This is a genomic window from Edaphobacter sp. 4G125 (assembly GCF_014274685.1).
Classification (GTDB): Bacteria; Acidobacteriota; Terriglobia; order Terriglobales; family Acidobacteriaceae; genus Edaphobacter.
On record NZ_CP060393.1, the window covers coordinates 4,095,571 to 4,210,913 of the forward strand.

At 56.5% G+C, this 115,343-nt stretch carries 92 protein-coding genes (2 of these 92 only partly in view); 48 read left to right on the forward strand and 44 right to left on the reverse strand.

Translation table 11 applies throughout. The annotated features are described in order from the left end of the window. A protein-coding gene (locus H7846_RS17235) for an anti-sigma factor family protein (protein ID WP_186693956.1) crosses the window boundary here: on the reverse strand, window positions 1-269 show its start. 502 nt of this gene lie to the left of the window's left edge; only the first 269 of its 771 coding nucleotides appear in the window; its start codon is at window positions 267-269; the stop codon falls past the left edge of the window. Continuing rightward, window positions 266-829, reverse strand: coding sequence for an RNA polymerase sigma factor (locus H7846_RS17240; protein ID WP_186693958.1), 564 nt, complete (start codon window positions 827-829; stop codon window positions 266-268). The genes H7846_RS17235 and H7846_RS17240 overlap by 4 nt, the downstream gene beginning before the upstream one ends. A 160-nt stretch (window positions 830-989) precedes the next feature. Here H7846_RS17240 and H7846_RS17245 point away from each other — a divergent pair, with 160 nt between their 5' ends. The 5 genes from H7846_RS17245 to H7846_RS17265 all read left to right on the forward strand — a co-directional run bounded on the left by H7846_RS17245 (window position 990) and on the right by H7846_RS17265 (window position 12,936). After that, entirely contained in the window at window positions 990-3,740 is a 2,751-nt protein-coding gene (locus H7846_RS17245; protein WP_186693960.1) for a TonB-dependent receptor, read from the forward strand. A 454-nt stretch (window positions 3,741-4,194) separates the two neighbouring features. After that, entirely contained in the window at window positions 4,195-7,689 is a 3,495-nt protein-coding gene (locus H7846_RS17250) for a TonB-dependent receptor (RefSeq protein WP_186693962.1), read from the forward strand. Between the two features lie 172 nt (window positions 7,690-7,861). Next, window positions 7,862-9,382 carry a GH39 family glycosyl hydrolase gene (locus H7846_RS17255; protein WP_186693963.1) on the forward strand — a complete coding sequence of 507 codons (1,521 nt, stop codon included), beginning with the start codon at window positions 7,862-7,864 and terminating at the stop codon, window positions 9,380-9,382. 578 nt (window positions 9,383-9,960) lie between these two features. Then, window positions 9,961-11,586, forward strand: a complete 1,626-nt coding sequence (locus H7846_RS17260; protein WP_186693965.1) for a GH39 family glycosyl hydrolase — start codon at window positions 9,961-9,963, stop codon at window positions 11,584-11,586. 48 nt (window positions 11,587-11,634) lie between these two features. Beyond that, window positions 11,635-12,936 (forward strand): glucoamylase family protein, encoded by a 1,302-nt coding sequence (locus tag H7846_RS17265; protein WP_186693967.1) that lies wholly within the window; start codon window positions 11,635-11,637, stop codon window positions 12,934-12,936. 10 nt (window positions 12,937-12,946) lie between these two features. On the opposite strand, the gene H7846_RS17270 is transcribed toward H7846_RS17265, so the two are convergent. The 4 genes from H7846_RS17270 to H7846_RS17285 form a co-directional block, all read right to left on the reverse strand. After that, complete coding sequence (locus H7846_RS17270; RefSeq protein WP_186693969.1) at window positions 12,947-17,308, reverse strand: glucoamylase family protein; 4,362 nt, start codon at window positions 17,306-17,308, stop codon at window positions 12,947-12,949. 66 nt (window positions 17,309-17,374) lie between these two features. Beyond that, a complete protein-coding gene (locus H7846_RS17275; protein ID WP_186693971.1) occupies window positions 17,375-19,201 on the reverse strand; it encodes an ABC transporter ATP-binding protein in 1,827 nt (608 codons plus the stop codon). 152 nt (window positions 19,202-19,353) lie between these two features. Beyond that, window positions 19,354-20,529: an OmpA family protein gene (locus H7846_RS17280; RefSeq protein WP_186693973.1), complete on the reverse strand. Its 1,176-nt coding sequence runs from the start codon at window positions 20,527-20,529 to the stop codon at window positions 19,354-19,356. Between the two features lie 103 nt (window positions 20,530-20,632). Continuing rightward, window positions 20,633-22,792 (reverse strand): elongation factor G, encoded by a 2,160-nt coding sequence (locus H7846_RS17285; RefSeq protein ID WP_186693975.1) that lies wholly within the window; start codon window positions 22,790-22,792, stop codon window positions 20,633-20,635. Between the two features lie 386 nt (window positions 22,793-23,178). Between H7846_RS17285 and H7846_RS17290 the strand changes: the two genes are divergently transcribed. Further along, complete coding sequence (locus tag H7846_RS17290) at window positions 23,179-24,099, forward strand: LysR substrate-binding domain-containing protein (RefSeq protein WP_186693976.1); 921 nt, start codon at window positions 23,179-23,181, stop codon at window positions 24,097-24,099. A 3-nt stretch (window positions 24,100-24,102) separates the two neighbouring features. Here the strand turns inward: H7846_RS17290 and H7846_RS17295 are convergent, their stop codons facing one another. Next, complete coding sequence (locus H7846_RS17295) at window positions 24,103-24,594, reverse strand: MerR family transcriptional regulator (RefSeq protein ID WP_186693978.1); 492 nt, start codon at window positions 24,592-24,594, stop codon at window positions 24,103-24,105. A gap of 258 nt (window positions 24,595-24,852) precedes the next feature. Between H7846_RS17295 and H7846_RS17300 the strand changes: the two genes are divergently transcribed. The 5 genes from H7846_RS17300 to H7846_RS17320 are packed head-to-tail and all read left to right on the forward strand — an operon-like array spanning window position 24,853 to window position 29,114. Beyond that, window positions 24,853-25,461 carry a hypothetical protein gene (locus tag H7846_RS17300; protein WP_186693980.1) on the forward strand — a complete coding sequence of 203 codons (609 nt, stop codon included), beginning with the start codon at window positions 24,853-24,855 and terminating at the stop codon, window positions 25,459-25,461. A 44-nt stretch (window positions 25,462-25,505) separates the two neighbouring features. Continuing rightward, window positions 25,506-26,168 carry a zinc ribbon domain-containing protein gene (locus H7846_RS17305; protein WP_186693982.1) on the forward strand — a complete coding sequence of 221 codons (663 nt, stop codon included), beginning with the start codon at window positions 25,506-25,508 and terminating at the stop codon, window positions 26,166-26,168. A gap of 56 nt (window positions 26,169-26,224) precedes the next feature. After that, a complete protein-coding gene (gene pyrR / locus H7846_RS17310; RefSeq protein WP_186693984.1) occupies window positions 26,225-26,800 on the forward strand; it encodes a bifunctional pyr operon transcriptional regulator/uracil phosphoribosyltransferase PyrR in 576 nt (191 codons plus the stop codon). Between the two features lie 8 nt (window positions 26,801-26,808). Beyond that, window positions 26,809-27,813 carry an aspartate carbamoyltransferase catalytic subunit gene (locus tag H7846_RS17315; protein ID WP_186693986.1) on the forward strand — a complete coding sequence of 335 codons (1,005 nt, stop codon included), beginning with the start codon at window positions 26,809-26,811 and terminating at the stop codon, window positions 27,811-27,813. Then, window positions 27,810-29,114, forward strand: coding sequence for a dihydroorotase (locus H7846_RS17320; RefSeq protein ID WP_186693988.1), 1,305 nt, complete (start codon window positions 27,810-27,812; stop codon window positions 29,112-29,114). The genes H7846_RS17315 and H7846_RS17320 overlap by 4 nt, the downstream gene beginning before the upstream one ends. Before the next feature lie 13 nt (window positions 29,115-29,127). On the opposite strand, the gene H7846_RS17325 is transcribed toward H7846_RS17320, so the two are convergent. Continuing rightward, entirely contained in the window at window positions 29,128-29,514 is a 387-nt protein-coding gene (locus H7846_RS17325) for a TOBE domain-containing protein (RefSeq protein ID WP_255460717.1), read from the reverse strand. 185 nt (window positions 29,515-29,699) lie between these two features. Between H7846_RS17325 and H7846_RS17330 the strand changes: the two genes are divergently transcribed. Further along, window positions 29,700-33,074: a TonB-dependent receptor gene (locus tag H7846_RS17330; RefSeq protein WP_186693990.1), complete on the forward strand. Its 3,375-nt coding sequence runs from the start codon at window positions 29,700-29,702 to the stop codon at window positions 33,072-33,074. Window positions 33,075-33,080: 6 nt separating this feature from the next. Here the strand turns inward: H7846_RS17330 and H7846_RS17335 are convergent, their stop codons facing one another. Both H7846_RS17335 and H7846_RS17340 read right to left on the reverse strand, forming a co-directional pair. Further along, a complete protein-coding gene (locus H7846_RS17335; protein WP_186693992.1) occupies window positions 33,081-33,839 on the reverse strand; it encodes a hypothetical protein in 759 nt (252 codons plus the stop codon). A 116-nt stretch (window positions 33,840-33,955) separates the two neighbouring features. Next, complete coding sequence (locus tag H7846_RS17340) at window positions 33,956-35,179, reverse strand: glycine C-acetyltransferase (protein ID WP_186693994.1); 1,224 nt, start codon at window positions 35,177-35,179, stop codon at window positions 33,956-33,958. A gap of 156 nt (window positions 35,180-35,335) precedes the next feature. On the opposite strand from H7846_RS17340, the gene H7846_RS17345 reads away from it, so the two are divergent. Then, complete coding sequence (locus tag H7846_RS17345) at window positions 35,336-36,256, forward strand: hypothetical protein (RefSeq protein ID WP_186693996.1); 921 nt, start codon at window positions 35,336-35,338, stop codon at window positions 36,254-36,256. 67 nt (window positions 36,257-36,323) lie between these two features. Here H7846_RS17345 and iscX read toward each other — a convergent pair whose 3' ends face one another. From iscX to hscA, 3 genes are all read right to left on the reverse strand, one after another. After that, entirely contained in the window at window positions 36,324-36,539 is a 216-nt protein-coding gene (gene iscX, locus H7846_RS17350; RefSeq protein ID WP_186693998.1) for a Fe-S cluster assembly protein IscX, read from the reverse strand. A gap of 117 nt (window positions 36,540-36,656) precedes the next feature. Further along, window positions 36,657-37,091, reverse strand: coding sequence for a 2Fe-2S iron-sulfur cluster-binding protein (locus H7846_RS17355; protein ID WP_186694000.1), 435 nt, complete (start codon window positions 37,089-37,091; stop codon window positions 36,657-36,659). Between the two features lies 1 nt (window position 37,092). Further along, window positions 37,093-39,090: a Fe-S protein assembly chaperone HscA gene (gene hscA, locus H7846_RS17360; protein ID WP_186694002.1), complete on the reverse strand. Its 1,998-nt coding sequence runs from the start codon at window positions 39,088-39,090 to the stop codon at window positions 37,093-37,095. A gap of 233 nt (window positions 39,091-39,323) precedes the next feature. Here hscA and H7846_RS17365 point away from each other — a divergent pair, with 233 nt between their 5' ends. Continuing rightward, the gene (locus tag H7846_RS17365; RefSeq protein ID WP_186694003.1) at window positions 39,324-40,145 is read left to right on the forward strand and encodes an AraC family transcriptional regulator; all 822 of its coding nucleotides are present in this window, start codon (window positions 39,324-39,326) and stop codon (window positions 40,143-40,145) included. A gap of 10 nt (window positions 40,146-40,155) precedes the next feature. On the opposite strand, the gene H7846_RS17370 is transcribed toward H7846_RS17365, so the two are convergent. Further along, the gene (locus H7846_RS17370; RefSeq protein WP_186694005.1) at window positions 40,156-40,806 is read right to left on the reverse strand and encodes a TetR/AcrR family transcriptional regulator; all 651 of its coding nucleotides are present in this window, start codon (window positions 40,804-40,806) and stop codon (window positions 40,156-40,158) included. A gap of 83 nt (window positions 40,807-40,889) precedes the next feature. On the opposite strand from H7846_RS17370, the gene H7846_RS17375 reads away from it, so the two are divergent. Both H7846_RS17375 and H7846_RS17380 read left to right on the forward strand, forming a co-directional pair. Continuing rightward, window positions 40,890-41,423, forward strand: a complete 534-nt coding sequence (locus H7846_RS17375) for an ester cyclase (RefSeq protein WP_186694007.1) — start codon at window positions 40,890-40,892, stop codon at window positions 41,421-41,423. 37 nt (window positions 41,424-41,460) lie between these two features. Continuing rightward, a complete protein-coding gene (locus tag H7846_RS17380; protein ID WP_186694009.1) occupies window positions 41,461-42,075 on the forward strand; it encodes an NAD(P)-dependent oxidoreductase in 615 nt (204 codons plus the stop codon). Here H7846_RS17380 and nhaA read toward each other — a convergent pair. Then, the gene (nhaA, locus tag H7846_RS17385) at window positions 42,072-43,292 is read right to left on the reverse strand and encodes a Na+/H+ antiporter NhaA (protein ID WP_186694011.1); all 1,221 of its coding nucleotides are present in this window, start codon (window positions 43,290-43,292) and stop codon (window positions 42,072-42,074) included. The two genes, H7846_RS17380 and nhaA, sit on opposite strands and share 4 nt — an antisense overlap. A 237-nt stretch (window positions 43,293-43,529) precedes the next feature. On the opposite strand from nhaA, the gene H7846_RS17390 reads away from it, so the two are divergent. Then, window positions 43,530-43,961 carry a VOC family protein gene (locus H7846_RS17390; RefSeq protein ID WP_186694013.1) on the forward strand — a complete coding sequence of 144 codons (432 nt, stop codon included), beginning with the start codon at window positions 43,530-43,532 and terminating at the stop codon, window positions 43,959-43,961. A gap of 62 nt (window positions 43,962-44,023) precedes the next feature. Then, a complete protein-coding gene (locus H7846_RS17395) occupies window positions 44,024-44,506 on the forward strand; it encodes a DinB family protein (protein ID WP_186694015.1) in 483 nt (160 codons plus the stop codon). A gap of 389 nt (window positions 44,507-44,895) precedes the next feature. On the opposite strand, the gene H7846_RS17400 is transcribed toward H7846_RS17395, so the two are convergent. The 5 genes from H7846_RS17400 to H7846_RS17420 form a co-directional block, all read right to left on the reverse strand. Beyond that, window positions 44,896-45,195, reverse strand: coding sequence for a MoaD/ThiS family protein (locus H7846_RS17400; protein ID WP_186694016.1), 300 nt, complete (start codon window positions 45,193-45,195; stop codon window positions 44,896-44,898). Next, the gene (locus tag H7846_RS17405) at window positions 45,192-46,307 is read right to left on the reverse strand and encodes a WD40/YVTN/BNR-like repeat-containing protein (RefSeq protein WP_186694018.1); all 1,116 of its coding nucleotides are present in this window, start codon (window positions 46,305-46,307) and stop codon (window positions 45,192-45,194) included. The genes H7846_RS17400 and H7846_RS17405 overlap by 4 nt, the downstream gene beginning before the upstream one ends. A gap of 166 nt (window positions 46,308-46,473) precedes the next feature. Further along, window positions 46,474-47,487, reverse strand: coding sequence for a LacI family DNA-binding transcriptional regulator (locus H7846_RS17410; protein WP_186694019.1), 1,014 nt, complete (start codon window positions 47,485-47,487; stop codon window positions 46,474-46,476). Window positions 47,488-47,539: 52 nt separating this feature from the next. Further along, on the reverse strand, window positions 47,540-48,007 hold the full coding sequence (locus H7846_RS17415) for a hypothetical protein (protein WP_186694021.1): 468 nt from the start codon (window positions 48,005-48,007) through the stop codon (window positions 47,540-47,542). A gap of 22 nt (window positions 48,008-48,029) precedes the next feature. Beyond that, complete coding sequence (locus H7846_RS17420; RefSeq protein WP_255460719.1) at window positions 48,030-49,307, reverse strand: GRP family sugar transporter; 1,278 nt, start codon at window positions 49,305-49,307, stop codon at window positions 48,030-48,032. A gap of 424 nt (window positions 49,308-49,731) precedes the next feature. Here H7846_RS17420 and H7846_RS17425 point away from each other — a divergent pair, with 424 nt between their 5' ends. The 14 genes from H7846_RS17425 to H7846_RS17490 all read left to right on the forward strand — a co-directional run bounded on the left by H7846_RS17425 (window position 49,732) and on the right by H7846_RS17490 (window position 66,634). Then, window positions 49,732-50,283, forward strand: coding sequence for an RNA polymerase sigma factor (locus H7846_RS17425; RefSeq protein ID WP_255460720.1), 552 nt, complete (start codon window positions 49,732-49,734; stop codon window positions 50,281-50,283). Further along, entirely contained in the window at window positions 50,280-51,065 is a 786-nt protein-coding gene (locus H7846_RS17430) for a hypothetical protein (RefSeq protein WP_186694025.1), read from the forward strand. Before H7846_RS17425 ends, H7846_RS17430 begins: the two co-directional genes overlap by 4 nt. Further along, window positions 51,065-52,315 carry a HEAT repeat domain-containing protein gene (locus H7846_RS17435; RefSeq protein ID WP_186694027.1) on the forward strand — a complete coding sequence of 417 codons (1,251 nt, stop codon included), beginning with the start codon at window positions 51,065-51,067 and terminating at the stop codon, window positions 52,313-52,315. Before H7846_RS17430 ends, H7846_RS17435 begins: the two co-directional genes overlap by 1 nt. A gap of 29 nt (window positions 52,316-52,344) precedes the next feature. Beyond that, the gene (locus H7846_RS17440) at window positions 52,345-53,409 is read left to right on the forward strand and encodes a HEAT repeat domain-containing protein (protein WP_186694029.1); all 1,065 of its coding nucleotides are present in this window, start codon (window positions 52,345-52,347) and stop codon (window positions 53,407-53,409) included. A 217-nt stretch (window positions 53,410-53,626) separates the two neighbouring features. Continuing rightward, window positions 53,627-56,935, forward strand: a complete 3,309-nt coding sequence (locus H7846_RS17445) for an alpha-mannosidase (protein ID WP_186694031.1) — start codon at window positions 53,627-53,629, stop codon at window positions 56,933-56,935. Window positions 56,936-56,983: 48 nt separating this feature from the next. Beyond that, a complete protein-coding gene (locus H7846_RS17450; protein WP_255460722.1) occupies window positions 56,984-58,330 on the forward strand; it encodes a multicopper oxidase family protein in 1,347 nt (448 codons plus the stop codon). A 47-nt stretch (window positions 58,331-58,377) separates the two neighbouring features. Beyond that, the gene (locus H7846_RS17455) at window positions 58,378-59,169 is read left to right on the forward strand and encodes a hypothetical protein (RefSeq protein ID WP_186694033.1); all 792 of its coding nucleotides are present in this window, start codon (window positions 58,378-58,380) and stop codon (window positions 59,167-59,169) included. Between the two features lie 89 nt (window positions 59,170-59,258). Continuing rightward, window positions 59,259-60,746: a hypothetical protein gene (locus H7846_RS17460; RefSeq protein ID WP_186694035.1), complete on the forward strand. Its 1,488-nt coding sequence runs from the start codon at window positions 59,259-59,261 to the stop codon at window positions 60,744-60,746. A gap of 255 nt (window positions 60,747-61,001) precedes the next feature. After that, window positions 61,002-62,264, forward strand: coding sequence for a tryptophan synthase subunit beta (gene trpB, locus H7846_RS17465; protein ID WP_186694036.1), 1,263 nt, complete (start codon window positions 61,002-61,004; stop codon window positions 62,262-62,264). Window positions 62,265-62,266: 2 nt separating this feature from the next. After that, on the forward strand, window positions 62,267-63,028 hold the full coding sequence (gene trpA, locus H7846_RS17470; RefSeq protein ID WP_186694038.1) for a tryptophan synthase subunit alpha: 762 nt from the start codon (window positions 62,267-62,269) through the stop codon (window positions 63,026-63,028). A 118-nt stretch (window positions 63,029-63,146) separates the two neighbouring features. Continuing rightward, a complete protein-coding gene (gene pheA / locus H7846_RS17475; RefSeq protein ID WP_186694040.1) occupies window positions 63,147-63,404 on the forward strand; it encodes a chorismate mutase in 258 nt (85 codons plus the stop codon). Window positions 63,405-63,462: 58 nt separating this feature from the next. Continuing rightward, window positions 63,463-64,482, forward strand: a complete 1,020-nt coding sequence (gene aroF / locus H7846_RS17480; protein WP_186694042.1) for a 3-deoxy-7-phosphoheptulonate synthase — start codon at window positions 63,463-63,465, stop codon at window positions 64,480-64,482. Between the two features lie 15 nt (window positions 64,483-64,497). Then, window positions 64,498-65,355: a prephenate dehydrogenase gene (locus H7846_RS17485; RefSeq protein WP_186694044.1), complete on the forward strand. Its 858-nt coding sequence runs from the start codon at window positions 64,498-64,500 to the stop codon at window positions 65,353-65,355. Window positions 65,356-65,395: 40 nt separating this feature from the next. After that, window positions 65,396-66,634, forward strand: a complete 1,239-nt coding sequence (locus H7846_RS17490) for a threonine ammonia-lyase (RefSeq protein WP_255460728.1) — start codon at window positions 65,396-65,398, stop codon at window positions 66,632-66,634. A 3-nt stretch (window positions 66,635-66,637) separates the two neighbouring features. On the opposite strand, the gene H7846_RS17495 is transcribed toward H7846_RS17490, so the two are convergent. After that, window positions 66,638-67,273, reverse strand: a complete 636-nt coding sequence (locus tag H7846_RS17495; RefSeq protein ID WP_186694048.1) for an energy transducer TonB — start codon at window positions 67,271-67,273, stop codon at window positions 66,638-66,640. 43 nt (window positions 67,274-67,316) lie between these two features. Further along, entirely contained in the window at window positions 67,317-68,522 is a 1,206-nt protein-coding gene (locus H7846_RS17500; protein ID WP_186694050.1) for a D-alanine--D-alanine ligase family protein, read from the reverse strand. A gap of 383 nt (window positions 68,523-68,905) precedes the next feature. On the opposite strand from H7846_RS17500, the gene H7846_RS17505 reads away from it, so the two are divergent. Together H7846_RS17505 and H7846_RS17510 are read left to right on the forward strand one after the other, a co-directional pair. Continuing rightward, complete coding sequence (locus H7846_RS17505) at window positions 68,906-70,237, forward strand: glycosyltransferase (RefSeq protein WP_186694052.1); 1,332 nt, start codon at window positions 68,906-68,908, stop codon at window positions 70,235-70,237. A 225-nt stretch (window positions 70,238-70,462) separates the two neighbouring features. Next, a complete protein-coding gene (locus H7846_RS17510) occupies window positions 70,463-73,303 on the forward strand; it encodes a TonB-dependent receptor (RefSeq protein ID WP_186694054.1) in 2,841 nt (946 codons plus the stop codon). Between the two features lie 61 nt (window positions 73,304-73,364). Here H7846_RS17510 and H7846_RS17515 read toward each other — a convergent pair whose 3' ends face one another. Then, window positions 73,365-77,033: a carboxypeptidase regulatory-like domain-containing protein gene (locus H7846_RS17515; RefSeq protein ID WP_186694056.1), complete on the reverse strand. Its 3,669-nt coding sequence runs from the start codon at window positions 77,031-77,033 to the stop codon at window positions 73,365-73,367. A 756-nt stretch (window positions 77,034-77,789) separates the two neighbouring features. On the opposite strand from H7846_RS17515, the gene H7846_RS17520 reads away from it, so the two are divergent. Next, a complete protein-coding gene (locus tag H7846_RS17520) occupies window positions 77,790-78,062 on the forward strand; it encodes a metal/formaldehyde-sensitive transcriptional repressor (RefSeq protein WP_186694058.1) in 273 nt (90 codons plus the stop codon). Between the two features lie 25 nt (window positions 78,063-78,087). On the opposite strand, the gene H7846_RS17525 is transcribed toward H7846_RS17520, so the two are convergent. Further along, window positions 78,088-79,062 carry an AraC family transcriptional regulator gene (locus H7846_RS17525; protein WP_186694059.1) on the reverse strand — a complete coding sequence of 325 codons (975 nt, stop codon included), beginning with the start codon at window positions 79,060-79,062 and terminating at the stop codon, window positions 78,088-78,090. Window positions 79,063-79,216: 154 nt separating this feature from the next. Between H7846_RS17525 and H7846_RS17530 the strand changes: the two genes are divergently transcribed. Then, window positions 79,217-80,044, forward strand: a complete 828-nt coding sequence (locus tag H7846_RS17530; RefSeq protein ID WP_186694060.1) for an NAD(P)H-binding protein — start codon at window positions 79,217-79,219, stop codon at window positions 80,042-80,044. A gap of 71 nt (window positions 80,045-80,115) precedes the next feature. Next, window positions 80,116-80,952 (forward strand): 3-mercaptopyruvate sulfurtransferase, encoded by an 837-nt coding sequence (gene sseA, locus H7846_RS17535; protein WP_186694061.1) that lies wholly within the window; start codon window positions 80,116-80,118, stop codon window positions 80,950-80,952. A 25-nt stretch (window positions 80,953-80,977) separates the two neighbouring features. Here sseA and H7846_RS17540 read toward each other — a convergent pair whose 3' ends face one another. Further along, window positions 80,978-81,922 (reverse strand): diacylglycerol/lipid kinase family protein, encoded by a 945-nt coding sequence (locus H7846_RS17540; protein WP_186694062.1) that lies wholly within the window; start codon window positions 81,920-81,922, stop codon window positions 80,978-80,980. 85 nt (window positions 81,923-82,007) lie between these two features. Here H7846_RS17540 and H7846_RS17545 point away from each other — a divergent pair, with 85 nt between their 5' ends. Then, the gene (locus H7846_RS17545) at window positions 82,008-83,735 is read left to right on the forward strand and encodes a coagulation factor 5/8 type domain-containing protein (RefSeq protein ID WP_186694063.1); all 1,728 of its coding nucleotides are present in this window, start codon (window positions 82,008-82,010) and stop codon (window positions 83,733-83,735) included. A gap of 9 nt (window positions 83,736-83,744) precedes the next feature. Here H7846_RS17545 and H7846_RS17550 read toward each other — a convergent pair whose 3' ends face one another. The 3 genes from H7846_RS17550 to acnA form a co-directional block, all read right to left on the reverse strand. Further along, window positions 83,745-83,981, reverse strand: a complete 237-nt coding sequence (locus tag H7846_RS17550) for a hypothetical protein (protein WP_186694064.1) — start codon at window positions 83,979-83,981, stop codon at window positions 83,745-83,747. Window positions 83,982-84,196: 215 nt separating this feature from the next. Next, window positions 84,197-84,694 carry an AAA family ATPase gene (locus H7846_RS17555; protein WP_186694065.1) on the reverse strand — a complete coding sequence of 166 codons (498 nt, stop codon included), beginning with the start codon at window positions 84,692-84,694 and terminating at the stop codon, window positions 84,197-84,199. A gap of 149 nt (window positions 84,695-84,843) precedes the next feature. Further along, entirely contained in the window at window positions 84,844-87,678 is a 2,835-nt protein-coding gene (gene acnA, locus H7846_RS17560) for an aconitate hydratase AcnA (RefSeq protein WP_186694067.1), read from the reverse strand. A 345-nt stretch (window positions 87,679-88,023) separates the two neighbouring features. Here acnA and H7846_RS17565 point away from each other — a divergent pair, with 345 nt between their 5' ends. The 5 genes from H7846_RS17565 (at window position 88,024) to H7846_RS17585 (ending at window position 93,942) form a co-directional block, all read left to right on the forward strand. After that, window positions 88,024-89,682: a YXWGXW repeat-containing protein gene (locus H7846_RS17565; protein WP_255460729.1), complete on the forward strand. Its 1,659-nt coding sequence runs from the start codon at window positions 88,024-88,026 to the stop codon at window positions 89,680-89,682. A gap of 591 nt (window positions 89,683-90,273) precedes the next feature. Beyond that, entirely contained in the window at window positions 90,274-91,539 is a 1,266-nt protein-coding gene (gene purD / locus H7846_RS17570; protein ID WP_186694069.1) for a phosphoribosylamine--glycine ligase, read from the forward strand. 105 nt (window positions 91,540-91,644) lie between these two features. Further along, window positions 91,645-92,136, forward strand: a complete 492-nt coding sequence (locus tag H7846_RS17575) for a DinB family protein (RefSeq protein WP_186694071.1) — start codon at window positions 91,645-91,647, stop codon at window positions 92,134-92,136. Between the two features lie 34 nt (window positions 92,137-92,170). Beyond that, window positions 92,171-93,061, forward strand: a complete 891-nt coding sequence (locus H7846_RS17580; protein ID WP_186694073.1) for a VOC family protein — start codon at window positions 92,171-92,173, stop codon at window positions 93,059-93,061. Between the two features lie 11 nt (window positions 93,062-93,072). Further along, window positions 93,073-93,942, forward strand: a complete 870-nt coding sequence (locus H7846_RS17585) for a sugar phosphate isomerase/epimerase family protein (RefSeq protein WP_186694074.1) — start codon at window positions 93,073-93,075, stop codon at window positions 93,940-93,942. 61 nt (window positions 93,943-94,003) lie between these two features. Here H7846_RS17585 and H7846_RS17590 read toward each other — a convergent pair whose 3' ends face one another. The 4 genes from H7846_RS17590 to dut form a co-directional block, all read right to left on the reverse strand. Beyond that, window positions 94,004-95,239 carry a PQQ-dependent sugar dehydrogenase gene (locus H7846_RS17590; RefSeq protein ID WP_186694076.1) on the reverse strand — a complete coding sequence of 412 codons (1,236 nt, stop codon included), beginning with the start codon at window positions 95,237-95,239 and terminating at the stop codon, window positions 94,004-94,006. A 66-nt stretch (window positions 95,240-95,305) separates the two neighbouring features. Beyond that, window positions 95,306-96,775, reverse strand: a complete 1,470-nt coding sequence (gene purF, locus H7846_RS17595; protein WP_370561412.1) for an amidophosphoribosyltransferase — start codon at window positions 96,773-96,775, stop codon at window positions 95,306-95,308. Between the two features lie 32 nt (window positions 96,776-96,807). Beyond that, a complete protein-coding gene (gene purL, locus H7846_RS17600) occupies window positions 96,808-99,219 on the reverse strand; it encodes a phosphoribosylformylglycinamidine synthase subunit PurL (protein WP_186694080.1) in 2,412 nt (803 codons plus the stop codon). 72 nt (window positions 99,220-99,291) lie between these two features. After that, window positions 99,292-99,732 (reverse strand): dUTP diphosphatase, encoded by a 441-nt coding sequence (gene dut, locus H7846_RS17605; RefSeq protein ID WP_186694082.1) that lies wholly within the window; start codon window positions 99,730-99,732, stop codon window positions 99,292-99,294. A gap of 38 nt (window positions 99,733-99,770) precedes the next feature. On the opposite strand from dut, the gene H7846_RS17610 reads away from it, so the two are divergent. From H7846_RS17610 to H7846_RS17625, 4 genes are all read left to right on the forward strand, one after another. Continuing rightward, window positions 99,771-101,183: an ArnT family glycosyltransferase gene (locus H7846_RS17610; RefSeq protein WP_255460730.1), complete on the forward strand. Its 1,413-nt coding sequence runs from the start codon at window positions 99,771-99,773 to the stop codon at window positions 101,181-101,183. Beyond that, on the forward strand, window positions 101,180-102,226 hold the full coding sequence (locus H7846_RS17615) for an NAD-dependent epimerase/dehydratase family protein (RefSeq protein WP_186694084.1): 1,047 nt from the start codon (window positions 101,180-101,182) through the stop codon (window positions 102,224-102,226). The genes H7846_RS17610 and H7846_RS17615 overlap by 4 nt, the downstream gene beginning before the upstream one ends. Window positions 102,227-102,443: 217 nt before the next feature. Continuing rightward, window positions 102,444-102,644, forward strand: coding sequence for a cold-shock protein (locus tag H7846_RS17620; protein ID WP_186694086.1), 201 nt, complete (start codon window positions 102,444-102,446; stop codon window positions 102,642-102,644). Between the two features lie 104 nt (window positions 102,645-102,748). After that, window positions 102,749-103,162 carry a hypothetical protein gene (locus H7846_RS17625; RefSeq protein WP_186694088.1) on the forward strand — a complete coding sequence of 138 codons (414 nt, stop codon included), beginning with the start codon at window positions 102,749-102,751 and terminating at the stop codon, window positions 103,160-103,162. 93 nt (window positions 103,163-103,255) lie between these two features. Here H7846_RS17625 and H7846_RS17630 read toward each other — a convergent pair whose 3' ends face one another. Continuing rightward, window positions 103,256-104,413, reverse strand: a complete 1,158-nt coding sequence (locus H7846_RS17630; protein WP_186694090.1) for a PrnB family protein — start codon at window positions 104,411-104,413, stop codon at window positions 103,256-103,258. 159 nt (window positions 104,414-104,572) lie between these two features. On the opposite strand from H7846_RS17630, the gene H7846_RS17635 reads away from it, so the two are divergent. Further along, entirely contained in the window at window positions 104,573-105,058 is a 486-nt protein-coding gene (locus H7846_RS17635) for a DinB family protein (protein WP_186694092.1), read from the forward strand. 70 nt (window positions 105,059-105,128) lie between these two features. Here H7846_RS17635 and H7846_RS17640 read toward each other — a convergent pair whose 3' ends face one another. The 11 genes from H7846_RS17640 to H7846_RS17690 form a co-directional block, all read right to left on the reverse strand. Further along, a complete protein-coding gene (locus H7846_RS17640; protein WP_222597527.1) occupies window positions 105,129-106,793 on the reverse strand; it encodes an acido-empty-quinoprotein group A in 1,665 nt (554 codons plus the stop codon). Window positions 106,794-106,811: 18 nt separating this feature from the next. Continuing rightward, window positions 106,812-107,693 (reverse strand): c-type cytochrome, encoded by an 882-nt coding sequence (locus H7846_RS17645; protein WP_186694094.1) that lies wholly within the window; start codon window positions 107,691-107,693, stop codon window positions 106,812-106,814. After that, window positions 107,690-108,661 (reverse strand): lipoyl synthase, encoded by a 972-nt coding sequence (lipA, locus tag H7846_RS17650; protein ID WP_186694095.1) that lies wholly within the window; start codon window positions 108,659-108,661, stop codon window positions 107,690-107,692. Before lipA ends, H7846_RS17645 begins: the two co-directional genes overlap by 4 nt. Before the next feature lie 67 nt (window positions 108,662-108,728). Then, on the reverse strand, window positions 108,729-109,589 hold the full coding sequence (purU, locus tag H7846_RS17655) for a formyltetrahydrofolate deformylase (protein ID WP_186694097.1): 861 nt from the start codon (window positions 109,587-109,589) through the stop codon (window positions 108,729-108,731). Between the two features lie 22 nt (window positions 109,590-109,611). Further along, window positions 109,612-109,989: a hypothetical protein gene (locus tag H7846_RS17660; protein ID WP_186694099.1), complete on the reverse strand. Its 378-nt coding sequence runs from the start codon at window positions 109,987-109,989 to the stop codon at window positions 109,612-109,614. Then, window positions 109,986-110,330, reverse strand: a complete 345-nt coding sequence (locus H7846_RS17665; RefSeq protein WP_186694100.1) for a c-type cytochrome — start codon at window positions 110,328-110,330, stop codon at window positions 109,986-109,988. Before H7846_RS17665 ends, H7846_RS17660 begins: the two co-directional genes overlap by 4 nt. A gap of 18 nt (window positions 110,331-110,348) precedes the next feature. Continuing rightward, window positions 110,349-111,086, reverse strand: coding sequence for a sulfite exporter TauE/SafE family protein (locus H7846_RS17670; RefSeq protein WP_186694102.1), 738 nt, complete (start codon window positions 111,084-111,086; stop codon window positions 110,349-110,351). A 125-nt stretch (window positions 111,087-111,211) separates the two neighbouring features. Beyond that, on the reverse strand, window positions 111,212-112,891 hold the full coding sequence (gene dacB / locus H7846_RS17675) for a D-alanyl-D-alanine carboxypeptidase/D-alanyl-D-alanine endopeptidase (protein WP_186694104.1): 1,680 nt from the start codon (window positions 112,889-112,891) through the stop codon (window positions 111,212-111,214). Window positions 112,892-112,943: 52 nt separating this feature from the next. Next, complete coding sequence (locus H7846_RS17680) at window positions 112,944-113,867, reverse strand: hypothetical protein (RefSeq protein ID WP_186694106.1); 924 nt, start codon at window positions 113,865-113,867, stop codon at window positions 112,944-112,946. A gap of 36 nt (window positions 113,868-113,903) precedes the next feature. Continuing rightward, on the reverse strand, window positions 113,904-115,079 hold the full coding sequence (locus tag H7846_RS17685) for a glycoside hydrolase family 76 protein (RefSeq protein ID WP_255460732.1): 1,176 nt from the start codon (window positions 115,077-115,079) through the stop codon (window positions 113,904-113,906). Between the two features lie 108 nt (window positions 115,080-115,187). Continuing rightward, window positions 115,188-115,343: the 3' end of a DUF6496 domain-containing protein gene (locus tag H7846_RS17690; RefSeq protein WP_186694108.1), read on the reverse strand. The gene runs 189 nt beyond the window's last position; the window shows 156 of its 345 coding nt (coding positions 190-345); the start codon falls outside the window, past its right edge; it ends in the stop codon at window positions 115,188-115,190.

The following is a 115,343-nucleotide window of genomic DNA, read 5'->3' on the forward strand; positions in this document are numbered from 1 at the left end:
GAGATTCCCTTCATCCAACCACGAACGCCGGAACGCTTCACCGCCGCAAGCTCTGATCCCGGCTCACGATGCACATCCGATATCGTTCCACTCAAATCAGCATTCAAGGAACTGTTCAGCTCTTCTGCAATCCCTCGCGTCTCTGCCAACGCAGCGCGACACTCACAGCACTCTTTGAGATGCGTCTCCGCGCGCGATACCTCCTCCAGCGACATCTCTCCATCGACAAACTGAATCCGTTCTGTTTGAGATAAGTGGCCCAGTCTCACGAGTCACCTCCTTCGCTTCGCCGCAACCGCTCCAATGACCGGCCTAGCGAATTCGCTACTCCTCCGAGAGAGATTCCTAACACCTCCGCAATCTCCCGATACTTTAAACCTTCAGCCCGCAGTTGCAGGCACAAACGGTCTATCTCTGGCAGCGCATCAAAAACTCTTCGGAGCCGCATCTGTCTCTCCGTAAAGAGAAAGTCTTCCTCAGGACTTGGAACATCGCTTAAAACTCCGTCCCATCCTTCACTCTTTCCAAAATCTTCTCTGCGGTATCGGATTCTCCGTTTTAAGGCCATGTGATGGGTCACACGAAAGATCCATCCCGCCAGGTTGTCGCGTGGTTTTCCCAATTCAAGATGATGGAACAGCGCCAGGAATACTTCGTGGATTACATCCTCTGCATCCTGCATCTTCAATCCCAGGGAGATCGAATATCGAAGCAGGCGCAGGCGAAACTCACCGTAAAACTGAAGCAGTTCTTCTTCAAGCGCGAGGGTCTCCTCTCCAGAGGGAAGCCTCTCCAGCGTCGCCGATTTCAATTTAGAGATTTCAAGCATATTTGAGACGTCTCAAACCAAGCATTCGAACAATCCGCATGGACAGAAGTCAACCCGCTTATTTTCCGAAAAAATATCCTGAACAAAATCTCCCCTTCCGGAATATCTCATCGACACACTTCCTTCAGAATCCATCCGGCGACGTTCGCCTAAAGGTGACATGGCATCTCGTATCTCAGGCTCTCTGCTCTCTTGCTTTCTGCTCGCTTCCATCTTTACCCATGCTCAGAAGAATGAGCAACCCTCTTCAAATCGCAGCGAGATCAGCATCCACGTCACCGACCCCTCGGGAGCAGCTCTCCGAGCCCGCTGCGCAGTCGATGGGCTCTCCAATTCGGTCGCCATCTCCGTTCCAACGGATTCGCACGGGACCTGCACTGCACATGATCTCCCCTTCGGAGGGTATCGCATCGAGATCTCCCGCAACGGATTCGCCAGCCGCTCCCTCCAGCTCGACATCGATTCCACCGCACCGTTCCAACGAACAATCGCTCTGCAGGTTCAGGGAGTCGCTACGGCAATCACTGTTGTTTCCCCCACTCCTATCGGCAACGAGAGCCTTTCTATCGAACAAACCCCCGTTCCAGTCCAGAGCCTTACCGCGGACGACATCGGCCATACCAATGCCCTTGATCTCACCGATGTCCTGAATAAGCGCATCAACGGCATCTACATTAATGAGAACAACGGCAATCCCTTCCAGCCCGATGTTAACTATCGCGGCTACACCGCATCTCCTCTGCTTGGTACTCCTCAGGGACTCTCCGTCTACCTCGATGGCGTTCGTCAAAACCAGCCCTTCGGAGATGTTGTCTCCTGGGACCTCATCCCTAAAGTCGCCATCCAGGACACGGAATTGATCCCCGGTTCCAATCCGCTCTTCGGGCTCAACACCTTAGGCGGTGCCATCGCAGTCCGCACAAAAGACGGATCAAACAATCAGGGACTCACTGTACAGGCGATCGGCGGGACCTTCGGCCGCGCCTCCGTCGAGGGTGAGTACGGCGGATCAAACGGACGAGATCTCGACTGGTATCTCGCCGGCAACTACTTCCGCGAAGACGGCTGGCGCAAGTTTTCACCCTCGCAGATCAGGCAGTCCTTCGCCAAGCTGCGCTGGAACCGCGAACGCACCAGCATCGCGCTCTCCGGTGCCTATGCCATCAATAACCTCACCGGCAATGGGCTGCAGGACTTCCGCTTCCTCAACAAGGACTACAGCAGCGTCTACACCATCCCCGATACCCTCTGGGACCACTCGCCCTCACTCACTCTCAACGCCGCCCACCAGATCAGCGATCACTGGAGCCTCTCCGGTAATCTCTACTTCCGCCACGTTCGCACCGACACCACCAACGGCGATATCAACAACGATTCTTTTGACCAATCTCTCTACAACCTCAGCGCAAGCGATATCGCTGCACTCAAAGCTGCCGGATACAGCGGCTTTCCCACGACCGGAAACTCCACCACCGAACCCTTCCCCTACTGGAGATGTATCGCTCAGGCTCTGCAAGAAGACGAGCCTGCCGAAAAGTGCACCGGCTCCATTACCAACACTCGCACCCAACAGAACAACTATGGCTTCTCTGGACTCCTCTCTTGGCGCACCGCCCATAATCTCTTCTCCGCGGGGGCCGGCTGGGATCGTAGCTCAATGACTTATCAGCAGTTATCACAGTTCGGGTATCTCAATACCGATGGTGTCTCCATCACACCGGTCGACGCCTACGCCGATGGTTCCACGAACCAGGACGGCTCGCCCGTCGATACTCGAGTTCAGCTTCACGGTACGGTCCAGACCCCCAGCTTCTATCTCACCGATACCTTCACCATGAATCGTTGGTCCATCACAGCGTCCGGGCGATACAACCGCACCACTGTTGACAACATTGATCGACTTCCAGCGAATACTCCAGGACGTGGCTCTCTCACCGGAAACCATGTCTTTCAGCGATTCAATCCTGCGGTTGGTGCTACCTATCAAGCCTCCTCTCTTTTCCATCTCTATGCCAATTACAGTGAAGCCAGCCGCGCACCAACCGCAATTGAGCTGGGCTGTGCCGACCCAAACTTCCCCTGTAACCTTCCCAATGCTCTCGTCTCCGATCCGCCGCTCAACCAGGTGGTCAGCCGGACTGTAGAAGCGGGAGTTCGCAGTCGCCTACAGAACAATCTCCAATGGAGCGCAGGATATTTCTGGGGACAAAACTCTAACGACATCCTCTTCGTCGCTTCCCAACAAACGGGTTTTGGATACTTCCTCAACTTCGGCAAGACTCGCCGCCAAGGGGTCGAGCTCAACCTAAGCGGTCAGTTGTCGCACCTTGCTCTCGGCGGAGGTTATACGTTCCTCAACGCCACCTATCAGTCTTCCCAAACCGTCAATGGAGGAAGTAACAGCACCAACGATAACAGCCTCGCTGGCTTCCCTGGAATCGATGGCGATATCGAGATCACTCCCGGAGACCGTATTCCTCAGATCCCGCAGCACGTCCTCAAGGTCTTCGCAGACTATAAGCCCACACAAAAGTGGCTCATCGACTTCAACGTCATCGCGGCCTCCAGTACTTATGCACGCGGCAACGAGAACAACCAGCATCAACCCGATGGAACCTACTATCTTGGCTCAGGGAGTTCTCCTGCCTATGGCGTCGCAAACGTCGGAGCCCGCTATCTCTTCAGCTCTCGTCTCGAAGCATTCCTGCAACTCAATAACATCCTCGACACGCACTACTACACCGCCGCGCAGTTAGGAACCTCCCCTTACGACAACAACGGCAAATTCATTGCACGTCCATTTCCCTCCAACAGCAACGGAGATTATCCCGTCCGAAACACAACCTTCCTTGCCCCCGGAGCTCCCTTTACTCTCTTCGGAGGGATTCGCATCACGCTTTCGAAGAAGTAGCGCTCCCTCATTCTTCTCAGGTCCTTCACCTCGTGAAAGACCATGAGAAGAGTTCCAGCATTCCTTATCAAAGGTTTCACCCCGGGCGAAGTCGAGGGATCTTTGTATTCTGTATTTCGTATCCTCCTCATCTCTCTCTAGATACCCTCTCAAAATTTCTTTGCTCTTCCGAATGACCTTCTAGCCTTTTTTTGCATCTCTTGTTCATGAAGTTCTCATGCGTCGCGATTGCATAGCTTTGTCGTGCAATCGATGACTTGTGTACGCCGTTTTCGCCACAGGCACTCGTTCTGATGGTGCTCCCAGGGAAGTGAGAGGATATCCGGTCGCAGGTTGCGGCAGGTTGACCTACACAGGTATGCCAGCGAAGCGTTCCTACGCTCTCCGGCATAAACCGGAACTCATCTGGAGCTTTGGTCACGCACGTTGTGCCGCTCCCATTTCAGGAGCCGTGATGAAAACCCATTCTGTTACTCCCTTTTCGAACCGACCCTACGCCATTCTGTTAATTGCTCTGGTCGCGTTCGTGTTTTCTCCGAGAACATCTTTCGCCCAATATCGTGCAGGACTACAAGGCACGGTCAGCGACCCCACCGGAGCCGTCGTACCCGGTGCAACCATTACCATCGTCGACAAAGAAACCAACCAGACCCAGAAGGGCACCACCGACGGAGGCGGAACCTATACCTTCAACCGACTCGCCCCGGCTCCCTACACCGTCACCGTGGAAGCCAAAGGCTTTTCCACCAAGACCGTCGACAACGTCAATATCGCCGGTGAGACGATGCAGGCCCTTGACATCTCCCTCGATGCCGCTGGCGCGCAACAGTCGGTCACCGTCACCGATACCGCACCTGCCATCAACACCGCTACAGCAACCATCGCCGGCACCATCACTGCGCAGCAGCTCCAAACGCTGCCTTCTTCGAATCGCGATCCTTACCAATTGCTACGTCTCACGCCGGGCGCTCTCGGTGATGGCTCACAACAAGCAGGTGGCGGAAGCTATTCTCTTCCCGGCAATGGCGGTATCGGCGGAAGCGGAGCAAGTGGTGCCTCCGGCAGTATCTTCGCAGTAGAAAACCGTGCTCAGTCCCAGGCCAATGGTGTACGCGTCTCCGGCAACTCCTTCCAGATCGATGGCAGCCAGGTTAACTCTCTTGCATGGGGCGGAGGCGCTGTCATTACTCCCAATCAAGAGTCAGTAAAAGAGGTCCAGACCCAGACCAGTCCTTATGACGCGACCAATGGACGCAATAGCGGCGCACAGGTTTTGATCGTCTCTAAAAATGGCACGAACGACTTTCACGGAAGCACATTCTTCAAATTTCATCGTCCCGGTCTGAACGCCTACCAGAGGTGGAATGGTCCCGACTCTACTGCTCCAGGCGCCGACCACACTAAAACTCTTATTCGCGACAATAATCAGTTCAATCAATTAGGCGGCAGTGTCGGAGGACCGATCTGGAAGAACCACATCTTCTTCTTCTTTTCGTATGAAGAGCTTCGTAGCAGTGGAGCTTTGCAGCAACCGCCAAAGTGGTATGAGACTCCAGAGTTCGATCAATTAGTTGCCCAGCGAAAACAAGGCGGCGTCTCCGCTGCTATCGTTGGCTATCCCGGTGAAAGTGTTACCGGCGCCACCGTCAATCCAAATTCCACCTGCGCCTTCGTCAATCTACCTGCTGCATATTGCCGAACGGTTCCCTACAATGGCGGAACCGCACTCGACTTGGGCTCGCCGCTCGCGAGTCCGCTCGGCACCGCCGACCCCTCTTACGTCAGCAACAATGCTCCCGGCATCGGTGGCGGCTTCGATGGCGTCCCAGACGTTTTTCTTGCCAACACAGTCAACCCAACGACCAGCACCGCCCAACAATTCAACGGTCGCCTGGACTGGCAACTCAATCCTCGCGACCTGATCGCCTACACCGTCTATTGGGTTCCTACTTCAACCACCTCGTATAACGGCCCCAACAGAGCAGCGAATCTCTGGCATTCGGACCGCCTCGCCTACACGCACGCCGCACTCTGGAATCATATCTTCAATCCCACCCTGTTGAACGAATTCCGGCTCAACGGTGTGCGCTGGTACTTCAACGAAGTCACTTCCAATCCGCAAGAGCCCTTCGGGCTTCCCCGCGGCACTCTCGATACGATGGGAGGAATCAATACAGCCGATTTTCAAACCTTTGGTGCACCCGGCCCTGGCAACTTTGCCCAAACGACATACAACGTTCGCGATACCCTCACCAAGACCTGGGGCTCACATAACATCCGCATGGGCTTCGATGGTTATCGCGAGCTCGATAACGACACGCAGACCGGCGCCGCAATTCCCAACTACACCTTCCGTAACCTGTGGGAGTTCGCCAACGACCGTCCACGTCTGCTCAATGGAAACTTCGATCCCCGCACTGGCGCTCCCACCTCGGCCACCAAGCACATTCGTTCCTACATCTACGCCGGTTATGTTCAGGACGACTGGCGTGTCAGCCCAAACCTCACGCTTAATCTTGGCATGCGCTGGGAGTACTTCACACCCACCACCGAGAAGAACAACAACATCAGCAATCCTGTGCTCGGCACCGGAGCTCAAACTCTAACCGGCACCACCATGAAAGTCGGCGGCGATCTCTACAAGACCAGCCCCAACAACTGGGGACCGCAGTTCGGCTTTGCCTATTCCATCAATCCGTCTTCAAACCATCTAGCTGTCGTCCGTGGTGGATTCGGCATCGCCTACAACCGCATGCAACAAGCTGTTACTCTCAACGGCCGTTCCAATCCTCCACTGGTCACGCAGATCAATGCTGTCTGTACGAATACCACTCTCACCAACTGCCCGGGAGTCATCTACGCGGCATCTTCAAGCCCAACCAACATCAACGGGTATCCTTCGAATCCCACCGCGATTGCCACCTTCGGCCCCAATGGCCTGCCCGTCGGAGGAGCACCGTTGCAGATTCAAGCCATTCAACAAAATCTGCCTACTCCGCTGACTTACAAAACGTCCCTGGGCGTGGAATATGCTCTTGCCTCACGCTGGGTTCTCAGCCTCGGATATCAGGGCAGCATCTCGCGCCATTACACCCGCCAGACCAACCTCAACTGGATCTACTATCCCAACCTGAACCCATCCATCAGCTCGTTCAACTACTTCCTGAACGATGTGAGCGCCAGCTCCCACGCCTTCCTTGCGGAGGTTCGGCACGACTTCGGTCGCAACTTCAGCATGACTGGCCAATACCGCTGGGGCAAGATCATGGATACAGCATCGCAGGACTACTACATCGACTACTACCCCTATGACAATCGCTTCGCCTACGGCCGGGCCGACTACGATGTCACTCACAACGCGAAGCTCTTCGGAACCTATGCTCCGAAGTTCTTCCCCCACAATCGCCTGATGGAAGGCATCTTCGGCGGCATCCAACTCAGCGGCATCATCCAGTACCACACCGGCTTCCCTTGGACCCCCGTCTATACCAACACGGGCTGCAACGTCGTCTATGTCGGCAGCGGATATTGCACTCTTCGCCCCGGCGCTCAGATCGCACGTGGCACCGGCGATACCAGCAACGATACCTTCAAACGGACAGGCGGCCAGTTCCCCAACGGTGGCCTCGCTTATTTCACCGTACCCAGTTATCCCACAACAGGAGCTCCTCCACCTCCAGGTGTAGGACGCAACAGCCTCCACGGCCCAAACTACTTTGACACCGACATGGATGCGCAGAAGACCTTCGGGATTCCCAGCAACAGCATCCTTGGCGAAAACGCCGGACTCACCATCCGCGCCATGTTCTTCAACATCTTCAACCAGACCAACATCACGCCCTTCAATACAGGAGACGACAATACCATCATCACTAACCCAACCTTCGGCCAGGGCAAAACGGCTCTTGGCTCACGCACCATCGAGTTCCAGGCCCGCTTCAGCTTCTAAAGCGTGCCAACAATGGAAAGTTCATCTTGATGTGTCATCCTGAGCGAAGTTTGGCACACAAGGTGGCAAACGAAGTCGCAGGACCTGCGTTTGTCAGGTTCTCTACACTTCAATCAAGAAAGGAGCGCCTACGAGGCGCTCCTTTCTTCGTCCCTCCTCAGGAGCTTCCACAATGAACTGCCTTCGACTCTCTTCTCTGAAAGCTCTCCTGCTCCTTCCTCTACTTGGTACTCTTTCCCTTTCCGCGCAAACCATCACCATCGATGCCAACGCCCCCACTACTCCCTTCCCTCACTTCTGGGAGGAGATGTTTGGCTCCGGTCGCGCCGCGCTCGTCCTTCGTCAGAGCTACCTCAATGACCTCAAAGCCGTAAAGCAGGTCACCGACTTCCGTTACGTCCGCTTCCACGCCATCCTGCACGATGAGCTCGGCGTCTACAACGAGGACGAACATGGCAACCCCGTCTACAACTTCGCCTACGTCAACCAGGTCTACGACAATCTGCTTGCCAATGGTGTGCGGCCCGTCGTCGAGATCGGCTTCATGCCCAAAAAACTCGCCTTCAATCCCGATGCCCTGCATCCCTTCTGGTACAAGCAAAATGTCTCGCCGCCGAAGTCGATGGAAAAGTGGGATGGCCTCATCACCGCCTTCGCAAAAAATCTAGTGCAGCGATACGGTATCGATGAAGTCTCGCAGTGGTACTTCGAGGTCTGGAACGAACCCAACATCGACTTCTGGAACGGCATCCCTCGCCAGCGAAGCTACTTCGAGCTCTACGATCACACCGCGCGCGACCTCAAGGCTGTAAGCCCTCGTCTGCGTGTTGGAGGCCCTGCAACCGCAGCCGCACAGTGGGTCTCGGCTTTCCTCAAACACACCGCTGAAAACAACGTCCCCGTCGACTTCGTCTCCAGTCACGGTTATGCCGACGATACCGTCGAAAACATGTTCCCCGACGATCCCAGCGTCCCCAAAGATCTCCCCATGGATCAGCGCGTCTGCCGCGCCATCGGCATGGTGCGCAATCAGATGAAGGCCGCAGGTAAACCAAAGCTGCCACTCTTCTGGACAGAGTGGAATGTCCCCGGGCATAACCAGTCGCGCGATACCACCTACGTCGGCGCGGCTCTCGCCAACACTGTTCGTCAGTGCGACGGCCTCGTCGACATGATGTCCTTCTGGACCTTCTCCGACGTCTTTGAAGAAGGTGGCCCTGGCCCTCGTCCCTTCATCGGCCAATTCGGTCTTCGCGCTGAGTTCGGAATTAACAAACCGAGCTACTATGGATTCGCATTGCTGCATCAACTCGGTGATCGCCGCATCGCCAACAACTCACCTGACATCATCGTCACGAAGTTATCCGATGGCAGCTTGAAGATCGCCGCATGGAACCTCGTCGATCCCGACCCTGACTCACTCAGCAAGGCTAAGCCCCGTACTCTCACCCTGGTTCTTCGCGGAACCTCTGCCTCGGCTCGCGCCACCACCCAGCGCGTCGACAATGAACACGGAAATGTCCTTCCCGAATACGCAAAGATCGGCAAACCGGACTACCCCACACCCCAGCAAGTCGAACAGTTGAATCGAGCTACCGCTCTCCCCACCCCAGAAGAGACTCATCTACAGGACCATCAACTCACCGTGACGCTCGAACCCAACGCACTGCTCCTCATCACCGTGACTCCATGATCGGTGCATAATCTTGACTGTCATTCTGAGCGGAGCAACGCAGAAAAGAATCCCCGTATTTCATCTCACCAACAACTCACTAGGGTGTCATTCCGAACGAGCTCACCACCAATCTCCTGCTCAAGCGGGTGCTCCATTCATGGAGCAGAGCAACATGAATGGGAACATTCCAGCGAAGTCGAGGAACCTGCTTTCGACCGCGTCCCACCAGTTTCGCGCCCTCAAACTCTGTCAAGCCAAAAATCCATTCAAATCACACAAAACAAATGACATACGCATTGCGGATTACCCCTATTAGCTTTGTTAAACTAAAAATAGCGGCCAGAAAGGTCAGCTCTCTTTGGGGAAATAATTGCCTCAATAAATCATTTATTTTGAATACTTTGACACTTTACTTCCTTATTTTTCTATATTTCGCGCAATTAGTCCGAAGCTAAGCTCCATGTTTTGAATACTTTGCGCAAAAAATGATAGGGGGGAGGGATACACACGAACGACGCGCCGAGTCTGGCAGCATCCTTTATGCATCCTAGTCTCTGAGAATGCGCAAATCTGAAAAGCGGAGATCTCTTCTTCTCATGGTGCTTCATCGGCAGCGGCGAGGCAGCCGCTTGTTTTTCTGCATCATCACTTTAACTCTGGGGATGATGACGATCGTATCGGCAAAAGCGCAAACCGGCGAGATGCTTCGTATCGACGCGAAGGCCCAGACCACTCCCTTTCCTCATTTTTGGGAAAGAGACTTCGGCTCCGGCCGCGCCATCCTCTCCCTGCGTGAGAGTTATCGCAAAGACCTTCGCTCGGTTAAAGAGATCACCGACTTTCAGACCGTGCGTTTCCACGGCATCTTCATGGATGACGTCGGACTGTACGATCCGGATCGCAGGCCAGTTCAGTTCGCTCAGATGAAGAACACCACCGTCATCTCGCCGGAGATGATGGGCGACTACAACTTCTCTTACATCGACCAGATCTATGATGGCCTGCTCGAGCAAGGAGTCCGGCCTTTCGTCGAGCTGAGCTTCATGCCCAAGAAGCTCGCCTCCGATCCGGCTGCGCTCCACCCGTTCTGGTACAAGCAGAATGTCTCGCCCCCGAAGGACTACGCGCAATGGGACGCGATGATCACTGCCTTCGTACAACACTTAGTCAATCGGTACGGGCTGGATGAGGTATCGCACTGGAACTTCGAGGTCTGGAACGAACCTAACATCGACTTCTGGGCCGGAAAGCCAAAGCAGGAAACTTACTTTGAGCTGTACGCCCACACCGCGCTGGCAATCAAGAAAGTAAGCCCGCGTCTCCGTGTCGGTGGACCCGCGACAGCACAAGCTGCATGGGTTGGAGACTTCCTCCGACACTGCAAAGAGAAGAACATTCCAGTCGATTTCGCATCGAGCCACGTCTATGCCAACGACAGCGCGAAAGACGTCTTCCACACGGAAGAAAACATCCCGCGCGATCGCATGGTCTGCCGCTCCGTCCGCAAAGTGCATGATGAGATCACCACTTCACCGCTGCCCAAAACCCCGCTGATCTTCAGTGAGTACAACGCCAGTTACGCCAACGAACCCAACGTCACCGACACCATCTACATGGGGCCGTGGCTGGCGACCACAATCAGCCAGTGCGACGGACTCGTCGAGTCGCTGAGCTATTGGACTTTCTCCGATGTCTTTGAAGAACAGGGTGTTGTCCGGACTCCGTTCTATGGAGGCTTTGGCTTGATCGCTGAAGACCACATCCAGAAGCCGGCCTTCCATGCCTTTGCCATGCTGCACCAGCTCGGCGATCAACGTATTGCGCTGAACTCAGACTCTGCTCTTGCGACACGCCGCTCCGATGGCTCGCTCGCCATCGCGCTCTGGAACTACGCTCCACCGGACGGCACGGGAGCCGCTTATACGAAGCCTCCTGCCAGCCGCGGCCCAGAACGAACGTTCACCTTACAGCTGGCGGGAGTCGCATCCAACGCAGCAGCAACGATTCTGCGCGTCGACGAGACACATGGCAATGTAATCCCTGCCTATGACGCGATGGGCCGGCCGGCGTTTCCTTCACGGGAAGAGATCGTGAAGCTGCGCGATGCTGGAAAAGCAGCGCCTTCCGAACATGCCACCTTGAAAAACGGAACCCTGACGATTCAGGTTCCACCCCAGGGACTTGCTGTAGTCCTCATCAGCAACCGAAAGGCAACACGCTAAACTTCAAGGGTGCCGGCTACTCCGAATGTCGACCATGGCAGTTCCAGCATGAAGGTTACGCGGCGAAGCGCTACCCGGCTGATCGCGGGCTCACTTCTCTCCGGTCTTGCTCTCCCGCAGCTGTCGGAGCAGTTTGCCTTTGCAGCTCCGCGTCCGGGTGCGCTCGACCCCGCCTCAACAGCCTTTCTCGATGAGATGGAGCGCCAGGCCTGCCTCTACTTCTACGAACAGGCCGACCCCTCAACCGGCCAGGTGCTGGATCGAGCGAACAACCACACCACCACGGGTCAGATCGATCCGCGCTTCGCCTCAAGCATCGCAGCCACGGGATTTGGGCTAACGGCACTCTGTATCGCCGACAGCCGGAAGTATCTTCCGGCAAACAAGATTCGCCAGCGCATCCTCGCAACGCTTCAGTTCCACTTGAAGCCGATGCCGACCGAGCATGGCTTTTACTATCACTTCAACGATGTGAAGACCGGTCTGCCGCTGTTGAACATCGAAGTCTCACCCATCGATACAGCCATCCTGCTATGCGGAATTCTGACCTGCCGGGCCTACTTCAAAGACCCTAAGATCACCGATCTTGCAACCCAGATCTTCAACCGCGTCGACTGGCCCTGGATGCTGAACGAAGGCAAGACTTTCGCACTAGGCTGGCTGCCAGCAACGGGGTTTCTGACTCCGCGATGGGACCACTATGCCGAGATGATGATGATGTACCTCTTGGCCATCGGTTCGACAGCCCATCCGATCGATCCTTCGTATTGGAAGAACTTCTCTCGTCCACGCGTCCGGTTCGGAAACTTCAATTACATCAGCGGCCATGACCCGCTCTTTATTCATCTCTACTCTCATGCGTGGTTCGACTTCTACCGCAAGCGCGATACATATGCGGATTACTTTGCCAATTCCGTAACGGCGGTTCGCGCACACAAGGCGTTCTGCCTAAGCCTGAACCGCGGATATAACGATGACTACTGGGGAGTGACCGCATCGGACTGGATGCACGGTTACGCGGCCTGGGGAGGCCCCCCGCTGATCGGACCAGTCGACGGCACTGTTGTTCCATGCGCCACGGCAGGATCGATGCCATTCCTTCCGCACGATTGCCTACGCGTCCTTCGTTCGCTCAAAGATAAATACGGCCAGTATGCCTGGGGGCGGTACGGTCCTTGCGATGCGTTCCATCCTTCGCTTGCTTGGTTCGACGCCGACGTACTCGGCATCGATCTCGGCATCAGTCTCCTCATGATCGAAAACTTTCGCTCCGGCTTTGTATGGAAGACCTTCATGCAGAACATGGAAGCCCAAAACGCCATGAAACTGGTTGGGTTCCGCAGTTATTAGTTTCTGGCAGCTAGGCTACTTTTCGGGCCTCTTCATCTCCAGCAGGCTTCGAGGGAAGCGCCTCATCCAAGGCTTCTCGAGATTCCTTGCTGAGAGGCTTTTCGTGCAGCAGCAGTTCTGTAGCGCGGACAATCGGATTCGCATGGAACCACCGCTGGAACGCACCTTCACGAAGCAGATTAGTCACCGCAAGCAAACTCATCCCCTGATGGTGAGCCATCCATGATCGAACCATCCTGGGCTCATTACCTTCGGTGTAGTCCGCGGCCTCGTAGAAGCCATAATCACCCACCCATTGCGTCGCTTCCATTCGCCGAAGATTTTCAATGGCTTCATCGCGCAGAAGCGGCAAAGCAAGGAACGTCGAATAAGGCGAGATCACTGGGCCATCTTCCGCTCCATACTTCAGGGCAACTTGCGGAATACCCCAGGCCTGATATCCATATCGACCAGAATCATCGGTCTTCGCAAATCCGGATTCCGAAATGCCCCAGGGGATATTACGGACATGGTCGCGTTGAATCCTCACGGCAGACTCCAGCGATCGCGTGATCAGCGTGTTGGGATAGAGCCGCATCCACAATGCAGGCATCATGTACTCGAACATCGTGCCAGTCCACGACAACAGGCAGGCTCGCCCTTTGACGAGGACATGCGATCGATCGAGCCGGAACCACGATTCCTGCGCAATATCTCCCTTCGCGACAGCGAGAAAGAAAGCCATCCTCGCCTCAGAAGCCAGCAAATCGTAACAGGCACCGTACAATTCACCGGTTACACCGTCGTATCCAATGGAAAGAAGGTTCCGAGACTTCACGAGGAGGAAGCCATATTGCATTGCATCGGCATAACGATTCGACCGCTCCGTGATCTCCTGCAACTCGGAGCAGAGCTGTGATGCACGATTTTTTGCAGTGGAGAGCTTCTCGCATAACTCGAGGGTAAGCGGTTGCAACTGTGGCGATACAGGCATCGAAGCGAGTTTCGCTTCCAACTCCGTTGCATAAGCCGTAGTCTTCAGAAGACTGACAGGCTCCGGAGCAACAGACGCAAAAAGAGGATCAAAGCGTTGGGACAGCCAGGGTGCATAAAGCTCAACAAACTCCGCCCATTCACTTCGACACCGCTTCCGTTCTTCGGTCACCCAATTACTAACCTGTTTGCCTGCTTCTTCAGAGTTTGAGAGCCAGCCTTCGCGGGTAATCGGCTTTTTCAGAAGCTCAATCGCTCCTGTATGCAGTGAATAAAAGGACGCAGCCAGGTTGCCGCTATCGACCGCCGAAACGATGCGCGGCGAGATTGGCTGCAAAGTCTCAATGTCGTACCAGTTGTAAATGTGGCCGCGCTGCTTTTCCAACCCATCATAGGTGTTGAGCGTTCCGAGAGTCGCTTCGGCAAACTGTGCAGGCGTAATGAAACCGAACTCACATGCAGCCTGCCGAGCATTCAACAACATCCCTAAATTTGTGGGAGAGAGTTTCCGCACCTGATGCAGATTGTTCTCTTCCACGTTGTCAGGAATGAGCCAGTGATTTTCCGGACCGCCAAACTCCAGGAAGTACCGCCAGATCAGCAGGGCATGACGCTCAAGAAACTTATGTTCTGCAGCCTTGAGAGGTCCTTCGACTGCGCGCGGCGATGAGTTAACCCACGTTGCCACCGCCGGAGCGAGAGCCCATAGCACCAAGACAGGAAAGGCCGCAAATAACGATTGGGGATGCGCAAGTGCAAGTCCAATCGCAATTGTGAGCGCGATAACAGGCGAGAGCTTCAGGTAGGTATCGAGCTGACCTCGCCCAGTATTCGTTTCCGATTGTGCTGCCGTCTCCCAATCCAGCAGATTTTTCCCAGAAAGGAAGACACGAATCAGCGAACGAATAATCGCATCGAGCGACAGCAACATGTGATGCGGAAGGAAGATGAGATTCAGCAGAGTAATCGAAAGCGACGAGATAAAGGTTTTAAATCCATCGCGAACGGCTGCGAAGCTTCTACTGAATAACGCTCGACTCAGATTGAAGCCCAACTGCACCAACCCGGGAAGCAGGATCAGCAGTAAAACTGTAATGGTCCAGTAAAGCGCTCCTCCAGGCAGAAAGAACCAGCCGAAGACAAAGAGGAGAAATGCAACCGGCTCGATGAGACTGCGACGCAAATTGTCGATAATCTTCCACCGCGAGATGGTGCTGATCGGGTTCAGAACCAGACGTCCATATTCATCCGGCACGACATTGAACAACCAGCGAAGGATCTGCCAGTCTCCACGTACCCAGCGATGTTTCCGCTTCATGTGCGCAGAGTAGTGAGAGGGGTAGTCGTCGATGACCTCGATATCCGAAACCAATCCTGCACGTGCATATGCGCCTTCAATCAGGTCATGCGAAAGAAGAGCGTTCTTTGGAAAACGATGATTCAGGACCTCGTGGAAGGCGCTGACATCGTAGATCCCTTTCCCTGTGAAGATTCCTTCGCCGAAGAGGTCCTGGTAGGCATCGGATACTGCGCGGGCATAAACATCAAAACCGGTCTCTCCCGAGTACAGTTCGGCAAGCCGGGATCGTGAGGCAGACGAAACACTGACTCCTACGCGAGGCTGCAGAATTCCGTATCCCGCCGTAACGATGCGTAGCTTTGGATGGATGATGGCGCGATTGAGCGGATGCGCCATCGTACCCACCATGCGGGCTGCGGTACCGTGAGGAAGCTGCGTATCAGAGTCCAGCGTAATGACGTAACGGATGTGCTCCAACACGCCGAGCGGGCCAGCCTTGCGCGGGAAGCTGTCATGCTCTCCTTCGAGAAAGCGATTCAGATCCAGCAGCTTACCTCTTTTACGCTCCCAACCCATCCACACGCCCTGGCGAGCGTTGAAGGCGCGATGCCGATGCAGCAACAGGAACGATCCAGCCTGGCGACCCGCATATTTCCGATTCAACGCATCGATTGTACGAGCAGCAAGATCAACAAGAGGACCCTCATCGATCTGAGGAGGACGGGCTGCCGTATCCGGCAAATCGGTGAGAAGAGCAAAGTGCAGATTGGGATCCTGATTGGAAAGAAAACGTGCTTCCAGTTCCTCGAGCAGTTCTTCCACCTGCTTTTCGTTCATCAGGAGGGTCGGCACCACAACTAAAGTCGATACTTCCTGAGGGATGCCCTTGGAGAAGTCTAGCTTGGGCAGAGCTTCTGTCTTCATCAATACATTAACGATGCCGTTCACAAGATCGACCGCCCCTTGCGTTGCTGGAAGCAGAGCAAGAAGCAGTGCTGCCATCACTGGCCAGAACTCGTGATGCGGAATCAGCGGCAGGATCATGGCCGTAATGAGAAGTAACGCCAGGATGAAGGTGCCCAGAATATAAAACTCTTCGTTGTACGCGCGGATCAGCTCACGCAACCGCTCAAGTGGCGCAGGGCGAAATCCGATACGAAGCTTAAGTTCGCGCACACCATCCGCAAAGAGGTAGTAGCCGATGTGCGATTTTCTCTTCGACATCCGCGGATCGGAATAGTCCATGCGCTCTGCCGTCTGTGCTAGCTCCAAAGCAATCTGGGCGGTCTGGACTTCATTGGTATCTGCGTGTTGAGCGAATTCTGCGATCCGCAGCCGATACGCAGCGCGAGTCTCTTCCTCCATCCGGGCGAAAACACCTCCAGGATCGAGGCGAAGCACAGCGTCGAAGGCTACCAATGGCTCAAGGATATCTCGCCACTCGATCTGATTCATACGCCGCAGACTGTGAATCGGCGCGGAAAAAGGAGACTGCTCGATGGGAGGCAACTCTCCAGCGGCAAACGCGTTATCGGCACAATTGAGAATGAACTCAAGTTGCGAGAGCTTCAGGGCCTCTGGCAACAGTTCGATCTCCCGGAGACGGAGCGGATGATGACGCTGCATCTGCTCGATGTAAATCGAAAGCGAACCTGGAGACCAAATGCCATTGACCGCAGTCAGGTAGCTGCCCGCGATATGAATGATTTGGGGAAGAACGCCCGCAGGAGGCCGATCCGCAACGGGAACATTGTGATACAGGCTGGCTGCACTCTCTCCCCTCGGAATAATCGACTCAAACATCCTCGCACTCTCGACGAGTTCTAACCTGGGAGTCAGTTCCGTTGTTGAGGCTCCTTGTTTCCATACGGGTACGCGGGAGGCGAGCCAACGCCGAAGATGTTCAAGATGGCGCACGAGGTTTTCGTGATCTTTACCGGGAACCTGGGGACGAAGATGCTTTGCCAGCTCATCGGCGTGTCGACGCAACTCTGTCTCACTCACCGATGGTTCTTCCGGCAAGCCTGTCGACGCAGTCTCCTGAACAGGAGCGGTCAATGAAGTTGTGTGTGCCGGCGTGAGATCTTCAGAAAATGCCATCGACTCTAATTCACCTTCTTCCTCGTAGGTCTTACAAAACAATCTGCGCAAAACGACAACTAGAATTTACCGGTAACTTGCTGCCTGCATCTCGAACATTCCGGCGTAAACGCCGCCTGACGCCATCAATTGTTGATGATTTCCTTCTTCAATTAAGCGCCCACCCGAGAGGACCACGATCCGATCAGCCATTCGAACCGTGGAGAAACGGTGCGAGATCAGCAGAGCCATCTTACCTTCGGTCAACTCCGCAAATCGCTCGAAGACCTCAAGCTCACTTCGTGCATCCAGCGCCGCCGTCGGTTCATCGAGAATGAGCAGTTGAGCATCACGTAGATAGGCACGTGCCAGTGCGATCTTCTGCCACTCTCCTCCTGACAACTCTACACCGCCCTCAAATCTTCGGCCCAGCATCTGATCGTATCCGCCAGCCAGTTTGGTGATTACAGTATCCGCGAGGCTCTTATGCGCGGCAGATTCCAGATCGGCTTGATTGCTTGCGCGTTCGATGCGTCCGATCCCAATGTTCTCTCGCGCAGTCATCTCGAAGCGCACAAAGTCCTGGAAGATGACCCCAATATGACGATGCAGATCTTCCAATGAGTACTCACGAAGATCGACACCATCGAGAAGGATTTGCCCTTCGGTGGGGTCATACAAGCGAGTAATAAGTTTTACGATTGTCGTCTTGCCCTGTCCGTTTTCACCGATCAGCGCAATGCGCTCTCCGGGGCGAAGCTTCATATTGAAGTTTTTGAGTATTCTCCGCGAGGTACCCGGATAAGCAAAGGACACATCGCGGAACTCAAAACCCTGCTGGATGCGCTCCGGAATATGACGGCCATTCGGATTCGCATCGACAATCGGCTTCATCTCGAAGAACGCAAGCAGGTCGGTAAGGAAGAGCGCCTGGTCTGCGATTCCTGATGCAGTGGAAAATACCTGCTGCAGGTTAGAGCTCGCCTGCTGAATGGCCGTAGTGAGGAAGTAAAACTGTCCGATATCGTAGTGCCTTCCCAATGTTCGCCAGATCACGTAGACATAGGCGCCGTAGTATCCCAGAGTTCCAACGACCCCCAGCAGACCACCGATAAAGAGCTTCTTTCTAGCAAGAGCAACATCTTCGCGGTAAATCTGATTCGCAAGCGTCTTGAAGCGATCGGTAAAGAAGCGATGCAGGCCGAAGAGCTTGACCTCTTTGGCTCCTTCGCGGCTGCCTGCCACCTGACGCAAATATTCCATTTGTCGTTTTGCCGGAGTCTGGCGGAAGTTTTTCGCATATCCAAGAAAGGCGAAGTGCGTCTCTCCCAGGAAAGATGGAAGAACTCCGAGAGCAAGCAGCAGCACAAGCCAGGGAGAGGCCCATGCGAGCGCAGCGGAGAAGGCGATCGTCGTGATGACCTGCTGAACCAGACGACCCATCTGCTGGATGAGCACGAGACGGTCCGTCGCCTGTACTCGAGCGCGCTCCAATCGGTCGTAGAAGACAGGATTCTCATAGGTCGTCAGATCGAGGCGTGCAGCCTGATCCATGACGCGGACGCTCACGTGTTCGGTATAGCGATTCGCGAGCAGGGCGTCTGTGTAGTCAATGACCCGCATCAGCAACCCCAGGCCGACATTGAACCCCACCTCTGTCGCCACCAGAATCCAGAAATTTTCGGGGAGCCTTTGTCCGTTCAGAACATTGGCGATGCCATTAACGATGTACTGTGCGACCTTCGCAATCCCAAATGGCAGCACGGCCACAAAGACGCGCAGAATCAGTCCCCACGTCACTACCCAGGGGCCAGACTCCCACAAAATACGCAGTACAGGGGGAACGTTGCGAAGCGCCCGCAGACGCTCCAGCCATGGGCTCTGAGCTTTTGCAGGGCGTAGAGAATCGTTCATAAGCAGATTTTCGTCGCGATACTGTGTCTCCGCAACCTCACTTCAATGGATGCGCAAATCTTTCAGAACGTTGGATATAAGCTCGTTCACCCATCATGGAAAAGCGAGCGGCAAAATCTTCCGCTCGCTCAAAAAGAATTCCCAATAATATTTTACTTTTGCGTAACTCGCAAAGCGATCCTTCGGTTCTTTGCTCGCCCCTCTTCGGTCGAATTGTCACCGACAGGATATTGATCTCCATAACCTTCTGAAGTAAGGCGAGACGCATCAATCCCTTTACTGACAAAAGCATCCATCACGGTCTTCGCGCGCGCGTCGGAGAGAGCCTTGTTGGCAGCCGGGTCACCTGTGTTGTCGGTGTATCCTCCAATCTTCACCTGCACATTGGGATACGCCTTCAGAATCTCGGTGATGTTGTTCAGCTGTTCCTCGGATGAGGGCTGCAACGTCGCTTTACCTGTATCGAAGAGCAGACGATCGAAGTTAAACCAGGTGGTCGTATCCACCGGCTTCGACGAATCCTGAATAAATGAAAGCAGCTGATTCTCAATTCCGTACTGAGGGATGTTCAGCTCCACTCCGTTCGGCAGCTTGGTTTTGAAGAAGTCGCCAAGCGCGGACATTGCGGAGCTTCCCGCATTCGAGGCTGTCTGCATAGCTTCGTTAGCCGGAGGCCTTGAGCGATTGAAGAACCACAACGCAGCCAGCAGAATAGCCGCGAGAATCACTACCGGCCATAACCATCGGTTGGTGGTGGCCGCTGCACGGGTCGGGACTGCGGAAAGCGCCCCTGGAATCCCTGCAAATAATGTGGAAAGACCGGCAGGCATCAGTCCTTGCAGATTCGGTACCTCTGTCTTCAGGCTATTTGCTAATCCTGAAGCACTTACATTGTTGTCGCGAACAAAATGTCCCAGCCCCCCGAGAACAAGCGGGGCCGCCATGCTGAGGAGTGTGCCTGCCTTGTTTGCTCCAACTCCGGCAAATTGCCCGATCGCATCAGTCACGGCTCCTTGCCGCGAGCCAAAGATCATTGGGAGCAGACGCCCTGCCATATCGGAAAGGGGAGATGTCCCCGCAAGTGCTGCCGAGGGATTGGCGGCCAAGGCAGAGACTGCACTCGGCGTATTAGCAGGATTGGTGATGAGTCCAAAAATCTGCCCTAGAAAACCGGGCTCTTCTGCGCGCGCAGCTAGCCCTGTGAGCATCGCAGCAGCTCCGCCCTGAAGTCCTCGTTGCACGGTTTCAGTGGATTCGCCAAGCTGGCTGGCGAGAGGCCCGGTGATGGGACCAAGGAATCCCATGACGCTTTCAACGATTGAAGCCATATCTTCCTCCTCATGTTTTCGTTCGTTTGCGATGTTCCTGGGCCCGTACTTTTAATACCTCTGCGCTCAGATCCTCCTTACAGATAAAGAATTTATGAGCGCCTCACTCCTCCTCTTCTCCCATGGGTCGTTTCGCGGTGGAAAGAATCCGCTCCGACAGTTGCTGGGGAACAAGATCATAGTGATCCATATCCATGCGGAACGTACCTCGCCCTTGCGTAATGGCGGTCAGGGTTGCTCCATAGGTCAGCATCTCGGCCATCGGCACCTCGGCGCGAATAGCAGTTCCGGAACCGGAACTCTCCATACCTTGGACCCTTCCCCGTCTTCCATTCAGGTCGGCCATCAGGGCCCCGGCAAATTCGTCAGGCGCTTCGATCTCGACGCGCATCACCGGTTCCAGCAGGGCAGGTTTGGCCTGTTCCATGCACTTCCGAAAGGCGAGCCGGGCTGCCAGCTTGAAGGACATCTCGCTGGAATCGACGTCATGATAGCTACCGTCAAAGAGGGTCACCTTGAAATCGAGCACCGGATATCCCGCTAAGAAACCCCGTGCAGCCGACTCCTGAATACCTTTTTCTACTGCCGGGATAAACTGCCTGGGAATCGCTCCGCCAAAGATATCGTTCTCGAAGACGATGCCACTTCCACGAGGAAGCGGCTCCATCCGGATACGGCAGTCGCCAAACTGGCCGTGTCCTCCAGTCTGCTTCTTGTGCCGACCTTGTGCTTCGGCCCGGCCACGGATCGTCTCCCGATACGGTACCTTGGGAGCCTTCAAGGTCACCTCTGTGTGATAGCGCTTCTTCAGCTTTGAGACAATGGCCTCGATGTGAGTCTGTCCTGATCCAGCCACCAGAAACTCATTCGTATGCGGATCGCGGAAGAACCGCACCATCAGGTCTTCTTCCATCAGGCGATGCAATGCAGGAGCCAATTTATCTTCGTCCGCACGCGACTTCGGCTCGATCGCATAAGTCATGACGGGCTCGGGAATAGAAACCGGCTCAAGAAAAATTTCGTGTGCCTTGTCTCCCAAGGTGTCCCCACTCAAGGTGGCCCTCAGTTTGGGAACGGCCCCCAGGTCACCTGCATGAAGTTCCTGGATCTCCAACGCCTTTCGCCCCTGCATCACGGCTAGATGCGATAGACGTTCCTGCTCGTGTCGTGTGAAGTTCTGGATCGCCGTGTCATTTTTGGCAACCCCGCTGACCACTTTGAAGAAAGAGATTCTGCCGGCAAACGGATCGGACATCGTCTTATAGACGTAAAGAGCGAGAGGCTCCTTGTCATCGATGGGCCTCATCACCATCTCTTCGTGTACATATCCGTCGCCAGGCTTTGCTTCTCCATTTCCGTGACTTATCGGCATGGAACGAGCGGCGCGGGCTGCAATCGGCACACGCTCCACAGCCGCAGGAGCATAGAACTTCAGAAAATCAAGAAGATGATCCGTACCTACATTTCTTAATCCGCTGGTATAGAGCACCGGAAAGATTCGGTCTTCGCGTATAGCCTCGTGAAGTGCACCGACCAAATGCTCCTCCGGAATCGTTCCTTCCTGGAAGAACTCCTCCATCAACTCGTCCTTGCCTTCAGCGACCAGCTCGACCAAAGCCTCATGCGCCTGCTTCGCTTCAGCTTCCATGGATGAAGGGATCGCTCCCGCTTCCCCTCTCCCATTCCCCCCCGGCTCATAGAGATACGACTTCATCGTGACCAGATCAACAACTCCGTGAAATCCCTTCTCGTCGGTAATTGGCAACTCGACCGGAATCACCTGTCGGCCCCATTTCGACCGCATCACTTCAATCATCTGTTGCCGACCGGCGCGGCTATCCGCTTTCGGATGATCGACCTGATTGACTACAATCGCACGGGGAAGCGCAACTTCATTCGCGTATCGCCATACCCTGTCCGTCATCGTTTCAATACCCGAGCAGGCATTGACGACGATCAGCGCTGACTCTACCGGCATCATGGCCGCTCGCGCCTCGTGCACAAACATATGAAAACCCGGTGTATCGATCAGATTGACCTTGACGCCATTCCACTCAGCGAAGGCAACCGCATTCGCCATCGTGGTTTGCCGGATAACCTCTTCTTCGTCATAGGCCGTAACTGCAGAGCCGTCCTCAACTCTGCCTAGCTCCGGTGTCATCTTCGCGGCGTGCAACATGGCCGCGATCAACGACGTCTTGCCACTATGCGCGTGTCCCACCACGGCTACATTGCGAATCTCATTTCCGGCATAAACCCTCATAAAGGACTCCTCCATGCAAGTACATCGAGAATCCAACCAGGGAGAGCAGCAGCAACGACAATTCTTTGCCGTTACAGAACTGAGATCATCGGCCTGCCATCCGTCTCTGCCTGGGAGGCACCCCGTTTCCAGTTACAGACCAACAGATTCTCTGGCCTGCAACGCATTCGCAATCTCCGGGAAAGAGCGCTCTTCGCAACCCGCTTTTCATTGCGACGGTCACTGCCCCACCCGCGAGACACGGATGCTATCACACCCCTCAACCGTTCCGTCAACGGCTCTTTCGATACTTTTGAGGTCCTTTTAGCACTGGATGCCGCGTTCCACGACGTATCCTGAGAACCGGGCCAACCGCAGCTTCAGAACCTGTTAGAGAAGGGAAGTCGATGGAGAACTTTCGGCTAAAGGTATTTCGTGCCGTCGCAGAAGCCCTGAGTTTTCGCAAGGCCGCTGAAATGCTTCATTTAAGCCAGCCTGCCGTCAGCCAACAGATTCGCGCGCTTGAAGAAGAGGTTGGAACAAGGCTCTTTGATCGCGCAGGAGGCGATCGTCATAACAGCCAGATTGCGCTGACCGAGGCTGGTCGCGTGTTGCTGGATTACGCTCGACGTTCCGCCATAATGCTGCTTGAGGCCGAACGCGCTCTCGCGGCCCTGAACCATGAAGTGACCGGGGAGCTGAAGTTAGGAGCATCCACCACCGTCGCCCAATACTTCCTGCCCAGGATCCTGGGGGCTTTCCTGAAGCAATATCCACAGGTCCACATCTCGATGATCAGTGGGAATACCGAGCACATCGCCGAGGCAGTTGCCAATGAAAAGGTCGATCTGGGGATCATCGAGGGGCCCGCACTTCGGCGCGATCTCAAGACCGAGTCCATGACTCCAGATGAATTGGTACTCATCGTGAGCCCTTTGCATGAATGGGCGCAGCGCAAGACAGTGCTTGCAGCTCAGGATCTTACAACCTCTCCCCTGCTGATGCGGGAGCGCGGGTCGGGCTCTCGAACAGTGGTCGAGAGGGCCCTCCGACAGGCTGGGTTGCGTCAGCGCGAATTGAAGATTGTGATGGAACTGGATTCTACTGAAGCGATCATCTCTGGCGTAGAGGCTGGGCTGGGAGCTGGATTTGTCTCGCGGTGGGCCATCAGCAAGGTCCTACGACTGGGGGCCGTAAAGGTCATCAAGGTTGCCGGACTGCGGATCGCGCGAGAGTTCCGGTTTGTATGGCCAGCAGGAGCGGAGCTGAGCGGGGCCGCCGAGAGCTTTTATCGATTTGCCCAGGCGGCAACCAGGCACGAAGGATAGCCCTCAATCTCCTGGATCGAAAAGCTTCGAGTTCTCCGGACGCGTCGACCGGGTTGACCGAATGCTTTGTACCGAGGAACGAGCCGGGGGGCGAGAGAGGTGAGCCAGGAGGTCGCGCATCTCTTTCTGGAGTTTTCGTAATGATGGAGCCTTGGTCGAAGAAGAAGTCGCGACGTCGATCCCTAAAGAAAGCTGGGGTGCCTTCTGGCGCTGTTCCGTCTTGATAACCTGGCGCGCGCCCGAAATGGTATACCCCTCGTCATAAAGCAGGGATTTGATGTGTAGAACCGCTTCCACATCACGGCGACGATACAGCCTCTGCCCCGTGCCTCCCTTATGCGGTTTCAGTTGAGGAAACTCGCTCTCCCAGAAGCGGAGCACATACGCAGGAATGTCGCACAGTCGGGAGACCTCACCGATGCGGAAGTAAAGTTTGTCCGGAATCTCCACGCCGGCAGGCGGTGAATTTCTACGAATTGGCTGGTGCTGCGCCATACCATAGCTCCAGAGGGTGTTTATTCCCTAGACAAGTATAGGACAGCAAAACCCCGAAGATGGGTTTTCCTGCCAGCAACGCAAAGGAAAATCTCTCCATCCTGGCTTGCCGGTTCTCGCCCTGCACGGCATCATAGGAGTGATAAAAATTCCAATCGCAATTGAGATCGTTTCAGTCCGGGGAGATTTTCATTTCACTGCGGACAAGGAACTACACGAGAAAAGAAACGTATCCACTCTTACGAAAGGCGGAAGAGAATGAGCGTAAAGCGAGCGATTCTTGCATCGACATGCCTGATCTTTGGAATGACCTGTGGTTGCCGCGTCACCACAGACGATCACGGCGACAATAAGAACGTAAAGGTCGCGACTCCCTTTGGAGGAGTCCAGGTCAAGACCAACGATGAGGCTGCCGTCACCGGAATCGGGATTCCGGTCTATCCAGGTGCCGAGTTGGTCAAGAAAGATAAAAACAGCGGTTCCGCAGACGTGAACCTAAGTCTTGGGAAGTTTCAGCTCCGAGTAAAAGCTGCCAGCTACCGAACCCCGGATACTCCTGATAAGGTCACAGCGTTTTATCGCGACAGTTTGAAACGGTATGGAACCGTAATCCAGTGCAACCACGACCAGCCTGTCGGCTCTCCAACCCAGACTGAAGAAGGGTTAACCTGCTCCGACGGCGACCGCAAACACGTCGAAGCCTCTGCGGACACATCAGGAAAAGTGGAGCTGAAGACTGGCTCAAAGCAGCACCAGCATATTGTGGCGATCGATCCCGATGGATCCGGAACCAAATTCGGCCTTGTCATGCTGGATCTCCCCGGGGGCATCTCCATCGGGGACTCGACCCCGGATTCTCGGCAGTAAGCGGTTGGCTTGCTGCTCCGTCAGGGGTGGGATAGCTTTGATCTATGCACGAGTTCTGTCACCGATGCGGAGGTGAACTAGCTGTTGAGAGCGGATCATCCTTCTGCCCTCATTGCGGCGCCCCACAAATTTATCTGCCTGAAGCGATTGAAGCGGATAACTCCGACACCGAAAACTCGACAGGGGTTCTGCCCCCACCCTCTCCTCAACAGGTGGAGTGGAAGACCGCGATTCTCTGTGCTCTTCTCGTTGCATTTGTGGGCGCATTGTTCAGCGCCCTCTCCACGAAGGTCCCCGCCTTCTCGTTTGTGAACTGGCTATGGACGATCAGCGCTTCGGTCATCACGTTGGCGATCTATCAGTATCGAAAGCCACAGGCACGTATGGATGCCATCGTCGGGGCGAGGATCGGCATCGTCGTCGGGATAATCCTGATCACCACTATCGGAGTCACCATGGCAGGTGCAGGGCTTGTGGCCCGTTTCGGACTCCACGCCATGGGCTCCTTCGACTCCGAACTTCTGGCCCAGATCAACAAAGCTGCAACCGCCAACCCGCAACCACCGGAGATCAAGCAATATATCTACTCCCCCGAGTTCAAAGCAGGCATTATGCTGGCCGGCTTTGCAATGCTGGGCGGGCTGGTCCTCTTCCTGACGACAATCGGTGGTGCCATCAGTGGGCTTCTCCGGACCCGACGAAGCTGATCAGGCCGAAGATCGAACGCTCGTTCCACTGCTGATATCATCAGCAGCGGAAGCCTATGAGCGAAGAAACCAAAGTAGAACAACCTAAGATTCGTGAGAAAGGTCGACTCATGTCGGCCTCGGAGATCGAGCGGACGCTGGTCCGACTGGCACACGAGATCGTGGAGAAAAACAACGGCGGTGCCAACCTGGGCTTGGTCGGGATCAAGCGGCGCGGCGTTCCTCTCGCCCAAAGACTCGCTGCCATGATCGAAAAGATAGAAAAGCATCCCGTCGATACCGGTGTGCTTGATATCAGCTTCTACCGAGACGACTTATCGACCAGTGGGCCTCGCCCCACTGTTGTTCCGGGAACACTCGGCTTCGACGTCAATGGCCGAAATGTCATCCTCATCGACGATGTTCTTTATACGGGCCGTACGATCCGCGCCGCTCTCGATGCCCTTTTTGACCATGGTCGGCCCAAAAGTGTGCAGCTGTTGGCCCTGATCGACCGAGGTCACCGCGAGCTGCCGATCGAAGCCACCTTCACCGGACGCTCCATTCCGACCTCGAACCGAGAGATCATCGAAGTGAAGCTGAACGAGATCGACGGACAGGAACAGGTCCTGCTTGTAGAGCGGGTGGACTGATCGAAGCAATGCAGAGTGCAAGGAACGCTACGGTAAATCGGCCTGAATATGCTCAAGGTTCTCTGTTAAGTGTGACTCACCTTTCGCTGGGCGACATCTCTGGAATCCTCTCTGAAACAGCGGAGATCCAGGACCTTCCCTCCTCCCAGCGTGCTCAGATTCTCAGGGGGCGCACAATCGCCCTATTATTTTATGAATCGAGTACGCGCACCAGGACCAGCTTCGAGCTGGCGGCAAAGTCCTTGGGCGCCACCACGACCCTGGTCAGCGATAAGTCCTCCTCCATCGAAAAGGGAGAGTCCCTGAAGGACACCGGCCTTACGTTGCGGGCTTTAGGGGCTGAGTGCATCATCCTTCGCCACTCCGCCTCGGGAGCTCCGTTTGTGCTCGCCCGCGAGACTGGCTTGCCTGTACTCAATGCAGGCGATGGGATGCACGAGCATCCCTCGCAAGCGCTTCTTGACCTACGCACAATCCTGACTCTTCTGTATGGCCCGGACCAGGCACGTTCCGCTACAGAACGTTCCCTCGATGGAGTTACCGTCACCATTACAGGCGACATCCTGCACAGCCGTGTCGCTCGCTCTAATGCGATGTTGTTGCCTCGGCTTGGAGCTCGCGTTCTTCTTTGCGGCCCTCAAGAGCTCCTTCCCGAAAATGCCCTCGGGCTCGGTCCTGGCGTCGAGATCGAGCGAGACTTCGACCGCGCTCTCCAAAAATCACAGGTCGCTATGATGCTTCGCATCCAGAAGGAACGCCTCGCCGGACTCGAACTTGATCTGAACAACTACATCTCCCGCTATCAACTGAACGGAGAGCGCCTGGCCTCTCACGCGCCTAAAGCGCTCGTGATGCATCCCGGACCAATGATTCGCGGCCTCGAGATCACCGATGAAGTCGCCGACGGGCCACAGTCCACCATTGAACAGCAGGTCACCCACGGTCTGGCGATCCGATCGGCCCTGCTCGCCCGAGCTCTTTGCGCCGGTGGCTTCCAGGAAAAAACAGCATGAACGACATCCTGATCTTGAACGGCCATCTAGTCGATCCCGCCAACCATATCGATGCCCCACACGACCTTTTGCTGCGCGATGGCCGCATAGCCGCGATAGAAAATCCCGGTGCGTTCGCTGGCGTTCAAGCAGCACAGACCATCGATGCCACCGGCCTCGCTGTTGCTCCTGGATTCATTGATCTCCACGTACATCTGCGCGAACCCGGCCAGACCTACAAAGAGACGATCGCCACCGGAACCGCAGCAGCCGCAGCAGGCGGATTTACTACCGTCGTGGCCATGCCCAACACCGTTCCCGTCAACGACACCGTAGAAAAGCTCGCATGGATGCTCGACGATGCGCGCGAAGCGGCCGTTAAGCTCTTTGCGATGCCTGCAGCAACCCTTGGAAGCATGGGCGCAAAGCTAACAGACTTCGATGCCCTTCGCGCCGCAGGAGCCGTAGGATTTACCGACGACGGCAAGCCTGTGCTGGAGGACCACATCATGCGCGCAGCACTCGTCGCCGCCGCCCGCGCCGATGTCCCAATATCGCAACATGCCGAAGATACGCGTCTTACCGGTGGATGCAGCATGAACGCTGGACCCACAGCTTTCCGCCTTGGTCTTCGCGGCATGAGCGTCGAAGCTGAAGCCCGTATCGTGGAACGCGACATTCAGTTGTTACGCGAGATTGAGCGCGCCGAAGGCCTGCGACCACACCTGCACGTTCAACATGTCTCAACAACACGTGCCATCGAGGCCATCCGGCAGGCCAAACACGAAGGTCTGCATGTCACCTGCGAGATCGCTCCACACCACTTCGCTCTCACCGAAGAGGCCGTGGGCGACTATGACACACATGCCAAGATGAATCCGCCGCTACGCTCTGAATCTGATCGCCAGCAGATGATTGCGGCGCTCGTCGACGGAACTGCCGACTGCATCGCCACCGATCACGCTCCTCACGCAGCATTTGAAAAACGCCAGGAGTTTGAGCGCGCTCCCAATGGCATTACCGGGCTTGAAACGGCCCTGGGACTTGCTCTGCGCATCTTACATCGTGGTCATGGACTGCCACTGTCCCGCGTCGTTAATCTCATGAGTACTGCACCGGCCTCGATTGCTTCGCTTGCCGGACGCGGCGCTCTTGCTGCCGGCCATCTTGCCGATGTAGTGATCTTCGATCCCCGTTCCGAGTGGAACTTTGATGCAAATCGCTCACGCTCGAAGTCGCGCAATACGCCGTTCGATGGCGCTCCGATGCTTGGAAAAGTCCACTACACGATCTGCGAAGGCCGCGTCGCCTATAGCGTTTAGGTGCGCAGCCCCTTCAGACCCGCGTAATCATCACTTCGGTTGCCTTCATCAGGGCGGCAGCCGTCTGTCCTTTGCGCAACTGCATCTCGCGGACAGCATCGGCAGTGATAATCGACGTGATCCTTTGCTCTCCGATCGAAAGAACCACTTTCGCCAATAATCCCTCGATCTTCAGCTCCACTATTTTTCCCACCAGCTGATTGCGTCCACTCACCTTCTGGAACCGCTCGCGGCTCTCCTTCTTTTCCGGAACCGCCTTCAAAAGCGGTGTCAGGGAGCTGCGGGGAATCAGATGATGCCCTCCAGGCGTCTTCACCGTGGCCAGTTTGCCCGTAAGAATCCACTGCTTAATCGTGGGGTAGCTTAGGCCGAGCTCTGCGGCGGCTTCGCGGGGCTTCAAAAGTACGTCAGGGGATGAAATAGTGCACCTCAAATCCTTATCGCAATTAAGACCCCTCGTAGTGTATCTCCATTTTTCTCGGATCGCAGCGACGATCTGAAACAGCGCCACTGTCGGAATCGCGCCCTTCGGCCTCTTTTTATATCGGATATTTTCGATATAAAAATATCGTGTATTTTCGTTAAATGCCCCTTTCTCGCCTTTTTCTCCGTGCTGTCCTGTTCTCCTTCATCATGATCTCGAGCCTTCTGGCTCAGAGTGGCAGCGGGGATCTGGCTGGAACCATCACAGATCTCAACGGAGCGGTCATCAAACGGGCTAAGATCGTCGTCGCCTCAGAAGTGGCTATTGGCGTAAACCTCAATACTGAAACTACGGATTCTGGCGACTACGCCATCGTCTCTCTGCGACCCGGCATCTACACCGTTCGAGTCAGCGCGCCCGGTTTTACCACCGTGGAACACTCCGGAATCACCATCCGCACCGGCCAGCGCACTCGCGTGGACATTGCACTTCGTGCGGGTGGTTCGGATCAGGTCATAAACGTCTCGGCAGATGCTTCGCTGCTGACCACAGAATCCGGCGCGCTCACCACGGTGATCGGCCGTGAATCTATCGCCACGCTCCCCCTCAACGGGCGCAACATGATCTCCCTCACCACCCTTGCCCCCGGAGTTTCACTTCCACCTGGCACGCTGCTTCCCCGCATCAATGGAGGTCGCCCACGCACAAATGAGTATCTCTATGACGGCGTCTCGGCGTTGCAGCCCGAACCCGGCCAGGTCGTCTTCTTTCCCATCATCGACGACATCGACGAGTTCGCCATCATGTCCAACGGCGTCTCGGCAGAGTTTGGCCGCTTTAACGGTGGGATCATCAACGTGACCACCAAAGCGGGTACCAGCGCATTCCATGGCGAGCTCTACGAGTTTCTACGTAATGAAGCTCTGAATGCACGCAACTACTTCACTCCGACGAGTTCCGCCAAGCCGCTCTTCCGCCGCAACCAATACGGTGCCGCACTCGGCGGACCTGTGCTTCCGCGGCGTCTCTTCTTCTTCGCCGATTATCAGGGAACCAATCAGGCCGTTGGTGTCGTGCGCACCAGTACCGTTCCTACTTTGGCCCAGCGCGGACATCCTGACGCAAACGGAAATCCCACGACCGGCTTCAACTTCGGTTCAACGAATATCTATGATCCTGCCACCACCGTACAGAACGGATCGAGCTTCACCCGAACCCAGTTCTCAAACAACACTGTCCCACGAAATCGCGTTGATCCAGCGGCTCTGGCCCTGCTTGCGCGTTATCCACTTCCAACCAGCTCTGCAGCGGCCAACAACTACGTGCGTGTGGGCAACGACATCGATCATCAGAATCAGTTCGACATCCGGCTCGATGCACAGATCACGGATCGCGATCATGCCTTCGCCCGTTACACCTACTTCCACGATGTGGAGCAGCCGGTTTATCCGTTGCCCGATGGCAGCGGCGTAATCAGCGGCACGATCCTTTCCACCGGCAACGTTACGGGACTCTCCCGCACGTTGGGCCAACAATACGTTGCGAATGAGATCCACAACTTCAATCTGCGAACTGTCAATGAGGCCCGCTTCGGCTATACGCGGCGTGCGCTCGGCCGCAGTGGCGCTCTGCTGCCAACCACAGCATCTTCTGCTCTCGGGATTCCAGGAATTCCCACCAACGCCGCCTTCAACAGCGCCCTACCTGTATTCGCCATTACAGGCCTTACACAGCTTGGATCTTCCTCCAGCACCTTCTCCAACTTCTCCACCAACGTTACTCAGATCTTCGACATGGTCTCGCGGGTTCAAGGCAAACATGCTCTTAAGGCAGGCGCCGATCTTCGCTGGGAACATCTCGATGCCGTTCAGCCGCCAAATCCCACCGGCAACTTCAACTTCTCCACTCTTTTCACAAACCAGAGTGGAATCACGAACTCGGGGAATGCTCTGGCCAGTTTCCTGCTCGGACAGGTCAACACCTTCTCCATCGATCTTCAGAACAGCACCATCCGCCCTCGCGCGCATATTGCTGAGCTCTTCTTCCAGGACGACTGGAAAGCCACCTCGCGTCTGACCGTAAATGCAGGAATACGCTGGACCCTCAATTTCCCTTCGACTGAAGTCCACAATCAGGGAGCCGTCTTCAATCTCGCCACACAGCAATATCAATATCTCGGTAAAGACGGATTTTCTCGCTCTGCCCGGGAGCTGCACTACGGCAACTTCGGCCCTCGTCTCGGCTTCAGCTACATGGCTACTCCAAAGACAGTTATCCGCTCGAGCTACGGACTCATCTTCATTGAGCAGACTGGCATTACTACTCCCTTCACGACGCCGCAGTTTCCCTTCCTGCAAACAGTGCAGCAAAGCACGCTCGATAGCATCCATCCGGCATTTGTGCTTTCAAACGGTCCCTCCGTCTCTCCTATTCCTCTCACTGCTGATGCAGGCCTTGGCCAGGGCGTCTTCACTGTAAATCGCAAGCTCGGCTCCGGCTACGTACAGCAGTGGAACCTTTCCGTTCAGCACGAGCTGATGCGTGACCTCTCGATCGAAATCGCATACACAGGCTCCGTCATTACTCGCGTCGGCATTCCCGACGTCAACATGAATCAACTCACCGTCTCACAGCTCGCACAAGGTTCATCTCTAACGGCGACCACTGCGAATCCCTACTACAACCAGATTCCCGCCTCGTCCTCGATCGGCGGAAAGACCGTTTCGGTTGCCCAGCTGATGAAACCTTATCCTCGCTTTCTCACGGTCTCGGCTTTTCGCAACAACACTGGCCGCACGAACTACAACACCGCCGAGTTGAAGATGGAAAAGCGCACCAGCTATGGCCTAACCGCGATGCTCAGCTATACGCACTCAAAGCTGATGGACGACGCATCCTCAGTCTTTGACTCCTCGATCCTCACCGGTCCCGTCGCGAACTATCCAGTAGCAGATAGCTATAACCCATCGTTGGAGCGTGACGCCTCTCTGGGGGATATGTCCAACATCACTGTGGGTTCCGTGGTCTATGCCATCCCGATGGGAAAAAACCACCGCATTGCATCCACAGGCGTTATGTCATGGTTGCTTGGGGGATGGAACGTCAATGGTCTGGTCACACTGCAAAGTGGAATGCCTTTCGCAATCACTCAGGCTACCAACTTCAATGCCTTCGCTGGCTTTGGAACCCAGCGGCCTACCATCAATGGCTCAGCCAACCTGCCTGCGGATAAACGGACGGTCCAACACTTTATCAACACCGCTGCCTTCTCGATCACGCCGCAGTTCAAGTTAGGGAATGCATCGCGCAACCCCGCACGTGGACCAGCGTATCGCGACCTCGATCTCGGCCTGGTCAAGAACACGCAATTGGGAGACCGGCTCACGCTCGAGCTGAGGGGAGAGGTCTTCAACGCAACGAACACGCCTGCTTTTGCTCAACCCAATGCTACCGTGGGGGTTGCAAACTTCGGCTCGATCACTGCAACAACAGCAGATCCTCGCGTCGTTCAGGTAGCAGGCAAACTCAGATTTTAGGTTTTGTTACTTGGTGTGGAAAATCTTGTGATTGATGTCCGGCCAGAACTCTTTAAACGCATAGCTCCCGGAATCGATCAGGCAGCTGGTCAGCCATTTCTGACCGACCTTGGTCCAGGTACGGTATTTCGTCGGGTAATAGAGGGATGAGATCCCTGCTGCCGATCCAGCTCCAATAATCTCTGAGGCATTGAAGGTATTGTTCCCTGCGTCAGTTCGTGTGATGAGCACGCGCGTCGCTCCATAAAATGCGCGCTTGCGAAAACCACCGTGACCCAATGTGTAATAACGATTGTCCTGATGAAAGATCGCAGGCCATACGCCGGCGACCATAAAGTTCTCGCTGCCTGTATCGGCCAGCGTGTGCCAGTAGTAGCGTCCGTAGCCTGCTGCTCCCTGGTGGAACTCCGGATAGGAATCTGTCGCCATCGAGAACCCGGATTGAACCGCCGTCAGCAGAAACGAGGAGTAATCGAAACTACTCTTGCCTGCCATAACAAATTTATCCTTCACACTCTGAGGAGGAAGTTTGGTATCGGCTGTAACCGCATTGAAGTTTGGCATGATCCCAAGAATGCGATCCGTCTGTTGTGGCTCACCGCCTGCTTTTCCCTGCGAATCTGCGGAAGAAGGATTCGGCTTCGAATCAGTGGGAGTCGGCTGTTGTGAATCAGCTGGCAAAGGTGCATCAGGTAACGCAGCGACCAGCACACCTGGATTGCTGTTGGTCGTCTGCTGCGCTTCCAGAAGGTCTCCAGAATTCACAAACAGAAGAAGACCAGTGACACAAGTTATGGACAGCGCGGAAGAAAGACGGATCAATGGCATAGTCAGGTAAGACGCAACTCTATACGAATAGACGCGGTACTGGGCAGAAATTTTTATGAATCTTGCTTAGGCAGCAAATCCATCTTCCTCGCAACTGTAACCAGGGTCTCCATCGCATGGTCAATTTGTTCCCGGGTATGCTCGCTCGTCATAATCGTTCGAATCCTCGCTTTGCCCTCTGGAACCGTCGGGAAGGCAATCCCCGTCGCCATCAACCCTGCATCGAACAAAGCCCGAGAAAACTCCATCGTCTTCTTCCCATCGCCGACGATGATCGGCGTAATCGGCGTCTCGCTGGCTGGAGTGGTCCGGCCGCCCACATCGAATCCGGCTGCCGTCAGCTGTTCCTTGAAGTAGCGTGTATTCGACCACAGCCGTTCAATCCGCTCTGGTTCCTGTTCCAGTAGATCAAAGGCCGCAATGCAGGTCGCCGCGACTGAGGGAGGATGTGATGTAGAGAACAAAAATGGCCGCGCGCGATGGTAGAGATAGTCAATCAGGTCACGCGATCCACACACATATCCCCCCAAGGCACCGATGGCCTTCGACAACGTTCCTACCTGCACATCCACGCGTTGCGTGCAGTGGAAGTGATCTACCGAGCCACGCCCATTGCGCCCCAACACTCCCGAGGCATGCGCATCGTCAACCATCATGATCGCGCCATACTTCTCCGCCAGTTCACTCAGCTTATCGACCGGACCAATATCTCCATCCATTGAGAACACACCATCGGTGATGATCAGTTTGCGTCCAGGCTCGTTCTGAATCTCCTTCAGTAGATCCTCGCAATGCGCAACATCCTTATGTCGAAAAACCTTAATCTTCGCCCGTGAGAGCCGCGCTCCATCGATGATGCTGGCGTGGTTCAGTTCGTCCGAGAGAATGAAGTCTTCCTTACCCAGAATGCTCGAGACCGTACCTGCATTCGCCGTAAAGCCAGATTGAAAAACCACACATGCCTCGACTCCTTTGAAGGCTGCGATCTTCTCTTCCAACTCCATGTGGATCTTCATCGTGCCGGCAATCGTGCGAACTGCCCCTGAACCCACGCCATACTTCTTCGTCGCTTCAATCGCCGCCTCGCGCAGCTTCGGATGTTCGCAGAGCCCAAGATAGTTATTCGAAGCCAGGTTAATGACGTGTTTTCCGTCATACGTGCACACCGGACCCTGCTCGTCCTCCAGAATACGCAGTTTGAAGTAGGTCCCGCGCTGCTTGAGATCGTTCAGTTGTTCTGTCAAATGAGCAAGTTGCGGACGAGTCGCAGTAGTCATAGCAACCATCCTAAACCCCTCCCAGACAGCATCCTGGCCGGTTTCCGCATCCAATCCGTTGGACATCTTGCAGCTTCCGAAATATCAGTAAGATGCGAAGCTAGAAGATGTTTGAATTAAAAAGGCTCAGAAAGAAACGAGGCCCCTAAGAACGATATGAACGACCGTAAAATTTCCTCCCCAACACTCAAGTGGATCACAGCGGCAATCCTGTCCGCCGCGATCTTCACCGGATGTAGCAAATCCAAACAGGACCAGGCCATCGAACAGGCCAAGCAGCAGGCAACCGCTACCGGACAGCCGCAGCAGGTCATCTCAGTCGATAAGGACGGCAACACCGTAACTACTGTCGTACAGCCGCCGCAACCAGGACAGACCGGACAGCAAGTCACCACCACAGTCACTCCGAAGTCGAATCTTCCTACGAATGCACCTGCCGTTGCAGGAGGTCAGGCTGCTACAGCGCCTGCTCCTGGTTATGCTGGCGACAACTCCGCTCCAGTGGGTCAATCCACACCCACGACTACTCCGACTCCCGGCAATCCCGTCATCGCTCCTGCCGATGTTCGCATTCCTGCAGGAACCACACTCGCTATTCGTATCAATCAGCATCTCAGCGTGAAGACCAACCGCGCAGGCGACCACTTTGACGGAGAGATCGCCGAAACTGTCGTCGGCGATAATGGCCAGCTCATTGTGCCTCGTGGAACTCCTGTCGGTGGAGTCGTCGCAGCTTCACACAAGCGTGGCCACTTTAAGGGAGCCTCCATTTTGCAGCTCCGCCTCACCTCCATGACACTGAATGGAACCAGCTACCCGATCCGAACCAGCAGCCTTACTCGCACCAAGAAGGGTAAGGGTAAACGCTCTGCCGCATTCATCGGTGGAGGCAGCGGCCTCGGTATGCTCATCGGCGGTCTTGCTACCGGTGGAACCGGACTTCTCATCGGCGGCCTCGCCGGAGCAGGCGCTGGAACCGCTGCTGCTGGACTCACCGGCAATGCCGATATCGACATTCCCTCCGAGTCCCTCATTCATTTCAAACTCGCTAATACTCTGACGCTTCAACCTTCCTAACTTTTTCAATAGCAATCAAAATCAAAGAACCCCGGCACTCGCCGGGGTTCTTTTAGCTTCGACAAAACTACTTTGCGTCTTCGTACTCCTCATGCCATGCCGTCTGAATCGCTTCAAGGATTCCTTCGTTCGACTTCGCAGGATCGCCCACAAATCCAGGAAGTTCAGTCACATATTTGTGCAGGTCGGTAAAACGAACCGTGTACGGATCGATCTCCGGAAACTTCTCCTGCAACTGAATCCCAATCTCTTCCGAGTCGGTCCAGTTAATCTCACGTGGCATATTCTCTTCTCCTTGTCTTCCGCACTTTTAGAAGTGTCATCTTGAGCGGAGCCCGAAGGGCGAAGTCGAAGGATCTGCGTTTCGCCCTCGCACCTCAGGTTTAAAGCAAATCGCAATTCAGTCCTTCTTCACTACCGCAGCAGGCTTACCTTCCTGCACATAGTTCCGGTTCCAGCTTGGAATCTCCACCACATACGTTCCTGGCTTCTCAATCACTGCCTGGCATCCCAAACGCGAGTTTAATTGCACATCGGCAGCCGTCTCCATGCGATCCAGTTCTTTATCCTCAGCCTCACTGATTCCGTTGGCGCCTTCTTTCACCCAGAGGTGACAGGTCGTACAGGCACAAACGCCACCGCACGCATGGTCTAGAAAGATGTCAAAGTTTTCCGCCACATCCAGAAACGACATCGGTTCGCCATGTCCGTCATACGGCAGCGAATCAAACGGAAACTCCACCGTCTTTCCTTCGGGCAAAAACGTTACCCGAACCATTCCCTCGCCCGCGGGCTTCGACAAATCCACAACCTGGTCCTTATTTATCTCACTCATATCAATCTTCCGTTGACTCTCCAGCCGTAGCCTCTTTCTTTACAGAACCTTCTATCGCCTCTGCCTCTTTTTCAGCACTCAATACCTGAGCCTTGGCAAAGGGATGCGGTGCCGTCGGCCCCTCTCCTATGCTCTCACCTGCGGCTTCCATCGTCTTGCCGCCCAGTGCTCCGGTAACCGCCGAATCCATCATCAGCTCGGCAAATCTCCGCGTCGCCTCGTCCAATCGTTCGATTGCCGCGCGAATCACCTTGTAGTCTCCACCCACGACCGAGGCCTTCAGCTCACCTTCAGCCTGCTCGATCTTCGCGATCTCCTCTGAGCTCAACTGCTGCCACGCCTCGTTCTTCCTACCCTTCTCCGTCGCGGCAAGAATCGTATCGGCCTCATTCTTCGCCTCGATCACCTGTCTCGCGCGAATATCTTCCTCCGCGTTATCGAATGAGGACAGGATCATTTCTTCCACTTGCTCGTCCGTCAGACCATAGGTCGGCTTCACCTCGATCTCGGCCTCTTTGCCGCTTCTCTGCTCACGCGCACTCACGTGCAGAATTCCATTGGCATCGATCAGGAACTTCACCTCGATGCGCGGCAGCCCCGCCATCATTGGAGGAATCCCCTTTAGATCGAACCTCGCCAGAGACCGGCAGTCCTTCGCCAATTCACGCTCTCCCTGAACCACGTGGATCGCCACATTCGCCTGCCCGTCCACACCCGTGGTGAAATGCTCTGTCGCACTCGCCGGAATCGTCGAATTGCGCTGAATGATTTTTGCGACCACTCCCCCCAACGCCTCAATCCCCAGAGACAGCGGGGTCACGTCCAGCAACAGCAGGTCCTCCGTTGCCTTCGATCCTCCTCCGCTCAGGATGTCGGCCTGCACCGCCGCGCCCAGCGCCACAACCTCGTCAGGATTCAATTCCGTATGCGGCTTTTTTCCTCGCGCACTCAGTTCGAAGATCTCTGCAACCAGGCTGCGCACCGCTGGAATCCTCGTCGATCCACCGACCAGCACCACCTCATCAATTGCTGACGGTTCAATCCCGGCATCCTTCAATGCCTGCTTGCACGGGCCTGCTGTCCGCGCAATGACACCGGCAATCAGTCCTTCGAACTGCTCACGAGTGATCTCCCTCAAATACCCCTTTCCGCTGGGTAGCGTCACATCCAGCCTGGCGGTGTCGGCATCTGAAAGTCGAATCTTCGCCTCGATCACTGCCTTGCGGATTGCCTGCACGATCTCGCCATTGCCCCGAACATCCTCGCCCAGGTCGCCCGCAATATCATCCAGCGCAATCGCAATCATCAGGTTGTCGATATCGTCGCCGCCAAGGTGCGTATCGCCACCCGTGGCGATCACCTCGAAGATCCCCTCGTGCAGCTTCAGGATCGAGATATCGAATGTGCCGCCGCCAAAGTCATACACGGCGATCAGGCCATCTTTGTTCTTCTGCAACCCATAAGCCAGCGCTGCCGCCGTCGGCTCGTTCACCAGTCGCAGAACTTCAAGCCCCGCAATTCTCCCCGCATCCTTCGTCGCTTGCCGCTGCGCATCGTTGAAATAGGCGGGCACAGTAATCACGGCCTTCGTCACAGGAGCGCTAAAGAACCGCTCCGCATTCTTCTTCAACTGCCCCAGCACATAGGCTGAGGCCTCCGGCGGAGTCAAGGTCTTCTCCCCCACCTTCAGCTTCAGCACCTCGCCAGCCTGCAGATTTTCCACCAGATGGAATGGGAAGAGCTTCAGCTCCTCCTGAACATCCTCGACGCCCCGTCCCATCAATCGCTTGGCCGAATACACCACCATGCTCGCGTCCCGCAGCAACGCACCACGCGCAGCATTTCCCACGACCACGCCGCTGCCGTCGATCGCCACCACCGAAGGAACCAGCCGATCACCGTCCTCCCCCGGAATCACCGTCGGCGTCTCGCCCTGCATATACGCCACCAGGGAGTTGGTCGTCCCCAAATCAATCCCTACTACGCGTTCCTCTGCCATCCAAAATCCTTTTTCTTAGCAAACTTCAATATCCACCCACTCATAAACCCTTTCCCGTCAAAGAGAAGTGTCATCCTGAGCAAGCGGAACGAGTCGAAGGATCTGCGCTCCCAGAGCCAGAAGTCACCTGCCCATCGCAACCATACTTACGAACTCTCTCTATTGTCCTACAATCACTGCATTGCAGGCCCGCCGCCTGACAGATTGATGCCCAACCTCCAGAGGCCGATGCCATGCTTTACCTTGAGCGCGCCCCACATCCCGCTCTCGTTCCTTTTATCCACACCCTCTGGTATGCTCGCGATCCTCACGCCACCCACTCCCACCAGCGTGTCCTTCCTACTGGACATTCCCAGGTCGTCATCTCGCTTGCACAGAATTACCTCACCGACGCCAACCACCCCACCGATCCTCTCCAGCCCTCCCCTCCAGGACTCTTTCTCGGCCTCTATTCCGCCTATCAGCACATCGACACCATCGACCTCGCAGAGCTGATCGGCATCTCCTTCCATCCCGGGGGAACCTTGCCCTTCTTTCCTCACACCGCCAGCTTCTTCAGCAACTGTGAAACCGACCTCGAAAGCCTCTGGGGAGCTCCCTTCCGTTCTCTTCGCGACCATCTTCGCGAACTCACTACACCAGCGCAGAAATTCGACCTCCTCGAAAAATTCCTGCTCGACCAACTCCAACATTCCCGCGTCAGCGCTCTCAACGGGATCGTTCACTACTCATTGCAAACCATCCACGCCGCACCCCATATCGCCACCGTCGCCGAGCTCGCTCGCACCACCGGCCTTAGCTCGCGCCGCCTGTCGCAACTCTTCACAGAACACGTTGGCGTCTCGCCCAAACTCTACTGCCGGATTCAACGATTCCAACATGTGGTGCAACAACTACATCGAGCGACAGAAATCCCCTGGCCTGAACTCGCCCTCGCCTGCGGCTACTACGACCAGTCTCACTTCGCCAACGACTTCCGCGCTTTCTCCGGACTCAGCCCCACCAGCTACACCACTTCCACCCGTCCCTGGAGCAACCACATCAACATTGACTAAGGCCGTTGTCTCACCCTACCAGTTCTCTTCGCAGAGTCTCCCTCAACCATGCCTCGTATTCATCTCCCGTCCAGCCTCGCTCCCGCACCAGCATCCGGAAGACTTCACGGCTTGTCAGTGTCCATAGAACAGCCCGCGCGGCCTCACGGCTCAGTTCTGGTTTCAGCAGATTCGTCCGCTCCAGTGCATGGATCACCATAACCTGCGAATCGTATCGCTGACAGTTCCGTTCATCCTCGACCGCAGTTAGCTCTGGCGCCACCATCCCCGCACCACGCAACAGATTCTCCACCGGAATCTCCGCTTCGTAGATCTTGCGCGCAAACCGAGGCGGAAACTCGATCAACTCCATCGGATCGGTCACCTTCCTCGCTGCGGTGATTAGCGCCTGGTACTCCTCTCCAAAACGCGCCTGATCCAGTAACTCCGACACAATCCCTTTCTTCGATCCGAAGACCGCATATACCGTCGGCACCGCCACTCCGGCGGCCTTTGCCACTGCGGGAATTGTCATTCCCGCATACCCGGTCTCCTCCAGAAGTCGTCTCGCTGCCTCTGCGATCCTCTTCCGAGTCTCACCAGCCTGTCGCTGCCGCACCGGCGATTCATAGACCCGCCGTTCCGGTATCTTCACTCCGCGACCCGACGCCGACAGCCTCATCGTTTTTTTTGATTTTGCTGCCACCTTTCGATCATAACGACATCTATTCGATATGTATTCATATATTGAATAGGAGAGCATACATGTCGCTTCTTCGCTTCATGCTGGCCTTAACCCTCCTGTTTCCATCACCTGTCCACGCTCAAACCAAAGGAGACCCCATGTCAGTCGCCGCCGTCGCCGATCATGCCGCCACCATTCGCCGCTTCTACGAGGAATGTCTTAATCAGCATCAATCAGAAATCCTCCCCGAAATCTTCACGCCTGATGTAATCGTTCACGCCCCGAATGGGGATGGATCAAGTTTGGCCGCCATTCAGCAGACCGTCGAACGCGTCCACGCCATGTTCCCTGATCATCACTTTGTCGTAGACGATGTTGTCGTCAATGGCGATAAAGCTGCGGCCCGTTGGACCATGACCGCCACAAATACCGCTCCTCTCGGCGGCATTCCACCTACAGGCAAGCCCATTACTCAACGCGCCGTCGTCTTCTATCGCTTTCAGGGAGACAAGATTGCCGAGTTCTGGCTGCAGCTCGATCAGATCGGAGTTTTGCGCCAGATCGGCGTCCAGATTCCCGGTGCTCCGTCCGCCTCTGCCCCACCAGCACGGTAACCATCAAAATGAATTTTTCCGGTTAAGGAGATCAGACATGCGACTCATCATTCTGGGAGCGACAGGCGGCATCGGACGCCTGCTCCTTCCACTAGCACTCGATCAGGGACATCAGGTTACCGCCTTCGTGCGTTCCCCGCAGAAGATCACTCAGACGAATCCCAACCTTCGAGTCATCGGAGGAGATCTCTTCGATTCGCAGCAGATGGCAGAGGCGGTTCGTGGCAGTGATGTTGTCCTCTCTGCTTTTGGCCCGGTTGTTCTTCGGCCTACGCATCAGCGTCGCGATTTCGGACGTGGTCTGGTTGAAGCTCTTCGCGCGGCGAGGGTCCAACGATTTATCCATGTCAGCTCGGCGTTTGTTTTCAACGATGGCGGCCTGGTCGTGAAGCTGATTGCAAATACGCTCTTTCGCAATGTCACCGTCGATCACCGAGACAGCGAAAAAGAGATGGCGCAGTCTGATCTAGCCTGGACGATCCTTCGTCCACCTCGCCTAACTAACGATCCTGCGACCAACCGCTTCCGAGTCGCTTCCGGACATCTGCCTAAAAATGGGTTCACCATTTCGCGAGCCGACGTTGCAACTTTCATGATCGAGGAGGCGATTGCACCACGCTACGTACGGCAGGTGGTCGGGCTAAGCAATTAGATAGGAACCTGCTCCTCGAAGGACTCCGGAACGCGGGAGCGGCGGCTGAGGTTCGTTAGAAGGAAGATTCCCACCAAAGCCGCTGCAGTTGAAGCGATCAACACAGCAAAGCGGACGAGAGCAAACTGAGCTTCCGTCTCAAAAGCGAGACCTGCAATAAAGATCGAAACCGTGAATCCTATGCCTCCAAGCCACGCGACTGCATGGAGTTGCTTCCAGCTCACTCCATGGGGCAGTTCTGCAAGCTTCAGCTGCACAGCGATCCAAGAGAAGAGGGTAATGCCAATGGCTTTACCGAAAACAAGTCCAAAAAAAATCCCCAGAAAGATGGGGTCCCACACGGCATCACTATTGAGATCCTTAAGGGCAACGCCTGCGTTGGCAAAGGCGAAGAGGGGCACAATGCCAAAGCTAACCCAGGGGTGTAGTGCCGCCTCCAGACGATGCAAAGGAGACTCCTGTGCCTTGCTGCTCTCCTGAGATCCATGACCGGTGGTTGGAATCGCAAAGGCCAGCAGGACTCCCGCCAGTGTGGCGTGCACTCCTGAAGCATGAAAGGTCCACCACAACAAAACGCCCGCAGAAAGATAGATGCTCAACCGTGTTATGCCCGCACGGTTAAGCAAAAGACAGCCTGCAAACAGCAGGATCGCTGCGAAGAGATAACCATAGTTCAAATGGCGCGTATACACCGTTGCGATCACCAGCACCCCCACAATATCGTCGACGATTGCCAGGGTAACGAGAAAGACCTTCAGTCCCAGTGGAATACGCCGGCCAAAGAGAGAGAGGACAGCCAGAGAGAAGGCGATGTCGGTTGCGATCGGAATTCCCCAACCATGGGCACCCTCTTTACCGCTGTTCAGGACCAGATAGATCAGTGCGGGAGTAATTACGCCTCCCAGTGCAGCCAGAATGGGCAGCAGCGCCCGACGCAGAGACGAGAGCTCTCCGGTCACAAGCTCGCGCTTGATCTCCAGCCCCATCACAAGAAAAAAGATCGCCATCAGACCGTCGTTTACAGCCTCGTGAAGGGTCCAATGGAAGCTGATCTTCCCCAATGCCACTGCGATCGGAGAGTGAAGCAGCACCCCATATAAGGGTGCGAGGGGAGAATTGGCAAGCATAACTGCTACGAGCGAAGCGATCAGCAACAAGAGGCTGCCCGAATACTCCAGTTGGATAAATTGGAGAAAAGGTGCAATCAATCGGTGCATTGGTTTCTGCCCGGTCTGCGGCAATATCTTCATTGAGAGATGCTACCGGGATTGGGAATCGCTTGCAGAGAATGGCTGCATGCAGCGCGAGCACCACAAGTAAGTGTCATCCCTGAGCGGAGCCGAAGGGCAAGACGAAGAGCCTGCCCTGAAAGGGACCTGCGATTGTCTCCTCTGGTTTTTATATTTCCGATTTTTCCAAGACAGACTCTCCTTGAAAGGAGCACTCTTCCTGTTATGACAACAACACCTCACTCCACTGCGATTCCCTGTTTGCGCTATCGAGATGCACATGCTGCCATCGAGTGGCTGATACGTGCTTTCGGATTCCAGAAGAACGCTGTCTACGATGGCCCGGACAACACGGTCGTTCATGCTCAGCTCACCCATGGCGAAGGCGGGATGATTATGCTTGGCTCCGTCGACAACAAATCCGAGTACGGCAAATTGATGGTTCATCCCGACGAGATCGGATTACGCCAGACAAGCAGCACCTGTCTTATCGTTTCTGATGCGGATGCCGTTTATGCCACCGCTAAAGCTGCTGGAGCCAAGATGCTGCTCGACATTCGCGATATGGATTATGGCGGCCGAGGATTTACCTGTCGCGATCTCGAAGGCTATGTCTGGAGTATCGGAAGCTACAACCCCTGGCAAACCTTTGCATAGTCCTCCATCGCGATGTGACATGAGGTAGCGACAGAGCTTTCGCGCCATGATACCGTCATGCAATGGAGCTCAACCCCTACGCAAAATTTCTTGGCGATCAGGAGCCGATTCCAGTCATCACTGCGACGGTCGAGCGAATCCACGCCCTCGTGGATTCGCTCTCTCCTGCCCAGGTGGATCGCAGTCCTGAACCAGGCAAATGGAGCATTCGAGAGATCGTCGCGCATCTTGCAGATTGCGAGCTGGTCTTTTCTGTCCGTCTGCGCCAGACGCTTGCAGAGGAGCACCATATCATTCAGCCCTTTGATCAGACGGTCTGGGGGGAGCGTTACGCTGCGTACGATCTGAACTCAGCCCTTGCCATGTTTACCGCAGCGCGAAACTGGAATCTCAAGTTCCTGACCACAGTCACCGAAGATGATCGGCATCGTCCTGTTACGCATCCCGAGCGTGGCACGATGACACTGTGGACGATTGTCGAGACGATGGCCGGGCACGACATCAATCACCTTCAGCAGATTGAACGGGTCGCGAAAAGCGCTTAGCGGCCCATCGACGCCTGGCCCCCTCCCCTTGCTTTTATGCAAAGTATTCATTTAGCAGACCTTAGCCGGGGACTGTATGCGTAAAATATTCCAACGAAACGACTTAATAGTCAAAATATAGAAAACAAAAGAGTTGATGGAAACCTCTATCCTGGCTGCTCTTTTCTCTTCCTCTTCCAGTATAGAAAAACGGGTAAGGTGAAACTGCACCTTTTCGAACAAGAAAAAAGTCTTATAAGTATTTTATTTTGTGCAGGATTACTTGATCGATTCGAGAACGCAGGGGTTGACAGAAATTTTGAATAGACCCGATTTGATTTGTGGCGAAGAGTCGATCTATTGTTCCGCCTCTTCGGCAAGCTCTTGGTGGTTCAAGCTTCGCTCGAATGTCACCCTCCCGCCACGGCCCCAATGACCAGGAACGGCTCTTTACCCTGAACCACCTCTTCAGGAAGAGGTGCATCCGGGGGCTCGTGCGAAAGGTCCTGCGCGCAAGCGAAGAACCTGAGGAAAGAACGACGTTGCTTTGTGGTGTGGTCGCGGATGGTGCCTTCCAGCATCGGGTATGCAGCCTCTACCGCATCCAGCACCGAGGACTGAGTTGGCGTCCCTTCCACTTCAACAGCAATCTCTCCCTTGACCCCCGCCAGAGTGCGGAGATGCGCAGGCAACTGCACCTGAATCTTCATGCGAGCGTCTGCACCTCAACCGAGAGTACGGGAGGAAGATCGCGCACAATCGGGGCCCAGCTATCCCCTGCATCCGACGAAGCATAGACCTGCCCACCTGTTGTGCCAAAGTAGACTCCGCATTTATCGAGCGTGTCCACCGCCATCGCATCGCGCAGCACGTTGACATAACAGTTGCTCTGCGGAAGTCCTTTGATCAATGGCTCCCACTCGTTGCCCCCTGAGCGGCTGCGAAAGACCTGCAGCTTGCCATCGAGTGGAAAGTGTTCGCTGTCGCTCTTGATAGGAACCACGTAGATGGTCTCCGGCTCATGTGCATGCACATCGATCACGAAGCCAAAGTCCGTGGGCAGATTCCCGCTTACCTCGGTCCATTGATCGCCGGCGTTATCGGAACGCATCACGTCCCAGTGCTTCTGCATGAACAATGTTCCGGGGCGGCTCGGGTGCATTGCGATGTGATGGACGCAGTGCCCAACCTCGGCCGTTGGATCGGGAATGAACTCCGAGCGCAGCCCTTGATTGATCGGCTTCCATGTCTCGCCGCCGTCATCGGTACGGAAGGCTCCAGCAGCCGAGATGGCGATGTACATCCGCTTCTCATTGCTCGGATCGAGAATGATCGTATGCAGACACATGCCGCCTGCGCCCGGTTGCCAATGCGGGCCGGAGCCATGCTTACGCAGTCCCGGCATCTCCTCCCAGTTCTCTCCACCATCGGTGGTGCGGAAGATCGCTGCATCCTCGACACCGGCATAAACCACATCAGGATTTTTAAGAGAAGGCTCCAGATGCCATGCGCGTTTAAACTCCCACGGATGCGGAGTGCCGTCGTACCACTGGTGCGTCCCGGGAACACCCTCGTAAGCGAACTTGTTTCCGACCGGATTCCAGGTGACACCACCATCGTCGGAACGCTGGACAACCTGTCCAAACCAGCCGCTAGTCTGCGAGACATAGATGCGGTTCGGATCCGCGGGAGAGCCCTTCATGTGGTAGATCTCCCACCCGGCGAAGTGCGGGCCACTGACCTCCCACTTCTCTCGCTTGCCATCCGAGGTGAGGATAAAAGCGCCTTTCCGTGTACCGACCAGAACCCGTACTTTGCTCATGGCGTGATGTCCTTCCGGAAGAATTTCGTGCAGCAGTCTTTATATCGCAACGGATGGAAAGCGATCGACGGGTTTCGGCACAGTTTTTCGCGCTTTTTCCTTGTGTTGGAAAGACAACAGATGCAGGTTTTCAACTGCACATCTCAACCTCATGCAAACAACACGCTTAGTTTGATTGAGTCGATGCGCGAACGATCAGGGTTGGAGGTACAAGGATGCTCTTGGGGGGCTGCTCCGGAGTGCTGCTGAGGTCAAGGGCCAACTCACCGGCGATGCGGCCCAATTCGGTCGTACCGTGATCGATTGAGCTGAGGGGAATCCGGAGGTAGTCGTTATAGGGCATGTTGCCGCAGCCGATGATGGCGATATCTTCGGGAACACGAAGGCCAGCGGCAAGCGTCGCTGCGATGGCGCCGATGGCGGTCATGTCGTTATAGCAAAAGACAGCATCGGGTCTCTCAGGAAGCGCCAGCAATTGCTGCATCGCTTCATAACCGGTCTTATCGCCACGGTCTTCCATATGAGCATCGCAAACGACCACATACTCTTCCGGAACAGGAAGCTGGGCCTCGATCATCTTGTTGCGAAAGCCTCGCAGGCGCTCGTACGACGGGCTGGTGTTGCGGCCAGCAATATGCGCGATGCGTTTGCGCCCGATCTCGATGAGATGCGCCGTCGCCAACTCACCTACCTTCAGGTCATCGGAGCCAACAAAATGCGCCGCAAGATGAGGAAAGTTGCGGTCGAAGAGAAGGTAAGGCGTGCGTTCGTCGCCCAACTCATAGAAGTTGCGCAGGTTCGGCTGACAGGAGGCGATCAGCAGAACATCGATGCCGCGCCGAAGCAGCATGCGGATCTCCTGGCGCTCGATCTCGGGATCCTCTTCCGAGGAGGCAAGGATGAGTGCGCGGCTGCTCTGACGCAGAACACCGCTCAGCGATTTGGCAAACTCCGCAAAAAAGGGATGGACCAGGTCAGGGACGACCATTCCTACGGTGTAGGTCTTCCCGCTGGCCAGACCACGCGCGAGCATGTTGGGCTGATAGTTCAGCTCCTTCATGCGCTTCAGTACGCGCTTGCGAGTCTCTTCGCCGATGTCGCTGTTTCCCCGCAGTACCTTGGAGACGGTGACAACAGACACACCGAGGTCCCGCGCGATGTCCTTGAGCCTTACTGCCATAGCAGATTCATCCTACAGGTTCGACCATAGTTAGAGCTATCTTCTTATGCCGTTATGAGCCCGCGGGAGCCTTCTGCACGTTCATCCTGTTCAGAAGATCGAGCTTTTCCGCGGCCTTCACAGATATACGCATGGAAACCCGTTCTTGTTCACCGAGCGTGAGCACAACAAAGCGCATAAAGAACTGGGTGGTCTCGGAAAACGAGATCTCGTTCCACGGGATACAAAGAGGGGGATGCCCGATTCGAAACGGGAGCAGAATCGAAAGATAAAGCGCATCGTGTGCTGCCCGTAATCGGACAATGCTTCCGTACTTTAGCCAGCTGCCTCGAAAATATACGGTCAAGAACCATGGGCCGACGCTGCGAAACTCGCCATAGGGCTCAGAGGTGGCCGTAAATCGCTTGGCCAGCGTATGCCATCCGCTGATTCGGCTCACCCCAAAGTTGGCAACGCACCAAAAGGCCACAAAGCAGAACAGAGCTAACAACGGAACGTAAAAAGGTGACGTATGCGCCATAGGAATCTCGAGCCCAGTCTAACTAACTAAACCGCGTCCTACGCCAAAGACTCCAGGCACCGGCAACCAGGCTGACTGCGAGCACGACACCGAGTCCTCCAATCCACCGGAGATCCATCTGTAGAGGAGGCACGACGGCTTTGACCCCCAGCCAGAGGAAGATTCCTGTTGCAGCCGCGACGATGGCATAGTCCCACCAGCGACGGCGCTCATCGCGGCCTCCGAATTCGTCGCCAGCCTGCGAGGCCAGAGTGCGATTGTAGTCGAGTCCATAGCGGTCGCACTCGCGCAACACAGCCTCTTCATTCGAGGTCTGTTCGCGGGACGAGGCGACTGCGGTTCCAATGGCGAGCGCGCCGAGGATCATGATGACCGAACCGGCAATGACGAGAAGGCGATGTTGAGAGTCAGCCCCTGCGAGTTCTCCAAAGACCAGCGCTCCCCAGGCCAACCCCCAGAGCTGGTTGGTATTCGAGAGAGGAATGCCGCGTCCGATACCGAGGTACTTCGCCGCAAATTGCTGAAAGAGATCGCCGATCACCCAAACGAATCCGCCCAGAAAGAGCCAGAAGACCAGACCGGGCTGGTGGAACAACTGGAAGGACGGCGAGTGCAGGCCGCCATCGAGTGCGAGCGTGAGTCCGAAGACGGTTCCCAGTTCACCGACCGTAAAAGCTGTGACAAACGAGAGCGGGTTCATGCCGCTGATGTACGCCTTGCGATAGGGAACATACATTGTTCCCCACATCAGGCTGGCTCCGGCAGCGGCAAGGATGCCGCGAAGAGCGTGTTGTCCCGCGGAAGCCTGCCCGTGCAGCGTGCTGAAGCCCAACATGATGGCGGCGACGACGATCCCCACAGTCCCCAGGACGACCTTGCTGATGTTCTTTGCGTTTGCTCCCTTTAGCTCTTTGAAGAGCACGCGCCCCCAGAAGAGGCCGATCAGGGAATTGGCATTCCACAGCGGAAACGCGACGGCCAGACCAACATCGCGGATGGCAAAGACCGTTAGGGTATTCGCGACTGCCCAAAGTGCACCAGCCAGCAAAGCCCACACGATCAGGTGCTTCTTCTCCATCAGGTCCGTGAAGACATAGCCGGTCCCTTTGAGCAAAGTCGGGAAGGTCCAGCGCGCCGTAAAAACGCCCGCAACCATGCAGAGCGAGACGGCAAATGGCGACAACCCTGCGTTAACCAACTTCGTGGGAGCCTCAGCTGCACCCAACCATACCCCCGCAGTCAGGCCGCAGATGACTCCCAGCCCATGCAGCGACAAGCCATGTTGTTTTGTTTTCTCCACTACACTCGCCACCCGTCTCACCTCGCCTTACCTCAGGGGCTCAAGCCCCTTTCCAATAAATAAGGTCCTCTGCGGCACGGCTGAAGCCGTGCCCTTAACAGAACTCTTTAGTGCAATATCACCAACAGAACTACACCCGCTAACAAAACAAAAAATGGCACTAAAAAGTGGCTATCGGTCAGGATGGTTTTGGTTGATCGGGCAAACCCCATGCTTCTCCTTCTCTCTTTCCGGCTTCTACGTTAGCGGTAACTTTCGCTCAACCCTATCGGTCAGGATTCACCGCTGTCAACCGAAGAATAACGTCTCGTCGACCTCTTTTCTCAGGGAACAAAACGCAGCCTTCAGAATCCCACAAAAAATCTTCATAACCGCAACTGCATTTCCTTGTCTAATGCGCTGAATGGAAGGAAACGACCACGCGATGATCCGGGCAGTACTGGCCGGAGACAAAAACGCCTATGGCACGCTCGTCGCTCGCCATAGCCAGAACGTCTTTCGCGTGGCCTTCCGGATCACCGGCAATGAGGCGGACGCCGACGAGGTTGTGCAGGAAGCTTTTCTGCGCGGCTATCAGAGGCTCCAGAGCTTCGAGTCGCGATCTGAATTTGGAACCTGGATCTACCGCATCGCCGTGAACTGTGCACTCAACATGATCAACAAACGCAAAGTCGAAGCAACATACCAGATCGGAGAAGAGACCGATCCTGAGCAACATCAAGTGCAGGTCGCAGATGCCGCTCCCAGCCCAGAGCGCAGCCTGTTGAGCCGTGAGATTGAGGCGCTGCAAAAAACCGCCATGCGCACTCTGACCCCAACCGAGAAGACTGCCTTCCTGCTGCGGCATATGGAAGGGTGCAGCACCGGTGAGATCGCCGAAACGCTCCACATTGCTCCCAACGCTGCCAAACAAGCTGTCTTTCGCGCCGTGCAGAAGCTGCGCCGCAATCTGGCTCCTCTACGGGTGACCCCATGAGACATCTGACTGAAGAAGAACTGATCGCTCACTATTACGGCGAGCCCGAATCACCCGCCGCTGTCAGCAAGCATCTGCTCGAGTGCCAGGAGTGCGCACAGAGTTATGCGGCACTCGATCGCGATCTTACGGAGATCAAGCCGATCCCCGTTCCTCTGCGCGATGCAGCTTATAGCGAGCAGGTGTGGCAGTCGATCCGCGGATCGTTGCCGATTTATTCGCCGCGGCCAAAGAAGTCGTTCCGGGGATGGCTCACGCTGAATCCCTGGGCCTTAGCCGCCGCGACGGCTTGTCTCCTCATCGCGGCGGCCTTTTTCGCCGGCCGTCAGTGGGAGCACCGCAACGCGACAACAGCTGCGAACCTCACCAACTCGGAAGGCGCAAAAGAGCGTGTGGTGCTGGTGGTGCTTGGCGATCATCTGGACCGCTCTGAGCGGCTTCTGGTGGAGCTGAAGCACGCCGATCCTTCTATCGAGGCGCCGCTTCAAGCTGAGGCACGCGACCTGCTCTCAGCAAATCGCTTGTACCGCGAGAGCGTAAAGCAGACCGGCGATCCGACGATGGCGGCAGCGCTCGACCACCTGGAGCGCGTTCTGGTTGAGGTTGCCAATGAGCCTGCCGGCCTTTCCCAGGCCCGGCTCGACGAACTGCAAAAAGAGATGAACACCGACGGCCTTCTCTTCCAGGTCCGTGTCCTCCGCTCTCGCGTTCGCGAAAACGCGCAGGGAGATGCGGAACGGAAGCAAACTACGTCGGCAGTAACGAAAGGGGTATCCATCTAATGAAAACCAAATTTCTTCTTCCGGCAACACTGTTTGCTTCTCTGCTCTCTGTGCCCGTAACTCTCACCGCTCTTGAGCCTGCAACGCTGGAACCGCTACCCCATGCAGGAGATATCTATGCTCCCGACGACCAGAACAGCCCTTACGCTGAGGGCACACGCGCCATCAACGAGGGACGTTGGTCCGATGCGGGATCAATCTTCTCAAAGATTGCATCGCAACGTGGAGACCGTGCCGACGCAGCACTCTACTGGAAGGCCTACGCCGAAAATAAAGAAGGGCAATCCGCCCGTGCCCTAGAGACCTGCGCGGACCTTGGCCGAAGCTATTCCAAGAGCCGCTGGATTACAGAGTGCGATGCCCTTCGCATTGAGATTCGCGGCGCAAGCGGAAATCCGGTTCAGCCGCAGTCCACACCGGATGACGACCTGAAGATGCTGGCCCTGAATGCGCTGATGCAGCAGGACGAAGGCCGGGCCATGCCGATTCTCCAGCAGATCCTCCAGAAGCCGGGTCCCGACAAACTCAAAGAGAAGGCCCTCTTCGTGCTGGCCAACAGCAATACTCCGGAAGCACAAAACGCCATCGCCCAGATTGCGCGTGGCCAATCGAACCCTCAGCTTCAGGTTCGGGCGATTCGCATGTATGCAGCGATCAAGGGCAAACAGTCAACCTCCATGCTCAGCGATGTGTACCAGCATTCGTCAGATGAAGCAGTGAAGCGCGCCATCTTGCAGTCGTATCTCGTCTCCGGCTCTCCGGACAAGCTGATGGAAGCTGCTCGCGGCGAGCAGAATCCCAACCTGGTCAAGGCTGCGATCCAGTCTCTGGGAGCGATGGGGGCCATCTCTGATCTTTCCACGCTCTATCGCGACAAGAAGGACACGCAGGCGCGGACGGCCATCCTCAATGCCCTGGTCGCCGCTGGACCAAAGGGCTCCGAGATGTTGAATACCATCGCCACCACGGAACAAGACCCAGAATTGCGTCGCAGAGCGATCCGCAATCTCGGAGTCACGGGAGGGAAAGCCGCTGCTCCTTCTCTAGTCGCTGCCTATCAGAGCAGTTCTGATGTCGAGTCGAAGAGGGCTGCTCTCGATGGGCTGTTCATCTCCGGCGATGCGACCGATCTCGTTTCTCTTGCCCGCTCCGAAAAGAACCCCGAGCTGAAACAGGCCATCGTCTCCAAACTCAGCATCATGCACAGCAAAGAAGCTACCGACTACATGATGGAGATTCTCAACAAATAGCACTGCCCCGAACGAAGGAGTGTACTTCGATGAACAGCCATCTTGCCATTGCCCTGCTCCTCAGCGCGTCTGCAGTCGCCTTCTCGGGACAGCAATCCGGTCAGCCGCGCGTCTCTGATACGCAGTTCAGCACCGAGGCCGTAGGCCCGGGACTGTCCGCGACGGTGACGCGATTTCAGCACTCCAACCAGCCTCTATGGATTGGATATGAAGTTCCATCTCTTGCACGAAGCCATTCATCTTCATGTAGCGATTCATATGGCTCCTCGTCTGACGATGGATGCTGCGGTGAATATCGACTCGAAGGCTCGCGAGACAGTTTGATTGAAACGACACAGAAGTCCGAACCCGGCAGGATGTATGTACTGCTGCGGCTCGATCATGGAGCTATCGTCAAGGTTCGCCCCGTCAACGCAGGCTGCCGCCTCAATGCCGGCGGCGTTCCCTTTACCTGGATCACAGGAGTGCAACCTGAAGACAGCGTTCGCTATCTCGCGCAGCTTGCCAGCCAGCCGCAAGCCGAAAATCGTGTAACTGAAGGCTCACTCGCTTCTTTGGCGATGCATGCGACTCCAGCAGCTACTAATGAACTGTCCACGCTCGCTTCTCCGCCAAGCGCCACACGGCTACGCGAAAAGGCTGCCTTCTGGCTCGGAGCCGAGCGCGGACACGACGGCCGGCTTGTTCTCGAGAAGCTTGTGCGCACCGAGCAAGACCCGAAGCTCCGTGAGAAGCTGACTTTCGATCTCTCTATCAACAAAGACCCAGCCTCGACCGATGATCTGCTTGCCCTCGCCAAGTCCGATACAAACCCCGGAGTTCGTGCCCAGGCAATGTTCTGGCTCGCCCAGAAGGCAGGCAAGAAGGCCACCGAGGCGCTAACCAATGCCATCGAGAACGATCCGGACCAGCAGGTCAAGAAGAAAGCCGTCTTCGCGCTAAGCCAGCTTCCGAAGGATGAAGGGATTCCACAACTGATTCATGTCGCCCAGACCAACTCCAACCCGGCAGTCCGTAAGGATGCCTTCTTCTGGTTGGGCCAATCCAAAGATCCCCGAGCGCTGGCTTATCTGGAATCCGTACTGAAACAGTAAGAGAATCAGAGACTTCGAGCACTGCCAACTTGGCCCTCCGTTCGCGGAGGGCCAAGTTGCGTTAGACTCCCTCTGTCCAGCTTTACCGCTACCGTGACTCATCTAAAAAGAGAGAGCGGAGACAAAAGCTCGTATCACCCTTTTCCGAGAACTGGCCCACGATCCCATCCCAAGAACTGCCACGCATTGAAACAGCCTCAATCAGGAGCTGTATACGATGACCGTTTCGACCTGCCTCTCGGCATTGCGCATTCCGTTCAAAGCACTTCTCGTTTCCCTCTTCGCGATTCCTCTTCTTCATGCTCAATCTGCGAAGGAGGTCTCCGACATTCTCCATACACTCTCACCTCAGTCGCAGAAGATCGTAGAGCGCATGGCCTCCTTTGGCGATCTTCCCGGAAATGAATGGCGCTATCACGTTGGCGATCTGCAACATGGAGAAGACCCGACGCTCGACGACTCCGGATGGCCGACGGCGAAACCGCGCAGCAAGGCTTCGAACGAAGCGATCTGGTATCGCCGCCTGATTGAAGTTCCCAAGACTCTCAATGGATACGACTTGACCGGCGCGCGCATTTGGTTCCAATTCCGCGCCAACGCGAATGGACCTGTCCCAGAGATCGTCTACTTCAATGGGCGTCGCGTGGCGATGGGGGATGATCTCGAACCGATCATTCTCTTCGATCAGGCCAGACCTGGCGATAAAGTCCTGGTCGCGGTCAAACTGCCCCAGACCGTCGGCGCTAAAACCTTCGTGTCTGTCTCGACACACATCGACTTCGCAAAAGGTCGTCCGAACCCCTCTGACCTAAGGCTAGAGTTCCTCTCCACCGCGGCGCTTCTACCCTCACTCTCGAAACAACCTGCGCAGGACATGGCCACGTTGGAACAGTCGATTGCGACCGTCGATCTCGCGGCTCTGGATGCGAACAACCAGCAAAAATTTGATTCTTCGATGGATGCGGCCCGGCAAAAACTCGAGACCTTGAAGCCGCTGCTGCAGCAAGCGACCTTTCACTTAACCGGGAATTCACACATCGATGCCGCCTGGCTCTGGCCCGCCTCAGAAACCGTCGACGTGGTGAAGCGAACCTTCTCGACGGCGCTACAGCTAATGAACGAGTATCCCGATTACACCTACACGCAATCGGCTGCAGCCTACAACCAGTGGATGGCAACGAAGTATCCTGCGATCAATGACGAAATCAAGAAACGCATCAAGGAAGGCCGGTGGGAGATCGTCGGCGGCATGTGGGTCGAACCCGACCTCAACATGCCAGATGGAGAATCGCAGGTTCGCTCACTGCTGGTAGGAAAACGCTGGCTCAAGAAAGAGTATGGCGTTGATGTGCGTATTGGCTGGAATCCCGACTCATTCGGATATAACTGGCAGCTTCCCCAAATCTACAAGCGTTCGGGCATGGACTACTTCGTCACCCAGAAGATGACCTGGAACGATACCAATCAACTTCCCTTCAAGCTCTTCTGGTGGCAGTCTCCGGATGGGTCAAAGGTGCTGACCTACTTTCCGCAGGGCTATGGGAATAACAACCTGAATCCTGTACGACTCTCGGCTGACCTTGCCAAGGCTCGCGAGCGAGCGCCCGGCATGGAAGAGATGATGGACCTCTATGGCGTGGGTGATCACGGTGGCGGTCCGACCCGCGCCGTCCTCGACGAGGGGAACCACTGGGCAAAGGACGGCATGATCGTGCCGAAGATGGAATTCGGTACCGCGCAGAATTATTTCAGCTCTGTCGAGAAAGAACTTTCGTCGAATTCGCCGGTGTGGAACTATGCCTCGATCGCGAAGGGCTACAAGCCTCCCGCCGCAGAGGCTGGAAAGATCAGTATTCCGACATGGGACTCGGAGATGTACCTCGAGTTCCATCGCGGAGTATTTACAACGCAGGCTCAGCACAAGCGCAATATGCGCGAGAGCGAGGAAGAGACTCTCAACGCTGAAAAGTACGCCTCGCTCGCCTGGTTGCGCGGCAAGGCTTATCCTGACGACCAACTCACAGATGCCTGGAAGACGATTACCTTTAATGACTTCCACGATCTTGCTGCCGGTTCGGGTATCGGCGTCATCTACAAGGAAGCGCAAGCCGAGTTCGACAAGGTCCGTCTGGAGACAGATGCAATCTCGTCAAATTCACTTCACGCGCTTGCCTCGAACATCAACACGAAGGCCGCAGGCGACGTTCCTGTGCTGATCTTCAATCCGCTGGCATGGTCACGCTCAGGGCTCGTAACCGTCAACGTACAACTGCCCAGTGCATCCAGTAACGGAATCTCGCTGCTGGATGAACACAACAAGGTTGTTCCAACTAAGGTTCTCTCCAGCGATGAGAAGACTGGTGCATACAAATTGCTGGTCCAGGCAGACGATGTGCCTTCTCTCGGATACAAGGTTCTTCACGCCGTTGCTGGAGAAAAACCCTTCAAGAGCGATCTGAAGGTCAGCGGGACCACAATGGAAAACGATTTGCTGCGTGTAGAGGTCGATCCCAAGACCGGCTGCATCACCAGCCTTTATGACAAGCAAGCGAGGTTTGAATCGTTGGCCAAAGGAGCCTGTGGCAACCAGCTTCAGACCTTCCATGATCTTCCGGCACGATATGACGCCTGGAACATCGATCCTGGCACGCTCGACCACATGATCCCCATCGACAAAGTCGACTCCGTCGATGTGATTGAGAAGGGACCGATGCGCGCCGCAATCCGCGTCACCCGCACCTGGCAGAGCTCGAAGTTTGTGCAAGAGATCGAACTCTCTGCTCACAGCGACATGGTCGATGTCGTCAACGATATCGATTGGCACGAGACGCATGTTCTGCTCAAGGCAGCATTTCCACTGGCGGCCTCCGGCCCCATGGCAACCTATGAGATTCCCTATGGGACCATCGAGCGGCCCACGACGAGAAACAACTCCTGGGAGAAAGCACAGTTTGAAGTCCCTGCCCTTCGTTGGGCCGATCTTGGCGATAGCCAGCGCGGCTTCAGCTTAATCAACGAGGCGAAGTACGGCTACGACGCCGAGGGTAATACTCTGCGGCTTACGCTGCTGCGTTCGCCTACCTCGCCCGATCCCGACGCAGACCGCGGCCATCAGCACTTCAGCTATGCTCTTTATCCACATGCTGGAAATTGGAAGCAGGCCCTTAGCGAGCGTCACGGTTACGAATATAACTACAAACTGCGGGCCCAGCAGGTAGTGCCTCACACTGGCTCACTTCCGTTGGAGCACTCCTACATCGCGGTTGCGCCAGAAAACGTCGTTCTAACCGCAGTCAAAAAGGCTGAGGACAAGAATGGTCTGATCTTCCGCGTCTACGAGTGGGCAGGAAAGCAAAGCGACGTCACCTTCACAGTTCCGCCGGGAGCAACTTCAGCCACCGAGACCAACCTAATGGAGAAGGCGACAGGTTCGCCGCTCGCAATATCGGGAGACAAGGTTACTGCACACATCAATCCATACGAAATCCTCACGGTGCGGATCGATTACCCGAATCCATCGAAGTAATCGAACGGAGTGGAGAAAATGACGAGCAACCATTGATAGGATCGATGTGTGATCGACCGTCGTCATTTTCTGAAACTCTCTGGCATGGCGACAGCAGAATTGCTGAGCCGACAAGCAACTGCCCTTGCTTCGCCGGACTACTCCCTAACGATTGGCTCCGCTTCGATTGAGATCGCTCCTCGTCGATTCATCAAGACCACCGCCTATAACAGGCAAGCCCCCGGCCCTTTGCTGCGAATGAAAGAGGGCGTCCCGGTCACAATCGACGTTTCGAATCAAAGCAGCGACGACGAGATCGTGCACTGGCATGGTCTCTTTCTACCGCCCGAGATCGATGGGGCCATGGAAGAAGGAACGCCGCATATTCCTGCGGGAAAGAGTGCGCGCTACACCTTCACGCCGGAGCCTGGGGGATTTCGCTGGTACCACACCCACACCTCGGCAAAAAACAATCTGAAGAAGGCCCTATACAGCGGACAGTATGGATTTCTATGGATTGAGCCGCGCGAGAATCCTGGCCGCTACGATCAGGAGTTCTTCCTCGCCCTACACGATTGGGATGGCTCTCTTGTGGGCAGCGATGACGGCTCGATGAATCCGGTCTACAACTACTCGACCATCAATGGAAAGACGTTGGGCTTCGGTGAGCCGCTACGAGTGCGACAGGGACAACGCGTCGTACTGCATATCGTCAACACCAGCGCGACCGAACCGCATTGGCTGGCGCTGGCAGGTCATCAGTTCAAGGTAATGGCACTCGACGGCAATCCCGTGCCCTCACCCCGCACAGTATCCATGTTGCATCTGTCTCCTGCGGAGCGCGTTTCCGTTGAAGTCGAGATGAACAACCCCGGCGTGTGGGTTCTGGGTGAGGTTCGCAAACACGTGCAGGCAATCGGCATGGGGATTGTCGTCGAGTACGCAGACCGTTCTGGAAAACCGGCCTGGCAGCAGCCTCAGATGCTCAGGTGGGATTATCTTGTGTTCGGAGCAACCGCCCCCGACGAATCTTCACGTGAAATTAAGGCAGAAGTGATTCCCTTGACCTTTACGTCGAAGTTCATTGGACATGGAGCCATGGATCGATGGATGATCAATGGCCGTTCGTTCCCCGATACCGAAACCATTTCGCTGAGGTTGGGCCAACGCTATCGATTGGCCTTCAAAAATAAAAGCATGGACGACCATCCTGTTCACCTGCATCGCCACACCTTTGAACTTCGCAGCATGGCGGGACGCGCGACACGCGGGATTATGAAGGATACGGTCCTGGTCAAAGCCGGAACCGAAGCGGAGGTCGAATTCACAGCAAACATGCCGGGGCTTTCACTGTTTCACTGCCATCAGCAGGACCACATGGACATGGGATTCATGATGCTTTTCCGAGGCTTATGAGTCTTATCGAAAGAATGGGAATAGATTTGCAGATTCGACAGACATTTTTGAACTGGATTGCATGCTTCGCGCTGCTCTGCGCTTTTGCGCCGTCCCCGGCAAAAGCACAAGGCAATTATGAGATTCAGGTATATGCCTCTCCTACCGTGCCACCCAAGACCACGATGGTGGAGCTGCACTCGAACTTCACGCCTGAGGGTTCAACAAAGACCAATGACGGAACCTATCCCACGAATCATCAACAACACGAGACCCTTGAAATTACGCAGGGGATCAATGACTGGGCCGAGGTCGGTTTTTATGTCTTTACCAGCTGGCAGAACGGGCATGGCGTGCAATGGGTAGGCGACCATATTCGTCCGCGGGTGCGAGTGCCCGACTCCTGGCACTGGCCGGTGGGGGTCAGTCTTTCAACAGAGATTGGTTATCAACGTTCGCAATACTCCCCCGACACGTGGACATGGGAGATCAGACCTATCGTCGATAAATCCATCGGCCGCTGGTATATGGCGGTCAATCCGGCACTCGAACGCACCTGGCACGGCCCGGATACGAACCAAGGGATAGGCTTCGCTCCCGCCGCAAAGATCGGGTATGACTTTACTCGTAAGATCTCGGGCGGCCTGGAGTACTACGGCAACTTTGGACGCGTATGGTCGTTCAGCGCGCTACACGACCAGCAGCAACAGCTCTTTGCCGTAACCGATCTGAATGTATCGCCCAAGTGGGAGTTCAACTTCGGCGTCGGTATGGGAGCTACGGCTTCGACCGACCACCTGATCATCAAGGCCATTGTGGGGCGTCGCTTTAACTGGGGCAAACAATCACCTGTGGAATAACTGCCTGGGCAGCAAAATAATTTATTTGAAAATACAGCACTAATCTGGCCTTTCGTGCGATTCTTCTAAGCAACATCAGGAGACCACCCATGCAGAGTGGGGAGTCGCAGGTCCGTTTCGATTTGCAACCTGAAAACGGCGTCGCGGCGCAGCGAACGCCGCTTTGGCCGATGTTCGTCGGCATTATCGTTACCGCCTGGGCGCTGGATTTCGTGGTGTCATGGTTGCCACGAGGATCAATGGCGCGCTTCGGACTTCTGATCCTTGCCGTCATGCTGCTGTTTACGGCGGTGATGGTTTGCGGCTTCGTGGTGCGTGCCGTATATGCTCGTCTGCTTCCCGGAAAACGACCGCTGGCTACCCCGGCAATCCGCGCAGCCTGCCTGACGGCCTTATGGATTCCGGCATGGGTGTTGTTTGTAGAGACATGGTCGCTGCTGATGATCGCGGCTGGAGTGCTATGTCTGCTGACTCTGGGCTGGTTTCTTAAGCGGTGCGAGATCGCTCCAGTCCAGGTTGACGCCGCATCTCAACCTCATGAACCAGGGACGCCGTTTCTATTTGACGGAACACCGTTAGCACGCCTGTTGTTGCCATCGCTGCTGCTGGTGTTGTTGTTCGATGCTGCAATTGCCCTGGCTGCAAACCGCTGGTTTGTGGTGTCGTCGATTGCGGCGGGCGTCTTCGCGGGTGTGCTGGCATGGCGAGCAGCCACCCGGCGAGTGGCCATTTCAGGTGCTCCCCAGATTACGCAAAAACCGGTGATCTCAAACGGCGGGCAGGCAGGCATCCTTACCACCGCGTTTCTGCTGACGCTGGTGGCGCTGTTGCCCTATCTGCGAGTGGGACAGAAGCGCTCCGGCATATTGGGACCAACGAATGCGACAAAAGCGTCGGCCGCCACTCCAAAAGATGGCGCTTCATCAAGCGACGGTTATGTCGGCGTCATCCTTCTGCCGCTCTCCGAACCGCAAAAGAAGATCATTGCGCCTGTACAGCATGACCTTGTACCGCACTTCGGCGTAAAAATTGCCGAGCCGATGGAGATCCCATTCGACGGGCAATACTGGTACTTCAAGTGGCCCGACAAGCGCCCTCGTCCCACTGCGCGCATGGTGCGCGGTAGCTCGACCAAGGTGCAGGTGAGCTCCAGCGATCGGTATCCGCTGCTGATGGAGGCTCATCAAAAGCTGGCTCAGCCGATGGATCTTGGCTGCTGCTCGGCGATGGATCTGGTTGTAGAGAACGCAGATCAGCAGGAGGGAGCCATCGCCCTTGAATTGTGGGTGAAGAAGCTTCCCGACGCAGCGGCCTCGGCAAAGCAACGGGTCAATGCCGTTGCACTTGAACAGGTGCCACGCTACCTCGGCACAGTCACGATTCCTTCCAGCGAACTACCGATGGCCCAACGTCTGAATCCCTCAGGCAAGCAGACGGAGGAAAAACTGCAATTCCCAATTCCCGCAGCTATGGATGGAATGATGTTCGACGAGATTACAGTCGTTGTCAGGACAGCTCCTGAGCGCGCAAGAATGGGCGCGAAGGTGGCGATCAAAAAGTTTGTACTGGAGCCGTAGGATTGACGAAATAGCAAATAGCTTGCGGCCATGCGGGCTGCCATGTATGCTTGATTCCAAGATGACTTTCCAGTCCAGCCGATTTATTAGCTTTATTTACCGCTACTGGTACCCGGTAGCGGCTTCGGCGGAGTAGGGTCTTCTGACAAATAAGCCTTAGAAGTAAGCTGAGTTCAGACGAGATTCGACACCACACGAGCCGCAACCGCAAAGGTTGCGGCTTTTGTTTTTATGAACGATAGGCGAGGAGAGACGATGGGGACGACGGCAGGAATTGTAAGTCCGGCTGGACCTATGAGCACAGTAAGGTCGGCAGCAGGACGGTTCGGAGTTTACGGTGGGCGCTATGTCCCTGAAACCCTGATGGCTGCGCTCGAGGAACTGGAGGCGGCATACGCGGATGCTCAGAAGGACGCAGCCTTTCAGGCCGAGCTCGACGACCTGTTGCACAACTACTGCGGCCGGCCTACGCCGCTCTACTTTGCCAAGCGACTGAGCGAGAACCTGGGTGGCGCAAAGATCTATCTCAAGCGCGAAGACCTTCTCCACACCGGCGCCCACAAGATCAACAACGCTCTCGGCCAGGGTCTGCTCGCTCGCCGCATGGGTAAGAAACGCATCATCGCTGAGACTGGCGCGGGGCAGCACGGTGTAGCGACTGCAACGGTATGCGCTCTGCTCGGCATGGAGTGCGTCGTCTACATGGGCGAAGAAGACATGCGCCGGCAGGAGCTGAACGTCTACCGCATGCGTCTGTTGGGCGCGGAGGTACGCGGCGTCTCTGCGGGCTCGGCCACGCTGAAGGACGCAATCTCTGAAGCGATGCGCGACTGGGTCACCAACGTCCGCACCACCTTCTACATTCTGGGTTCGGCGCTCGGTGCGCATCCTTATCCCACCATCGTGCGTGACTTCCATCGCGTGATCAGCAAAGAGGCCAAGAGACAGATACTCGAGCAGGCAGGCAAGTTGCCTACTGCCGTTGTCGCCTGCGTTGGCGGCGGTTCCAACGCCATCGGGGCTTTCTACGAGTTCCTGAACGACTCCAACGTGCAGCTGATCGGTGTAGAAGCCGGCGGTCGCGGAACCGCCCTGGGCGAACACGCTGCACGTTTCATGAAATCCGGTGGTGGAGTTCCAGGGGTGCTGCAAGGCACTTACAGCTATGTCCTGCAGGACGACGCCGGACAGATCGCGGCAACGCACTCGGTCTCTGCTGGACTCGACTACGCCAGTGTCGGCCCCGAGCACGCGATGCTGCATGATTCAGGACGCGCCACCTACACGATGGCCACCGATGATGAGGCTTTGAAAGCGGTTGTCACGCTGTCACGGACTGAGGGTATTCTTCCGGCTCTTGAGAGTGCACATGCCGTAGCTGAAGCCATCAAGCTGGCACCAAAGATGGCAAAGACAGACGTATTGATGGTGAACCTCTCAGGGCGTGGTGATAAGGATATGGGGATTTTGTCGCGGGAGCTGGATGTGAAAGGCGCATCTGTGGGGGCGGAGAGCTAACCATGGCGATCCAGTTCAAAAAGAAGCCCGGCCTAGTCGTTTATCTCACTGCAGGCGACCCCGATCTCGCCACCACTCGCGATATCGCGCTAGCAGCGATCGACAACGGCGCAGACGTGATCGAGCTAGGGGTCCCCTTCAGCGACCCGCTCGCCGACGGCCCTGTAATCCAACGCGCCAGTGAACGCGCTGTTGCCAAAGGCACGCGGCTGACTGATGTACTCAACGTGGCAAAAGAACTGCGAGCAGCTCGTCCACAAGCAGGAATTATTCTCTTCTCGTATCTGAATCCCGTTCTGCGACTCGGTCTCAAGGAGTTTTGTGCGAGAGCGAAGGATGCAGGAGCGGACGGTGTTCTGCTGACCGACATGATCGTCGAAGAGGCGGCCGAATATCTCGACGCCATGCGCACCAATAAGCTCGCTCCGGTTTTTCTTGCCGCTCCCACCAGCCCCGATGCCCGTTTGAAGGCAATTGCGGAAAACTCGCAGGGGTTCGTCTACGCCATCTCACGTACTGGAATTACCGGCACGCAGTCGCACCTCACCAGCGATGCTGCGGATATCGTTACGCGGCTCAGGCAGTTCACCTCGCTGCCGATTGCCGTCGGATTCGGCATCTCGAATGCTCAACATGTAAAGGCGGTGGGCGAGTTTGCCGACGCGGCTGTAGTCGGCAGTGCAATTGTGCAGTTGATCGAAAAGACCGCACCGGAGCAGGCCGCATCGGCAGTCGGAAAGTTTGTAGCGGAGCTGCGAGCATGAGACACGTACTCCAGAACGGAATAGGGCATCCAGAAGCCCTCATTCTGCCCATTTATCATGGGGCGTACCTAAATCCCCAGCGGCGAGCGTATGTCTCGCTGCAACCTGAGGACATTCGATGGAGATCTCTGACTGGCGCAAAAAGATCGATGAGCTCGACGAGCAGATCGTTCGCCTTCTCAACCAGCGAGCTGAAGCCGCACACGCCATTGGCAAGCTCAAGCACCAGAGCAGCGCTCCGGTTTATGAACCGAATCGAGAGAAGGAAGTCTTTGAGCATGTGCGCCGTTCGAACCCTGGCCCCCTCTCTGAGACTGAGGTCGTCGACATCTATGAGCGAGTCATCGACGTAATGCGCGCCCTTCAGAAGAAATGACAGGTTTTGCAGTTTGCAACTTATTCCGTTCCACGTTTAGGAAAGCGAAACGAAGACAATGATCGTAGCAATGCAGGACACGGCAACTGAAGAACACATCCAGACCGTAATCGAGCGGATGGTTGAGCTTGGGTTCAACGTTCACCGCACCACCGGAGCCGCGCAGACCATTCTGGCCGGTGTAGGAACTCCGGAGCATTTTGACGTGGCCGAGTTCAAGGTTCTGGCCGGCGTTCACGATGCCTACCGCATTTCTTCGCCCTACAAGCTCGCGGGACGCAACTTCCGCCCGGAAGGCACGAAGATCACCTTCCCCAATGGGGTCGTCGTTGGCGGCAAGGAAGTTGTCGTCATGGCTGGTCCCTGCTCGGTCGAATCACGCGAGCAGATTCTCGACAGCGCCAAGAAGGTTGCTGCCGCAGGCGGAAAGTTTCTGCGTGGCGGAGCCTACAAGCCGCGCAGCTCGCCCTACAGCTTCCAGGGCATGGGCCTTGAAGGCCTGAAGTTGCTGCGTGAAGTCGGCGATGAAACCAACCTGCTCGTCATCACCGAAGTCATGGAGATCTCTCAGATCGAGCCAATGCTTCCTTACATCGATTGCTTCCAGATTGGCGCGCGCAACATGCAGAATTTCAATCTACTGCGAGAGCTCGGCCACGTCCGCAAGCCCTGCCTGTTGAAGCGCGGTATCTCAGCCACGATCGAAGAGGTTCTGCTGTCCGCCGAGTACATCCTCTCGGGCGGCAACTATGACCTGATGCTCTGCGAGCGCGGCATCCGCACCTACGAGACCGCGACCCGCAACACGATGGATATCTCCGCGATCCCCGTGCTTAAGAAGTTGACCCACCTTCCCGTACTGGGCGATCCGTCGCACGGCGTTGGCATTCGCGAATTCGTTCCTCCAATGGCGTTGGCTGCTGTGGCCGCAGGCGCAGATGGACTATTAATGGAGATGCACCCAAATCCCGATAAGGCCATGAGCGACGGAGCGCAGAGCATGTATCCGGAGCAATTGGAGAAGCTTATTGCACAACTCAAGCAACTAGCGCCAGTGGTCGGACGTTCGGTGGCATAGGAGATGGCTGCAGGCGTGATTGAGCGCGTTCTCATTATCGGGACAGGGTTGATCGGTGCTTCCACCGGTCTGGCTCTGCGTACCGCGGGCTTCTCTGGCCGCATCGACGGCTGGGACCAGAGTTCGTTGGAGTTGAATGCTGCCCTTCAGATGGGAGCCGTCGACGGAGTCGTAGGCAACCAGTGGGGTGCACTCGAGCTTGCTCGCCAGGCCGATGTGGTCGTGCTTGCCGTTCCGGTATTGGCAATCAAGGACTGGATGCAACAACTTGCCACGGTCATGGGGCCGGATCAGCTCATCACCGATGTGGGCAGCACCAAGCTCGAGATCACGGAACTGGCCGCGACACTTTTCGGTGGCAAGGACCAGGCCATCTTTCTCGCCGGTCACCCTATGGCAGGCAAGGAATCCGGCGGCGCATTGCTGGCCGAGGCCAGCCTGTTCAACGGCGCAATGTGGCTGTTCACACCGACGGCCGCAGAGTCTACACCGCTTGAGAAAGAGTGGCGAAGTTGGGTCGGATTCTTTGGAGCGCGCTCGCTCGATATGGACCCGAAGCGCCACGATGAGATGTGCGCTTGGGTAAGCCATCTGCCGCAGATGCTCTCGACTGCTCTTGCAGCCTTGCTTGAAGACCGCTTCGGCGATGCCCCCGAAATTGCGGCTATCGGCGGACGCGCACTGCGCGAGACTACCCGACTCGGCGCGAGCCCGTACAGCATGTGGCGCGATGTTGCGCTCACCAATACAGAACCGATCGCCGAAACACTGCTTTCGCTCGAACAACGTCTGACCCATGTTCGCGAGAACCTGCGCACGCCCGGGTTGCGCGACGAGTTCACCCTGGCAAACAGGTTTCGGGCGAAGCGATAGAAAAATAAGCCGGATCTTTTCGTTGTTAAGGAGCTATCACTTGAGTACCGCGGAGCGAGTAAGCGAGACAAGCATCACCCTGGCCGACGTCGTTGCAGCACGCGAGCGTCTGCGCAACTCCATTTATTACTCTCCCTGCGCGCACTCCCAGATGCTCTCCTCCATTACGGGCCAGCAGGTCTTTCTAAAGCTCGAAAACCTGCAAATGACCGGCTCGTTCAAGGAGCGTGGCGCTCTGAACCGCATCGCGCTGCTCACGCCAGAACAGGCCGCCCGCGGAGTTGTAGCCGCCAGCGCAGGTAACCACGCGCAGGGCGTAGCCTATCACGCCACCAAGCGCGGAATTCGCGCTGTAATCGTGATGCCGCTGGCGACGCCACTGGTGAAGGTCACGGCGACTCGCGGCTTCGGCGCAGAGGTCGTCCTGCACGGAGCCAACTACGATGAGGCCTACGAAGAAGCTCGCCGCATCTGCGCCGCGCAGAACATGACCTTCATCCATCCCTTCGACGATCCGGCCGTCATGGCAGGACAAGGAACGATCGGGCTCGAGCTGCTCGAGCAGATTCCGGACCTCGAGGCCGTCGTTGTTCCCATTGGCGGAGGCGGGCTGATTGGCGGCGTTGCCTGCGCCATCAAGGAGTCGAACCCCAGGATTAAGGTCATCGGAGCGCAAACCTCGCGTCTGCCGTCGATGAAAGTGGCTGTAGAACAGCACCGGCCGGTAACGATTCCTCCAGCAACGACCATCGCGGACGGTATCGCCGTGCGTCGTGCGGGCGAGGTAACGCTGCCCGTGATCGAGCGCTACGTCGACGAGATCGTCACCGTCGATGAAGATGAAATCGCTTCGGCCATCCTCGTTCTGCTGGAACGCGAGAAGACACTGGCCGAAGGCGCGGGCGCTACCGGCCTCGCATCCCTGTTGCAGAAGAAGACGTCACTCAACGGTGCGCGCACCGCAGTCATCATCGGCGGAGGCAACATCGACGTCACGCTGCTCAGCCGCATCATCGAGCGCGGCCTTGTGCAGGACGGACGTATGATCCGGCTGCGCATCCATCTGCTGGATAAGCCCGGCGCACTCGCCGAGCTGACGAAGCTGATCGCGCATCATCGCGTAAACATTGTGGACACGCTCTATAACCGCGCCTACTACGGTGTGAACCTGGGCGATACGACGATCGATATTACGCTCGAGACACGCGGCCCGGCGCAGGTCGCTGAACTGCTCGCCGCACTGGATGCTGGCGGCTACGTCTATTCGCGTGTGCTCTAAATGTCAGCCCTTCTCGTAATGGAAGCGTAGTTCCTGTTCGCTGGCGACCGGCTGTCCATTACGGTTCGCAGGATTGAAGACCCACTGCCGTATCGTTGCGATCACGGTCTCATCAATCTTCTGTTCAATCCCCTGGACCAGTTTCAGGTCGGATATCTTTCCGTTCTCGTCGATGACGATATCGAGAATGACGTCTCCCTTTGTTCCCGGCGCCATCGTTGAGAGATCCGGTTTGGGCCTCGGGAAGTACTTTGCGAGTGCGATGCTGATATCTCCCGAGCCCAGGGCATCGGCCCCGCTCGTCGAGTCTGGATGATCTGAGACAGGAGACTTGGTGTTTGGCGAAGTCGCCTGTTCCGCCACCTGCTTCTTCTCTGGCGTCGGTAACGAGAGCTTCGCCTTTGCCTGATCGGGCGGTGTCCTGGCAGCTTGCATCAGGGCCTGCATGGGAGCACGTCCCGGAAGATATGTGAGAACAAGATGATGGCCATTCTCTGTACCCGGGTAGCGAATGGGAGCGATCCAATGCCGGCCGTGGTAAAGCAGGGCCGAAAGTACCAGAATGTGCATCACCACCGATACAGTGGCGGATACAGGACTACGAGCGGGTTGAGCGACTGGCTTACCGATGGTGTCCATGCTGCTCCCGTGCTGGCTGAGATGAGCGGTCCGATATGGAATTTTAGACGCGGCTGAACTGAGTTTGCCGCTTCTCCTGATGTCGTTCACTCGCAAGCTGGATCAGTCGGTCGATCAGTTGTTTGTACGGCAGGCCGGAGGCTCCCCACAGCTTGGGGTACATACTGATGCTGGTAAAACCCGGCAAGGTATTGATCTCATTGAGGAAGATGCGCGGCTTCTTTTTACTTCCCTTCTTGCCAGCAGGTTCCATCAGGAAGTCCACCCGGGCCAATCCGGCGCAGTCACAGGCTTTGAAGGCTTCAACAGCCATCTGACGAATCTGTTTGGACTCTGCCGCAGTCAGCTTGGCGGGAATGATCGGCACGCTGGTGTCGGAGAGGTACTTGGCGTCGTAGTCGTAGAACTCGGCGCCGGGAACGATCTCTCCGACGACACTTGCCTCAGGTGAATCGTTGCCGAGGACCGCGACTTCAAGCTCGCGAGGCTTGGCTCCGGGGCCGCCGACTCCCTGCTCGATGACGAGCTTGCGGTCGAAGCTAGCGGCGAGGTCCATCGCAGCGGCCAGTTCGGAACGATCATGCACCTTACTGATTCCGACCGAAGAACCGAGGTTCGCGGGCTTCACGAAGACGGGGTACTTCAGCGCAGCTTCAATCTTCTTTGTACAGGCTCGCGGATTTGCGTTCCACTCGCTGCGCAAGAGCGAGAGCCACGGTGTCTGCGGCAAACCAGCGGCAGCGAAGAGGCGCTTCATCGCGGCTTTATCCATTCCAGCAGCAGAGCCGAGAACACCCGAACCAACGTAGGCGATATCGGCCAGCTCAAAGAGCCCCTGGATGGTTCCGTCTTCTCCAAAGGTTCCGTGCAGGACAGGAAAGATCACATCAAGGTCGAGCGCTGGGCGCGAACGAGCCAGCTCAGCGCTGGCGCTCAGTTGTAGCGGCTGCAGCGATTCGGCCGGGACCGGCGGAATGATGACGGCTTCTCCTTTTTTGATGACGGCGGCAGTCGGTGTTGCCGCAGGATCACCTGCCAGAAGAGGGTTCTCCGGAGCCTGCTGTCCTGTGAGCAGAGCGTGAGCATCGGAGGCCGTAACCCAGCGGCCTTCCTTGGTGATTCCGATCGGCACGACGTCGTACTTCTTTTTATCGATGGCCTTAAGGATAGAAGCGGCAGAGAGGAGAGAGACTTCATGTTCTCCGGAACGTCCGCCGAAGAGGATTCCGATGCGCTGTTTTTTCTTCATGCTTTGGATGCGTAGCTTTTCCTTATTTTCTAGTCTCTGATAATCGCCGGTGGATCGTGATGGAAGTTTCTCTGGAGTCTACGGAGGGATACCCCTCCCCCACCTTTTTTGCGTAAAGTATTCGATCCAGAACCTTTAGCCTGGTACTTCCTAGCAACCAAAGGTCGTATCGATTCAGACGCCTTCAAAAAGGTCTTAACTCAATTATAAAAATCCGTCTTGGGTGAATCCGCAACGAATAAGCTGTTTTCTTACAATTGTTTAGAGGGATTCTGAACTTGACAGCCTTTTTTGTCCCTCCAAGAACATTTCCGGTTAAATCCTCCTAACCGAAACAGCCCAAAGATGGCCCGTCGTATGCCCGCAGATAGACGGAGAACGATGTGCCTACGATTGGTCTTTCCATGATTGTGAAGAATGGCGGTAGCGATCTGCGCTATTGCCTGAGCAGCGTCCGTTCCATCGTCGACCAGATTGTGATTGCGGATACCGGATCGACGGATGACTCCATCGCGATTGCGAAGGAGTTTGGGGCCACGGTGATTCCCTGCGTATGGAACGATCACTATGCAGAGGCACGAAATGTTGCGCTCGCTCCGGTGACGACGGACTGGGTGCTGGTCCTCGATGCCGATGAGGAGCTATCGCCCGAGGCCGCAGCCGCGCTTCCCGATCTGGTTGCAAGTACACCGGAAAACATCGGAGGATATCAGCTGACCATCCGGAACTATGCGAATGCGGTCTTCGCCAGCGTCACCGGATCTCTCGGCCACAGGAATACCGATTCGTTCGAACGGGCAAAGAACGCTCTGACGCACTCGGAACATATTCTCTGCCGCCTGTTTCGCCGCGATCCGTCGATCTATTTTACCGGCAGGGTGCATGAGGCCGTGGAGATGCAGATCCACCGCGCTGGACTCCGCACTGTTGTCTCCAATCTTCTGATTCTGCATTACGGAACACTGGCCGAGCACTGCAACTACGACAAAAAACAGCATCGCTATTACAAGCTGCTGCGCACTGCCGTGGAAGAGACTCCGAATCTCCCTCACCTTTGGGTACAGTTGGCGATCACGGAACGAAACACCTATAACAACCTCGATGCTGCGTTGGAATGCACTCGCCGCGCGGTTGCACTGGACCCTGGGGCCTTGGATGCATGGTCGTTGCTGGGGGAGTATCTGGGAGAGAAGAAGGAGCATCAGCAGGCGATCGAGGCGTTCCATCATTTGCCGGACGTTGGCGACTGGGGGATCACAAAGGCATGGAGGATCGGTGACCATCTCCACGACCTCAAACGATTCAAAGAAGCGAGAGCGATGTACATCCAGGCGGTGGATCGAGCCAGGAAGAGCCGCCAGCCTTTGCCCCAGGAGTTTCTTACAACGATCGAAAGCCGAATCGGTTACACCGAGGTACGGATCGGGATGCGTACGGTCGGCTTCCGCAAACTGATCCACGCAAGGGACAGCACGCCGATGGTGCTGTCGAACCATGAGCGGCTGATGAAGGCGTATGTCTCCGTGCAGGATGACCGGAGCGCAGCCGAGGTAGCCGAGGCAACGCTCAAATACTGGACGAGCGAACAACTCTACGGTCGCGCCATCGCCCTTCTACGGCGAATTAACGAAGATGCAAGAGCCGACCGTCTGGCCGAAGCTGGCCTGCAACAATTTCCAGATTCGAACTATTTACGCAATATGGCATTCGTGTAGGAAAAGCCTTTTAACGAAAAAGACCACAAAAGCATCGTCTTTACTGGATTTAAAGGCTCATCTCCTCAGGGCCCTCGCTTCGCTGCAGAGTGTTTCCTATTGGAAACTTAAGCCAGCATTAAGAGCGATTTACAGGGCTCTCACACTCCTGACACATACCAGAAAAACGCTCTACCTACGCTTCGCTGAGGAGCCCAAATCATGGGACCTGTGCGGAGTAAAAAAATGTCTTTTAAATTTTCTGTAAAACCATTTGCGATCGCTGTATATGCTTTCTTATTTCTTCTTACTGGGTCGATGTGGGCCCAGACGGGATCGATGACGGGCACCGTGGTCGATGTACAGGGACGTGCACTGCAAGGGGCAAAGATTCTGGCAGATCCAGGAGGAGCCTCGGTGTTATCGGATGCGCAAGGACAGTTCACGCTGGGCGGATTGAGTCCGGGGTCGTATAACGTGAGCGTTTCGTATGCCGGGTTTGCTACGTTGACAAAGAATGTGACTGTATCGACAGGTCAGACGGCACGCATGGACGTATCGCTGAGTGTGGCTTCGTCGAAACAGGACGTGCAGGTTTACGCTGGTCGCGCGGGCGGTGAGATTGAGGCGATCAATCGCACGTTTAACGCAGACAACATCATCAACGTGTTGCCGGCGGACGTGATCAAGAGCCTGCCGAACGCCAATGTCGCAGACGCAATCGGTCGCCTGCCGAGCGTGACGCTGGAGCGCGACGAGGGCGAAGGAAAGTATGTGCAGGTGCGTGGCACAGAGCCTCGATTAACAAACACAATGGTGGATGGGGTGAATATCGCCTCGGCCGAAACGGTGCGGCAGGTAAAGCTCGACATCATTCCGGCGGATCTGGTGGAGTCGGTGCAGATCAACAAAACCTTACAGGCGAATATGCCCGGCGATGGCATTGGCGGATCGGTCGACCTCCGGACGAAGAGCGCTGGCGATAAGCCAACTGTGAGACTCGAATCTACAGGAGGCTATACGCCCATCATTGGCGGCAGAGCGGCGTATCAGTTCGACGGAACATTGGGCAAACGATTTCTTGAGGGCAAGAAGCTGGGATTGCTCTTCGGTGGATCGTATGACTGGAATGGCCGCGGCATCAACGATCTCGAGCCAGGTCCAGTCTTACTAGGCGGATATGACATTCGCGACTACCAGTACTATCGCTCGAGAACAGGCTTCGCTGGCACAGCCGACTACAGGATCAACGATGGTTCGAGCATTTATCTGAAAGGCCTGTATTCGTTGTTTCATAACTTCGGCAATCGTTGGGATTACAACGTAGCGACGACTTACACCCAAAGCGGGCAGCCAGATGGAACGGGTACGGTCACGTTCGGCGCTGAGATTCGTCGCCCCATTCAAGACCTCGGGAGTCTGCAATTGGGTGGACGTCATCTGATGGGGCGGTCCCTGTTGTCTTGGGATACGGAGACCTCCGTTGGGCGGACGCGTGACAATGGGTACTCGGATGCGAAGTTCAGCCCCGGCGATAACTCTGTTCTAAATGGAGGAGTGCAGTTCACGCTGGACAACTCGAAGCCATTGACCCCGAAGCTGATCGCACCAACAGGGTTAAATATTTTTGATCCAACACAATATTTCTATGCGGGCCAAAGTGTGAACCATTACTACAACCCAGAGGTGGATTTAGGGTTTGGAGCTTCTCTGATGACCAGCTATACGGTCGGAGGGCACGCAGGCACCTTCGAGTTTGGAGGACGCTTCAGAAACGTTCACAAGTTCGCCAATCTGGACGAGACCTATACAGTTCCTCTGGCGAATCCAAATGATTCGTCACTCTCGATGACGCGGTTCCTCGGCAGCTTCACAGACTCGAACTACTATGGGGGGGCCTATCAGTTTGGCCCAACGGTGAACTATGACTCGGTGAAGGCGTTTGGTGAGGTTGGACCTGACCCCAACAATCCGAATGTAAAGACAAACAACTTCAACCTGATCGAAAAAGTTTCGGCCGGGTATGTGATGAACACGATCGATCTGAACCGGTTTCGGATTGTGGCAGGGCTACGCTTTGAGAATACAAACGAAAGCGATAAGGGGACGACGGTTCCAAATGCTCCGCCGGTAGCGAAGAACGGATCGTACCTGGATGTGCTGCCGAGTGCCTCGGTACGGTACACCATTACGCCTTCCAGCGGCCTACGACTGGTATATGGACGCGGGCTATCGCGGCCTAACTTCTCAGACCTCGTCTCCTTTGCAACGGTGTCTCCAGGAGGAGTGCGAACCACATCGAGCATCGGCAATCCTAACCTGAAAGCCGAGCATGCAGACAACCTCGACCTGCTCTATGAGCAGAGCCTCAATCCAGTAGGCCTGTTGCAGGCCGGTGTCTTCTATAAGCGGCTGAGCGATCCGATCATTCCTTTGACCACGACGTTGCCGGACGGAACGATCCAGACACAGCCGCAGAACGCCGGCGATGCCTACGTCTATGGTTTTGAGATCGCCTTCCAGCAGCACTTCACGTACCTGCCGGGCATGCTGAGCGGGATAGGGCTTTCGGCCAACTACGGCTACACGTCTTCGCAGGTGACCTTTCCGAAGATGCTGTATCCGGATGGATCTCCGACGGGTGTGTCGCGGAACGATAAACCTTCCTTGCTGCGGCAGGCTCCGCATACATGGAACATCAGCCCGACATACGACAAGAGGAATCTTTCGATGCGGCTGGGCCTAAGCTACAACGCAGCGAATATCTTCTCGTACCAGTACAGCAACAGCAACGCCGGACCACTCGTGTTTACCGGAGGCGATCCGACAACGAATACGGGATACACAGCTTCAGGCGGAGGCTTGAAGGGACCGAACGGTGACACCTATCTCTACGCACATCTACAGGTAGATTTGCAGGGAACATACAAACTTGCGAAGGGTTTCTCGGTAGTAGGGTACGCACTAAACCTCAACAATGAGGTCTTTGGCTTTTACAACGGCAGTACGAACAATCCGATCCAACGTGAGTTTTACCGGCAAACGTTCGGGGGTGGATTGCGATGGTCACCAACACGAGAGCGGTAGGTTGATTCACGAAACAAAGCTCCGCATCCTTGCTGAGATACAAGGATGCGGAGCTTTTTACTCAGAAGCTGAACTTCAGAGCTGCCTGACCGATGCGTGGGTCGGCAGCTTTCTGTACGCGTCCAAAGTTAGGATCGTTGATGTTTCCATTGACCGATCCGTTGGGATAAAACTGCGCGTGATTGAAGACGTTGAACATCTCAAAGCGCGCTTCAATGGATCTGCTCTCTCCCAAGGCTGTGAGCTTGCGGAGAGCCATATCGTAGTTGTCCAGCCCCGGCCCATAGAACATCCTCCGTTTGGCGTTGCCCTGAGTGCCGAGCGCATTCGGAGTGAAGAGTGAAGTATTGAAATACTCGCGTCCGTTGCGGGGATTCCCGTTGAGACGAAGCGGTCCCGGCGTATAGTTCGGCATATCGATGCTGACCGAATTCACGCCGTTGTTCTGCACCTGCACCAGATAGTTATCCCCATTGCTGGCAAAGGTGACCGGAAGACCGGTGGCGAACCGGGTGATCCCGGAGAGCTGCCAACCCTTCACCCAGCGATTCTGATTTCGCAACAGCAACGCAAAGGGAAGATCGTAGTTGTAGCTGACGACAAAATTGTGCTTCAGGTCGAAAGCCGAAGGACTGTCCAGACGGTGATAGTCGTATGGATCGACCTGTTCCTGAATGCTCGATGCCTGATCGAAGGACTTGCTGTAGGTATAGCTGGCAAGCAACGACAGCGGACCGGTTGTGCGACGGAAGGTTACTTCCAGCGCGTTGTAGTTGGAGTTACCCATGTTCTCGTAGTAGGCATCCGTCCCGATCGTATTGGGGAACGGAGAACGCGTACCGTTGACGATGGTGCCGTCGGCGCGCGTATACACGCCGTTTTCGCCAAGTGGACCGCAGGTTGGAGTTCCGGGAGCGACATCCTGTGGCCTGCTGAGACTCATGCAGAGCGCAGGATTGCCGGGGTTCGCGCCGTGAACCGTAAGCAGATGCCGTCCGAGCGAACCGATGTATCCAGCGCTGAATACGGCGTTGGCTCCAATCTGGCGCTCAATGGTCAGGTTGTACTGCATCACATACGAGGTTTTGTTTTTGTACCAGACACTGCCTGCTCCGCTGATGGGCGTATAGCGCGACCAGTCGACGCTGTTGTCCGGATTGCTGACCGAGACGTTGTACGACGGCACATTCACCGGGAACTGCTGGATGTACTGTGTTCCGGTGAGCGCACCGATGAAGGGGGTCTCCATCACGGGCGACTCAGGGCTGGTGTAGGTGAGGCCGTAGGGAGGATTTCCGGTTGGATAAGCGACGGTCAGTCCCTGCGGCGAGGCGATGAAGCGACCGAAGCCTAACCGAACACTGGTCTTTCCAGGGCCGCCGGTAAGTTTCTCCACGAAGGAGTTCGAGGAGCCTGGAGACCAGGCGAGACCGAAGCGTGGTGAAAAATTGTTAAGCGGCGTTGGTGCGATCCCGGCAGGAATTTTAGAACCATCGGGAAGCACATCGCCCGGAACAAGATAGCCAAGCGGAGCGCCGGGGAAGGTCTGCGACTGCACTCCCTGCACAAACGTCGTGGTCTGGTGATACTTCTCGGCCCACGGCGTAACGTAGTCCCAACGCAGTCCATAGTTGATCGTCAGGTTCGGACGAATGCGGTAGCTGTCCTGCGCAAAGAGATCGCCGTCGGCTGCACTCTCATAGAAGTTGGGCGAAGACTGCTGAGAATAGAAGTCAGGCAGGCCGAGCAGGAAATCAGCGTAACCGTTGCCAGTGGTCTGCGAGCCTGTGCCGAAGAAGGAAAAGGTTCCATTCGCAACAAGGTTCGGCGCTTGCTTCACCTTGAACCAGATGTATCGCCCTCCAAACTTGACGGTGTGGTTTCTCACCGTCTTGGTGACGCTGTCGCTCAGGTCGTAGGTGCTGTTTACCTGTGCCAGATAGAACGGATTGGTTCCGACCGCGAAGGAGTTGAAGTACATCATCTCCACTCCGGCCTGCTGCGGGAAGCCCTGGATAATGCCCTGGCCTCCTGCCTGGATTCCCTGATCGGCGAGCGTGGTTCCTACACCCCCTTTCGGTGTACCGATCTTGTTATCGAGCCGCGTCCATCCAAAACGCACTTCGTTGACCAGAGTCGCACCGAAGGCATGAATATTGCTCAGCGCAACCGTCTGATCGACGCCACTGGACATCGCATCGAAGACCTGACCGTTGCCTGGAACCGTTGCTCCACCCAGTCCTGCAGGGTAAGGATTATCGAGGCTGTATTTGTCATTGAAGTAGTAGATGGACGAGGTCCCAAAACGCGCGGAATTGAAGTCCACTCTGCCCGAGGCCTTGTCGTCGTGAACCCAGTTCTTCTCCGATCCGGAAGAGAACTGATTGCTTCCGAGATTCGGCATGGGAATGTATTGAAGCATGCGTGTGGGAGCGGTCCCCCAGGCGCGCTGCGGAATGATGGCGTTGGGAAAGACGCATTGGCTGGTCGTCGTGCATCCCTTCATATAGAAGGGCTCGTTCTGCATTACGGTATAACCGAGGCGGCCGGACAGAGTCTTGGCGAGATACGCGCCGTTGACCGTTCCGGTGAGTGTGGCAGCAGAATCAGTAAAGTTACCACCACGATTCAACAACGAAGGCACACTGACAATTCCTGTTTCGATGCCCTGCGAAGTGCGCTGCCCCTGATAGTCGGCAAAGAAAAAGATCTTATCTTTGCGAAGCGGACCGCCGAAGGTTCCACCGTACTGGTTCTGATGAAAGGCCGAGCGCGCGGGAGAGAAGTATCCGCGCGCATCGAGGCTCGTGTTGCGAAAGAACTCAAATGCGGAGCCATGGAATTTGCTGGTGCCGGATTTGGTCACCACGTTGATGATGCCGCCGGTAAAGCTGCCGTACTCCGCATCGACATTGCTACTGAGGATGCGAAACTCTGCGATGGAATCGAGATTGGGAATGATGCCTGCCTGCTGGCCGATCGTCTCCTGCACGCTCACGCCATTGAGGAAGTAAGCATTGTCGGATTCGCGCTGGCCATGAATAGAAAATTGTCCCGTGTTCTCCTGCCCCGCAACCGGGACCGTGCCAAAGCCTCCGCCTGAGGTGGAGTTACCCGCTCCGCTTGTCGTAATAGGCGAAACACCCGCCTGCACCGCCAGCAGATCTGTATAGCTGCGCCCATTCAGGGGAATGTCGGTCACCTGTTTCGATTCGATGGTCTGCCCGAGTTGCGTATCCGTGGTTGCAACCTGCACGGCCGAAGCATCCACCATTACCGTGTCACTTGCACCGGAGACACGCAGACTGAAATCAATGGCCAACGCTGTGTTGACGTCGATCTTGATTGCTTCCCTTGTCTCACCTTGAAACCCGGAGGCTTCGGCGGTGATGTTGTAAATCCCAACGGGAAGTAAAGGGAAGGAATAAAGACCGTCCTGGCTGGTGACAGCGGACTGCTTCACTCCTGTCGCTTCATTCATGACTGTGACTGTCGTCCGTGGAATGACCGCGCCAGTAATGTCCTTTACCGTTCCTGAGATTCTTCCGGAGGTCTGGCCCATTGCCGAGCGGCTGGTAAACAGCATCAACAGTGCAGCCACCAGAAGAAATGCAACCGGATACAACACCGGTTTCAGTCCGTTACGCGGCTCGTGCGTGTGAAATCCTTCTTCTGCACGGCAATTTTCATTGCCGGCTCCCAAAATATTCTTTTGCTTTCGCAGCTTCATCTTCGTTCTCCTGAGACGTGTATCTGGGCACACGCCGGGCGTTGTAGCTGGACGAGCACTGTCGTCCGCCACTTTTCGGTTCATCAAGAGAGAGCGTGTCGCTCGCTCAATCGCTTACGTTCCCGCGATAAGTCGAGCCGATCTGGAGAAGAGAATCAGCGGATCATCGCGGAGGTCTTGGGCCTCCGGCGTTGCGGAGGCTCAATAGAAGAGGGATCTTCTTCCATCAGGCGCTCCTTTCCTTTTGTGATACGTGAAAATTGTCAGGCCGCGCAGAACCATGAATCCGGCTCCTGGCGAAGTGCTGAATCTTGACGCGAAGAATCGCTTTTAGCGGTCTCGATCCAGACAGCAGTCAACGTTGCATGTGAGCCAATGTGGGACGGTACCCAGACGCAACGAAGTGGCGTCTGCCGCGTGCGATGAATGTGGTACATGTTGAGCATGGTTTTCCTCCTGGGCGCGACAGATCGCAGGCAGCCGAATGCGAACCGACGCCGCGCCGTTTTTATTCATCGGTAGCAGGAGGAGAAAACTCCCGCTCGCCGGGTTCGTGTTGAACGATCCCATGCATGCGAGCGAGAAGGGCCGGAAACGGCTAGTCAGCGTTCAACAAAGCACAGGAAGGAATCGCCTCCAAGCAACTTGGAGGCTCTTGTTTGCCAGGGTTATCCATATATCCTTCTGTGGAGGGCTCTATACCCCATCTAGGTTTGTACCATACCCCCCCAGGGTAATCAAGCAAAAAGGAGAATCATGTCCCATAGCGAACGAGAGAAGGCAAAACTGCTGAACCGCGTAAGGAAAACGCGTGGCCAGTTGGATGCAGTAGAACGCGCTTTACAGGGGGATCAGGACTGCGGTGACGTCCTGATGTTGCTTGCCGCCGTTCGCGGAGCGGTAGGCTCCCTGATGGCCGAAGTGCTGGAAGATCACATCAAGTACCATCTCACCGATGCCTCGCAGGAAAGAATCGCCCCCGAACTGGCAGACGACCTGATCGACCTTGTACGCGCTTATGTAAAGTAAGCTCTGCCCTTCATGTAGAGCAGACTCAGTGCATTTCGATCAATCGCTTTTCTGCGATGACCTTCTGCTTCGCCGCGCCTGGCGACAGGCCAAGATAGCGCTTGAAGGCACGATTGAACGCGGCTTCCGATTCATACCCAAGAGAGCTGGCGACTTCGCCTACGGTAAGGTGTTGCTCCGCGAATCGTGTCAGCGCGACGTTCATTCGCCATCGCGTCAGGTAACGCATTGCCGGCTCGCCGACCAGTTCGGTAAAACGTGCCGCAAAGGCAGAGCGCGACATGGAGGCCAACGAGGCAAGAGACTCGAGTGTCCAGGGCAACGCCGGATTCCGATGAATCTGTGTGATGACTCGGCCAATCTGTGCGTCCTGCAGAGCGCCAAGCCAACCGGTCTGGGCAGAAGGATTGTGAGTGATCCAGAATCGGATCGCGTGGATCACGAGAATGTCGGCAAGACGTGTGATGATGGTCTCTCCACCAGGCCCCATCTCTCTGGCCTCGGCGGCGATCATGCGCAGTGTGCTTTGCATCCAGTCGGATTGAGGCGAAGCCCAGGTATCGACCGTAATGACCTTCGGCAAAAGCGCGATGAGTTGTTGCGCTGCGGGATCATCGAATTTGAACAAGCCGCAGATCATCGTGGTCCGTTCTCCGTCTCCACCGAGCCGTATCGTCTCGTAACGTTCGCTCACCGGATTGCGGTCAATCTCAAAGAGTTTTGCCGCAGATGTTCCGGGAGCGCTTCTTAGCACATGGCCTTGGCCATGAGGGACCAGAGCCAGATTGCCCGGCAGAAGACATTGGCTTGGCGCTCCTTCCAGGTCGAGAAGGCATTGCCCCGCTGTCACGACATGAAGCATGAGGCAGTTCTGGAGCGGAGGAATATCAAGACCCCAGGGCGCTCCGAACTCAGAGCGGGCATAAAATGTTCCGCTCATGCGAAGAAAGTGGAGGGCTTCTCCCACTGGATCTACGACCGCAGGTAGTTCAACTTTCATGCCTTTGATTATGAATCAAAATTAATTTCTTATCATCCGGATTTTATGGACGAATGAGCAATAAATTACGATTTATAGGCATTGTTAGTCCTAAATATTCGATCTATTTTGGATTTGAAGCAAGCCAAAGATTGCTTCTAAGAGGAGAAGATCGATGAACAGCAATGACAAGATATTCGTCGCAGGTGGAACGGGAAAGACAGGCAGAAGGGTAGTCGAGCGCTTGCAACGTCTAGGGGTTCCATTCCGAGTCGGTTCGCGGAATGCACAACCGGCGTTCAATTGGGAAGACAGTACAACCTGGCCGGCTGCCCTGGAAGGAATCACCAAGGTCTATGTCGCATACTCTCCGGACATCGCAGTTCCGGGAGCGCCAGAGATCGTTCAGGCCTTCTTTAAACGCGCAATCGAAGCTGGAGTTCAAAAACTGGTTCTGCTTTCAGGCCGAGGAGAAGAAGAGGCCGAACGCGCGGAGCAGATGCTGAAGGCTTTCGACATCGATTGGACGATTCTGCGCTGCAGCTTCTTCAGTCAGAACTTCGACGAGGGCTTCTTTCTTGAACCGATCCTGGCGGGCGAGGTTGCTCTTCCGGTGCGGCCTGTTCCCGAACCCTTTGTCGATGTTGAGGACGTTGCCGATGTTGCAGTCGCAGCGCTGACCCTGCCCGGCCACTCAAGAAAGCTCTACGAGCTTACAGGGCCACGCGCGCTGACGTTTGCGGATGCCGTTGCAAAGATTGCTAAGGCGACCGGGCGGGAGATCCGCTATGTCTCGATCACACCGCAGGAGTACCGCGCAGCCATGCTGGACGCGCAGGTACCGGCAGAGATAGTCGATCTGGTGCTCTACCTTTTCGATACTGTGCTGGATGGCCGTAACACTCCGATTGCAGACGGAGTACAGCAGGCGCTCGGACGTCCCGCCAGCGATTTCTCGAAGTATGTCCAACGCATCGCAGCAAGTGGAGTATGGGGAAACTGACAAATGCGGGAGGCGCAGTCATCTGTGCCTCCCTTGATCACGGACAGTGCACGAACGGGTAAGCTGGTTCTATGAATCCTCTCGTCTCTGTCTCATGGCTGGCCGATCGCCTTAATGATTCGCAGATTGTCGTGCTCGATGCGACGCTTCCACCGGTGGGAGTAACTCCTCCCGTCGATACGCGCGGACGTTATCTGGAGCGGCATATCCCAGGTGCTGTGTTCTTCGACATCGACGAGCTCTCCGACCACTCCACTTCGCTGCCTCACATGCTTCCCACGGAAGAAGAGTTCTCGCGCAAGATGGGAGAACTTGGTATCGGCAACGAAATGACAATCGCCGTCTATGAGCAGGCCGGAGTCTTTTCAGCTCCACGTGCCTGGTGGATGCTGCGCACCTTCGGCGTCGATAAGGTCCATGTGCTCGATGGCGGACTGGACGCATGGACAGCAGCAGGATTGCCGGTTGAATCGGGCACGGCAAAACGTGCCGAGGTAAAGTTTACGGCGCGGCTGGACCGCAGCGTAGTGAAGAGCTTTGAGCAAGTGCAAAAGATGATTGCTGCACACGCGCAGATTCTGGATGCACGGTCGGCAGGAAGATTCGCAGGCACCGCACCAGAGCCACGGCCAGGAATCAGCTCCGGACACATGCCCGGTGCAACCTCAGTTCCCTTCACCGAACTTACAGAGACAGGCCGCATGAAGGATGCTGACGGATTGCGTGAACTCTTCGCGGCGAAAAAGGTGAATCTGGATCAACCGATCACAACCACCTGCGGCTCGGGAGTAACCGCAGCCGTCATCGCGTTAGGGTTGGAGATTGCAGGCGCAAAACAGGTGAACCTCTATGACGGATCGTGGGCAGAGTATGCCTCGCGCCCTGAAGCTGTGATTGAGAAAGATTAGTTGCCGGGCATTCTCAACGAGAACCCTACTTCGCCAGAAGCTTCACGCTGACGCCGGCCATCTCGATCGTCGCCGAAGAATATCCCAGGATCTCGCCATCCGCTTGAACCGCAATCGGCTGTTTATATTCGAGTCCGGCGATGGGGCGGCAAACCACGCGCGTTACATCCTCGTAACGTGCTGCGGCATTTGCCTTAGAAGCGCGGTCACGCTGCCCTTCTCCAAACACTAAAGCTCCTACAGAGGCCTGTGCCAAACGAAGCCGTGAAGCTCCTTCGACACTGGCGAGACGGAGAAACGGAAGCTCCAGCCCACCGCCTGGATGCCAGAGATTCAGCTCCGCTACGTGGACAGCAATCATCTCGCAGACCTGTCGCTGCAGCACCTCTCCCGCCACAGTCGTAATCTCGATCTCGAAGGGCTGAAGCGGATAGGTGACGAGCGTCTCAAGCCCAGCCCCGAAGTAGGCAATCTTTCCCGCACTGTGTTTTCCGTAACGCTCCGCGGCAGCCATCATGGCAGCGTGTCCCCCCATACCGGCGGCCATGGCAAAAAACCAGCTATGCTCCTCAGCTCTATTCGCACAAGTGATCTTTCCTAGAGGTATCGCTCGCGGTGTGGCCCCAAGCAGCCAGCGTATGGCTTCCACTGGATTGCGGGGAATGCCGAGGTTCTGCGCAAGGATATTTCCCGTACCGAACGGACAGATTCCTAAGGGCACCTCGGAGCCAGCGAGTCCCTGCACAGCGTCAAAGACCGTGCCATCGCCGCCACACGCAATGACAGCATCGGTCGGATGCTGAAGAGCGCTCCGAATTGCGTCCTTTGCGGAGCGGTCTGGAGTCGCCTCCAGAAGTTCAACCTCCACACCTGCCTTCGCCAGCACCTGCATCATGCCGGGGAGAGAGCGACGCCGATGCCGCTCAAAGACTGGGTTTACCAGCAATACAATCCTGCGCACGCGTTTCATCGTAACTGTTTTCTAAGCACAACTCATAGAACGAGAGGAGTTTGTTAAGATCGCTGAAAAGAAATTTTGGTCTGCGAGGAGAGCCATGCAGTTTAAAGGAATGAAGTGGGGAGTTCCCCTTGCAGTCATGATGAGTGGAACGCTGGCCTTTGCTGCCAGCGGCGCGAAGGTCCCTGATCTCGGACCGAATGTCGCCATATTCTCGCCTTCAACTCCTGCCACAGAAATTCAGGCGCGCATCGATAAGGTCTATGCGGCCCAGCAGCACAGCGAGTTCGGCGCCGAACGCGATGCTCTGCTCTTTTTACCCGGCGAATACAAGGTCGATGTACCGGTAGGTTTCTATACCCAGGTTGTAGGATTGGGCGCAGTTCCGGACAAGGTCCATATCGCAGGCAATGTACACTCCGACGCAGCAGGAAAAAATGACAACGCGACCACGACCTTCTGGCGCAGCATGGAAGGGTTCTCGGTCACTCCTGCGAATGGCCTGATGCAGTGGGCCGTATCGCAGGCGGCTCCGTTCCGGCGAATGCACGTGAAGGGAGACATGGTGCTGAACCAGAAGCACGGCTGGTCGAGCGGCGGCTGGATGTCCGACACCGCCGTGGATGGTACGGTCAACTCCGGCACGCAGCAGCAGTGGATCTCGCGCAATGTGGAGTGGGGCGGCTGGACAGGTTCGAACTGGAACATGGTCTTCGTAGGCGTGAACAAGCTACCAGCCGGCGAGTGGCCGTCGCCTCCATATACGAAGGTGGCGACGGTTCCGGTAGTGCGAGAGAAACCCTTCCTTGAAGTCGATGCGAAAGGGCGTTGGGGCGTGCGGGTTCCTGCCTTGCGCCGCGATAGCACAGGAGTGACGTGGCGAGGCGGCGAGACGCCAGGAAAGACGATTCCGCTGACGCAGTTTTACATTGCGAAGCCGAGCGATAGCGCGACAGCGATTAACGCTGCTCTGGCGAAGGGAAAGCATTTGCTACTGACTCCTGGAATTTATGAGTTGGATGATGCACTGCGGATCACCAAACCGGGAACCGTTGTATTGGGGCTAGGCTTCGCGACGCTCAAACCAGTCAAAGGAACGGCAGCGCTGACGGTAGCGGATGTCGATGGAGTCACCGTCGCGGGATTGCTGTTCGATGCAGGAGAAACAGAATCGCCCGTGCTGCTGGAGGTTGGGACTGAAGGCAACAAACTGCGGCACACGCAGAATCCCACATTGCTGGCAGACGTATTCTTCCGTATCGGCGGAGCAGCTATGGGTAAGGCCCGCGTTAGCCTCCTCATTCACTCGAACGATGTGATTGTGGACCACACATGGATCTGGCGCGCCGATCACGGTCACGGCGTCGGCTGGAATAGCAACACCGCCGCGAACGGCCTTGTCGTCGAAGGAAAGGATGTCACCGCGTATGGGTTGTTCGTCGAACACTTTCAGCAGTATCAGGTGCTGTGGAAGGGTGAGGGCGGCAGAACCTACTTCTATCAATCGGAGATTCCATACGATCCGCCAACGCAGCCCGCATATACCAGCGGAACCGGCGTGGACGGCTGGGCCTCCTACAAAGTCGCCGATGGTGTTGCCCATCACGAAGCCTGGGGTCTGGGAATCTACAGCGTCTTCCGCCATCCCGATGTAAGGCTGACGCGGGCAATCGAGGTTCCTAAAACGCCGGACGTGAAGTTCCACCACATGATTACGGTTGCTCTGGATAATCTGGGATCGATCGACAACGTGATCAACGACGCAGGGGGACCGACGTCCGTTGCACCTCACCGGGTAACGCCGAAGGTCACGAACTATCCGTAAGACCGAAGGCTATACGTTGGTGAGTGCGGCAAGCTCAGCAGCTTGTTTCCACTCACCGAGAGAACGACTGAGAAGAGCTGCTGCGCATCCTTCGCCGCACAACACAATGATGTCGTCGCTTTGCGCCAGCTTCCAGTCCCAGGGCATAAAGGTGATCCCGGTCGGGGTCACGGAAGCGAGAACCCAGTGGTTGGTTGTCTTCTTCTGGGTCCCGCATAGGCACGTGTACACAGGTGTCATGGCCATGGACTACCTCCTCCTCCCCTCGACCGGTCAGGAGATAAAGCGATGCAGTTCTGCCGGATCGAGAGAGGTCGGATCGTGAGTCGTTTCGTGTCGTATTCGTGATCCGACACTTATGGGACGCAGGGACCGGGGCTCCGGGTTCTCTGCGGTAAAAATTTCTTTTGTTAATTTGCGGTGTAACCACGGCTCCGTTGAGCAACGGAGACGCCCAACCGCTACTTTGGTGGGAGTCGCACGACATGGCAAGGGATGCAAAACGGGGGCTCAGCCGAAGAAACCGCCCCGAAGATGACCGTGTCTGAAAAGGATCCCAACCTCCTCAGAAGCTCGTTCAGCTCGGTATTTGCATAGCGATCGTGAGAGTCCTTGACCTCGGTACGCTTGTTGAAGAGAACATCCGCCTCATCGAAGAAAAGAATTGCCCCGGAAGAGCTGGCAGCACGGAAGATACGCTCCAGGTTCTTTTCGGTCTCACCAATGTACTTGGAGACGACCGCGCTCAGGTCGACACGCATGAGTTCCCGGCCCGCCTCATGCGCGATTGCTTCCGCCGCAGCCAGGGCACGAGAGCGATCTCCCGTAAGCAGCAAAGGATCGACACGCTTGCCAGAACGGGCGGAACTCGCAACCGCGTGTAATTGCTTGAAAGCCGCCTGCGACAGAGCGAGAGTCGAGAGCGAGCGTACGGGTTGGGTCGTGCGGATGAACGGCATTGGGGTTCACCTCCGTGTTGTTGAGGTAACAATAATGCAGCTTTCGGCTTAGGGATAGATTTCTTTTGGATCCATCCCTTCAGATACAGAAGCAACACAAAGCCCCGGCATTTTCGCCGGGGCTTTGTACGATGCAGATTCACGGAGTGTTAGTTCTTCGCCGCGAGCTGACGAAGCACGTACTGCAGGATGCCTCCGTTCTGGTAGTAGAGAATCTCCTGCGGCGTATCGATCCGGACGGTCGCAGAGAACTCGATCGTCTTGCCAAGGTCGGATTCAGCAAAGACCGTAATGGTCTTGCCGTTGGCGCACTTGCTATCGAGCATCGCCTTCAGCTCGCCGGGCTGGCCGACGCGGAAGACCTCCTCGCCGCTAAGCCCAAGCGATTCGACGTTCTGACCGGCAAGGAACTGCAACGGCAGGATTCCCATACCAACCAGGTTCGAGCGGTGAATACGCTCGTAGCTCTCCGCGACAACGAAGCGGATGCCGAGCAGACGAGGTCCCTTGGCAGCCCAGTCACGCGAAGAACCAGAACCGTACTCCTTGCCCGCGAGAATCGCCAGCGGAGTGCTGCGCTGCGCGTATGCGACCGAAGCATCATAGATCGACATTGGAATGTCATCCGGCAGCAGGCGCGTGACGCCGCCTTCGGTTCCGGGAGCAAGCTTGTTGCGCAGACGAACGTTGGCGAAGGTTCCGCGCACCATCACCTCGTGGTTACCACGGCGCGAGCCATAGCTGTTGAAGTCCGTAGGCTTGACACCATGATCCGTAAGGTACTTCCCGGCTGGCCCGTTGAGCTTGATGGAGCCGGCAGGCGAGATGTGATCGGTAGTAACGGAATCACCCAGCACAGCAAGGACGCGAGCGCCAACGATATCCTCGACTGCATCTGGCTGGGCCTTCATCCCATCGAAGTACGGAGCCTTGCGGATGTAGGTGGAATCGGCCTCCCATCCATAGGTTTTGCCCTCCGGGAACTTCAGTCCACGCCAGTTCTGGTCGCCCTCGGTTACGCGGCTGTACTCGTCCTTGAACATCTCGGAGTCGATGCACGAGGCAACAACGTCGGCCACCTCTTTCTGGCTCGGCCAGATGTCGCGAAGGTAGACCGGCTTGCCGTTCTGGTCCTTGCCGAGCGGATCGGTCTCGAAGTTATGACCGATGTGACCGGCCAGCGCATAAGCAACCACCAGCGGCGGGCTCATCAGGTAGTTGGCGCGAACATCCGGAGAGATACGCCCCTCGAAGTTGCGGTTCCCCGAGAGCACCGAGACCGCGACAAGACCGTGATCGTCGATAACCTTCGAGACGTCGGAGGGCAGCGGGCCGGAGTTGCCGATGCAGGTGGTGCAGCCATAACCGACGGTATTGAAGCGCAGCTTATCGAGGTAAGGCATCAGGCCGGCCTTCTCGTAGTAGTCCGTCACAACGCGCGAACCGGGAGCCAGCGAGGTCTTCACCCACGGCGGGACGCTCAAGCCTTTCTCGATGGCCTTCTTGGCCAACAGACCTGCAGCAAGCATCACGTAAGGATTCGACGTGTTGGTGCAGGAGGTGATGGCCGCGATCACGATAGAGCCGTGGTCGAGGTAACGCTCCGGATCGACACCAAAGCGCCCGGAGACCGTAACGTTCGGTGCCTCAAGAACAGCAACCGCAGTATCGGGAGCACCAGTGCTGCTCTCAAGATTTCCGTTCAGCGAGGCATGCCCGCCCTCACCCTCCCAGCGGAGAACCTGACGCACTTCGTTGCGGTTGGCATTCGGCCCCAGCAGCGAAGGAAGCTGCTGCTTGAAGCTGGTTCCAGCCTGCGAGAGCAGCACACGGTCCTGCGGACGCTTCGGCCCCGCAACCGAAGGCTCGACCGTCGAGAGATCGAGCGAGATCGTGGCGGAGTACTCGGCCTCGGCAGCGTCGGCTGTGTGGAACATCCCCTGCTCCTTGTAGTAGGCCTCAACCAGCGCAATCTGCTCTTCGCTGCGGCCGGTAAGGCGCAGGTAGCGGAGCGTCTCAGCATCAACCGGGAAGATGCCGCAAGTCGCGCCATATTCAGGAGCCATGTTGGCGATGGTGGCACGATCAGCTAGCGGAAGCTCCGAAACGCCGGGGCCATAGAACTCGACAAACTTACCGACGACGCCGAGCTTACGGAGAGCTTCGGTGACGGTCAGGACGAGGTCCGTAGCCGTGGCTCCTTCCTTGAGCTTGCCGGTCAGCTTGAAGCCGACGACCTGCGGGACGAGCATGGACACCGGCTGGCCAAGCATGGCAGCCTCTGCCTCGATGCCTCCGACGCCCCAACCAAGGACGCCAAGACCATTAATCATCGTGGTGTGCGAATCGGTTCCGACGAGGGTATCCGGATACGCCAGGCCATCTTCGGTCGTGAAAACAACGCGGGCGAGATGCTCAAGATTCACCTGGTGGCAGATGCCCATGCCGGGAGGCACAGCAGAAAAGTTACGGAAAGCCGTCTGCCCCCACTTCAGGAAGGCATAACGCTCGCGGTTGCGCTGAAATTCGAGCGCCGCGTTGAGATCGTAGGAACCCGCGATTCCGAACTGATCGACCTGCACGGAGTGGTCGATGACCAACTCAGCAGGTTGCAGCGGGTTGATGCGCTCCGGGTCGCCGCCGAGAGTCTTCATGGCGTCACGCATGGCGGCCAGATCGACGATGGCAGGAACGCCGGTGAAGTCCTGCATCAGGACGCGGGCAGGCATGTAGGCGATCTCTCGCGAAGGCTCCGCTTTGGGCTCCCAGTTGGCCAGAAACTTGATGTCGTCGACGGTCACAGTGCGGCCATCTTCATGGCGCAACAGGTTCTCCAGCAAAATGCGCAGCGAGAACGGCAGGCGCGTCAGGTTGACGCCCGAGGACTTCAACGCATCGAGGCGGAAGATCGTGTAATTCTTCGAACCCGATTTCAGGCTCGCTTTGCTGCGGAAGGAATCAGGATTGTTCGGTGAGCTGGACATCTTAATATCTCCAAAAGAGGGCGCGTCAAACGCGCCAGTTGGGAGGCTGGCCAAAACAGCCCCGGTCCGACGGGAAAAAGCGTATCAAATATCAGCAAGGAGATGAAAAACGGAGGTTAGCGTCCGCGGTCCGGACGGCCGTGGCGAAAGCGCTTGAGAAGTGGACTCAGACCTGCCATCGCGTCCATTCTACGACCAGCATTCCTGCCCCCTCAAGTCCCGCCGCAAAAGCGATGCAATTCAGAAAAATAAGGATGCCAGGCTTTGGAAAGATAAAGCAGACCGCTTTCCCGCATCTCATAGCCAGCAACGGTGTTTGATAGAGACGAGGAGCACGTTAGGACAATGAACGAAAAAGTAAAAAGCCGTGCCAAAGGTTTGATTCTCCGATCCCTCCCCATTTTCCTGAGTGCGGGCGTGATAACAGGCGTCGCATTGGTGGGCTGCCACTCTGCGACCGTAACAGCGCAATCCACACAGGATTCAGGCCCAGACCCTGCGGACGCCAATATGGCTCCATCGAGTGGAGATCCGAACGCGCAACCCACCCAATACCCAACCCAGCAGCCCACACAGGCCCAGCAGGCTCCGGCTTCTTCCGGTCAGCAGAATGAGAGCGTTCAGCGAGCCCAGGAATATCAACAGACAGGACAACAGCAGGGCGCTCCTCCACCCGATCAGCAGCAAGCCCAACCCTACGATCAGAATCAGGCCCAGCAGCAACCGGTCTATGACGACAATCAGGTCAATCCTGACGATGAGTCCAACTACGAGGAGCTGGAAGCCCAGCAGCCTCCGCCGCCCATGCCAACCTACGAACAGCCTCCCGCGCCGGAGCCCAACTATATGTGGACGCCGGGCTACTGGGGCTATGCGCCGGCGGGCTACTACTGGGTTCCTGGAATGTGGGTGGCCTCTCCCTGGCCTGGCGCTCTCTGGACCCCCGGCTACTGGGGCTTCTATGGCGGACGCTATCGCTTCCACCACGGATACTGGGGCCGTTATATCGGCTTCTATGGCGGCATTAACTACGGCTGGGGATATCCCGGTTATGGCTACTATGGCGGTTACTGGCGCGGAAACAACTTCTACTACAACCGCTCTGTAACACGCGTAAATGTCACCCGCATCACGAACGTGTACAACCGCACCGTGATCGTCAACAACATCCACAACACAACGATCAACAACTACAACAGCCGCGTCTCGTACAACGGCGGCCCTGGCGGCGTCCAGATCCGTCCACGCCCTGCGGAAGTTGCAGCACGCAGCGAAGCCCGGCTGCCGCCAATGCAGACGCAGCTTGCCGTACGACAACAGGCCCAGCAGAACCGGCAGCAGTTCTTCAACTCCAATCGTGGACGCCCGGTGATCGCCGCGGCTCCGCATCCCGTTCAGGCAGATCGCGGAGTACAACGTCCAGTAGCTCGACCGATGCCGGTCCAGCAGGGCTTCCGTCCAGGACAACAACAGCAGCAGCAAGTCCGTCCTGGTCAGCCACAACAGCCACAGGTGCGCCCCGGACAGCCACAAGTACAGCCGGCGCGTCCGGAAGTTCGTCCGGCAGAACCGGGCCGCCCCCAGGTTCAGCCTGCACGGCCTGAACCGAATGTCCGGCCAACTCAGCCACAGCTTCGACCCACGCCTCCACAGCAGGTCCGGCCCGAGGTTCGTCCGGAACAGCCAAACGTAAGGCCACAGCAACCCACGCGGCCCGAACCTTACGTGCGGCCTACGCCTCAACCGATGCCACGGCCAACTCCACAGGCCCAACCTCGTCCGGAGCAGCAGCAGATGCAACGCCCCGCTCCGCAGCCGCAGTACAGGCCTGCTCCGCAAGCTGCACCTCGGCCGATGCCGGAATCTCGTCCGGCACCGCGACCCCAACCGCAACAGCAACCGCGTCAGATGTATCAGCAACCCCGGCCCGAATCCAGACCCGCTCCCATGCCGCGTCCAAGTGGCGGAGGAGGAGGAGAACATGGCGGAGGCCACGGCCGATAGATTCAAACTCACAAAAAGAGGAGCTGCAATCGCAGCTCCTCTTTTTGTGCTTCTAACCAGATGGTGTCATCTTGAGCGACTCCAAGCGCAGTCGAGGAGGAGTCGAAAGATCTGCGGTTTTGCAGAACGGATAACCTGACCCTCTCGTTTCACACGCCAGAGGTGCCGGTGCCCATACATGGAGCAAAGCGACATACCGGGGGCCCCGACGAGCTTGCTCGGTGGGGTGGTCATGTGTGGGAACATTCGAGCGAAGCTCAAACTGCTCCCATTCCGCTTAATCTCAAAACCCTGTCAAGCCACCGGCCATTCCCAATCTGTCCTCTCACGCAAACAAACCCAACTCCTCCAATCACTTACTCCACACAAAACAATCTTTCCCAAACTGTCGATTTCCCCTCCGGCTTTGTTAATCTAGAAGTAGGGGGAATCCAGCCAGCCAAGGGGCGTTCTATCGTCCTGTAACTCCTTTCTCCTCAAGATTTTGCATATCAACGCATTTGTTTTCAATATTTTGCAACGTTGATACCAAGCTAAGTCTTGTCTTTAGAATATTTTGCGCAAAATATACTCAGGGGAGCAAAGCAAGTCATGAAGGTTCTGGTCATCGGCGGCGGAGGGCGCGAACATGCCCTGGTTTGGGCGCTACGCAAATCTCCCTCGGTAAAAGAAGTCGTGGCAGCTCCCGGCAACGGTGGAATCGCCGAGCTTGCTCGCTGCCTCCCCGTCGACACTAATAACCTTCACGCGATGGTCGATCTGGTAGTCATTGAGAAACCCGACCTCACCGTCGTCGGCCCCGAAGTCCCCCTGGCCTTAGGTCTGGTCGATGAATTGGAGCAGCGCAAACTCCGCGTCTTCGGCCCCACAAAGGCAGCCGCGCAGCTCGAATCCAGCAAGGCCTTCTCCAAAGCATTCATGCTGCGGTACGAAATCCCCACCGCCGAGTACGCCCTGTGCACCACGCTCGACGAGGTCCGCGCTGCTCTGCTGAATTTCTCCCTGCCGGTCGTCGTAAAGGCCTCCGGACTCGCCGCAGGAAAAGGCGTCGTGATCTGCAACACCCGGCTTGAAGCCGAGACAACCGCTGCCCAGATGTTTTCCGGCGTCCTGCTCGGCACAGCACAGACAGAAATCGTGCTGGAGGAGTTCCTCACCGGCGAGGAGGTCTCCTTCTTCGCACTCTGCGATGGCAAACATGCCGTCCCGATCGCCGCGGCTCAGGACCACAAGCGCATCGGTGAAGGCGACACCGGCCCCAACACCGGCGGCATGGGAGCGTATTCGACCGATGGTCTGTTGACGCCTGCAATGTGTCAGTGGGTCACGCAGCACATCGCCCAGAAGGTCGTCGACGGCATGGCGTCCGAAGGCACGCCCTTCAAAGGGATCCTCTTTATCGGCCTGATGATGAGTCATCGCGGCCCCAAGGTGCTGGAGTTCAACACGCGCTGGGGCGATCCCGAAACCGAAGCCATCATGCTGCGACTCGAAACCGACATCGTCGATCTATTCAATGCAGCCGTCGACGGTACCGCCATTGGTCTCTCTATTCATCTGAAGCCAGGAGCGAGCGCAACCGTAATCGCCGCAAGCGCGGGTTACCCCGGCAAATATGTCTCAGGCAAGCCCATCACCGGGCTCGACAGCAGCAGCGACGACGGGGTCGTCATCTTCCACGCAGGCACTGCGGTAAACGATGGCCAGATCGTCACCGCCGGAGGCCGCGTGCTTGCAGTGACGGCAGAGGCTGCAGATCTGCGTGAAGCACTCGACAGAATCTATCAGCGCATGAAGACCATCTCATTCGAAGGGATGCAGTATCGGCGCGACATCGGCCATCGCGCATTGCAATAGCTTCAAGCTAAAGAAGTATCATCCTGAGCGAAGGTGGCGCAGCCGCCGAAGTCGAAGGACCTGCGGTTTGCAATTGCATTCTCCAAAGTTAGGAAGGAGCCTGAGATGAGTGAACCTGCTCTTACCGCACACGAAGCGCTTGCATGGATCGATACCACCGCCTCGAAGTGGCGCGGATTGCTGACCGCGCATCCGGAGATCCTCTTGCTGCCCTGCGACATCAACCGCACTTCGACCGTCGCTGAACTCCTGCAACATATCGTCGCGGTCGAGCTGCGCTACGCTGAACGGCTGTTGGGTATGCCTGAGACCGATTACACCAGCGTCCCTTTCGATTCGGTCGATGCCATCTATGCGACTCACGACCGCGCCATGCAGCTCTATCGTCAGGCGCTCGATTCAGGACTCAATTGGGACCAGAAGATCGAATTCGCCACGCGCAGCATGGGACAGCTCAAAGCCTCTCCCAAAACAATCCTCTTTCATGCCATCTTTCACGGTATCCGCCATTACGCTCAGCTGGGAACCTTGATTCGCCAGCACGGCCACAAGACAGATTGGCCGGGCGATTACCTCTTCATGGGCGCCTCGCGTTGACTTTGCAGCCGTTCGCCAAGTAGATTGGCGCTCGATGAAACGAGCCTGCGCCGTTCTCTTCTTCCTCGCGACCGCTGTCTTCGCATGGCCGCAGCAGCGCCCCGCGATCACCGGAATCGCTTTTGTTCGCGTGTACTCGCGTGATGCAGCTGCCTCGGCAAAGTTCTACGGCCAAACCCTCGGTTACGCTTCAAGCAAGGCGGGCGAGATCACCCGCTATCCCGTCAATGATCTCCAATGGATCGAGGTCGCTCCGCTACCCTCGCCTGCTCCTGCATCACGCCTTGCAGCAGTTGGTTTTATGACACGCGATGCACGCGCGCTCGAAGCCTACCTGAAGGCGAACGCAGTCACGATCGTCGATCCTCTGCGCAAAGGTCGCTTCAGTGTCCGCGATCCCGAGGGGAACCTGATCTTCTTCGTGCAGGAGGCCAAAGGCGCAGCCGTACCTCCTGCCGTTCCTGCAACCGCCGTCTCGCGACGCATGATTCACACCGGTTTCGTCGTTCATAACGCCGATGCAGAGAATCACTTCTACCGCGAGATTCTTGGCTTCAAACCGTACTGGCGTGGCGGGCGAACCGATACCAGCATCGACTACATCAGTCAGCAGGTTCCCGAAGGTTCCGACTGGCTCGAGTACATGCTGAACACAAACTCCAACGCAACCCAGAAGCAACTGGGTGGCAGCAACCATATGTCGCTTGGCGTCGAACATATGCCGGACGCCATTGCAAAGCTTCAGAAGAATGGCTGCACCGGCCCTGAATGCTCCGCCTCAAAGACAGGACGCGACGGCAAAGTGCAGCTCAATCTTTTCGATCCTGACCTTACCCGCGTCGAGTACATGGAATTCAAGCCCTCGGGCAAGACCTGCTGCTCGGAGTTCACCGCGGCTCATCCTACTGCAGTTGAGAACAGGTAACATGTTTGAAAATGAAAACGACACGCCGTAGCTTTCTCCAGCTCTCCGCCGCAGCCGCTGCAGCAGGCTGCACGCTTCGTGCCTCGAACGCCTTCGCCGGAACACACGACGGAATTGCCTACGGCGTACAACTTTACATGGTCCGCAAAGAAGCCCCAAAGGATCTCGCGGGCGTGCTGAAGCAGATTCGTGCGACAGGCTTCACACAGATCGAGCTCTACCCAATCGCCTACACGCATCACGCACCTGAACTGAAGAAGATGGTCGAAGACGCCGGACTCGGCCATGATTCAGCGCACTTCGATTACGATTCGATTCCCAGCAGGATCGGCTATGCCAAAGAGCTGGGCCTGAAGTACATGGTCTGCAGCATCCTGCCCGAGAAGTACTGGGGCACGCCGGGCGGATTCCGTGCCGCAGCCAACAATCTGAACCAGTGGGGAAGGCTGGTTCGCAACGCCGATATGCAGCTGGTCTTCCACAATCACAACTACGAGTTCAAGCGATTGCCCGACGGCGAAACGGGCTTCGATCTTTTGATGAAGAACACTGACTCTGACCTGTTAAAGCTCCAGTTCGATCTGTACTGGCTGACCCAGGCTGGGCAGGATCCCGCAGCCATGATGAAGAAGTACAGGAACCGCCTCGTGATGATCCACCTGAAGGACCGGGTCGCCGATTCTCCAGTGAACTATGCGCCACAGGATGAGCAGCACATTATCGAACTAGGCAAAGGCAGCATCGACTGGAAACCCCTGATCTCGCAGGCGCGCGCACAGGGAGTAAAGCTCGCGTTGCTGGACCAGGATGAGACGAAACTTCCCGTCTTCGAGGCAATGAAGATCGACTACGACTATCTGAACGGACTCAAGCTGAGCTAAGGGCTCAATATAAAAGCCCCAGAGTTATCTGGGGCTTTTTGTTGTTTCAGGCTACTTGCTGTTATTTCGGCGTCACACGATAGAGACCACCGGTCCTGGAGTCCTCCAGCATCCACAGCGCACCGTCGGGAGCGACCTCGATATCGCGAATGCGGTGGCCGACATCCCAGCGCTCAACCGGTTTGGCTCCCCCCTTGCCATCGAACGTAATGCGCGTAACCGACTTCGTCGCGAGACCGCTGACGAGGGCCGAGCCCTTCCACTGCGGGAACATATTGCCGTTATAGAAAACGAGGTTGCCGGGCGCGATTACTGGAGTCCAGTAGATGACGGGCTTGGTGAGGTCGGGCCGTGTATCGGGGCTGGGAATCGGTGTGCCATCGTAGTTGACGGAGTAAGAAACCAACGGCCAGCCGTAGTTCTTGCCCGGCTCGATCAGGTTCAGCTCATCTCCACCTCGGGGGCCGTGCTCGAGCTCCCACAGGCGACCATCCGGTGCGAAAGCCAGGCCGTAGGGTGTGCGGTGACCGCTGCTCCACGTCTCGGAGGGAGTCAGGTTCTTACCGGGAAAAGTGTACGTACGAACGACTGGAGCCGTCTTCGCAGCCTCAGTGTTCGCGGGCGGATCGATGACGGGCACGGTGGGAGCACCGATCTTCCCGGCCATCGGGTTGCCTTTCGCGGGCTTACCGTCAAGCGTGAGGCGAAGAATCTTGCCGAGCGGCTGGTTGGGATCCTGCGCTGGCGTCATACGCTGACGATCCCCGACGGTGAGGAAGAGATATTTCCCGTCTGGAGAGAAAGCGACCTGCGCGCCAAACTGTCCGCCTTCGCCGCGCTCGCCGTCGCGCCAGATGACCTTGAGATCCTCAAGGCTCGCCGAGTTTCCGTTGAGAGCAAGCCTGGCCTTGGCCAGCGCGAGGCTGGATCCGCCAGGCTCTCCCGGCTCGGAATAAGTGAGGTAGACACTATGGTCCTTCGCGTAGTGGGGCGAAAGAAAGACACCGAGCATGCCGCCCTGTCCGTGATAAAGCGCGGTCGGTACGTTGGCGACCGGGGTCTTCTCTCCCTGTGGCGTAACCAGCACCATACCGCCGACCTTCTCGGTGATCAGCATGCGGCTGTCCGGTAGAAAGGCGATGCGCCACGGCAGATTAAGCGTGGTCACTTGAACCATGTTGAAGGGTAGGGTGGCCTCTGGCTTCTGCTCGCCTGCATTGATCGGTGCGTTGCCCTGTGCATTGGCCTGGGTCGCTGCAAGGGCCACAAATAGCCCCACGATGGCTAACTGTCTCATCTCGTCTCACTTTCAGTCGCTGAAAATTCAGTACCTGAAATGCTATTACACGATGTGTATTACAGGCTAAACAGTAGCGGTTGCCGGCAAAATCTCGTTTACATCCACCCATGCCGTCGGATAGTCGCCGGTATAACAGGCGGTGCAAAAATCCCCGGGCGAAAGACCGTCGACCGGTTCTCCCTCGGTACAAGAGTGAGTCAATCCTACGAGCGAGAGATACGCCAACGAGTCGGCCTCAATAAACTTACAGATCTCGTCGATGGAGTAGTTCGCGGCGATCAGGTCTTTCTTGCTTGGCGTGTCAACACCATAGAAGCAGGGCGAGATTGTCGGCGGACACGAGATGCGCATGTGCACCTCTTTGGCTCCCGCGGCACGAACCATGCGGACGATCTTGCGCGAGGTCGTGCCACGAATGATGGAGTCGTCGATCAGAATCACGCGCTTGCCTTCGAGCAGCGATCGAACCGGATTCAGCTTCATGCGCACACCGAAGTCGCGCACACGCTGCTCAGGAGCGATGAAGGTGCGACCCACATAGTGATTACGGATGAGGCCAAAGTTGAACGGAATGCCGGATTCAGCAGCATAACCAAGCGCAGCGGTCACACCGGAGTCCGGTACTGGAACCACGAGGTCGGCGGGCACGCCGGACTCACGCGCAAGCTGGCGGCCCATCTCTTCGCGGCTCTTCTGTACCCAACGGCCGAAGATACGCGAATCGGGACGCGCAAAGTAAACGTGTTCGAAGATGCAGCTCGCCTTGGGCACGGCCGTCTTGGCGAAGTGGCGCGAGGTCACACCGTCTTCTGAAACCATGACCAGCTCGCCGGGCTCGACGTCGCGCTCGTATTTGGCATGAAGAAGATCGAACGCGCAGGTCTCGGAGGCAAAGACGAAGGTGTCAGGTGCGCCATTTTCGCCCTTGATGCGGCCCATGGAGAGTGGGCGCAGACCATGCGGGTCGCGCGCAGCAAAGATGCGATTGCGCGTCATCATCACGATGGAGAAGGCGCCTTCAACCTGCGAGAGAGAGTCGGCGATGCAGTCGACCAGCGTGGATGCCTTCGAGTGTGCGATGAGCTGGATGATGATCTCGGAGTCCGATGTCGTCTGGAAGACCGCACCATCGCGTTCCAGCCGCTCCTTGGAATTGCCGAGATTGACGAGGTTGCCGTTGTGCGCAATCGCGATCAGGCCGCGAGTGCTCTCGACCGAGATGGGCTGCGCGTTCAGCAGCGCGGAGTCACCAGTTGTCGAGTAACGCGTATGGCCGATGGCCATGTGGCCGGGAAGCTTTGCCAGCACGGGGTCGGTAAAGATCTCCGAGACCAGCCCCATTCCCTTGATGTCGTTGACGTTCTGGCCATCGGCAGAGGCAATGCCTCCGGACTCCTGTCCACGATGCTGCAACGAGTACAGGCCCCAGTAGGTCATCCGTGCTGCATCGGGATGGTTGTAGACCGCCATGATGCCGCACTCTTCGCGGAGTTTGTCGAACGGGGTCTCGTCGTCCTGCATCTCGTCCATCATCACGTCGTTCTCGAAAGTGGTGAGTTTGCTGTTCATGCTGTCACCAGCTCGTCTGCAATTTGGGATTCAAGAGCACCGGACCACGCCGCTTTTAACTCGGCAATCGATGTATCGATCAGCATCTTGCCATTGATTTCTACTGTGTACTTGCCACTGGTAACCTCCCCGATGGGGAAGGCCCACACTCTTCCAACGTCCTTCAATACAGTTTGAATCTCATCGAGATTTGCAGGATCAACCGTCGCGATCACCGAAGAACCTACTTCACTGAAGAGACGCTCTGTCAGCAGAAAAGAATCGTCTGATTCCATCTTCATCACAATCTTCACACCAAGATTGCGCGGGAACCCGCCCTTGGCAAATGCGGTTGCACAGCCGCCATCGGAGAGATCGCCTGCCGATTTGAGAAGACCTTTATCAGCGAGAGCAATGAGTGCTTTCTGCAAAGCAACTTCTTCCTCGAGGTGAAGCACAGGAGGAGCGCCCCATAGCTCACCAAGCACGGTCTTTGCGAAGTCCGTTGCTCCCATGTCCTGCTTAGCGTTGCGATCTTTGCCGGTAAGAGCTGAAAGAAAGAGAACCGTGTCGCCTGCTTTCCGGAAGTTTGCGGGTACGGCCTTGGTCACATCATCAATAATGCCGACGATCCCAACCACCGGCGTCGGATAGATTCCCACGCCTTTGGTCTCGTTGTAGAGAGAGACGTTGCCGCCGGTGATCGGCGTTCCCAGCGCCTTGCAGGCCTCGGACATGCCGTCGATGGCATTCGAGAGCTGCGCCATGATCTCCGGCTTTTCAGGGTTGCCGAAGTTCAGGCAGTTCGTGGCGGAAACAGGTGTTGCGCCGGTGCAGGCGACCTTGCGGGCAGCCTCGGCTACGGCGTGCATCGCGCCCAGCTTGGGATCGAGGTAGGCCCAGCGACCATTGCCCGCGAGTGCCATCGCGAGTCCGCGCTCGCGCAGAGCATGCGCCTGCTCGCGGTCGTCCATCGGAGAGAGCGATGTACCTTTGGTGCCAGTGCCCTTGATGCGCATGACGCCGGCCTCGCCGCCGGGGCCCTGCACGGTGTTGGTCTGGACCATCGAGTCGTACTGCTCGTAGACCCAGCGTTTGTCGCAGATGTTCGCCGAGGCCAACAGCTTCTTGAGGTCGGCGGTGTAATCGCGTGGTTTCTTCAACTCTTCGAGCACATGTGCTGGAGGATCCTTCGGCACAGGAGGATTCCACGTACCGACAGGCCGGTGGTAGACCGGAGCATCGTCCGTCAGCGAGACGTTCGGGATGTCGGCCATCAGCACGCCACCCTGCGTGATGCGCATCTTCGGCTCCGCGGTGACCTCGCCCACGATGGAGGCATCGAGGCCCCACTTGGAGAAGACATCGAGGACTTCGACGGCTCGATTTTTGTCGGCAACCAGAAGCATGCGCTCCTGCGACTCCGACAGCATGATCTCGTAGCTGGTCATGCCGGTTTCGCGCTGCGGGACTCTATCTAATTCAACAGTCAGGCCGAGTCCGCCACGAGCGCCCATCTCGCAGGTGGAGCAGGTGAGGCCAGCCGCGCCCATGTCCTGAATGCCGAGTACGGCGCCGGTGGCCATGGCCTCGATGCAGGCCTCGAGCAGCAGCTTCTCCATGAAAGGATCGCCCATCTGCACGTTGGGGCGTTTCTGCTCGGAGCCCTCAGTGAACTCTTCGCTGGCCATGGTCGCGCCGTGGATACCGTCGCGGCCCGTCTTGGCTCCCACGTAGATCACGGGATTACCGACGCCGACCGCCTTGGCATAGAAGATCTCGTCCTTCTTCACCAATCCAAGCGCGAAGGCGTTGACCAAAGGATTACCGGAGTAGCACGGCTCGAAGCGGGTTTCGCCGCCGAGGTTAGGCACGCCGAAGCAGTTGCCGTAACCCGCGATACCATGTACGACACCAGTGACCACCTGATGGTTCTTCACCCGGAGCGCCTCGTCAGGCTCGGTCTCGTCGAGAGGGCCGAAGCGGAGTGAATCCATGACGGCCAACGGACGGGCGTTCATGGTGAAGATGTCGCGCAGAATTCCGCCCACACCCGTCGCCGCGCCCTGGTAGGGCTCGATGTAGCTGGGATGATTATGCGACTCGATCTTGAAGGCGCAGGCCCATCCGTCGCCCACGTCGATGATTCCGGCGTTCTCTCCGGGCCCCTGCACCACAGAACCAGGGCCGGAGGTGCGGTCACCCTTCGTCGGAAGTCTTTTCAAATGAACGCGGGAGGACTTGTACGAGCAGTGCTCGGACCACATGACCGAAAAAATCCCCAGCTCGGTCAGGCTGGGGGTACGGCCAAGGGCCGCTTCGATCCGTTTGTACTCATCGGGAGTAATACTATGCTGCTTCAACAGCTCCGGGGTGATCGTCGCTGGGGAAGGTACCGTCAGGGGCTGTTCTGCTTGCAGATGGGCCATGGCTCGCTACGTTAATTGTACGTGACTTCTCAAGAGCGAGTGCTCAGGCACCGGGGCATGCTTTTTGTTGCCTTACCGCACCCCAGTGCTGCCAAAACCTCCGGCTCCTCGCGCGGCCTCGCCTAGCTCTTCCACCTCGGTAAATGAAGCCTGAATGCGCTGGACGATGCGAAGCTGCGCGATGCGGTCGCCCGATTTCACCTCTACAGCCGCCGCGCCCAAGTTGGTCACAACAATGCGAATCTCGCCACGGTATCCCGGATCAATCACTCCGGCCAGTGTCGTAACTCCCTTTAGCGCGAGACCGGAGCGGTCCTCAACCAGCGCACCGTGAGTAGAAGGGAACTCCATCGCCACGCCGGTCGGAATCGCAACCGTCGACCCTGATTCAAGAATGATGCCTTCAGCGGCATAGAGGTCCGCAGCCAGATCGCCATACTCCCCTACATGCGCATAGCGCGGAAGACGCGCCTCCGGAACCAGCTTTTTCACACCAATCCTTACTTCGCTCAAAAACTTTCTCCTCTCTCGATCGGGAAACCTCTTCCATCATGGCAGAACTGCTATCCCTTATCGATAAAATCAAAGATGTGAAGCTCGATCGGTTGTGGAAATGGATGAAAGGCGACGACCTCGGGGGGAGTCGCGCACGTCTACCATGGCGTCTATTCTGGACTGGCCTGATCGTGCGCCTTCTGTATATCGTTCTGGCTCATTCCTATCACTTTCGCGCGCTCAACGACCATTTCCAATATGGTTGGGAAGCGGGCCGCATCGCCCGAGCGCTGGCCACTGGTTACGGCTACGCCGATCCATTCTCCGGACACACTGGTCCGACAGCCTGGCTGACTCCAATCTACCCCTTGATCATGGCTGGGGCTTTTAAGCTGTTTGGCGTCTATACGCCTTTATCAGCATTCGCTATTCTGGCCGTCAATAGCATCTTTTCTGCAGCCACTGCACCAGCTGTCTATGAAATTGCCTGGCGTTGTTACGATGCGCAGGGCTTCGGACGACGGGTAGCGCTCTGGTCTGGCTGGATATGGGCTCTATACCCTGCAGCGCTGCAGTACGCCGTCCGCTGGCTCTGGGAGATGTCGATCACCGCCTGCGTTTTCGCCTGGATTCTGGTGATCGCGCTGCGCTTTCGCAGAATCGGCGACACATCCTCGACACCTGAGCACAACGCGGTGTGTCTGTGGAGCTTCTTCGGTGTGCTGTGGGCGGCGGTTGCACTCTCCAATCCTTCGCTATTATTGACGCTTCCAGTCACAGCAATTTGGATGTTAATGGGTTCACAGAATGGTGTGGAGATACGCAAAAATCTCACTCGCGCCGGACTCGCTGCAATCCTGTTTCTCTGTTGCACAGCACCATGGGTTTACCGGAATTGGCGCGTCTTTCAAGCTTTCATCCCCACACGCGGCAACTTCGGCGCAGAACTTTGCCAATCCGTCTTGCCCTCCAACGGCGGCTTTCCCTGGGGTGGAACGATTCCTCCAACAACCGCATCGCCGGAATTTCAACGTTACCGTAGCATCGGCGAAGTCGCTTACGTGCGCGAACAGGGAGCCAAGGCAAACGTGATCATCGCCACGGACCGGAGTCGTATTGTGGGATACGCCTTCAAACGCATCTACTTCTTCTGGTTCGGGGTTCCCAAGCCAGCCGAGCAAGGCATCCTGGTGGAAGCCACCCGGCGACTCAACTATTGCTTTATCACGATGGCTGCACTGATGGGACTCGCTCTCTCTCTGCATCGCAAAGTACCCGCAGCAGGACTCTTTGCCAGCATCTTTCTCGTCATGCCTCTCCCCTATTACATGCTCACGGTACAGGCACGTTTCCGCCATCCTCTGGAACCCGTTATGACAGTCTTGATCGTCTTTCTTTTTCAGTCCGCCGTCATAAAGCGCACTCGAGACACGTCCAAGAAAAGAGTCTCCGCAGGTGCGGCTCGATGAAACAGAACCAAAATATCCTTGTTACCGGCGGTTCCGGCTTCTTTGGTGGAGTCCTCAAACGCCGCCTCCTTTCAGAAGGTTATGCCGTTACGAACATCGATCTCGTTGCCGACACGGATACACACCCGGCGCTGACCAGCATCCGGGGCGATATTCGCGATGCGGCTCTGCTTGACTCTATTTTCGCGAAAGGCGACTTTCGTGCCGTCCTGCACTGCGCTGCGCTGTTGGCCCACGATACCGTTGACGACAACGACCTGTGGACTTCAAACGTCGATGGCACACGCAATATTGCCGAAGCGTGCCGGACTCACGGCGTACGGCAGCTCGTCTTTACCTCAACCAACTGCCTGTGGGCCTCGAACCTGGGCCATGAGGTGCGCGAGGACGAGCCGCCGAATCCGGTCGAGTTGTACGGGCGCTCGAAGCTTGCTGCCGAACAAGCCTTAAAGCCTTACGAGACAGAACTGAACATCATCACCATCCGCTGCCCGACCATCATCGATTCAGGCCGCCTCGGCCTACTCGCAATCCTCTTCGAGTTCATTGACGACGGCAAGAAGGTATGGGTGGTCGGCACAGGCGGCAATCGCTACCAGTTCATCTATGCTCAGGACCTGGCCACAGCCTGCATCCAGGCGATGGCCTACCCGCACTCGGACCTCTTCCATATTGGCTCGGAAAATGTCTGTTCCCTGCGCGAGGTTTACGAGGCGGTCATCCGTGACGCCGGCACCAAGGCTCGCGTGGCACAGTTGCCGAAGGCTCCGACAATCGCAGCAATGAAGCTCGCGCACAAGCTTGGCGTCTCCCCCCTGGGCCCATACCACTACCGCATGATTGCAGAGGACTTCATCTTTGACACAACACGCATTCGCGAAAGGCTCGGCTGGCGCCCCACAGTGACCAACCAGCAGATGATGATCGAAGCCTACCGTTACTACTCCTCGCAGCGGCGGCAGATTCACTCGCGCAAAGAGGTCTCGGCACACTCAAAGCCTGCGGAGATGGGCGTGATCCGGCTGCTGAAATGGCTCTCTTAGCCATAAGATAGATCATGCCGGCTGGACCATTGACCCAGGTCAAGCTATAGATTCTAAACATGCCGCCCGACATCGAGGGCATCTAGTTGTATACTAAAGGGGATCGCCGAATACTGGCGTGGTTCTTGCTTGTTCTGGCTGCACCGCTCTACTCGCAAACCAACACCACATTGAGTTCAGCGGTACATTAAACGACAGCAGTAAAAGGAATAAGCAAATGGAACAAGGTACAGTAAAGTGGTTCAACGATGCGAAGGGCTTTGGCTTCCTGAGCCGTGAGGGTGGCGAGGACGTTTTCGTCCACTTCTCCGCGATTCAGTCGAACGGTTTCCGTTCACTTCAGGAAGGCCAGGCAGTTCAGTTCAACGTGGTCAAGGGCCCCAAGGGCTGGCAGGCGGAGAACGTTCAGGTTCTGTAAACATCAGCCTTACCGGAAAAGGGCGCGCCGAAGGGCCGCCCTTTTTTCATTCTGGGAGAAATTTCTACACCCCCTATCCATAGCAGAGATTCATGGAGGATCTTATGTTTACCGTTCCATCCGGAAAGTACCAGCTAAAATCCCTGCACGAAGAAATTGCTCTTTTTGACCGCAAACTGGCCCATCTTCAAAAATACGAGGCCTTCGCCACTGAAGCCGAACGCGGCACCGCTGCGGGGAAACTCTCGGCCAAGCGCAACCTTCTGGTCCGAAAAGCCCAGCAGATGATCGATGAAGGCATCGAGTTTGACGAGGTGGAACGCCCTAAATCTCTTCGAGAAGAGTCGGACGGCGAAACAACCGGCGAAGCGTCCATCTCTGCCGCGGAGTCGGCAACATGGTCGGTTGTCGCGCTTCGATCCAGCTCAGAACCATCGCCATATCTCGGGACGTCGCTCGATTCCGAGCACGGGTTGCAGGCTTACAAAAAGAACAAAGCTAAACGCAAGACCGCATAGGTATCCCATGCGCAGGAGCAGGGCGGAGTCCACCGGGCTGACAGGCATAGAAGAGTAACTCGAACGCACCAGCGGACCCCTCTCTGTTTATGCTTACACCATCCGACTTTGTCCCGTCTCATCACGATGTTTCTTGAGGTATTGCATGAACGGGGTCCCGCCCGTGCCGACTGCATGCGGGTTCTTCGGGTCGGTCTGCGCCTGATGGAAGATGTATTTCGCCGCATACTCCAAATGAAGCGAACGAAAGTTCTCGACCGCTTCGGTGCAAGCATTGTAGATCGACGTAAGGGATGGCTTGCCGCAGCGTTGTACAAACCCTCTCACTGAAGGTCTGCCTTCGAGCGATTCGATGAAGGCACGATGCTCCGGCGGCATATAGGCCCGCATCTCCTGCAAATATAGGCTGAGTACATCCTGTTGGTGCGTCACACCGAGCAAAGCGTCGAGCGACGGTACGATCGAGCTTTGTGCCCCGGTTTCGCCGCGAAACTGTTGCGGACGACCGCCGAAGGCAGCGACACTTTCGTAGATCAGTCCATTAGGGAGATCGGGATGGTTCTTCCAGCCATGAATATATGGCCGCACGCGGTGATAGTAGATATACGGATCGCAGTGCTCCGGCATCCGCAGCATGGTGGCATGTATCGAGCGTAATGAGGATTCGACTTGGGCGAGAAGTGCTTCGAGATTCTCCGCTTCTCCTGCTTCGGCGGCGTCAAGACAGGCATGCAATAAGCCCATCGCTGGTGCAGCCTTACGTTCGATCTCAACGTGGATCATGATGAACCACTCCTCATCGAGGCCACCCAGAAAGTTCTGGATGAGACCAATGTTGCCGCATTCGATCTCCCGCGATGGGTCGAAGCGGAAGAAGTTGTGAAGCGCGTAGCTGCTGTAGCTGAGGACGGGGGGCCGCCCCAACTTCTCGGCAACGTCATACCAGGGCACGGCTAAGCGTGCCGGTAGGACTGTTGCAGGCCGAGTCCCACCCCACACGTAGGCGTGTCCGAGATAACTGAGAAGAACCATGGCTCGTTCCAATTCGCGGCGGTCGTGTATCTCTTCGATTGGGAATGGCGGCAAGCCTGTGATGGTGCGGTGAATCTGGTCTGAAGCAAGGAGTTTAGGTAACTGACGAGCAACATCCTCCCATGCATCGAAGGGTTTGGGAAGATGAGTTAGGGGGTCATGAAGGGGAAGAAAACCGCGATTGTGGCTAACTTGGGTTTCGAAGAACAACTGTGGCATTCATAATGTTCCTAGTCCCGCTTGGTGGCCGGACTGTACCACGAGAAGCATGGTCCGACTCTTGGGTCATTCTGGTGCACAACGATACACGATATTGTTGGCCACCGTGAAGTAATTGCTAGCCACAAAACTATCTCATGGACTGAAAAAGGAGAGCCAATGTTCACCCTCGACGGCGTTCGAAAATTCCATGACTGGACCCATGCAAGTCTTAATCTTTTGCTAGACCATCTATCCTCAATCCCGACAATCGATTATGAGAAAGTGGTGCCAAACTTTGGCTTTCCTACACTGCGCGAACAGGTGATTCATATTTTTAACTGCGAGGGGTTCTGGATCTACACGCTGCAGGGGCTCCCATACAACGACCGCGAATCTGCGGACTGCCCTACAGTCACGGACGCGAAGCTCTTCGAGCAGGACGTTGCGCTGCAGACACGAACGTATTTATCAGGACTGACGGATCAGCAGCTTAACTCCGCCGTTGAACTTAAATTCTCGGACGAAGATGGCGCTATCCGCACTCCTGCATTTGTCCTTCACCATATCCTGACTCACGCTTTTCATCACAAGGGTCAGATCGTTGCAATGTGTCGAGCGCTGGGCCATCCCGCATCTGATACCGATCTCTTTCGGTTTGGATGAAATCGCACGTCGGGCCAAAAGATCGCATCGACACGTATACACATGTTTCCCTATCAATTGTTAGGACGATCTACTTTCCGTTCAACGTAAAGCTGTAGAGCGTATCGCCCGCTCCGACGATGACGTTCTGTGTGCCGTCGAGCTTCCAGGTCGATGGGCCGTTGCTCACGGCTGTTCCAAGCTTCGAGGACCAGAGTATCTTTCCGGTTGCCGGATCGAAGGCGGCGAAGCGGTCCGAGTCTCCGGTAAAGAGCAGGTCGCCTGAAGTGGTAAGGATTCCCCCGGCCATGCCACCGCCTCCCTCTCCACCGGCGGACTTCGCGACGTGCTTCCAGCGGACGTCGCCGGTCTTCACATCCAGAGCAATCAGAGAGGATTTTGGATCGAAGTGGCCGCTCGCTCCACCGGCGTACCCCTGGGGGTCGCTTGAGGTGTCATACAACCAGGCGATGCTGTAGCCTTCGCTGGCGTTCACGTAGAAGAGTTCCGTCTTCGAGCTGTAACTTGGGGCAGGCCAGTTGGTGGCTCCATTGGCCGGAATATCGACCATCGAGCCATCGACTTTGGGATCCTTGTCTGGATTGGGGATGGGCTGTCCACGCTCATCAAGCCCCATGGACCAATTGGCCGAGAGGGTGAATGGCTTTGAGACGAGATTCTTGCCGGTCTCGCGGTCGAGCACAAAGAAGTAACCGCAGCGTGCGGCCTGTGCCAGCAGCTTGCGCGGCTTGCCGTCGATCTTTGTGTCGAAGAGGATCGGTGTCTCGACGTTGTCCCAGTCGTGGGTGTCGTGCGGCGAGCCCTGGAAGTACCACTTCATCTTGCCGGTGTCGGGGTCGAGCGCAACGATAGAGTCGGTATAGAGATTGGCGCCTTTGCGGCTCTGTCCTGCATAGACCGGGTTAGTGTTACCGGTGCCCCAATAGATGAGGTTCAACTCGGGGTCATAGGTACCGGGCATCCAGGTCATGCCGCCGCCGTGATCCATCGCTGCCTGTGTCGGCCAGGTCTCGGAGCCGGGGTCGCCCATCTTCAACGGCTCGGACCACCAGCGCCACTGCAACTCGCCGGTTTCTGGGTCACGGGATTCGAGATAGCCGCGCACATCCATCGCGTCGCCGCCGACGCCGATGATGACGTGGTTCTTCACGATGACCGCGGCCATCGTGGTGAAGTACTGCAGCTTCTCGTCTGCGACCTTCTTGCGCCAGCGTTCTTTTCCTGTTCCCGAGTCAAGCGAGATGAACCAGCCATCGGGGGTGAGGAAGTAGATCCACTTGCCGTACATGCCCACGCCGCGCTGTCCGAGGACGTGGCCGCCATGATCCTGAAAGTCGTAATGCCAGCGCTCCTTGCCGGTACGGGCGTCGACGGCGAAGACGTGGTCAGGAACGGTGAAGTAGAGAACACCATCCACCATTAAAGGCGTGGACTTAATCGTAGGGTTTCCGCTGCCGCGAATGGTGACGCCTTCGATCTTGTACTTCCACTTCACCTTGAGGTCGGCGATGTTCTTCTGGTTAACCTGATCGAGGGAGATGTAGCGGCGCCCCGAGTAGTCGCCATTGTAGGTGGGCCAGACATCGTCGGGCTTGGAGAAGAGGGTGAGCGCCTTCGGGTCGAGGGTGGGGGTCTTTACTTCCTGCGCCTTCGAAGGCGAACAGAGCAGCGATAACGCCGCAGCGCCAGCCAGCACCATGTGAATCATCCCGGATTGGAGCAAATTCTTCTGCATCTTCTATTGGAGCAAGTTTTATTTAATCGTCAGCAGGTACCGCGTCAGATCATGAAGGTCGTCGTCGGAGTACTTCGGCAGCAGAGCGCGGTGACCGGCGAGTTTGTCGGGCATCTCGACGTGAACGGAGTCGGTGGCCCAGGTGAAGGTCTTGCCGCTGGTCTTAAGTGTGGTTTCGAAGTCGTCGTAGTGCTCGAGGGTACCGGTGAACTTATGGCCCTCGGGAGTAGTAACGGTGACGGTGACCGGGCCGCGGCTGGCGGGCCAAGCGATGCGCACAATAAGAGCTGAGGGCTGCGAATACTTGGCTCCGATGCCGGCGAGATCGCTGGTAACGGAGTGGCAGGAGGCACAGTTGGCGGCGAAGAAGGCCTTACCCTTGTCGATGTTGCCGGAGGTCATCGTCTCGGCACTTTTATATAAGCCACGATTGGCGGCTAGCTCGACCAGCTGGTGCAGGTATTCGGCGATGTCGCGCACCTGAGGGTCGGTCAGCTGTTTGAAGGGAGGCATGCCAGCCTGGGGGCGGCCTCCGCGGATAACCCTGGCGATCTCGGAGTCGTCGTCATCGTGCAGTACCAACACGGAACGAACGAGGTTGGGGCCGATGCCGCCACGTGCACCTTCGCCATGGCATGCGGCGCAGTTCTGGTTGTAGAGTGGTTCACCGCGTTTGGCTGCCTCAGCGTTGGGGAGACGGCCGAGGCCGAGTGCAGTGTGGGAGTCCATACGTCGGCCGGACTGACGGGCAGGGGATGGAGCTTGCTGGAGCGACTGCTGGGAGTGGTACTCCGGCTCCTGAGCACCGGCAAGGACGGGGCGGAGATGGAGCGCAACAGGCAATGCGAAGAAGCAGAGCAGACCAGTTGCAGACAACAGAATCGCTCGTGTTCTCGTCATGCCTTCTTGATGAGTTCCTTTTCCCGCGGGGAATTCGTTAGTCCAGTCGACTCCGCCTGCTCCTGCGCATGGTAACTCGAACGTACCAGCGGACCGCTCTCGACATGCTTGAAGCCCATCGCCAATGCCTCATGCTTGAGGAAAGCAAACTCCTCGGGAGTGTAATAGCGCTTCATCGGCAGATGATCGCGTGAGGGGCGCAGGTACTGACCCACGGTGAGAATGTCGACTTTGCGATCAGCCAAATCACGGAAGACTGCGAGCAGCTCGTGCATCTCCTCGCCCAACCCGACGATGATGCCGGTCTTGGTAACGATCTGGTCGCCCTCGCGGTCGTTGAACATCTCTGCGGCAATCTCTTTCGCATGCTTCAGGAAGTGCAGCGACTTCTCGTAGCGGCCGCCTGACTTGGCCACGCGGTAGAGGCGAGGCACCGTCTCGATGTTGTGATTCAGAATTTCAGGCCGTATAGCGACGACCATGCGTAGCGACTCCTCATTGCCCTGGAAATCGGGCGTGAGGATCTCGACGCGGCAACCGGGAGCCTGTTTGCGAATCTCTTCGACCACGCTGACAAAAGCCTGCGCTGCACCGATGTTGTCGTCATCGCGGTTCACGCTGGTGATAACAGCATGGTTGAGACCCAATTGCGCCACGGCATAGGCCACGCGACGTGGCTCATCCTGGTCGATTGGCTCTGGTTTGCCTTTGGGCACGGCACAGAATCCGCAACGACGCGTGCATAGATTGCCGAGCATCATGAAGGTCGCGGCCTTCTGGTTCCAGCACTCCCCGATATTTGGACACTGCGCACTCTCACACACCGTGTGCAGATGCAGCTCGCGCGCCATCTTCTTCAGGTTGTGGAAGGTCTCACCCATCGGGGCCTTCGCCTTCAGCCACGCCGGCTTGGGCGTGGGCTTCTTCGGCGAGAGATCGATCTGGACCAGCTCGGATACGGGCGTCATCTCGACTTTTATTGTAGCTGGATGCACGGCTAGGCGGTTATCGAACCAACAATTGGCGGCAACAGTCTCAGTCGAAGATCACCGTTTTGTTGCGATATGAGACGATGCGTCCATCCAGATGCCAGCGCACTGCGCGGGAGAGCACCAGGCGCTCCAGATCGCGTCCTCGGGCAATTAGATCCTGCACCTGATCCCGGTGCGAGATGCGCGCAACGTCCTGCTCAATGATGGGACCGTCGTCCAGCTCGGCGGTAACGTAGTGGCTGGTCGCTCCAATCAGCTTGACGCCGCGACGGAAGGCAGCATGATAGGGCCGTGCTCCAATAAACGCAGGCAGAAACGAGTGATGCACGTTGATGATGCCGAAAGGATACTGAGCAACAAACTCCGGCGTCAGGATCTGCATATAGCGCGCCAGCACAATCAGGTCGACATTGACCTCCCGCAGCAGAGCAAGCTGTCGCTGCTCAGCCTCGGTACGGTTTTCGGCTGAGGCCTCGATACATTGAAAGTCAATCCCATAGAACCGTGTCAGCGCTTCGCCATCCGTATGATTGCTGATGACGAGGGGGATATCGCACTCAAACTCACCAAGCTGGTGGCGATGCAACAGATCGGCCAGGCAATGCAGATGCTGCGAGACAAAGATGGCAACGCGGGGCCGCTGCGTGCTCACCTTAAGCTGCCAGTCCATCCCAAAGCGCGTGGCGATCGCCTCAAACGCAGTGCGGAAGCTGGCAAGATCGAAGTCATTCAGAGACCACTCGACCCGCATAAAGAAGAGACCCTCTTCATGGTCCTGGTGCTGGTCTGCGTGAATGATGTTGGCTCCGAAGCGGTAGAGCTCGCTTGAGACAGTAGCAACCAGTCCCTTTTGGTCCGGGCACGTGATCAGCAGAACAGCAGAGGCTGGTTTGGTGGTCGGCAAACTTTATATCCTCAGGAAAGATCTATCGCAGGCGCTCTCTCACTTCAGTGCGCACCAGATAGAGAAAGAAGACGAGGGCAAAGAGCCCCTGCACCAGATACGGCGCTGCATGGGTCTGCCGGAAGTACAGCAGGTTGCCCAGAAACAGGGTGAGGCATCCACCCAGCACCAGCGCCCATCCCCAGCGCTTCATCCGCAACAAGCCAAAGACTCCGGCGGCAAGCAAGGTGCAGATGCCCAGCACGCCAAATTTGCCGCGCCCCGGACCGTAGATGTTGCGCAAAGCAGCAAAGGCATTCATCAGTGTCAGGACCAGCATGAACATGCAGATCCCGGCAACGCCAGGAAGCATTCCACCAGCTTTGGCCTGAAGTTTTTTAATCTCGTTTATATCGCTCATAGAGTATGCAAATAGGCCAGAAGATCGTTGAGGTCCTGCTGGTCGATCACGTTGGCCTGCGCGGGCATCATGTTCCGCCCATGCAGGATGGTTGCCGATACGCGCTCGTCGGTTGCGGCGGCTCCGCTGGGAAGATACTGCTTCTTGAAGACTCCAATCAATGCCGGCCCAACGAGCGGGGTGTTGTTCCGGTCATTGTGGCAGATCCGGCAGTGCTCCTGATAAACCGCATGGCCATGCATCTGCTGTGCATTCAACTGCTCGAGAGGCGTTGGTGGAGGAGGAGCTGACCTACATCCAGCCAACGCGCTGACCAGCACTAAAAGATAGATTTTCTTCATCACCTGTATTCTCTCACCCTATGCGCGAGCGGACTGCACCAACAGCAGGACAGCAATCCCCATCAGCCCCAGATAGACATAGCGAAGAAAGCTTTGGCCATGCAACCGATGATTGACCACTCGGCCCAGCCAGATCGCGGGCCAGAGAATCGGAACGCAGAGCAGAAAATAGTGCGTAACGGCGCGGCTCCAGAGTCCGGCGGCCCAGTAGCCCGCCATTCCGACAATGCTCGCGGGAAGAAAGTATCCCTGCAATGTGGCGCGGAAGTGCTGCGCCGACCAGCGCCGCATCGCACCATAGATGACCAGCGGAGGCCCGTTCATTCCGTAAGCTCCACCGAGGACACCGGCACAGAAGCCGCAACCAACCAGCCAACCGGGAGCATCGGTCTTCAGCTCCGGCGGCCTGCGGCCAATCAGCGAGTACAGTGCAAAGGCCAAGATGATGATCGCCAGCGCAATCTTCACAGCTTGCTGATGCACACTGGTCAGCAGCAGCAGCCCGACAGGAATTCCCAATAATGTCGAGGCAAAGAGCCATCCGGTGCTGCGGAAATGAATCTTGCGCCAGTCCTGTATGACGACAACCGCTGCAATCGTGATGGAGACCAACACCGCCAGCGGCGCCGCAACGGTGAGGGGAAGGTAGAGGGCCAGCAGAGGAACTGCAACCAGCGCCTCGCCAAATCCAAAGGCCGATCGGATGAAGGTGGCAAAGAAGATCACCGAAAGGACCTCGACGGTGTTTCCACTCATCCTTGGACCTGCTCAAGAGAGACCGGTCGAACGGTCCATAACTTCGTCTTCATCCTTCTATTCTAAACGGCTTCACACACATGCAACCATCGTGCAATCAATTAGTTGCATCCCATCCGTGTGGTTCAATTTGCCGCGGCAATCAAGCCGACAATCTTGTCCATCGCAATGCGATCGGCAGCCGTAGCGGGAGAATGTGCGCTGACCATGACCGAAAAAATCACGGCCTTTCCGCTCGCACAATCGAGATATCCGCTCAGGGCGCGAGCCTCACTCAGAGTTCCTGTTTTGGCGAAGACGTGGTCCTTCAGTGGAGCCTTGCCGAACCGCTCAACCAGCGAGCCATCCTCGCCACCAATCGGCAAGGTACGCTTCCAGTCGGCGAACCAGGGTTGGGTAGCAGCGTATTGAAGCAGTCGTGCCGTTGCGCGAGGAGTAACAAGATCATGTCCACTCAATCCTGAGCCATCGAAGAAGATGAAGTCATCGGGGTCGAGTCCGGCACGAGTTGTCAGGAACGCTCGGATCACCCGCGCTCCACCTACGGTCGAACCATCGCCAAGAACAGCAGCACCAAGGTTGTGGAGGAACATCTCCGCATGGAGGTTCTGGCTGACCTTGTTGGTCACCACCATGTCCTCAATCAAAGGGGGCGAGATGTGTTGCGCGAGAACCGTCTCTGCTGGAGCCGTGCTGCTGCAGTTACTCACACATGCGATGGACGTCTGTGGAGGCGCGTAGGTCTTACTCCAGTCCATCGCCAGAATCGGCTCATGCGATGCACGGAAGAATCCTCTCGCATCGGTCGAAATGCGATGCTTCGCCCGGGCTACTCCTGTCACAAGAATCCCACGCACCTCAAGCATCGACTTCAGCGCCGCGGCGGCATACTCGGCTGGGTCGTGGATGGCGATCTCTTCCTCGTCGGGGCGTGCATCCACAGCAATCGAACCATAGATGCGCAGCACCTTGGATCCCATCGCTCGTTCGATCTGCACATGAGAGCCGCTCCCGTGCGGTCCTGTAACCAACGCCGTAGCATCGACGGTGTAGTAAGGCGCGATGGGGTCGATAGTGATGTTCGTAGGCTTTCCAGGTGCATCTCCCGGAGCTACGGTCAGCTGAAGCTGATTGTCATTGATGACAAGCGCCGAGACAGGAGCGCCGTATCCCCAGACTGCATCATCAATCGACCAGTCACTCGGATAAGGCTCCCAGGGATAGAGTGTGTCATCGCCCACAATATCGCCGTTGATGACCTTCAACCCGGTCTTGGCGACCTGATCGGCCATGTCTTTGAGATACCGTAGTGCAGGTGGCGCCGGAGGAGGCTGCTGTCCGGGAGCAACCTTGGGGCGCATCGACGGAGGAACATATGGAATCACTCGTCCCGAGAGGTTTGCATCTCCCGCTCCGACCAGCACGACATCGCCTGTAAGTTTGCCGGGAGCGCTGAAGGTTCCGCGCGAGATCACCTTCGTCGTAAAGGTCGTATTCGCACCCAGCAGGGCAAGGGCTGTGGCTGTAGTGAACATCTTGGTATTGCTGGCCGGTTGAAACAACTGCCCATCGTTCAACGAATAGATGGGCGCACCATCCATCGCCGTAACCTTGATCCCCCAGTGCGCACGCGCAACCGCCGGATCCGCCAGCACCTCGGAGATCTTCCTTGCCAGCTCGCTGCACGGCCCGCTACGACTTGTCTTCGCCTTTACGGGACCGTCGCATCCAGAATTTTGCGATTGAGCCGGAGCGATGCCTGCGCACACCACCGCTGAAATTGCAGCTGCCAGCACTTTGTTCATATGCGCGACAGTCTAGCAAAGTTCTGGAACATCAGTGCGGGCAAAGCCAACGTTACATGTTGGTGTGTCCGGCCCGCATCTCTTCGTTGAATGATGGCTTCAGGAATTGTAGCGCCGAAGCCAGCTCCTGCTCATACCCCTCGCGATGCTCTATAAGAGCGGGAGCAGGGGTGGCAAACTCCGTATCGGGAGTCAGCAAAATTACGCCTTCATGCGCAACCGCAGCCGCCGTCTTCTTCAGCTCCTCGACGGTCGTGTTGAGGTACTGCGCGTCGCGCGGATCGGTCAGCCAAACCGGCTCGCCGCCGCCCAGGACACCCGAAAGCCAGAAGACCTTCGCCGCCAGGAACTCCTGACGTTGCGCTTCGGTGGTGTCGTTGAAGATGAACTTCTTCTGCTTGGTGCTGTAATAGCGGGTCGTTACCGGAACAGGCTGACGGTTGCCGCTCTTTACCAATTCCAGCTGGCCCTGATCGAACGTCTTGCGGATGGCGTTATAGATGAAGCCTTCGGCGAAGGGCTGCTCCATGGCAGCGACCACTTCGGCAAAGGTCACCGTCATAGACCCCGACACCTTGGCATGGAGAATGTTCTCCTTGCCATCCTCAAGCCGAGCATCGCCATGAACGATGTAGGTATCCGCACCTGAAGTGGATGCGTGGAAAGGCCACTCAAAGTTCCCGAAGCTCAAAGGAAGGCCGTGCAGGGTCAGATAACAGTCTGGACGTGGATTCTTCAGGCGTGTGGCAGTCTCCTTCAGATAGCTCTCCACCACATCCTTCAGAGCGGCTCCGCTGAAGTCGAATGCGGCGCTCAGCTCCAGCGTTTGGGTCTTCGCAGTGTTCGAGGCCGGACCGAGAGTGAAACGCGCCGTCGGTCCGCCGGAGAAGTCCTTGCCCTCCTGCTGCGCGACTACGACCAGCCCGGCCGCCTTAGCTGCCGCCTCAACCTGTCCTGCTAATACACCTGTGCTCATCTGACCTTGTTCCTTTTGATTTTTTCCGTAACCTTTTTATTTTACCGCCTCAGCGACCTTTTCCACGTCGGTTGGCGCGGAGTCGTGCGGTAGAGCTGCCACCAGGGCATCCAAAGCCGAGCTTTGCGTTCCCGCATCAATAGCCTCCGGAGGTCCGGACCACGTCACGCCAAATGTGTTCTGTGGAGTGCGGTTTTTCGTCCAGATTGAGCCCGCATTGACTCGGAAGGCTTTGGCATAACGCGGTTCCGGGGCAACCGTATCCAATGCCCGCAGGTTTCGCACGAAGATGCCTTTGAACTGGATAGCATCGGCGCCGCACTTTGGTTCGCAGACATCATGCAGGACTCCCTCCCCGTCCCCAAGATGCGCCAATGCTGCATCCGCAATTTTCCGGGCATCGTCCAGCACTGCGGCGTTGCCTTGATGCCGGGACCACTCCGCCAATCCTCCCAGGATCACGCCCTGGTTGTAGCTCCAGACCGTCTTCTGGTTGTTGCGGCATGCACCCGTTTTGGCATCGATTGTCAGGCCATCATTAATCAGGTTTTCGCTGTTGATCATTCCCGATTGGCGGAACCATTGCCATTCCTTCGCTGCCCAACCAGCATATTTATCTCGATCCTCAGACGAGCGCGTGGCCAGATGCGCTGCAACCGAGAGAAACAACTCATTGGCGATTGCATTCTTATAGGTACGGTCTTTGCTCCACCAGATGCCCCCGCCACAGGTTGCGTCCCAACCGCCGGCCATATCGGCGAAGATGGACTCCGCCATCGTCAGGTAGCGCGCATCGTGGGTGAGATCGTACGCGTCGATCCATGCGAGTGCCCACCAACCCTCATCGTCGTAATACTTGTTCAGGAATCCAGGGAAACCGGTCATCTCCTTGCCTTCGACCGTTTGTTGCTCCTTCGGGACAGGGACTTGCGCCGTGGCATAGGTGTGGCTCAGCACAGAGACATATTTTCTTGATCCGCTCATGCGCATGAAGCCTGTAATTGCGGTGATCGCATTGGCGGAGTTCCACCATCCCGTCGTGCGATAAAGACCCGTACGGGGCACATACCACTGCTGCAAAGCATCCACCGCAAGCTGCGCCCGATGAAGCATCTCCGGCTTCGGTTCGCCGTTCTGCGTCCGCTCCTGAGAGCTGCAAACGAATGCCGTATTGAGACAGAGAAAAAGCAGGACGATCCGCTGGAAGGTCATCCTTCCGTTTTACCAGCGGAGCGTCCGTCTATGAAGTGCCGTTCTTTAGCCAGATCGATGTATCTTCGCGCACAGCCTTTGTGCGCGGGGCGGTTGAGGAATCGAAGTTTAACTTTTCTTTCGCGGCGGAACCTTCTTTCCCGCCTTGCGCGCCTCCGAGAGTCCAATCGCAATCGCCTGTTTCCGACTGGTGACTTTTTTACCGCTGCGTCCGCTCTTCAGCTTGCCGCGCTTCATCTCACGCATCTCGCGCTCTACATTCTT

Coding starts and splice junctions, on each gene's coding strand:
- H7846_RS17240 (WP_186693958.1), bottom strand. CDS start 829: ATGCTTGAAATCTCTAAATTGAAATCGGCGACGCTGGAGAGGCTTCCC.
- H7846_RS17245 (WP_186693960.1), top strand. CDS start 990: ATGGCATCTCGTATCTCAGGCTCTCTGCTCTCTTGCTTTCTGCTCGCT.
- H7846_RS17250 (WP_186693962.1), top strand. CDS start 4,195: ATGAAAACCCATTCTGTTACTCCCTTTTCGAACCGACCCTACGCCATT.
- H7846_RS17255 (WP_186693963.1), top strand. CDS start 7,862: ATGAACTGCCTTCGACTCTCTTCTCTGAAAGCTCTCCTGCTCCTTCCT.
- H7846_RS17260 (WP_186693965.1), top strand. CDS start 9,961: ATGGTGCTTCATCGGCAGCGGCGAGGCAGCCGCTTGTTTTTCTGCATC.
- H7846_RS17265 (WP_186693967.1), top strand. CDS start 11,635: ATGAAGGTTACGCGGCGAAGCGCTACCCGGCTGATCGCGGGCTCACTT.
- H7846_RS17270 (WP_186693969.1), bottom strand. CDS start 17,308: ATGGCATTTTCTGAAGATCTCACGCCGGCACACACAACTTCATTGACC.
- H7846_RS17275 (WP_186693971.1), bottom strand. CDS start 19,201: ATGAACGATTCTCTACGCCCTGCAAAAGCTCAGAGCCCATGGCTGGAG.
- H7846_RS17280 (WP_186693973.1), bottom strand. CDS start 20,529: ATGGCTTCAATCGTTGAAAGCGTCATGGGATTCCTTGGTCCCATCACC.
- H7846_RS17285 (WP_186693975.1), bottom strand. CDS start 22,792: ATGAGGGTTTATGCCGGAAATGAGATTCGCAATGTAGCCGTGGTGGGA.
- H7846_RS17290 (WP_186693976.1), top strand. CDS start 23,179: ATGGAGAACTTTCGGCTAAAGGTATTTCGTGCCGTCGCAGAAGCCCTG.
- H7846_RS17295 (WP_186693978.1), bottom strand. CDS start 24,594: ATGGCGCAGCACCAGCCAATTCGTAGAAATTCACCGCCTGCCGGCGTG.
- H7846_RS17300 (WP_186693980.1), top strand. CDS start 24,853: ATGAGCGTAAAGCGAGCGATTCTTGCATCGACATGCCTGATCTTTGGA.
- H7846_RS17305 (WP_186693982.1), top strand. CDS start 25,506: ATGCACGAGTTCTGTCACCGATGCGGAGGTGAACTAGCTGTTGAGAGC.
- pyrR (WP_186693984.1), top strand. CDS start 26,225: ATGAGCGAAGAAACCAAAGTAGAACAACCTAAGATTCGTGAGAAAGGT.
- H7846_RS17315 (WP_186693986.1), top strand. CDS start 26,809: ATGCAGAGTGCAAGGAACGCTACGGTAAATCGGCCTGAATATGCTCAA.
- H7846_RS17320 (WP_186693988.1), top strand. CDS start 27,810: ATGAACGACATCCTGATCTTGAACGGCCATCTAGTCGATCCCGCCAAC.
- H7846_RS17330 (WP_186693990.1), top strand. CDS start 29,700: ATGCCCCTTTCTCGCCTTTTTCTCCGTGCTGTCCTGTTCTCCTTCATC.
- H7846_RS17340 (WP_186693994.1), bottom strand. CDS start 35,179: ATGACTACTGCGACTCGTCCGCAACTTGCTCATTTGACAGAACAACTG.
- H7846_RS17345 (WP_186693996.1), top strand. CDS start 35,336: ATGAACGACCGTAAAATTTCCTCCCCAACACTCAAGTGGATCACAGCG.
- iscX (WP_186693998.1), bottom strand. CDS start 36,539: ATGCCACGTGAGATTAACTGGACCGACTCGGAAGAGATTGGGATTCAG.
- H7846_RS17355 (WP_186694000.1), bottom strand. CDS start 37,091: ATGAGTGAGATAAATAAGGACCAGGTTGTGGATTTGTCGAAGCCCGCG.
- hscA (WP_186694002.1), bottom strand. CDS start 39,090: ATGGCAGAGGAACGCGTAGTAGGGATTGATTTGGGGACGACCAACTCC.
- H7846_RS17365 (WP_186694003.1), top strand. CDS start 39,324: ATGCTTTACCTTGAGCGCGCCCCACATCCCGCTCTCGTTCCTTTTATC.
- H7846_RS17370 (WP_186694005.1), bottom strand. CDS start 40,806: ATGAGGCTGTCGGCGTCGGGTCGCGGAGTGAAGATACCGGAACGGCGG.
- H7846_RS17375 (WP_186694007.1), top strand. CDS start 40,890: ATGTCGCTTCTTCGCTTCATGCTGGCCTTAACCCTCCTGTTTCCATCA.
- H7846_RS17380 (WP_186694009.1), top strand. CDS start 41,461: ATGCGACTCATCATTCTGGGAGCGACAGGCGGCATCGGACGCCTGCTC.
- nhaA (WP_186694011.1), bottom strand. CDS start 43,292: ATGCACCGATTGATTGCACCTTTTCTCCAATTTATCCAACTGGAGTAT.
- H7846_RS17390 (WP_186694013.1), top strand. CDS start 43,530: ATGACAACAACACCTCACTCCACTGCGATTCCCTGTTTGCGCTATCGA.
- H7846_RS17395 (WP_186694015.1), top strand. CDS start 44,024: ATGGAGCTCAACCCCTACGCAAAATTTCTTGGCGATCAGGAGCCGATT.
- H7846_RS17400 (WP_186694016.1), bottom strand. CDS start 45,195: ATGAAGATTCAGGTGCAGTTGCCTGCGCATCTCCGCACTCTGGCGGGG.
- H7846_RS17405 (WP_186694018.1), bottom strand. CDS start 46,307: ATGAGCAAAGTACGGGTTCTGGTCGGTACACGGAAAGGCGCTTTTATC.
- H7846_RS17410 (WP_186694019.1), bottom strand. CDS start 47,487: ATGGCAGTAAGGCTCAAGGACATCGCGCGGGACCTCGGTGTGTCTGTT.
- H7846_RS17415 (WP_186694021.1), bottom strand. CDS start 48,007: ATGGCGCATACGTCACCTTTTTACGTTCCGTTGTTAGCTCTGTTCTGC.
- H7846_RS17425 (WP_255460720.1), top strand. CDS start 49,732: ATGATCCGGGCAGTACTGGCCGGAGACAAAAACGCCTATGGCACGCTC.
- H7846_RS17430 (WP_186694025.1), top strand. CDS start 50,280: ATGAGACATCTGACTGAAGAAGAACTGATCGCTCACTATTACGGCGAG.
- H7846_RS17435 (WP_186694027.1), top strand. CDS start 51,065: ATGAAAACCAAATTTCTTCTTCCGGCAACACTGTTTGCTTCTCTGCTC.
- H7846_RS17440 (WP_186694029.1), top strand. CDS start 52,345: ATGAACAGCCATCTTGCCATTGCCCTGCTCCTCAGCGCGTCTGCAGTC.
- H7846_RS17445 (WP_186694031.1), top strand. CDS start 53,627: ATGACCGTTTCGACCTGCCTCTCGGCATTGCGCATTCCGTTCAAAGCA.
- H7846_RS17460 (WP_186694035.1), top strand. CDS start 59,259: ATGCAGAGTGGGGAGTCGCAGGTCCGTTTCGATTTGCAACCTGAAAAC.
- trpB (WP_186694036.1), top strand. CDS start 61,002: ATGGGGACGACGGCAGGAATTGTAAGTCCGGCTGGACCTATGAGCACA.
- trpA (WP_186694038.1), top strand. CDS start 62,267: ATGGCGATCCAGTTCAAAAAGAAGCCCGGCCTAGTCGTTTATCTCACT.
- pheA (WP_186694040.1), top strand. CDS start 63,147: ATGGAGATCTCTGACTGGCGCAAAAAGATCGATGAGCTCGACGAGCAG.
- aroF (WP_186694042.1), top strand. CDS start 63,463: ATGATCGTAGCAATGCAGGACACGGCAACTGAAGAACACATCCAGACC.
- H7846_RS17495 (WP_186694048.1), bottom strand. CDS start 67,273: ATGGACACCATCGGTAAGCCAGTCGCTCAACCCGCTCGTAGTCCTGTA.
- H7846_RS17500 (WP_186694050.1), bottom strand. CDS start 68,522: ATGAAGAAAAAACAGCGCATCGGAATCCTCTTCGGCGGACGTTCCGGA.
- H7846_RS17510 (WP_186694054.1), top strand. CDS start 70,463: ATGTCTTTTAAATTTTCTGTAAAACCATTTGCGATCGCTGTATATGCT.
- H7846_RS17515 (WP_186694056.1), bottom strand. CDS start 77,033: ATGAAGCTGCGAAAGCAAAAGAATATTTTGGGAGCCGGCAATGAAAAT.
- H7846_RS17520 (WP_186694058.1), top strand. CDS start 77,790: ATGTCCCATAGCGAACGAGAGAAGGCAAAACTGCTGAACCGCGTAAGG.
- H7846_RS17525 (WP_186694059.1), bottom strand. CDS start 79,062: ATGAAAGTTGAACTACCTGCGGTCGTAGATCCAGTGGGAGAAGCCCTC.
- H7846_RS17530 (WP_186694060.1), top strand. CDS start 79,217: ATGAACAGCAATGACAAGATATTCGTCGCAGGTGGAACGGGAAAGACA.
- sseA (WP_186694061.1), top strand. CDS start 80,116: ATGAATCCTCTCGTCTCTGTCTCATGGCTGGCCGATCGCCTTAATGAT.
- H7846_RS17540 (WP_186694062.1), bottom strand. CDS start 81,922: ATGAAACGCGTGCGCAGGATTGTATTGCTGGTAAACCCAGTCTTTGAG.
- H7846_RS17545 (WP_186694063.1), top strand. CDS start 82,008: ATGCAGTTTAAAGGAATGAAGTGGGGAGTTCCCCTTGCAGTCATGATG.
- H7846_RS17550 (WP_186694064.1), bottom strand. CDS start 83,981: ATGGCCATGACACCTGTGTACACGTGCCTATGCGGGACCCAGAAGAAG.
- H7846_RS17555 (WP_186694065.1), bottom strand. CDS start 84,694: ATGCCGTTCATCCGCACGACCCAACCCGTACGCTCGCTCTCGACTCTC.
- acnA (WP_186694067.1), bottom strand. CDS start 87,678: ATGTCCAGCTCACCGAACAATCCTGATTCCTTCCGCAGCAAAGCGAGC.
- H7846_RS17565 (WP_255460729.1), top strand. CDS start 88,024: ATGAACGAAAAAGTAAAAAGCCGTGCCAAAGGTTTGATTCTCCGATCC.
- purD (WP_186694069.1), top strand. CDS start 90,274: ATGAAGGTTCTGGTCATCGGCGGCGGAGGGCGCGAACATGCCCTGGTT.
- H7846_RS17575 (WP_186694071.1), top strand. CDS start 91,645: ATGAGTGAACCTGCTCTTACCGCACACGAAGCGCTTGCATGGATCGAT.
- H7846_RS17580 (WP_186694073.1), top strand. CDS start 92,171: ATGAAACGAGCCTGCGCCGTTCTCTTCTTCCTCGCGACCGCTGTCTTC.
- H7846_RS17585 (WP_186694074.1), top strand. CDS start 93,073: ATGAAAACGACACGCCGTAGCTTTCTCCAGCTCTCCGCCGCAGCCGCT.
- H7846_RS17590 (WP_186694076.1), bottom strand. CDS start 95,239: ATGAGACAGTTAGCCATCGTGGGGCTATTTGTGGCCCTTGCAGCGACC.
- purF (WP_370561412.1), bottom strand. CDS start 96,775: ATGATGGACGAGATGCAGGACGACGAGACCCCGTTCGACAAACTCCGC.
- purL (WP_186694080.1), bottom strand. CDS start 99,219: ATGGCCCATCTGCAAGCAGAACAGCCCCTGACGGTACCTTCCCCAGCG.
- H7846_RS17610 (WP_255460730.1), top strand. CDS start 99,771: ATGGCAGAACTGCTATCCCTTATCGATAAAATCAAAGATGTGAAGCTC.
- H7846_RS17615 (WP_186694084.1), top strand. CDS start 101,180: ATGAAACAGAACCAAAATATCCTTGTTACCGGCGGTTCCGGCTTCTTT.
- H7846_RS17620 (WP_186694086.1), top strand. CDS start 102,444: ATGGAACAAGGTACAGTAAAGTGGTTCAACGATGCGAAGGGCTTTGGC.
- H7846_RS17625 (WP_186694088.1), top strand. CDS start 102,749: ATGTTTACCGTTCCATCCGGAAAGTACCAGCTAAAATCCCTGCACGAA.
- H7846_RS17630 (WP_186694090.1), bottom strand. CDS start 104,413: ATGCCACAGTTGTTCTTCGAAACCCAAGTTAGCCACAATCGCGGTTTT.
- H7846_RS17635 (WP_186694092.1), top strand. CDS start 104,573: ATGTTCACCCTCGACGGCGTTCGAAAATTCCATGACTGGACCCATGCA.
- H7846_RS17640 (WP_222597527.1), bottom strand. CDS start 106,793: ATGCAGAAGAATTTGCTCCAATCCGGGATGATTCACATGGTGCTGGCT.
- H7846_RS17645 (WP_186694094.1), bottom strand. CDS start 107,693: ATGACGAGAACACGAGCGATTCTGTTGTCTGCAACTGGTCTGCTCTGC.
- lipA (WP_186694095.1), bottom strand. CDS start 108,661: ATGACGCCCGTATCCGAGCTGGTCCAGATCGATCTCTCGCCGAAGAAG.
- H7846_RS17660 (WP_186694099.1), bottom strand. CDS start 109,989: ATGAGCGATATAAACGAGATTAAAAAACTTCAGGCCAAAGCTGGTGGA.
- H7846_RS17665 (WP_186694100.1), bottom strand. CDS start 110,330: ATGAAGAAAATCTATCTTTTAGTGCTGGTCAGCGCGTTGGCTGGATGT.
- H7846_RS17670 (WP_186694102.1), bottom strand. CDS start 111,086: ATGAGTGGAAACACCGTCGAGGTCCTTTCGGTGATCTTCTTTGCCACC.
- dacB (WP_186694104.1), bottom strand. CDS start 112,891: ATGAACAAAGTGCTGGCAGCTGCAATTTCAGCGGTGGTGTGCGCAGGC.
- H7846_RS17680 (WP_186694106.1), bottom strand. CDS start 113,867: ATGAGCACAGGTGTATTAGCAGGACAGGTTGAGGCGGCAGCTAAGGCG.
- H7846_RS17685 (WP_255460732.1), bottom strand. CDS start 115,079: ATGACCTTCCAGCGGATCGTCCTGCTTTTTCTCTGTCTCAATACGGCA.